This window comes from Desulfuromonas acetexigens (assembly GCF_900111775.1).
GTDB lineage: Bacteria > Desulfobacterota > Desulfuromonadia > Desulfuromonadales > Trichloromonadaceae > Trichloromonas > Trichloromonas acetexigens.
In genome coordinates this window covers 1-115343 of the sequence record NZ_FOJJ01000034.1, presented here as the reverse complement: position 1 = coordinate 115343, position 115343 = coordinate 1, and the positions used below count along the sequence as shown (strand labels likewise).

General features: G+C 60.3%; 103 protein-coding genes, 3 tRNA genes, 2 pseudogenes and 1 riboswitch (1 of these 109 running past the window's edge). Of the genes and pseudogenes, 46 read left to right on the top strand and 62 right to left on the bottom strand.

Features of this window, described 5'->3' with window-relative positions; translation table 11 throughout:
• The 5 genes in view from BQ4888_RS11275 to BQ4888_RS11255 are tightly spaced (at most 48 nt apart) and all read right to left on the bottom strand, a layout consistent with a single transcriptional unit that may run on beyond the window.
• Positions 1–384 carry the 5' portion of a hypothetical protein gene (locus BQ4888_RS11275; protein WP_092057355.1) on the bottom strand. The gene continues 1110 nt to the left of window position 1, outside the view, so 384 of the gene's 1494 nt are visible here — the first part of the coding sequence; the start codon lies at positions 382–384; its stop codon lies off the left edge, out of view.
• 7 nt (positions 385–391) lie between these two features.
• Entirely contained in the window at positions 392–955 is a 564-nt protein-coding gene (locus BQ4888_RS11270) for a GNA1162 family protein (protein ID WP_170232834.1), read from the bottom strand.
• A 42-nt stretch (positions 956–997) separates the two neighbouring features.
• On the bottom strand, positions 998–3142 hold the full coding sequence (locus BQ4888_RS11265; protein ID WP_140396645.1) for a TonB-dependent receptor: 2145 nt from the start codon (positions 3140–3142) through the stop codon (positions 998–1000).
• Positions 3126–3920, bottom strand: coding sequence for a hypothetical protein (locus BQ4888_RS11260; RefSeq protein ID WP_092057352.1), 795 nt, complete (start codon positions 3918–3920; stop codon positions 3126–3128). Before BQ4888_RS11260 ends, BQ4888_RS11265 begins: the two co-directional genes overlap by 17 nt.
• A 48-nt stretch (positions 3921–3968) precedes the next feature.
• Positions 3969–5249, bottom strand: coding sequence for an SPOR domain-containing protein (locus BQ4888_RS11255; protein ID WP_170232833.1), 1281 nt, complete (start codon positions 5247–5249; stop codon positions 3969–3971).
• Between the two features lie 282 nt (positions 5250–5531).
• Here BQ4888_RS11255 and BQ4888_RS11250 point away from each other — a divergent pair.
• Positions 5532–5608: transfer RNA gene (locus tag BQ4888_RS11250), tRNA-Pro, on the top strand.
• A gap of 267 nt (positions 5609–5875) precedes the next feature.
• On the opposite strand, the gene BQ4888_RS11245 is transcribed toward BQ4888_RS11250, so the two are convergent.
• The 9 genes and pseudogenes from BQ4888_RS11245 to BQ4888_RS11205 form a co-directional block, all read right to left on the bottom strand.
• A complete protein-coding gene (locus BQ4888_RS11245; protein WP_092057350.1) occupies positions 5876–6400 on the bottom strand; it encodes a DUF2878 domain-containing protein in 525 nt (174 codons plus the stop codon).
• Positions 6397–6936 carry a lipocalin family protein gene (locus BQ4888_RS11240; protein WP_092057349.1) on the bottom strand — a complete coding sequence of 180 codons (540 nt, stop codon included), beginning with the start codon at positions 6934–6936 and terminating at the stop codon, positions 6397–6399. Before BQ4888_RS11240 ends, BQ4888_RS11245 begins: the two co-directional genes overlap by 4 nt.
• Positions 6933–8225, bottom strand: a complete 1293-nt coding sequence (locus BQ4888_RS11235) for an SAM-dependent methyltransferase (protein ID WP_092057348.1) — start codon at positions 8223–8225, stop codon at positions 6933–6935. Before BQ4888_RS11235 ends, BQ4888_RS11240 begins: the two co-directional genes overlap by 4 nt.
• Complete coding sequence (locus tag BQ4888_RS11230; protein WP_092057347.1) at positions 8222–9001, bottom strand: DUF1365 domain-containing protein; 780 nt, start codon at positions 8999–9001, stop codon at positions 8222–8224. Before BQ4888_RS11230 ends, BQ4888_RS11235 begins: the two co-directional genes overlap by 4 nt.
• A gap of 2 nt (positions 9002–9003) precedes the next feature.
• A pseudogene (locus BQ4888_RS18000) lies at positions 9004–10249 on the bottom strand (NAD(P)/FAD-dependent oxidoreductase).
• A gap of 19 nt (positions 10250–10268) precedes the next feature.
• The gene (locus BQ4888_RS11220; RefSeq protein WP_240746335.1) at positions 10269–10661 is read right to left on the bottom strand and encodes a DUF2177 family protein; all 393 of its coding nucleotides are present in this window, start codon (positions 10659–10661) and stop codon (positions 10269–10271) included.
• Between the two features lie 25 nt (positions 10662–10686).
• Positions 10687–11463, bottom strand: a complete 777-nt coding sequence (locus BQ4888_RS11215) for a DUF1295 domain-containing protein (RefSeq protein WP_092057345.1) — start codon at positions 11461–11463, stop codon at positions 10687–10689.
• Positions 11464–11548: 85 nt separating this feature from the next.
• A complete protein-coding gene (locus BQ4888_RS11210; RefSeq protein WP_092057344.1) occupies positions 11549–12001 on the bottom strand; it encodes a pyridoxamine 5'-phosphate oxidase family protein in 453 nt (150 codons plus the stop codon).
• A gap of 98 nt (positions 12002–12099) precedes the next feature.
• On the bottom strand, positions 12100–12714 hold the full coding sequence (locus BQ4888_RS11205) for a chalcone isomerase family protein (protein WP_092057343.1): 615 nt from the start codon (positions 12712–12714) through the stop codon (positions 12100–12102).
• A gap of 63 nt (positions 12715–12777) precedes the next feature.
• Here BQ4888_RS11205 and uvsE point away from each other — a divergent pair, with 63 nt between their 5' ends.
• The 3 genes from uvsE (at position 12778) to BQ4888_RS11185 (ending at position 16447) form a co-directional block, all read left to right on the top strand.
• On the top strand, positions 12778–13695 hold the full coding sequence (gene uvsE, locus BQ4888_RS11200) for a UV DNA damage repair endonuclease UvsE (protein WP_092057342.1): 918 nt from the start codon (positions 12778–12780) through the stop codon (positions 13693–13695).
• Positions 13696–14429: 734 nt separating this feature from the next.
• Positions 14430–15362, top strand: a complete 933-nt coding sequence (secF, locus tag BQ4888_RS11190) for a protein translocase subunit SecF (protein ID WP_092057340.1) — start codon at positions 14430–14432, stop codon at positions 15360–15362.
• A gap of 116 nt (positions 15363–15478) precedes the next feature.
• Positions 15479–16447 carry a calcium/sodium antiporter gene (locus tag BQ4888_RS11185; protein ID WP_092057339.1) on the top strand — a complete coding sequence of 323 codons (969 nt, stop codon included), beginning with the start codon at positions 15479–15481 and terminating at the stop codon, positions 16445–16447.
• 148 nt (positions 16448–16595) lie between these two features.
• Here the strand turns inward: BQ4888_RS11185 and BQ4888_RS11180 are convergent, their stop codons facing one another.
• Complete coding sequence (locus tag BQ4888_RS11180) at positions 16596–17942, bottom strand: DUF3300 domain-containing protein (RefSeq protein WP_092057338.1); 1347 nt, start codon at positions 17940–17942, stop codon at positions 16596–16598.
• Positions 17943–18250: 308 nt separating this feature from the next.
• On the opposite strand from BQ4888_RS11180, the gene BQ4888_RS11175 reads away from it, so the two are divergent.
• The 5 genes from BQ4888_RS11175 (at position 18251) to BQ4888_RS11155 (ending at position 25017) form a co-directional block, all read left to right on the top strand.
• Positions 18251–19258 carry a DUF481 domain-containing protein gene (locus tag BQ4888_RS11175; RefSeq protein ID WP_092057337.1) on the top strand — a complete coding sequence of 336 codons (1008 nt, stop codon included), beginning with the start codon at positions 18251–18253 and terminating at the stop codon, positions 19256–19258.
• A 238-nt stretch (positions 19259–19496) separates the two neighbouring features.
• Positions 19497–20084, top strand: coding sequence for a glycerol-3-phosphate 1-O-acyltransferase PlsY (gene plsY, locus BQ4888_RS11170; protein WP_092057336.1), 588 nt, complete (start codon positions 19497–19499; stop codon positions 20082–20084).
• A complete protein-coding gene (gene mltG, locus BQ4888_RS11165) occupies positions 20084–21085 on the top strand; it encodes an endolytic transglycosylase MltG (protein WP_092057335.1) in 1002 nt (333 codons plus the stop codon). Before plsY ends, mltG begins: the two co-directional genes overlap by 1 nt.
• Positions 21086–21209: 124 nt before the next feature.
• Positions 21210–24353 (top strand): AsmA family protein, encoded by a 3144-nt coding sequence (locus tag BQ4888_RS11160; protein WP_092057334.1) that lies wholly within the window; start codon positions 21210–21212, stop codon positions 24351–24353.
• Between the two features lie 94 nt (positions 24354–24447).
• On the top strand, positions 24448–25017 hold the full coding sequence (locus tag BQ4888_RS11155) for a DUF1318 domain-containing protein (RefSeq protein WP_170232832.1): 570 nt from the start codon (positions 24448–24450) through the stop codon (positions 25015–25017).
• A gap of 79 nt (positions 25018–25096) precedes the next feature.
• Here the strand turns inward: BQ4888_RS11155 and BQ4888_RS11150 are convergent, their stop codons facing one another.
• The 3 genes from BQ4888_RS11150 to BQ4888_RS11140 all read right to left on the bottom strand — a co-directional run bounded on the left by BQ4888_RS11150 (position 25097) and on the right by BQ4888_RS11140 (position 26665).
• Positions 25097–25522, bottom strand: coding sequence for a septal ring lytic transglycosylase RlpA family protein (locus tag BQ4888_RS11150; protein WP_092057332.1), 426 nt, complete (start codon positions 25520–25522; stop codon positions 25097–25099).
• A 67-nt stretch (positions 25523–25589) separates the two neighbouring features.
• On the bottom strand, positions 25590–26192 hold the full coding sequence (locus BQ4888_RS11145; protein ID WP_092057331.1) for an OmpA family protein: 603 nt from the start codon (positions 26190–26192) through the stop codon (positions 25590–25592).
• A gap of 17 nt (positions 26193–26209) precedes the next feature.
• Positions 26210–26665: a FecR family protein gene (locus tag BQ4888_RS11140; RefSeq protein WP_092057330.1), complete on the bottom strand. Its 456-nt coding sequence runs from the start codon at positions 26663–26665 to the stop codon at positions 26210–26212.
• A gap of 125 nt (positions 26666–26790) precedes the next feature.
• Between BQ4888_RS11140 and BQ4888_RS11135 the strand changes: the two genes are divergently transcribed.
• Positions 26791–27162 carry a DUF2784 domain-containing protein gene (locus tag BQ4888_RS11135; RefSeq protein ID WP_092057328.1) on the top strand — a complete coding sequence of 124 codons (372 nt, stop codon included), beginning with the start codon at positions 26791–26793 and terminating at the stop codon, positions 27160–27162.
• Here the strand turns inward: BQ4888_RS11135 and BQ4888_RS11130 are convergent.
• From BQ4888_RS11130 to BQ4888_RS11100, 7 genes and pseudogenes are all read right to left on the bottom strand, one after another.
• On the bottom strand, positions 27159–27839 hold the full coding sequence (locus BQ4888_RS11130) for a PilZ domain-containing protein (RefSeq protein ID WP_092057326.1): 681 nt from the start codon (positions 27837–27839) through the stop codon (positions 27159–27161). The genes BQ4888_RS11135 and BQ4888_RS11130 overlap by 4 nt on opposite strands.
• Positions 27840–27931: 92 nt before the next feature.
• On the bottom strand, positions 27932–28594 hold the full coding sequence (locus BQ4888_RS11125) for a YkgJ family cysteine cluster protein (RefSeq protein ID WP_092057325.1): 663 nt from the start codon (positions 28592–28594) through the stop codon (positions 27932–27934).
• Complete coding sequence (gene rpsA, locus BQ4888_RS11120; RefSeq protein WP_092057323.1) at positions 28591–29799, bottom strand: 30S ribosomal protein S1; 1209 nt, start codon at positions 29797–29799, stop codon at positions 28591–28593. The genes BQ4888_RS11125 and rpsA overlap by 4 nt, the downstream gene beginning before the upstream one ends.
• A 96-nt stretch (positions 29800–29895) precedes the next feature.
• Positions 29896–30528, bottom strand: coding sequence for a class I SAM-dependent methyltransferase (locus BQ4888_RS11115; protein ID WP_092057322.1), 633 nt, complete (start codon positions 30526–30528; stop codon positions 29896–29898).
• 22 nt (positions 30529–30550) lie between these two features.
• Positions 30551–30730, bottom strand: a pseudogene (locus tag BQ4888_RS11110) (Rdx family protein); the annotation flags it as partial.
• Between the two features lie 72 nt (positions 30731–30802).
• Positions 30803–31762, bottom strand: coding sequence for a thioredoxin-disulfide reductase (gene trxB, locus BQ4888_RS11105; RefSeq protein ID WP_092057318.1), 960 nt, complete (start codon positions 31760–31762; stop codon positions 30803–30805).
• A 33-nt stretch (positions 31763–31795) separates the two neighbouring features.
• Positions 31796–32080: an ArsR/SmtB family transcription factor gene (locus tag BQ4888_RS11100; RefSeq protein ID WP_092057316.1), complete on the bottom strand. Its 285-nt coding sequence runs from the start codon at positions 32078–32080 to the stop codon at positions 31796–31798.
• Between the two features lie 293 nt (positions 32081–32373).
• Here BQ4888_RS11100 and BQ4888_RS11095 point away from each other — a divergent pair, with 293 nt between their 5' ends.
• The 9 genes from BQ4888_RS11095 (at position 32374) to BQ4888_RS11055 (ending at position 41520) form a co-directional block, all read left to right on the top strand.
• Positions 32374–33249: a substrate-binding domain-containing protein gene (locus tag BQ4888_RS11095; RefSeq protein WP_092057314.1), complete on the top strand. Its 876-nt coding sequence runs from the start codon at positions 32374–32376 to the stop codon at positions 33247–33249.
• The gene (locus tag BQ4888_RS11090) at positions 33242–34027 is read left to right on the top strand and encodes a 4Fe-4S binding protein (RefSeq protein WP_092057311.1); all 786 of its coding nucleotides are present in this window, start codon (positions 33242–33244) and stop codon (positions 34025–34027) included. The genes BQ4888_RS11095 and BQ4888_RS11090 overlap by 8 nt, the downstream gene beginning before the upstream one ends.
• Positions 34024–34878 (top strand): radical SAM protein, encoded by an 855-nt coding sequence (locus BQ4888_RS11085; protein WP_092057310.1) that lies wholly within the window; start codon positions 34024–34026, stop codon positions 34876–34878. Before BQ4888_RS11090 ends, BQ4888_RS11085 begins: the two co-directional genes overlap by 4 nt.
• A 178-nt stretch (positions 34879–35056) precedes the next feature.
• Complete coding sequence (locus tag BQ4888_RS11080; RefSeq protein ID WP_092057308.1) at positions 35057–36139, top strand: (Fe-S)-binding protein; 1083 nt, start codon at positions 35057–35059, stop codon at positions 36137–36139.
• Positions 36136–36786 (top strand): DUF3047 domain-containing protein, encoded by a 651-nt coding sequence (locus tag BQ4888_RS11075; protein WP_092057306.1) that lies wholly within the window; start codon positions 36136–36138, stop codon positions 36784–36786. The genes BQ4888_RS11080 and BQ4888_RS11075 overlap by 4 nt, the downstream gene beginning before the upstream one ends.
• Before the next feature lie 34 nt (positions 36787–36820).
• The gene (locus BQ4888_RS11070; protein WP_092057304.1) at positions 36821–39925 is read left to right on the top strand and encodes a DUF5714 domain-containing protein; all 3105 of its coding nucleotides are present in this window, start codon (positions 36821–36823) and stop codon (positions 39923–39925) included.
• The gene (locus BQ4888_RS11065) at positions 39918–40610 is read left to right on the top strand and encodes a TVP38/TMEM64 family protein (RefSeq protein WP_092057302.1); all 693 of its coding nucleotides are present in this window, start codon (positions 39918–39920) and stop codon (positions 40608–40610) included. The genes BQ4888_RS11070 and BQ4888_RS11065 overlap by 8 nt, the downstream gene beginning before the upstream one ends.
• Positions 40611–40740: 130 nt before the next feature.
• On the top strand, positions 40741–41010 hold the full coding sequence (locus BQ4888_RS11060; protein ID WP_092057301.1) for a type II toxin-antitoxin system TacA family antitoxin: 270 nt from the start codon (positions 40741–40743) through the stop codon (positions 41008–41010).
• Positions 41011–41520: a GNAT family N-acetyltransferase gene (locus BQ4888_RS11055; RefSeq protein WP_092057299.1), complete on the top strand. Its 510-nt coding sequence runs from the start codon at positions 41011–41013 to the stop codon at positions 41518–41520. It begins immediately after the preceding gene.
• Between the two features lie 95 nt (positions 41521–41615).
• Here the strand turns inward: BQ4888_RS11055 and BQ4888_RS11050 are convergent, their stop codons facing one another.
• The 13 genes from BQ4888_RS11050 to miaA form a co-directional block, all read right to left on the bottom strand.
• Positions 41616–41819, bottom strand: coding sequence for a tautomerase family protein (locus tag BQ4888_RS11050; RefSeq protein ID WP_092057297.1), 204 nt, complete (start codon positions 41817–41819; stop codon positions 41616–41618).
• 14 nt (positions 41820–41833) lie between these two features.
• Entirely contained in the window at positions 41834–43030 is a 1197-nt protein-coding gene (locus tag BQ4888_RS11045) for a YbfB/YjiJ family MFS transporter (protein WP_092057295.1), read from the bottom strand.
• The gene (locus BQ4888_RS11040) at positions 43030–43746 is read right to left on the bottom strand and encodes a M48 family metallopeptidase (RefSeq protein ID WP_092057293.1); all 717 of its coding nucleotides are present in this window, start codon (positions 43744–43746) and stop codon (positions 43030–43032) included. The genes BQ4888_RS11045 and BQ4888_RS11040 overlap by 1 nt, the downstream gene beginning before the upstream one ends.
• A complete protein-coding gene (locus BQ4888_RS11035; protein ID WP_092057292.1) occupies positions 43746–46877 on the bottom strand; it encodes a type I restriction endonuclease subunit R in 3132 nt (1043 codons plus the stop codon). Before BQ4888_RS11035 ends, BQ4888_RS11040 begins: the two co-directional genes overlap by 1 nt.
• The gene (locus BQ4888_RS11030; RefSeq protein ID WP_240746334.1) at positions 46874–47629 is read right to left on the bottom strand and encodes an ATPase; all 756 of its coding nucleotides are present in this window, start codon (positions 47627–47629) and stop codon (positions 46874–46876) included. Before BQ4888_RS11030 ends, BQ4888_RS11035 begins: the two co-directional genes overlap by 4 nt.
• The gene (locus tag BQ4888_RS11025) at positions 47626–47862 is read right to left on the bottom strand and encodes a hypothetical protein (protein WP_092057290.1); all 237 of its coding nucleotides are present in this window, start codon (positions 47860–47862) and stop codon (positions 47626–47628) included. The genes BQ4888_RS11030 and BQ4888_RS11025 overlap by 4 nt, the downstream gene beginning before the upstream one ends.
• A gap of 128 nt (positions 47863–47990) precedes the next feature.
• The gene (locus tag BQ4888_RS11020; RefSeq protein WP_092057289.1) at positions 47991–49151 is read right to left on the bottom strand and encodes a restriction endonuclease subunit S; all 1161 of its coding nucleotides are present in this window, start codon (positions 49149–49151) and stop codon (positions 47991–47993) included.
• The gene (locus BQ4888_RS11015) at positions 49144–49950 is read right to left on the bottom strand and encodes a transposase (protein WP_205748003.1); all 807 of its coding nucleotides are present in this window, start codon (positions 49948–49950) and stop codon (positions 49144–49146) included. Before BQ4888_RS11015 ends, BQ4888_RS11020 begins: the two co-directional genes overlap by 8 nt.
• Positions 49947–50993, bottom strand: a complete 1047-nt coding sequence (locus BQ4888_RS11010) for a PDDEXK nuclease domain-containing protein (protein WP_092057287.1) — start codon at positions 50991–50993, stop codon at positions 49947–49949. The genes BQ4888_RS11015 and BQ4888_RS11010 overlap by 4 nt, the downstream gene beginning before the upstream one ends.
• On the bottom strand, positions 50990–53386 hold the full coding sequence (locus BQ4888_RS11005; RefSeq protein WP_092057285.1) for a type I restriction-modification system subunit M: 2397 nt from the start codon (positions 53384–53386) through the stop codon (positions 50990–50992). Before BQ4888_RS11005 ends, BQ4888_RS11010 begins: the two co-directional genes overlap by 4 nt.
• Before the next feature lie 203 nt (positions 53387–53589).
• Positions 53590–53664: transfer RNA gene (locus BQ4888_RS11000), tRNA-Gly, on the bottom strand.
• A gap of 65 nt (positions 53665–53729) precedes the next feature.
• Positions 53730–54329, bottom strand: a complete 600-nt coding sequence (locus BQ4888_RS10995; protein WP_092057283.1) for a nucleoside deaminase — start codon at positions 54327–54329, stop codon at positions 53730–53732.
• 241 nt (positions 54330–54570) lie between these two features.
• Positions 54571–55485, bottom strand: coding sequence for a tRNA (adenosine(37)-N6)-dimethylallyltransferase MiaA (gene miaA / locus BQ4888_RS10990; RefSeq protein ID WP_092057281.1), 915 nt, complete (start codon positions 55483–55485; stop codon positions 54571–54573).
• Positions 55486–55649: 164 nt separating this feature from the next.
• Between miaA and pcnB the strand changes: the two genes are divergently transcribed.
• A complete protein-coding gene (gene pcnB, locus BQ4888_RS10985) occupies positions 55650–56933 on the top strand; it encodes a polynucleotide adenylyltransferase PcnB (RefSeq protein WP_092057279.1) in 1284 nt (427 codons plus the stop codon).
• 47 nt (positions 56934–56980) lie between these two features.
• On the opposite strand, the gene BQ4888_RS10980 is transcribed toward pcnB, so the two are convergent.
• The 4 genes from BQ4888_RS10980 to BQ4888_RS10965 all read right to left on the bottom strand — a co-directional run bounded on the left by BQ4888_RS10980 (position 56981) and on the right by BQ4888_RS10965 (position 61180).
• Positions 56981–58927: a transglutaminase TgpA family protein gene (locus BQ4888_RS10980; RefSeq protein WP_092057277.1), complete on the bottom strand. Its 1947-nt coding sequence runs from the start codon at positions 58925–58927 to the stop codon at positions 56981–56983.
• The gene (locus BQ4888_RS10975) at positions 58914–59660 is read right to left on the bottom strand and encodes a DUF58 domain-containing protein (RefSeq protein ID WP_240746333.1); all 747 of its coding nucleotides are present in this window, start codon (positions 59658–59660) and stop codon (positions 58914–58916) included. Before BQ4888_RS10975 ends, BQ4888_RS10980 begins: the two co-directional genes overlap by 14 nt.
• Positions 59661–59773: 113 nt before the next feature.
• Positions 59774–60736 (bottom strand): AAA family ATPase, encoded by a 963-nt coding sequence (locus BQ4888_RS10970; RefSeq protein ID WP_092057274.1) that lies wholly within the window; start codon positions 60734–60736, stop codon positions 59774–59776.
• Between the two features lie 39 nt (positions 60737–60775).
• A complete protein-coding gene (locus BQ4888_RS10965) occupies positions 60776–61180 on the bottom strand; it encodes a VOC family protein (protein WP_092057272.1) in 405 nt (134 codons plus the stop codon).
• Between the two features lie 123 nt (positions 61181–61303).
• Here BQ4888_RS10965 and folK point away from each other — a divergent pair, with 123 nt between their 5' ends.
• From folK to BQ4888_RS10950, 3 genes are all read left to right on the top strand, one after another.
• Positions 61304–61801, top strand: coding sequence for a 2-amino-4-hydroxy-6-hydroxymethyldihydropteridine diphosphokinase (gene folK, locus BQ4888_RS10960; protein WP_092057270.1), 498 nt, complete (start codon positions 61304–61306; stop codon positions 61799–61801).
• Between the two features lie 4 nt (positions 61802–61805).
• Positions 61806–62060 carry a PP0621 family protein gene (locus tag BQ4888_RS10955; protein ID WP_092057269.1) on the top strand — a complete coding sequence of 85 codons (255 nt, stop codon included), beginning with the start codon at positions 61806–61808 and terminating at the stop codon, positions 62058–62060.
• A gap of 79 nt (positions 62061–62139) precedes the next feature.
• Positions 62140–63267, top strand: a complete 1128-nt coding sequence (locus BQ4888_RS10950) for a ribonuclease D (protein ID WP_092057267.1) — start codon at positions 62140–62142, stop codon at positions 63265–63267.
• 76 nt (positions 63268–63343) lie between these two features.
• Here the strand turns inward: BQ4888_RS10950 and BQ4888_RS10945 are convergent, their stop codons facing one another.
• Positions 63344–64747, bottom strand: coding sequence for a class II fumarate hydratase (locus BQ4888_RS10945; RefSeq protein ID WP_092057266.1), 1404 nt, complete (start codon positions 64745–64747; stop codon positions 63344–63346).
• 182 nt (positions 64748–64929) lie between these two features.
• Here BQ4888_RS10945 and BQ4888_RS10940 point away from each other — a divergent pair, with 182 nt between their 5' ends.
• The 5 genes from BQ4888_RS10940 to BQ4888_RS10920 all read left to right on the top strand — a co-directional run bounded on the left by BQ4888_RS10940 (position 64930) and on the right by BQ4888_RS10920 (position 73521).
• Complete coding sequence (locus tag BQ4888_RS10940; protein WP_092057264.1) at positions 64930–65802, top strand: EamA family transporter; 873 nt, start codon at positions 64930–64932, stop codon at positions 65800–65802.
• Positions 65803–66021: 219 nt separating this feature from the next.
• Positions 66022–66600, top strand: a complete 579-nt coding sequence (locus BQ4888_RS10935) for an HD domain-containing protein (RefSeq protein ID WP_092057262.1) — start codon at positions 66022–66024, stop codon at positions 66598–66600.
• Between the two features lie 128 nt (positions 66601–66728).
• Positions 66729–68321, top strand: coding sequence for a phosphoglycerate dehydrogenase (serA, locus tag BQ4888_RS10930; RefSeq protein WP_092057260.1), 1593 nt, complete (start codon positions 66729–66731; stop codon positions 68319–68321).
• 538 nt (positions 68322–68859) lie between these two features.
• The gene (locus BQ4888_RS10925; RefSeq protein WP_092057258.1) at positions 68860–70584 is read left to right on the top strand and encodes an acyl-CoA carboxylase subunit beta; all 1725 of its coding nucleotides are present in this window, start codon (positions 68860–68862) and stop codon (positions 70582–70584) included.
• Between the two features lie 60 nt (positions 70585–70644).
• Complete coding sequence (locus tag BQ4888_RS10920) at positions 70645–73521, top strand: ATP-binding protein (RefSeq protein ID WP_092057539.1); 2877 nt, start codon at positions 70645–70647, stop codon at positions 73519–73521.
• A 246-nt stretch (positions 73522–73767) separates the two neighbouring features.
• On the opposite strand, the gene BQ4888_RS10915 is transcribed toward BQ4888_RS10920, so the two are convergent.
• From BQ4888_RS10915 to BQ4888_RS10900, 4 genes are all read right to left on the bottom strand, one after another.
• Positions 73768–73980, bottom strand: a complete 213-nt coding sequence (locus BQ4888_RS10915; RefSeq protein WP_092057256.1) for a hypothetical protein — start codon at positions 73978–73980, stop codon at positions 73768–73770.
• Positions 73981–74349: 369 nt separating this feature from the next.
• Complete coding sequence (locus BQ4888_RS10910; RefSeq protein ID WP_092057254.1) at positions 74350–75186, bottom strand: 1,4-dihydroxy-6-naphtoate synthase; 837 nt, start codon at positions 75184–75186, stop codon at positions 74350–74352.
• Positions 75183–75929: a futalosine hydrolase gene (gene mqnB / locus BQ4888_RS10905; protein ID WP_092057253.1), complete on the bottom strand. Its 747-nt coding sequence runs from the start codon at positions 75927–75929 to the stop codon at positions 75183–75185. The genes BQ4888_RS10910 and mqnB overlap by 4 nt, the downstream gene beginning before the upstream one ends.
• 67 nt (positions 75930–75996) lie before the next feature.
• Complete coding sequence (locus BQ4888_RS10900; RefSeq protein ID WP_092057251.1) at positions 75997–77082, bottom strand: hypothetical protein; 1086 nt, start codon at positions 77080–77082, stop codon at positions 75997–75999.
• 267 nt (positions 77083–77349) lie between these two features.
• On the opposite strand from BQ4888_RS10900, the gene BQ4888_RS10895 reads away from it, so the two are divergent.
• From BQ4888_RS10895 to BQ4888_RS10850, 11 genes are all read left to right on the top strand, one after another.
• Entirely contained in the window at positions 77350–77910 is a 561-nt protein-coding gene (locus BQ4888_RS10895) for a helix-turn-helix domain-containing protein (RefSeq protein WP_092057250.1), read from the top strand.
• 106 nt (positions 77911–78016) lie between these two features.
• Positions 78017–80161, top strand: coding sequence for a methylmalonyl-CoA mutase (scpA, locus tag BQ4888_RS10890; RefSeq protein ID WP_092057248.1), 2145 nt, complete (start codon positions 78017–78019; stop codon positions 80159–80161).
• Positions 80162–80245: 84 nt separating this feature from the next.
• Entirely contained in the window at positions 80246–81259 is a 1014-nt protein-coding gene (meaB, locus tag BQ4888_RS10885; protein ID WP_092057246.1) for a methylmalonyl Co-A mutase-associated GTPase MeaB, read from the top strand.
• A gap of 220 nt (positions 81260–81479) precedes the next feature.
• The gene (gene mce, locus BQ4888_RS10880) at positions 81480–81881 is read left to right on the top strand and encodes a methylmalonyl-CoA epimerase (RefSeq protein ID WP_092057244.1); all 402 of its coding nucleotides are present in this window, start codon (positions 81480–81482) and stop codon (positions 81879–81881) included.
• A gap of 298 nt (positions 81882–82179) precedes the next feature.
• On the top strand, positions 82180–82680 hold the full coding sequence (locus BQ4888_RS10875) for a TlpA family protein disulfide reductase (protein WP_170232831.1): 501 nt from the start codon (positions 82180–82182) through the stop codon (positions 82678–82680).
• A 285-nt stretch (positions 82681–82965) separates the two neighbouring features.
• Positions 82966–83103, top strand: a complete 138-nt coding sequence (locus BQ4888_RS17595; RefSeq protein ID WP_170232830.1) for a hypothetical protein — start codon at positions 82966–82968, stop codon at positions 83101–83103.
• A gap of 92 nt (positions 83104–83195) precedes the next feature.
• The gene (locus BQ4888_RS10870; protein ID WP_092057239.1) at positions 83196–84620 is read left to right on the top strand and encodes an alginate export family protein; all 1425 of its coding nucleotides are present in this window, start codon (positions 83196–83198) and stop codon (positions 84618–84620) included.
• Positions 84621–84877: 257 nt separating this feature from the next.
• Positions 84878–86674 (top strand): FG-GAP repeat domain-containing protein, encoded by a 1797-nt coding sequence (locus BQ4888_RS10865; protein ID WP_092057237.1) that lies wholly within the window; start codon positions 84878–84880, stop codon positions 86672–86674.
• Positions 86675–86995: 321 nt separating this feature from the next.
• Positions 86996–87247 (top strand): AbrB/MazE/SpoVT family DNA-binding domain-containing protein, encoded by a 252-nt coding sequence (locus BQ4888_RS10860; RefSeq protein WP_092057235.1) that lies wholly within the window; start codon positions 86996–86998, stop codon positions 87245–87247.
• Positions 87241–87609 carry a type II toxin-antitoxin system PemK/MazF family toxin gene (locus BQ4888_RS10855; protein WP_092057234.1) on the top strand — a complete coding sequence of 123 codons (369 nt, stop codon included), beginning with the start codon at positions 87241–87243 and terminating at the stop codon, positions 87607–87609. Before BQ4888_RS10860 ends, BQ4888_RS10855 begins: the two co-directional genes overlap by 7 nt.
• A 43-nt stretch (positions 87610–87652) precedes the next feature.
• Positions 87653–89443 carry a M3 family oligoendopeptidase gene (locus tag BQ4888_RS10850; RefSeq protein ID WP_092057232.1) on the top strand — a complete coding sequence of 597 codons (1791 nt, stop codon included), beginning with the start codon at positions 87653–87655 and terminating at the stop codon, positions 89441–89443.
• 153 nt (positions 89444–89596) lie between these two features.
• On the opposite strand, the gene tkt is transcribed toward BQ4888_RS10850, so the two are convergent.
• Positions 89597–91588, bottom strand: a complete 1992-nt coding sequence (tkt, locus tag BQ4888_RS10845; RefSeq protein WP_092057230.1) for a transketolase — start codon at positions 91586–91588, stop codon at positions 89597–89599.
• Positions 91589–91889: 301 nt separating this feature from the next.
• Here tkt and BQ4888_RS10840 point away from each other — a divergent pair, with 301 nt between their 5' ends.
• Positions 91890–92147 carry a hypothetical protein gene (locus BQ4888_RS10840; protein ID WP_092057228.1) on the top strand — a complete coding sequence of 86 codons (258 nt, stop codon included), beginning with the start codon at positions 91890–91892 and terminating at the stop codon, positions 92145–92147.
• Positions 92148–92540: 393 nt separating this feature from the next.
• Here the strand turns inward: BQ4888_RS10840 and BQ4888_RS10835 are convergent, their stop codons facing one another.
• The 4 genes from BQ4888_RS10835 to aroF all read right to left on the bottom strand — a co-directional run bounded on the left by BQ4888_RS10835 (position 92541) and on the right by aroF (position 96925).
• Complete coding sequence (locus tag BQ4888_RS10835; RefSeq protein WP_092057227.1) at positions 92541–93905, bottom strand: glutamate--cysteine ligase; 1365 nt, start codon at positions 93903–93905, stop codon at positions 92541–92543.
• Positions 93906–93988: 83 nt separating this feature from the next.
• Entirely contained in the window at positions 93989–95293 is a 1305-nt protein-coding gene (locus BQ4888_RS10830) for a pyridoxal phosphate-dependent aminotransferase (RefSeq protein WP_092057225.1), read from the bottom strand.
• A 276-nt stretch (positions 95294–95569) separates the two neighbouring features.
• Positions 95570–95836 (bottom strand): hypothetical protein, encoded by a 267-nt coding sequence (locus tag BQ4888_RS10825; protein WP_092057223.1) that lies wholly within the window; start codon positions 95834–95836, stop codon positions 95570–95572.
• Between the two features lie 69 nt (positions 95837–95905).
• The gene (gene aroF, locus BQ4888_RS10820) at positions 95906–96925 is read right to left on the bottom strand and encodes a 3-deoxy-7-phosphoheptulonate synthase (RefSeq protein WP_092057221.1); all 1020 of its coding nucleotides are present in this window, start codon (positions 96923–96925) and stop codon (positions 95906–95908) included.
• A 373-nt stretch (positions 96926–97298) separates the two neighbouring features.
• Between aroF and BQ4888_RS10815 the strand changes: the two genes are divergently transcribed.
• Positions 97299–97374: transfer RNA gene (locus BQ4888_RS10815), tRNA-Phe, on the top strand.
• A gap of 164 nt (positions 97375–97538) precedes the next feature.
• Positions 97539–98822 carry a glutamate-1-semialdehyde 2,1-aminomutase gene (hemL, locus tag BQ4888_RS10810; protein WP_092057219.1) on the top strand — a complete coding sequence of 428 codons (1284 nt, stop codon included), beginning with the start codon at positions 97539–97541 and terminating at the stop codon, positions 98820–98822.
• Positions 98823–98926: 104 nt separating this feature from the next.
• Here hemL and BQ4888_RS10805 read toward each other — a convergent pair whose 3' ends face one another.
• Entirely contained in the window at positions 98927–99649 is a 723-nt protein-coding gene (locus BQ4888_RS10805) for a YkgJ family cysteine cluster protein (RefSeq protein ID WP_092057218.1), read from the bottom strand.
• Positions 99650–99919: 270 nt separating this feature from the next.
• On the opposite strand from BQ4888_RS10805, the gene BQ4888_RS10800 reads away from it, so the two are divergent.
• A complete protein-coding gene (locus tag BQ4888_RS10800) occupies positions 99920–101224 on the top strand; it encodes a tyrosine-type recombinase/integrase (protein WP_092057216.1) in 1305 nt (434 codons plus the stop codon).
• A 679-nt stretch (positions 101225–101903) separates the two neighbouring features.
• Here BQ4888_RS10800 and BQ4888_RS10795 read toward each other — a convergent pair.
• Both BQ4888_RS10795 and BQ4888_RS17995 read right to left on the bottom strand, forming a co-directional pair.
• A complete protein-coding gene (locus BQ4888_RS10795; protein WP_092057215.1) occupies positions 101904–102584 on the bottom strand; it encodes a hypothetical protein in 681 nt (226 codons plus the stop codon).
• Between the two features lie 982 nt (positions 102585–103566).
• Positions 103567–103800, bottom strand: coding sequence for a DUF2442 domain-containing protein (locus tag BQ4888_RS17995; RefSeq protein WP_240746340.1), 234 nt, complete (start codon positions 103798–103800; stop codon positions 103567–103569).
• Here BQ4888_RS17995 and BQ4888_RS17785 point away from each other — a divergent pair.
• Complete coding sequence (locus BQ4888_RS17785) at positions 103687–103950, top strand: hypothetical protein (protein WP_240746341.1); 264 nt, start codon at positions 103687–103689, stop codon at positions 103948–103950. The two genes, BQ4888_RS17995 and BQ4888_RS17785, sit on opposite strands and share 114 nt — an antisense overlap.
• A gap of 232 nt (positions 103951–104182) precedes the next feature.
• Here BQ4888_RS17785 and BQ4888_RS10785 read toward each other — a convergent pair whose 3' ends face one another.
• From BQ4888_RS10785 to BQ4888_RS10775, 3 genes are all read right to left on the bottom strand, one after another.
• The gene (locus tag BQ4888_RS10785; protein ID WP_170232829.1) at positions 104183–104464 is read right to left on the bottom strand and encodes an MbcA/ParS/Xre antitoxin family protein; all 282 of its coding nucleotides are present in this window, start codon (positions 104462–104464) and stop codon (positions 104183–104185) included.
• A gap of 156 nt (positions 104465–104620) precedes the next feature.
• Positions 104621–104947 carry a hypothetical protein gene (locus BQ4888_RS10780; protein ID WP_092057211.1) on the bottom strand — a complete coding sequence of 109 codons (327 nt, stop codon included), beginning with the start codon at positions 104945–104947 and terminating at the stop codon, positions 104621–104623.
• 28 nt (positions 104948–104975) lie between these two features.
• Positions 104976–105560 carry a LexA family transcriptional regulator gene (locus BQ4888_RS10775; RefSeq protein WP_092057210.1) on the bottom strand — a complete coding sequence of 195 codons (585 nt, stop codon included), beginning with the start codon at positions 105558–105560 and terminating at the stop codon, positions 104976–104978.
• Positions 105561–105729: 169 nt separating this feature from the next.
• Between BQ4888_RS10775 and BQ4888_RS10770 the strand changes: the two genes are divergently transcribed.
• Together BQ4888_RS10770 and BQ4888_RS10765 are read left to right on the top strand one after the other, a co-directional pair.
• Positions 105730–107319 carry a PDDEXK family nuclease gene (locus BQ4888_RS10770; protein ID WP_092057208.1) on the top strand — a complete coding sequence of 530 codons (1590 nt, stop codon included), beginning with the start codon at positions 105730–105732 and terminating at the stop codon, positions 107317–107319.
• A gap of 106 nt (positions 107320–107425) precedes the next feature.
• Positions 107426–107914: a hypothetical protein gene (locus tag BQ4888_RS10765; RefSeq protein ID WP_092057206.1), complete on the top strand. Its 489-nt coding sequence runs from the start codon at positions 107426–107428 to the stop codon at positions 107912–107914.
• A 308-nt stretch (positions 107915–108222) separates the two neighbouring features.
• Here the strand turns inward: BQ4888_RS10765 and BQ4888_RS10755 are convergent, their stop codons facing one another.
• From BQ4888_RS10755 to BQ4888_RS10745, 4 genes are all read right to left on the bottom strand, one after another.
• Positions 108223–108723 carry a type II TA system antitoxin MqsA family protein gene (locus BQ4888_RS10755; protein ID WP_092057202.1) on the bottom strand — a complete coding sequence of 167 codons (501 nt, stop codon included), beginning with the start codon at positions 108721–108723 and terminating at the stop codon, positions 108223–108225.
• 324 nt (positions 108724–109047) lie between these two features.
• Positions 109048–110355, bottom strand: a complete 1308-nt coding sequence (locus tag BQ4888_RS10750; RefSeq protein WP_170232828.1) for a surface lipoprotein assembly modifier — start codon at positions 110353–110355, stop codon at positions 109048–109050.
• Positions 110356–110374: 19 nt separating this feature from the next.
• Positions 110375–113287 carry a hypothetical protein gene (locus tag BQ4888_RS17590; RefSeq protein WP_170232827.1) on the bottom strand — a complete coding sequence of 971 codons (2913 nt, stop codon included), beginning with the start codon at positions 113285–113287 and terminating at the stop codon, positions 110375–110377.
• Between the two features lie 250 nt (positions 113288–113537).
• A protein-coding gene (locus BQ4888_RS10745) for an IS3 family transposase (RefSeq protein ID WP_420841952.1) occupies positions 113538–114700 on the bottom strand; the annotation gives its coding sequence in 2 pieces (ribosomal slippage) (positions 113538–114428 and positions 114431–114700; 1161 coding nt in all).
• Between the two features lie 333 nt (positions 114701–115033).
• Positions 115034–115109, bottom strand: a riboswitch (cyclic di-GMP riboswitch).
• Positions 115110–115343 lie beyond the last annotated feature (234 nt).

Sequence of the window (115343 nt, the reverse complement as noted above, 5' to 3'; positions counted from 1 at the left end):
GGTCTCCGCATCAAAAGCGGTCAGGGTCAGGCCCAGAGCGGGGTCAGCGCCGCCGTTTTCGGTGACCGTTCCCAGCAGGATTAGCGAGCAGTGCAGCTCGCGTCCCAGCTTACGCACCGTAAAGACATCCAGAAAGCCCGCTTCGCGCAGACGGTTAGCGGCGAGAAAGGCCAGAATATCGGTTTCGGGAACGAGTGCGGCCCCCATGCCTTCGAGAGTCGCGGCAAGCTCCCGGGTCAGCGGCAGGTTAAGCCCGTTATCCCCCTGACTCAGGTCTGCCAAGGGCAGCACCGCCACTCGCTCGGCGCGCGCCGGCATCCCCCCGCAGAGCAGGAAGAGCACGAGCAAACCAAGAATGTATTGCCAGGAGACCCGCGAACTCATCAAGCAATTAATCCTTCTGCAGGGTGTTCAGCATGCGACCGGCTAAGCGGAAGCTGACATGGCTGATGTCGTCGCTGACAAAACCGAAAAGTCGGTCGACGGTACGGTAGCCGCTCTCGCTGGCACTCGACTGCCAGATGATCTGGCCGGTCTTGACGTCGACCAGGCGCAGGGTGGCGGAAACCAGGGGAAAGGTGTACGTCCCGTTCTGCTTCTCCCCGAAATCCTGAACGGCCCCGGCCAGATAGGCCTCGACCCCCAGCTCTTCCCCTAAACGCTGGGCAGCGGCCGTATCGAGGGTCTCCTGCTCCTTGCGCACCAGCTCCTCGCGCAAAAAGCGCTGGGCTTCCCCCTTCTCGATGATATCGAAGAGGCCCCGGCTGAGAATCTCGGTGGCGACGACATCGCGGAAGCGTTCCTCGGCGAATTTGGATTCCGTATGGTTTTCGAAGGGGAGAATGACGATCCGCTTCACATAACCGAGCCCCAGGGCTTCGGCGGCGTAGTGCCGGGGAGTGGAACAACCGCCGAGCAGACTCACGAACATCAGCGACAAGGCAAATTTTCGCACGTTCATCACCTCTTTCATTAGCACAAAATTGATTCTCATGGGTCAGTAGTGGGCATTGAGACTGCTCATCAGACTCCAGACATTTCCGCTCTTCGCTACCTGATAGGCACCGCCGGCCTGCAGGGCCAGGTTGCGGCTCACCGACCAGTTGATGGTGCTGGTGTACTGGTCGGAATCGTCCGACTCCATTCCGAAAGAGGCCCCGGCGTTAAGTTGCAGAGTCCGGGTCAACAGCCAGGCCAGGGTGCCGGAAAGGGACGTATCGTCCGCATCGACATCGCGGCGGTAACTGGTGCTGAGCAGCAGCACATCGGAAGGACGATAGCTCAGGGTCGCGCCATACTGGCGGGAACTCGTCGCCCTCGCCTCTTCGAGTTCACTTTCCGAATCGGACGTGCTGTGCGCGTAGTTCCAGTTGCCGGTCAGATTCAGGCGCGGAGTGAGACGGGCGCTGCTGGTCAGGACGAAACCGTAGGTGGTCGTCGTGGCATTCGCATTGCCCTCCGCTTCTTCTTCAGCCGTGGGAAAACTGTAGTTTCGGGTCCAAGAGGGTGAAAAACTCATGGTCCAATCGGGGAAAATTTCCGCGGCGATATTGCCGTGGATGGTATCCCCCCGGTCCGTTTCCTCGTCTCCCTCGTAGCCGTAAGTCCGGGTATAGCCCAGGGAGACATCCAGGGTGTCGAGAGGGGAAGAGTTGAACGCCGCCGAATAGGAACGAATCAGGGTTCTCGCCAAGTTGTCGTTTTGGGTATTATCCCGAGTTTCGCTCGCACCGAGGGCCATAGCGAAATACCGGCTCGGAGCATAGGACGTATTGAGGGCATGCGTGGTCTGGAGGTTATCCAGATCCGACTCCGGCAGATTAAGCACCCGGCGCATGCTGTACCCCGTTGACCAGCCCGGCGCCGGACGGTAGCCGATATTGAGTTGGGTCTGGTGGCTGACGAACTTGCTTGAGGTTTTCAGCCGGTCGGCCGTGGTGAAAATCAGCTCCCCCGCCCGGACTTCGGTCACAAAGACAGGCGTAGCCAATGGCTGAATGTTGATCGACGATACGACCACCTTGAGATACTGGTCCGTCACCGGAACCGCGAGATCGACATAGACCAGCGAGCGCCCCGCCTTGATATCGAACGTCGGGGCAATTTGTCGCACTCGATCCCAGGTGCGATTGTCGTCGCTCCGATAAACGGTCCAGATCGCCCCGGTCAGCGCGCCCTCTTCCCCAGGGGTCAGCAATTTATCGAAATAAACCTCCATCCGGCTGACCGGCTGGAAACTGGTCTCGATCCCGAGATGAACATATTCGTCGCTGTCCTGCGGCAAAATCTGCACACTGTCCGTTGCCGTGTCGTTATCGATCAGCCCGGCGGCGGGGTTCAACTCGACAAAACGGGGATCGATCTTGCCGACGGCAGAAAGACCGGACGTCAGGAAGATCGGCTGCATGACCACGCCGTCCTCCCCAACGGCGGCATCGGTGTCGATCTCGCTGGAGGAATACTGTTGGCTCGCGCCGATCGAAAGGCGATCGCGAAAGAAGCTTTCCGTATATTTGAGCTGAGCATAATGGTTCAGGGTTTCGGTATTGATATCCTCCACCAGATCATCCGACTCGCCCCGGCGAAAATCATAGAGCATGGCCAGGCTTTTCCAGGTGTATTCTACGCTACCGCCGTAATCGGTCGATTCGACATCCTGATCATGGTCGCGCTGATCATCCCAGAGTTGACTCTGGTTGTAGTGCAAACGCAGATTCGGCCACTTTTCGATCTGGCTGTAGAGATTGCCGCCCCAGGTTCGATTGAACAACGGCGGTGAATCGTCATCATTCATCCGGTTTTGCGAGCCGTTCAGGTTGAGCGAGAACCATTCATTGCGCAGGTCGAAAGCGGCCGAAGGGTTGATGGAGTTGCTGTCGTTGTCGTCAGTGCCTTTAAAATCCTGATAATTGTTATAACGGGTCGCCGCCGAGAAATCCATCGACGAACTCAACTGTTTAATAAAATTAAGATTATAGGACTGATTGAGGGCCCGCTGAGTATCCATGTCGTCGCCGCCGTTTTCCCGATAATTCAAATTTCCGGAAACGGAAAAAGGGTCCGCGACGGCCCGATGCGGGCCAACCAGTAGCAGCGCCAGGCCCAAAACAGCCAGCAGGCGCATGCTATTTCTGCAAGGCATGAGGGCCTCCGTGACAGGCGTTACAGTCAGGAAATTTTTCGTGGAACGCCTGGTTATGAGGCATCCGGTGACAGGTCACGCACTGGGGAATCCGCTTGTGCTGATCCTTGTGGCAGTAGACGCACAAAAGATCCCGATGTTTGGTGGGGGACTGTGCCAACTGCTCGGTTTCCGCCGGATGGCATCCGGCGCAGAAACGCGACGGAACAAAGTTGTCGTAAGCGACCTTGGAGGGCATATGCGGTTTATGGCAGCCGAGGCAGTCTTCATAGACCATGTCCGGCGTATGCGGATCGTGGCACTCTTGACACCTGAAAAACTCTCCATGCCGGCTGTGGCATTCCGTGCAGTCGAGCAGCGTATGGGCGCTCGGATAGTCCTCCAGCTGCTTTCCCTGATGGGGATGACAGGACGCACAGGCCGGCGTGACCCGCGACGTTCCCGAGAACTCGATATCCCGGGGACGGTGGGCGGGATGACAGCCGCGACAGTTGCCGACGGTATAGTGACTGTTCTTTTCCGGCTCGTGGCAACGGGTGCATTCGGGGATCGCCTCCGTCCCCCGGGGCGGATGCTCGACATGACAATCCAGGCAGGTGACGGCCGTCTTGTGCAGGCCGCCGCGACTTTCGATATCCCGAATCTCTTGCACGTGGCACTTTTGACAGTCGTCCGCTTCGAGGTAGATGAGCACGCTCTCGGCCCGAACCGGAACGCCGGCAAAGATCCCCGACACGAAGGATACAACCGACAGCAGCAACAAAAAAGCCCTGCCCATGACGCGTATCCTTGAATTCCGACCCACCATCACCCCCGCTCCCGTGCCCTAACGCTTGCTCACGATCGCCGTCAGCTTCTCTTCCGCCTTCAACCGGGCCGCCATCGCCTCGGCCTCGGCCTTCTCGACAAAAGGACCGATCAGCACCTTGTACCAGAGACCTTTGTCCCCCCGGTCGACTTCATAAATAAAGACCTGGTAGCCCCCGGCCGCCAACCGCTCCAGCAGGGCCTGAGCGGCTTCGGGCTCGCGGGCGAAAGCCACCTGCAAGACATAATCGTCGCGCGGCGCTTCCGGCAGAACCTCCGGAGCCTTGTCGCGATCGACCCGTTTATCCGTCGGGGGAGTCGCAACGACGGCCTCTTCCGGTGCCGACACTTCCTCGGCTGTCTCTTCAACCTCCGCAATCTCCGCCCCGGGGGCTTCGGGCAAAGCCGTCACGGGTGCCGTTGCGGCACCGTCGCCCACCACTTCGTAAATCTGGATCCGATGGTTAAAGGTATCGGCGACGATGACGCGACCGAAGCTGTCGACACAGACATCACTGGGATAGTTCAGCCAACCGCGCGCCTGCCCCATGCCGCCGAACTCGAACAGAAATTCCCCTTCGAGGGAAAAAGCGGAGACCGCATGCCGCTGATAGTCGACCACATAGACCCGTCCGGCCCGATCATCCACGGCCAGCCCCCGGGGGCGGGCCAACTTGCCGGATTCCCCCCCCTTCTGACCGAATTTGTAGAGAAATTTTTCGTTGCGGTCGTAAACGTAAACCCGCCCCATCCCCTCACTGAGCAGATAGAGATTACCGTTAGCGCCGACCGTCATGGAGATGATCGCCACCTGCTCGGTCACTCCGAGCACATCGTCCCGGGGCTCGATCGTCTTCAGGAAATTTCCGGCGGGATCGAGAACGACGACGCCGACACCGGTCAGACCCGTCACGTAGATGTTGCCGTTGGCCCCGACCACCACCTTGCGCGGCAGAAAGACATCGGCCCCTTCAAACCCCGAAAAGAAGATTTTGCCCTCAGGCAGAAAGGCGCCGTCGAGCATGACCAGATGCCCACGGGGCTCGTCCTTGCTCGCCCCGGCACAGGCATAGAGGCGATTGTCGGACACATAACAGCTGGTAACACTGTGCAGGCCGCGCCCGGCACCCACGGACATGTAGGGAAAATAATCGGCGGTGAAAAGAACTAGTTTGTTCTTCAACGGACTGGTGACGTAAATCTCGTCGGCGGCGGGATCGTAAAAAAGAGAGGAAGGATAGGAGAGGTCGTTACCGACATTGTCATTGGCAACCATCCCGATGCAACGAACCGGCTGCACCGCGGCAGCCGCCCAAAGCAGGGACGGAACAAAGAACGAGCCTAGCCCGACCAGGATTAAAAAAACCAGGCGCAACGACATAAATAACTGCAATTTCGACACTCTTTTCCATTTATGGTGCATATCGCCCCCTCGGCGGCGCCGATTATAGCAAACCAACTTTGAATTGTAAACGTAACTCACATTCCCCCTTTCTCGAATCAGCAGCACCTGAAAATAACCTTGCCTTTTTTAATCGCCCATGGTAAATATCCCTTCCGTTGTTCATGAAAAAAACCATGTCGGGGCGTAGCGCAGCCTGGTAGCGCACCTGCTTCGGGAGCAGGGGGTCGAAGGTTCAAATCCTTTCGCCCCGACCATTAAAATCAAGCACTTAGGCCACTCCAAGCGGGGTGGCCTTTTTGCGTTTTAGGGGAAAGTGCTTTCTGGTTGCTGTTTGGTTGCTGTTCCCTGAAGGCAAGAAAAAAAGCCGGGTTCCCGTAGGGGTTCCCGGCATGGTTCTGTGGTGGCGTGCAGAAACTCCTTTCCGCGCACTGTTATGGTGGAACTAAGAAACTCCCTTCCATGCCTTGTTGAGATAACGCGCCAATGGCGAGGGTTGACGGAAGAGTCGTTTTAGTCGGCATCTATTTTTCGCTGACGAGAACCTTTGCCAACCGGACCAGAAGTGGGGTCATAACTCCCCAGCCGACGGCCAAGAGCAGCAGGCCGGACAGGGTCGGCAAGGCCTCGGTTGCGCCAAGTTTTGCGCCGCCGTAATAGGCCAAAGGTCCACCGATCGCTCCGAAAAGAGCCGCAAGCAGGTAGCGGTGCCGCAGCCAGACCATGGAGACGTTGAGGGTGGCGGCAAAGTTCAGCCAGAGGCAGATCATCCAGGGCGGACTGAAAGGCCGGGGGAAAAGGTGCTGCAACGGCATGAAGACACCGCTCGCCACGAATACTGTGTCAAAGATGAAGCCAAGCAGAGCCGCGATCAGAAGCAGCTTGGCTTCACCGCGCCGATCCTCCTGAAGGGCCAGGTGGAGCGCCAGAACCGGGATCATGCTCAGCGGACCGAGCCAGAACAACCCCCGGGCCGCGCCCAGCACGGCGGCGAACCAGGCCGCCTGGAACAGCAGCGCATTGACCGTCTTGCGGGTCAGATCATTCATGGCTGGGTTCCGTTGTTCGGCGGGAGATGGGGCACCCGGCGTAGTTTGGTGATGTCGTAGCCCTGCCCCTCCAGCTCCTTTACCAGCCGCAGATAATCCGCCTCGGGAATCTGCGGGCTGCGGGCCATGATCCAGACATAGTCGCGCTTGTTGCGACCAATGACGGTCTGGGTGTAATCCTCGTTGAGGTGAGTGATCAGATACTCGGCTTTGAACGGCCAGACAAACCGCATCCCCCAGGTCGCATTATTGACCGTATCGACAATGAAGCCGCGCGGGTTGTAGCGTTTGCGCGGGCCGTCGAAGCCCCCCTTGTTGAAAGTGAAGACCGTGTCGATGCTGCCGTCCGGATCAAGCCGGTAGGTCTCGACAGCGTTGTAGGCCTCGGTCTCGATGAAGGTCGGAATGCAGGCAATCACATACCAGGCCCCCATGAAACGCTGGATGTCGACGTTGTCGATCGTCTTGAGCGGCGGCAAAGAGGCGCTGCAAGCGGTCGTCAGCAGCAGGGAAAGCGTCAGAAGGATATGTTTCATGGGTATGCATTCCCGGCCAACGGCGGCAGCAACGGCTCACCGCGATACAACGGCTTGGTGAACAACAGTTGCAGGTTGCCGGTGAAGCGCTCCGCAAATCCCCCTTCGCAGTAGCAGAGATAAAACTCCCACATCCGGACAAAGCGGTCATCGAAGCCCATCCCCCTGACCTGTTCCAGATGGGCATAAAAGGCGTTTCGCCATTCCCGCAGGGTCCGGGCGTAATGGGGGGTGATGTCCTCCAGATGGGTCAGGCGCAAGTCCGTTTCTCGGGCGACGGCTGCAGTGATGGCCTGCAGCGACGGGCAGCAACTACCGGGAAAAATATAGCGGTTGATGAAGTCCGGGGCCTTCAGGTAGCGCGAATACTGGTGATCGGGCATGGTGATAGCCTGGATCAGGGCGGCGCCGTCCGACTTCAGCCGTTCCGAGCAGGTGCGGAAATAGACCGGCAGGTGTCGGTGGCCGACCGCTTCGATCATCTCGATGGAAACCAGTCGGTCGAACTGCCCTGTCAGGTCACGATAGTCCCGCTGCAACAGGGTGATCTGCTGCTTTAGCCCGCAATCCGCGATTTTTTCCGCCGCCAGGTCGTGCTGCTGCCGAGAGATCGTGGTGGTCGTAATATGACAACCGTAATTCCGGGCGGCATGGATGGCAAAGCCGCCCCAGCCGGTGCCGATCTCCAGCACCCGCATGCCGGGTGCCAGCCCCAGCTTGCGGCAGATGCGGTCAAACTTGGCGGTCGATGCTTCCTCCAGGGTGCTGTCGGCCCGTTCAAAAATGCCGCAGGAATAGACCATGGTCGGGTCGAGGAAGAGCCGATAGAAATCGTTGCCCAGGTCGTAGTGGGCGGCGATGTTCCTGCGGCTGCCCCTCCGGGTGTTGTCGTTGAGGCGATGAAGCAGTCTCTGGAGCGGAACGGTCAATTTGGCCAGCCCCCCCTCCAACTCCTGCTGGGCCTCCTGATTGCGTACCATGATCCGGATCAGGGCGGTCAGGTCGCTGCAACTCCAGAGACCGTCCATGTAGCTTTCCCCGGCGGCGATCGTTCCGCCGAAAGCCACCCGCCGGTAAAAGTCCGGGTGTTGGACGCGCACCGTGGCGGTCAACTCGGATCCCTGCCGACCGAACTCATGGTGTTCGCCTCCGTCAATCAGGGTAAGCCCCCCCTCCTCGATCGTCGCCAGGCTCTTCAGCACCAGGCTCCGGGCCAGCTTATTGATGATGCCGAACCTCGTTGACCCATTCCGCGGATAGGTGCTGCAGGTCTGTTCGTTCCGGTTCATCGGCTGTAGCGTCCTTTCCTGATATCAAGCTGTTCCGGATGGGTGTAAAAGGGCACCCCCTTCCATTTCAGGCGCAGCGCCTGCCAGTAGATTGCGGCGATGACCTTGGCGGTCATGAACGGCCAGCGCAGCAGGGCGCCGGCCAGATTCCCGCCGGTCAGCGGCTGCCGTCGCAGCTGCAGCGAGGCGCTGAAAACCTCGGCCCCCTGGCGATTGTTGGTCATGTGGACGGCCAATTGTTCTCCCGGGGCGGTGAAACGCCAGTCATAAACGATATCCATCGGCATGAAGGGGGAAACATGAAACTCCTTGTCCAGCCGGTACCGGTACCAGTCACCGTCGCGGTGATCGGTCCGGGCAGCAAAGGCGCGCAGATACTCTTCCCCCCAGGGGGTGTTGTGGATCTCGATCAGGAAGGCGTCCAGAGTCTGCCCATCTTCGGCAAAGCAGTAATAGATGCTGATCGGGTTGAAGCAGTAGCCCAGATAGCGCAGATGGGTCAGCAGGCGGATAGGCCCCCTCGGCCTCCCCCCCAGCTGTCGTTCAACTTCGTCGCGCACCGCACGGTCCAGCGGCAGAGATTCAGGGCGAAAATGATCGGAGCGGCGAAAACTGGCCCAGTTCGATTTCTCCACCGACCAGAGCCAGCGGTTCGCAAAGACAGTTTCCAACTCGGCCAGGTCGAGATAGAGAAAGAACAGGCTGTAACGGAAGGCATTACCGATCGGTGACAGGCGTTGATGGCCGACCTGGCCGGTATACAGGCAGCTTTCCATGGCTAAAGTCCCTTTTCGAACTGTTGACAGACAGCCAGGGCACTCTTGACGCCGTCCTCATGAAATCCCCAACTCCAGTAGGCGCCGCAATAGGAGGTGCGGTTGACGCCGCTGATCTCGTCCCGGCGCTTTTGTGCGGCGAAGGCAGCCGCTGAGTAGACCGGATGGTGATAGAGCAGACGGCGAATGATCGCGTTTGGATCAATGGCTTCCGGATTGTTGAGGGTCACGCAGAAATCGACCGGTGCATTGAGGGTCTGCAGCAGGTTCATCCAGTAGGTCAGCACCACGCCCCCCTGCTGCGTTCGCGGAAGCAGGCAGTTCCAGCTGGCGCGGGCCTTGGGAAGGGACGGTAGCAAGCGGCTGTCGGTATGCAGTACCGTATCGTTTTTCTGGTAGGGGATGGCTCCGAGCAGTTCCCGTTCCCCATCGGTCGGGTCCGCCAGCAGCGCCAGCGCCTGGTCGCTGTGGCAGGCCAGAACCACATGGTCAAACGTCTCCGGCTCGCCACCGCGGGGGGGTAATCGTCACCCGGTCGGCGAAACGCCGCACCCGTTCCACTGGAGTTGACAGACGGATCCGGTCGCGGAAGGGACTGATCAGAGGCTCGACATACTGGCGGGAGCCACCTTTGATGACGCGCCAAGTGGGCTGATCGACAATATTGAGCATGCCGTGATTGGTGAAGAACTGCACGAAGGCCGCCGCCGGGAATTCCAAAAATTGTGCCGGGTCGGCCGACCAGACCGCCGCGCCCATGGGGATCAGAAACTTTTCGATGAACAAGGGAGAATAGCCGTTGCTGCGGAGGTAGTCCCCCAGCGTCAGACTCAGGTCGCTGCTGCCGTACAATTCCGCCGAAGAGCGGTTGAAGCGGAATATCTCCAGCAACATCCGCCAGAAGGACAGGCTGAGCAGGTTCTTGCGCTGGGCGAAAAAACTGTCCAGGTTGCTCGCGCGGTATTGCAGCCCGGTCGTTTCGCAAACAACGGAGAAGCTCATCACGCTCGGCTGCGACGGGACACGGAGACGCTCCAGCAACTGGATAAAGTTGGGGTAGGTGCGCTCGTTGAAGACGATGAAACCGGTGTCCACCGCGTAGCGGGTGCCGGCATGGGACACATCCAGCGTGTTGGTGTGGCCCCCCGGATAATCATTGGCCTCGAACAGGGTGATGTCGTGTTCGCCGCACAGCAGATGCGCCGTGGTCAAACCGGAAATGCCACCGCCGATAATCGCGATCTTCATGGGTATATCCTCGCGGTGGTCACTGTAGCCACAGCGATGCCAGCGCTGCGAACCAGGTTGTTGCCCCACAGAGGAAGCCGCCCCAGCAGATATCGACCCAGACCATCCGAACCGGCCAGCGCTCCAGCGTGGCCATATTGGTCATGTCGTAGACCCCGTAGACGACCAGGCCGAACAGGGCGCCCCAGGCCAGGGAAGAGGCCGCAAGGTGTTCCGGATCGACCTGCGGCAGCGCGAAGAGCACAATCCCCAGCGGCAGCAGCAGGTAGACGATGGCGGCGGCCCAATAAACCGGGATAATGGTGGTGCCCCGGACCCGGGCGTAGGGGCCGAGCTCTTTGAGATAAAAGCCCTGCATCAGCTTGGCCAGCCAGAGGTAATCCAACAGCAGGGTGAAAGGCAGGCAGAGCAAGTAGACCTTGAAGACGTGCGGCATGTCAGATCCCTCCTTTAGGGGGCAGCGGAAAGAAGGCGCTGGTGCGGCGCTTGTACTCCTGAAAATCGGCGCGATCTTCGTAGTGTTTTTCCAGCATGGGGATGCCGGAGACTTGCAGAATCAGGAAGGTGATGGTGATCGGGCCAATGATCGTCAGCCAGCCCCCCGGCAGAGCCAGGGTCATCAGCCAGATCCCCCACCAGAGAGTCACCTCGCCGAAGTAGTTGGGGTGTCGGGTGTAACGCCATAGACCCGAAGTCATCAATTTTCCTTTGTTGGCCGGGTCGCGGATAAAGTTCAGCAATTGCCGGTCACCCACGGTCTCAAAAGTGAACCCGGTCAGCCAGATCGCCAGGCCAAGCAGATCGAACCACCCCAGGGGCACCGGCGGCGCCTGGTTGACGAAGATCACCGGCAGGGCCACCATCACTAGCAGTACGCCCTGGAGCATAAAGACCTGCAGGAATGAGCGGAGCACGAACCACTTGCCCCACTCCTCGCGCCACTTCCGGTAGCGCTTATCTTCACCCTTACCCCGGTCGCGGCTGTGAATGTGGGCTGCCAGCCGGATCCCCCAGACCAGCACCAGCGCCGAGACCAGCAGACCCCGCGGCGGATAGACACCCGCGACGACCAGTGATACGCCTGCCGCCAGAATGAACCCCAAACCCCAGGCCACATCGGCGATATCGTTGCGACCACGAACTTGTGCGGCGATGAACCAACCGGTCATGTAGAGCAGAATGGCCGCTGCCGTTATCAGAAAAACGGTTGTCATGCTGTTTCTCCCTCTGCCGCGGTGATGACGCCCAGGTAGCCATCCACCCCTACCGCCAGGTCGATGACGTGTGTGGACGGATGGTTCATGGAGAAAAATGGAATTCCGTGACGTTCTGAAAACGGGTGACCAGGTAGATGCTCGCTATCCGTACCCGGAACAGGGCGCAAGCCGGCGACGCGGTGAACTCGTTCAGATGCGGATGGCGCCCAAGGAATATGGCCAGTCCGGTCTCCAATTCGGTTCCACGCAATTCCTCGGCCAGGCCGATGATCGTAGCGGCGGCCGCCCGGCTGAAATCGGTCACCTGTTTACCGCGGTTGTCCATCAGCAGGGAGACGTGAGGGTTCCCGGACAAATTGGCCCATTTACGGGTGGCTCGGAGTGTGGCGAAATACAGCCGGCGCAGGTCCGGGGTGACGGCGACCGCCACCAGACTGGTGTACGGTTCACCTCCGGCGTCGGTGGCCAGCACGGCCAACGGCTGCCCGACGCAAAGTTCCCGGAGAATATCCTGCCCTTCAGCGGTGTTGTTCATTGCCGGTGCGGCTCCTCTTCCCGCATACGTTTGATCCTCGCTGTCGCAGCTCCGTAACCGTCAGCGGAAGACGGGTGCCGGTCGGAAATATCTTCCTATCAACGTTCTCTCAGCAGATTACGCTTGAGCTTTTCATCGATCGGGTCGCGCCCCAGCCAGATGCCGAAATAGGCGGCGGCGAAATCGGCCCCCTCGATGACGATCAGCGGACTGCCGTTCAGGGCGAGTTCCGTTCCCCGTCCCGGCAGATAGGTCAGGGTGTAGCGATCCCCGGGCTTGACGTCCCGGTAGGCGGCATTGAGCTTGTCGAGGCGCCCTTGCAACCGGGAAAGTTCCGCCGAAGTCTGGTTGCGGGCGAGAACCGGTGCGGCTCCCTTGTCGAAATCCGGCCCCTGGATCGACACCAGGTAGCTGAGTTCAAGACGTTTCGGCACATCGGAGAGGACCGCTTCCGCCTTGACCCCCTCCGGCAGGTAGAGGGCCGCCACGTAGGCCTTTATCACCTTCAGATAGCGCAGCAATGCCGCATTGCGCAGCGGCACCGGTTTTCCTCCGATGATGGTGCTGTCGGCAAAGGTAATATTTTCAACGGTCAGGGCGTTCGCGGGGGCGGGGATCATGAAATTGAGCGCCAGCAGCAGTAGACAAAAGACCCAGCCACGGCGGTGGCAAAGAGGTTTCAAGTGTGAGAACATGCCCCGTGGTTGAGTCATCCGGCCATTCCCTTTCGAAGACTGAATCACCTGTGCTCGTACCGAATGATGAGGTCCAGCCCTATGCGTTTTGGTTTATGCTGCCTGTTCAAGGATGAGAACATTGCCTTCCGCACGACTACCGCCAAAGCGCTGCGCGCCATGCCCCGGAGCGAACAGCTCCTTAAACTGTCCGCTCTCTGTCATGACAATGCCCGCAATCTGCTGCACGCCGTACAAGCCTGCCACAGGCTCGGCATCGGCGCCTTTCGCATCATGTCGCCTCTGTTCCCGCGCATGACCCACCCGGAAGTCGGCTACGACCTCGACGACCTCCCCGAGGGGGATGCCATCAGGCGCCTGCTGGGCGAGACCAGGACTTTTGCCCGCCGGCATGACCTCCGCCTCAGCTTTCATCCTGATCAGTTTGTCGTATTGTCTTCGCCGCATCCGGCGGTAGTCGCCAGTTCAATCCGTGAACTGGAGTACCAAGCCTCCTTGGCGGAGGAAGTGGGCGCGGATATCATCAATGTCCATGCCGGAGGCGTCTATGGCGACAAACAGCTGGCGCTGGAAAGATTCTATCAGGTTTTCGCCGATCTTCCCGAAGCCGTCAGAACCCGGCTGACGCTGGAAAATGATGACCAAAGCTACAGCGTGCGCGATCTGTTGCCGACCTGCGCGCGGCTTTCCATTCCCCTCGTGTACGATGTCCACCATCACCGCTGTCATCCCGACGGTCTGTCCATCGAGGAGGCGACCCAACTGGCGGCGGAAACCTGGAGGATCTCCCATCGCGAGCCCTACTGCCATCTGTCGTCCCCCCGGGACGGCTGGGCCGCGAGAGATCCCAAGCCCCACGCCGATTACATCGATCCGGCGGATGTGCCCTCCTGCTGGAGGGGACGGACCATGACGGTCGATATCGAAGCCAAAGCCAAGGAACGGGCGGTGGTTAAGTTGATGACGGAATTGAAAAGCGGCAAGGATCAATGCTCGTGAGAAAGACGACAGGCCGTTAACGACCCCCTGAAACACCCTCTCATGCGTGGGTCCCGCGTCCCTTTTAATTCGCTGGACTTCCCCGTGACGCTCATCTACGATGCGCCCACATTCGATGGTTGCGGCAAAGGAAAGCGGACGGCGAGCATGTCAGGACAAACCCTCTCACGGCACAACTTTTCACGGGCAGTCCTCCTCTGGACCTGGTTGGTCGTCGCCTTCAGCCTGGCCCTGGGTTTGGCCTTCCCCCCCGCTCCCTCCCAACTATCCCGACAATACGACAGCCTCGCCGCCCCCACGGCTGCGCTGGAGTTGGTGGCGACACCTACGCAGAAATCCACCTCCGTTCAGCCCCTCATCGACGTCTTTATCGCCCTTCCCGCAATCGGGACCTGCATTACCGATTCCAGGGTAGCGCTCCCGTGCCCTCTCTGGGACAATGCCCCTTCGCTTCTTCTCCCAGCCGTCTGGCAGTCTCCGTCCCTTCCCCGCCCTCCCCCCCAGCGCATAATTCGAAGTTTGTAGGCCTGTTCGCGACAACTCGCAAACAGGGAAAGCCCCTTGGCGCCTGCCGCCGGCAGGTCGGTTGTTCCGGCGCCCTTTGGGCGTGATCCGTCCTCTGCCGGCGAGACTCGCATCCTCGTAGGTACCTCGATCATCGTGCCCCCTTTTGCCTTCGACCTGCTGCCGCCGGGGCATGCTTTCGCCCCCTCGGCAATAGCCTGGGAGACCTTATGCAGATCATCAACCCCAAAAGTAATTTCGATTTCGTCGGTAAAAACCGCATCGCCGTCATTCTGTGCCTGCTGGTGATCCTCGCCGGCGCCCTGTCCCTGGTCCTCAAGGGCGGCCCCAGCTACGGCGTCGACTTTTCCGGCGGCACCCTGGTTCAGGTCCGTTTCTCCGGCCCGGTTACAGCGTCCATCATCAAAGACTATCTGGCGGAATTGACGCTGGAGTCCCTGACCGTCCAGCAGTTTGGCGACGGGGAGAACGAATTTCTCATTCGGGCGCAGCAGACCGAGGATGAAATGAGCCATTTCACGCAAAAAATCGAACAGGCGCTGAAAAACGGCTCGGACGACAGCGGCCTGGAGGTGTTGCGCAGTGAAATGGTCGGCCCGCAGGTGGGCAAGGATCTGCGGACCAAGGGACTGCTGTCCCTGGCTTACGCCATGATCGGCACGCTGATCTACATTTCCTGGCGCTTTGAATTTCGCTCCGGCGTGGCCGCCATCGTGGCGCTGGCCCATGACGTGCTCGTCACCCTGGGGTTTCTCTCCATCTTCGACATCGAGATCGACCTGACCATTGTCGCGGCGATGCTGACCATCATCGGCTACTCCCTCAACGACACCATCGTCATCTTCGACCGCATTCGTGAAAAACTCGACCGGAATCTGGATGAAACCTTTCCGGAGACGGTCAATCGCAGCATCAACGAAACCCTGTCCCGCACCATTCTGACCTCGGGAACAACCCTGCTGGTTGTGCTTTCCCTGTATCTCTTCGGCGGGAACGTCATCCACGGCTTCGCCTTCGCCATGCTCGTGGGTGTCATTGCCGGAACCTATTCCACCGTCTTCGTCGCCAGCGCCCTGATTCTCTTCTGGGAAAAGCATCGTCCATCCCTAAGCCGGCGGCCCGGGGTGGAACCTCTTAAATAATCGACGAAAGGCCGGACCGGAGGTTGGTCCGGTTCGGCCTTCATGGAGTGGTTTTGATGAACGAAAATCCCCGTCCGTTGTAAACTGATCGGAACAATCTTCACGGAGGAATCGTTATGCTTGTCCCGTTTTTGGCCGTGCTTTTTGGTTTGGTTCTTCTCGTCTGGAGCGCCGACCGCTTTGTCGACGGCTCCGCCTCGGTCGCCCGGCACTTCGGCATGCCGCCGCTGTTGATCGGCATGGTGATCGTCGGCTTCGGTACCTCGGCGCCGGAAATGCTGGTATCGGCCCTCGCGGCGATGCAGAACAACCCAGGGATCGCCCTGGGCAACGCCTACGGCTCGAACATCACCAATATCGCCCTGATTCTCGGGATCACCGCCCTGATCAGCCCGATTGCCGTGCATTCGCAGGTCCTGCGCAAGGAGTTGCCGATGTTAACCGCCGTGACCCTGCTGGCGGCCTGGCAGATTGGGGATGGAGCCCTGACCCGGATCGACGCCCTGGTGCTGCTGGGGGTTTTCGCCGGGCTGATGACCTGGACGATTGTTCAGGGGGTGAGGAAAAAGACCGATGCGCTGGGGCAGGAGATGGAGGCGGAACTGACCGGTCAGACGATGCCGATGAACCGGGCGCTCCTCTGGGTCGTTGTCGGTTTGCTGCTGCTCATCGCCAGTTCCCGCATCCTTGTCTGGGGGGCGGTGGAAATCGCCCACGGTTTCGGGGTGAGCGACCTGATCATCGGCCTGACCATCGTCGCCGTCGGCACTTCGCTGCCGGAACTGGCTTCCTCGGTCATCGCGGCACGCAAGGGGGAGCACGATATCGCCCTGGGCAACATCCTCGGCTCCAACCTCTTCAACACCCTGGCGGTGGTCGGCATTGCCGGCGCGATTCGACCTATGCCGGTCGCGCCTGAAGTTTTGACTCGGGATATGGTGGTCATGGGAGCTCTCACCTTGGCCCTTTTCGTCATCGGCTTCGGATTCCGCGGCCCCGGTCGCATCAACCGCCTCGAAGGCACCGTGCTCCTGGCCTGCTATGTCGGCTATACTGCCTATCTGGTCGTCGGCGTTTTCAATTAAGGAAGAGACCATGCCCGCCGCATCCCCCATCAGCCGTCGCCTGGTCCCCTGGCTGAGACCACGATTCCCTTCGACTCCGCTCAGGGACCGACGGCTCCCCGGAAGTTGAGCGGAGTCGAAGCCCGGTGTCTGAGCGTCACCGAAGTCGTCACTGCCCTTGCGGACGCAACCTGCCGTGCCCTTCACCCCGGTCCTTACGCGGACCTGGGACGGGGGCGGTTACCGGGGGCGGGCCTTTTTCGATGGTCATGGGGCTCGGAACCACGCGGCGCAGACCTTGGCCTTTGTGGTCGCTGCCTCTCTGCACCGGCGCTTGCGGTGCCCTGACGGCGGGGGAGTTGGGCTTAGGCGGGACGATATCCCGCAAACGCACGCCCCGGTCGTTACGGGGCGGCGCGGTCGCACGCTGTCTATCCCCTGGACGCTGCCACTGACCGTCCTTGCCCGGGCGCTGCAGATTCTGCCCTCGCTCGAACGCAGGGCGCCGCTCCCGTTTCTCCCGATTCTGAAAATCCCTGGACCGGCGGTCGATATCACGGCGCTCGAGATCCTGGCGAATGCGGTCGAAATGCCTGGGGTCGGAACTCGGCCAACCGGTCGCGGGCCGGAAAACGTCGGGGCGCCGGCGCGGCTCGACGGGAACATTCCGCAGGCGCGCCGGGGGCGGGGCGTGACGGATGCCCGTGGAGCGATGGTTTAAGCCGCGCTCCCAGCGCCCGGGGTTGTACCGCCAGCGGTCGTGATGGACATAGCGCGGGCGGCGGTGGCTGTCGATATGGATGTAGCGCTGCCGCCAGTCGAAACGACTCCAGTTGGAAAAGGAGAAGCCGAAATAGACCCCCGGCCAGAAAGAGAGCCCGACCCCGAGGCTGGCGCCCGCCGGGGTCCAGTAATAGGGGGGATAATCGGGATACCACCAGGAACCGTAAACGGTGACGGGATCGTAATAGGGAACGTAGACCACCCGGGGATCGGTCGGCTCGATGATGATGGCGTCGGCATCGGCCCAGACCCGCTGTTCAGAGGTGCTGGCGAGATTCCCCTGGGCGCGGGCTTTGGCCCTGAGCTCCTGAACCATCGCCATGACCTCTTCTTCCTGAGCGAGGAAGGCGTCGCCGATGCGCGAGGTCTCGCCGATGCGTTCGCTCATCAGGGCCAGAACCGCGGGGAAATGGCAGAGCGCCTTGACGCCGGCATCCCAGTCCTGGTCGAGGAGCGCCTCATCCAGCGCCTCATCCCGCAAATCGGGATGATCCTTGACCCAACGGTCGGCTTCGACCACTTCCACCGGATAGGTCGCAGCCATCAACACCTGGGAAAGGAGGCTGTCGGGATAAAGGGCGATGGGCGCAAGCATCTGGGCGAGCTCTTCGCGGCTGTAGTGGCCGTCGGTATAATCCTCCGCCGTCGCCGCTGCCCCGCACACCAGCAGAAGCAGGATCGCGGGGAGCAGTCTTTCCAAAACGTAGCGCAGCAAAGAAGTGGTTTTTTTCATCGTTACCTCCCTGAAAACCGGCGCGCGCGGCGCGACAAACGAAGCAGGTGCCGGTTTGCGGCTATCTTTACACCCAATTATGCCTCTCGACTATGCAAGAAATAAGGAAAAAATGTGAAAATCTCCCCGTGAAGAAAAGGCAGAAGACGCGGGTTCCTCTTTGCCGCACCGAGGGGCGACATCACAATTGCCTCGAATTTATTTTTATGATAAAAGATCTCCAATGATTTTTATCCATCGATTTCGCGACACGGGCTGCGTCCCGTGTCATTTACATCCTATCGAATGGTGTTGACCATGGAGGCTCAATGAAAAAGAAAATCACCCCTCTGCTCCTTTGCCTGTCCCTTGCCGGCGTCTCGTTCGCCGGTGCCGACCAGATCGTGCTGAAAAATGGCGACCGCATCACCGGCACGGTGATCAGCGCCGAAAAGGGCCTGCTCACCCTGAAGACCGACTACGCCGAAAAGATCGAGCTCAAGACCGATGCCGTACAGCGCATCGAAACGGAACAACCGGTAGATGTCCGCCTGGAGGGGGGCGAGATCTTGACCGGGCCACTGCAGGGGGATGTCGATGCCTTGCAGGTCACGGCCGGTGACGCCCGGGGCGCCGCCGATGTGGAATGGGCGAAGGTCGCTTCGATCAACGTCGAGCCCCCGCCCCCCTGGACCTGGGACGGCAAGGTCTTTCTCGGCGCCTTCGCCCAGTCGGGCAACACCGACCGCACCAGCGTGAACTTCGGCGCCGATGCCACCCGTCGCAGCCTCAAGGACCGATACAACCTGACCTTCCTCTACAACTATGCCGAGGAAGACGGTGAGCTGACGACCCGCGATATTTACGGGGCGCTCAAATACGACTACTTCTTCACCGAGAAATTCTACGGTTACCTGAGCGTGGAACTGCTCAAAGACAAGTTCAAGGATCTCAACCTGCGCACCATCGTCGGCCCCGGTGTCGGCTATCAGGTCTGGGAAGACGACATCAAGGCCCTGGCTTTCGAAGCCGGCGTCGCCTATTTTTCCGAGGACAACATCGACGGCGAGGACGATCAGTGGATGACCGCCCGGCTCGGCATGAAGTTCCGTTACAAGCTCTCCGACTACGCCACCTTCAGCAACAACCTGACGGTCTATCCGAGCCTGGAGCAGGGGGGCGAGTTCACCAGCCGCAACGAGGCCGACCTGACCACCACCATCGCCGGCCCCTGGTCGCTGCGCCTGGCCAACGTCTGGGAGCATGACAGCGACCCCGCCGAAGAGGTGAAGAAAGACGACTCGAAAACGAGCCTGAACCTGCAATATTCCTTCTGAGATCGAAAGCGATCTCGTACATCGATCCAATCACTGGGGCCGACGGGACAACCTGTCGGCCCCGGTTTTTTTATAAGGCCGCTCTCCCCGCGCGGGGAGAGCGGCAGTCTCCTTGATTTTTCCCCGGTCCCGTGGTAGAAGCAGGTGCTTTTCGCCCCCCGGAGCGGGGGCGGGAGAGTCCGCCAAAAACCGGCTCGAAACGGCCCCGGGCCGCATCTTCCTCCCGTTGGAGAATCCCGTGAGCGTCATCCTCTTCATCATCATTGCCTACCTGATCGGCGCCATTCCCTGCGGCATCGTCCTCACCCGGCTCTTCGGCAAGGAAGACATCCGCCAGGCCGGCAGCGGCAACATCGGCGCCACCAACGTCTACCGGGTGGCCGGTCGGGGTCTGGGCATCGCTACCCTGATCGGTGACGCCCTCAAGGGGGTGCTGCCGACCCTTTTCGCCGCCCAGGCCACCAGCTTCTCCCCCGCCCAGATCGCCCTGATCGCCGCCGCCACCTTCCTCGGCCATCTCTACCCGGTCTACCTCGGCTTCAAAGGGGGCAAGGGGGTGGCCACGGCCCTCGGCATCTTCCTGGTCCTGTCGCCCAAGGCGGTGCTGGTCGCCTTTGCCGTCTTCGCCCTGGTCCTGTGGAAATGGCGCTACATCTCCCTCGGCTCGATCAGCGCCGCCGCCGCCATCCCCTGGCTGGTCCTGCTCTTCGAAGGCTCCGTCTGGTTTTTCGGCGCCGCCCTCTTCATCGCCGCCATGGTCATCGTCCGCCACCGCGCCAACATCGAGCGCCTGCGCAACGGCAGCGAAAACAAGTTCAACTTCTGATGCTCCGTCGCCGAAAACTGTTCGCCGTCCTGGCGGCCCTGATCATTCTCGCCCTGATCCTGCCGGTTCTGCATGTGCGCCGGTTTCTCGACCGGCCGGTGGCCCCTCCGCAACGACAGGTGGTGGAAATCCCCGCCGGAGCACCCTTCGCCCGGGTCGCCGAGGAGCTGGCGACCGCCGGCGTCGTCGCCGATGCTCGCCTTTTCAAGCTGCTGGCCCGCCGGCACAAGGCGACCCAGCGGATCAAGGCGGGAGAGTACGCCTTCGCCGGAGCCGCCACCCCCGAGCAAATCCTGAACCGCCTGCTGGCCGGCGATGTCCTCCTTCATCCTTTCACCGTCCCCGAGGGCTGGACCCTAAGGGAGATCGCCGCCCGCCTGGAAGCGGAAGGACGCGGCTCCGCCGAAACCTTTCTGCGTCTGGCGCAATCGCCGGAAAGACGCGAACGCCTGAAGATCGACGGCCCCTCCCTGGAAGGCTACCTCTTCCCTGAAACCTACCAGCTGACCCGCGGCATGGACGAAAAGGCGCTGATCGAGACGATGGTCAAGGAGTTTCGCCGCCGCCTGACCCCGGAGATCCTCGCCGGCGCGAAAGAGCGGGGGCTCGGGCTCAAAGAACTGGTGATTCTCGCCTCGATCGTGCAGAAGGAGGCGGGCAATCGCGAGGAGATGCCGTTGATCGCCTCGGTCTTTCACAACCGCCTGACGGTGGGGATGCCCCTGCAGGCCGACCCGACGGTGATCTACGGCATCGAAAACTTCGACGGCAACCTGACCCGCCGACATCTGCAAACGACGACCCCCTATAATACCTACCGCATCCCCGGCCTGCCCATCGGCCCCATCGCCAATCCCGGGGAGGAAGCCCTGCGCGCCGTGGCCTTTCCCGCCCGAAGCGACTATTATTATTTTGTCGCCAAAGGGGACGGCACCCACATCTTCGCCAAAACCCTCGCCGAGCATAACGCCAACGTTCGCCGCTATCAGCTCAAGCGCTGAAAAACGGGGAGTGACAGCCGCGGCCCCTGGTCGACACTTTTTTCCCGAAGGCCAGGAATTTTCTGGCTCTAGGGGACAAATCCGTTAATAATTCAGTTTATTCCCCTTTCTCCGCTACGGGCCGATGACGCTGCTCTTTCTTCGACATCTCCTGGGGCTGTTGCTCACGCTTTCCGTTGCCCAGTCCGTGGCCGGTTGGAAGCTGACCGATTACCTCGCCGGGCACGTTCTGCGTCCGGCCCTGATCCGGCTCGCCGAGTACGCCCTCGACGGGGAGGTCCGCCTCGCCCGCATGGAGCTCTCGTCATCTCGCCTGACGATCGCGGAACTGGCCATCACCCGCCCCGAAGCCTTCACCATCGACGTCGCGGAAGTGGATATCCGCTTCAGCCTTGCCGGCCTCTTGTTGTGGCGGATCGACGCTGTCCGCCTGCATCAGCCTCGGGTCGAACTGGCCGGTCTGCTTCCCCCCGCGAACGAAGACTCCTCGGGATTCCCCGCCTCTCCTCCCTTCGAAATCGCCCTCCTGCGTATCAGCGATGGCGCCCTGGCCGTGAACCTGGAGGATCAGCGCTGGGAACTGGGGGATTTGCACCTCGACCTGCAGGGCACCCACCGTCCCCGTTTCGAAGCAAGAGCCCGGCTCGGCGGCGAACCGGCTCTTCCCCTGCTTCTTGCCGGGGAAGGGAGCTGGGAAAAGCATCCCGCCCTGACTATCAGCCGTTTTGAGTGGGACGGCACCTCCCTGCTCGAGGCCCCCTTGCGCTTCCAGTTCGACAGTGCCGGAGCCAGCATCGCTGGGCGGGCCCGCCTGCCCCGGCTGAGCCGGGCGGTACTGGAACGGGTCGCCACCACCCTGGCGCTCCCCCTGAACCTTCCCGACGGCTTCGACTTCACCGCCACCAACCCGGAACTGGCCATAGCCCTTCAACCGGGCGGGCTCCAAGTTCATGTGGCGATCCCCGCCGCCGATCTCCATCAGGACGGGCAAAAACTGACCTTCGAAGCCTTCAGCCTGACCCTGCGCCGGCAAGAGGATCGCAGCTGGCAGGGGGAAGGGCGCCTCACCCTGGAACAACAGGCGCACACCACCTTCACCGCCCGTTACGACGCCGGCGCCCTGAGCGGCGACTTCGATTGCATCCTCACCGACAGCGGCGCCCTTCTTGGCCGCTTCGACCCGAAGCTGCGCCGCCAGGTGATCGGTGGCGGGGTGCTCGACGGCAAATTTTCCTGGTCTCGCGAAGATCTCTCGGTTCAGGCCAGCTTCACCGGTCGCCCGGTGACGGGCCTGGACGATGCCTATCTGCTTGACATCGCCCCCCTACAGCTGTGGCTCTCCCTCCAAGGGCCGCCCGACCGGTTGAAATCCGAGGCGCGCCTGCTCTTGGACAAACGTCCCCTTTTCAGCCTGGCGGGGACCCTGCGCCATTGGCGCTGGCGGCTCGAACCCTTCGCCGTCGCGGACCTGGCCCGGCTCACCGGCGCCGGACGCATTCCGGAATCGTTGCGGAAGCTGTACGGGGTCGCCGGCGACGGCGAGCTGAGCCTCAACCCCGAAGGAGGAGTTAGCGGCCTCTTCGACCTGAAGGCGACGGCATTCGCCGTGACCGGCCTGGAGGCCGAGGCCCTCTTCGCCAGCGGCGAGTTCCGGCACAATCCCGCCGGTACGGACATCCGCGACCTGCGCTTCGCCGGGCGTCTGCGTGCCCCCGAGTTCGGCTCGGGCCGTCTCTCGGGCATAGCCGCTATCCATCTGGAGCCCAAGCAGACCCGCGTGCGCCTGACCAGCCTGGAGGGCGACGCTCTGGAATTGCTCAGCGCCGATGGCCTGAGCGGCCTGAGCGGGGGCAAGGCCCGAGTCCGGGGAGAAATCCGTCACCAGAAGGGGGAGAGCGCCGTCGATCTCGATCTCGACGGCAACCTGAGCGTCGGCGAAGTGCTCCATGGCGCCTTCTACGCCAACCTGAGCGCCCACCAAGCCGAGCTGAAACTGGCCGGTCGCGCCGACTGGGCGGCCAATACTCTTGAGGCCCGGGAACTCTCCCTGCGGATTCCGGAGCTGGCGCGGGTACAGCTTGCCGGACTTGTCACCCCCGAGCTCCAAGAGCTGCACGGCACCCTTGAGAGCGCGCCGCTGGCCACAGCCTTCGAGCGCTACCTGCGCGCTCCGCTTACGGAAAGCGGCTCCCCCTTCAAGGAACTGGTCCTGGACGGCCACCTCGGCGCGGGTCTGCTGCTGCGCCGGACGCCGGAGGGATTCAGTCTGGCCGGACATCTGGAGCCCCGGGCGTTGGCCTTGTCCCTGCCCGAATCAAAGCTGGAGATCGCTGGGCTCAACGGCCGCATTCCCCTGCTTTATCAGCAAGGCGCCCTGCTGCCCGAAGCGGAAACCCGTTCCGGCCAGCTCGACTTCGACCGCTTCGATAGCGGACCGCTGCATATGGAACAGGGTGCCCTCCCCCTGCACGCCACGCCCAATCGTTTGACGGTCACCACCTTCCCGCAAGGAGAACTGGCGGGCGGGCGCATGCACCTCGCCGACCTGCGCGCTGCCTTTGAAGCGAGCGGACCAGCCCTGGCGACGCGCATCCGCTTCGAGGGGATCGACCTCGCGCAGCTTTCCCGGGAACTGGATTGGGCGCCCCTCTCCGGCCGTCTCAACGCCGACCTCGGCGAAATCCGTTATGCCGACAAAACCCTCAGCTCCGCCGGAACGATCCACGCCGAACTCTTCGGCGGCACCCTGGATATCGAGAAGATCAGCCTGCGCGATCCCTTCTCCCGCTACCGTACCATCCACGGCGACATCGCATTTTCCGGCATCGATCTGCAACAGCTCACCCAGACCTTCGAATTCGGCGAAATGAACGGCATCCTTGACGGGCATATCCGCGACCTGCGCCTCTTCGGGACAACCCCCTCGCACTTCAGCGCCGAATTGAGCACCCGCGAGGACGGGCGGCGCAACATCAGCGTCAAAGCCCTCAAGAACCTCAGCATCCTCAGCCAGGGCGCCCTTGCGGAAGCCCTCTCCCAGGGTATCTACCGCTTCATCGACTTCTACCGCTACCAGAAACTCGGAATAGACTGCACCCTGAACAACGACAGTTTCCGGCTGCGCGGTACGGCCCGAGAGGGGGAGGAATCCTACCTGGTCTACGGCGGCCTGTTGCCGCCAAAAATCGACATCATCGCTCCCGAGCGAGCCATTTCCTTCAAGGAGATGCTCAAACGGATGAGCCGCCTCGACCGCACCGCCCGTTGATTTTTAGCGGATGCGGCCTATAATGCCCGTGGAAGAATTTTCGGGATCTTTCCGCCCCAAGGGGCGGAGATCCCCAACCGAAGGGAGCATATCCATGAACAAACTGCGTTATCTCGCGTTGCTGGCGGCGGTGGCCGTCGTCTCCTGCGTGACCATCAACATCTATTTTCCTGCCGAAGAAGTGCGCGGCGCCGCCGACAAGATCGTCAACGAGGTCTGGGGGGAACGCGCCGGGGAAGCCGTCCCCGCCGAGCCGCCCCAGGGGGAGCCGAGCAGCTTCCTGCGCCTGGGACCGGCGACGGCCTACGCGGCCCAGGACATCAACGTCAGCACGCCGGAGATCCGCGCCCTGCGCGAGGCGATGAAAGCCCGGGCGACGGCGCTCTTTCCCTACCTGGACGGCGGGCAGGTCGGCGTCGGCCATGACGGCCTGCTCAAGCTGCGCACCATCGATGGGCTCGACCTGAAATCACGGGGGGAAGCGACACGCCTGGTGGAGGCCGAGAACAGCGACCGGCAGCGCCTCTACGGGGAAATCGCCCGGGCCAACGGCTTTCCCGACCAGGCCGCCGAGGTCCAGGCAGTCTTCGCCGAATCCTGGCGCGCCCAGGCCGCTCCTGGTTGGCTGTTGGAAGACGAAAGCGGCGGCTGGACGAAAAAGTAGCCGCGACGCCAAGGACAGAGGCCGCGTTCCCATGGGAGCGCGGCCTCTGTCCTTATCGACGGTTGTGGCATTTAAAAAGCTAGGATTGATCCTCGACGGGAAAGATGCGTACCTTGCCGGTACCCCGCCGAAGCAGGCCCAGCTCTTCAGCGGCGGCGCGAGAGAGATCGATGATGGGGGTCTTACGCGGGCGGCACCGGTCGTTGATGGTGACGGTCACTTCCCGGCCGTTGGCGGGGTTGACGACGCGGACCCGGGTGCCGAAAGGGAGATGGGCATGGGCGGCGGTGAATTTCTCGTGGCGGTAGACGGCCCCGGAAGCGGTGCGGCGCCCGGCAAAATGCTGGGCGTAATAGGTGGCGATCGCGAGTTCGCCTTTGCCGGCGGCCTCTCCCTGAGCGCCCCAGGCGCCATCGGAAATCGGCACCAGGCTCAGCAACAGCGCCGGCAGGCAGGACAACAGGGCTTTCCGGAAAGTCCGGGGGATCAGATCATACAGATACATGCTAACTCGTAATGACAGGGCGGATATTCGATGCTTTCGCGGTTTCCGCGCCAAACCCGAAGCGGCTTCAGCGCACGACCACCTCGACCCGGCGGTTGCGGGCCTCGGCGACTTCGTCGGCGGTGGGGATCAGGGGATTGCCCTCGCCGTGGGAAGAAATCTGGATGAATTCGGCGCCGATCCCTTTGCTCGCGAGGAGTTCACGGACCACTTCGGCCCGTTGCAGGGAGAGGGCGGCGTTGTAGTCAGCGTCACCGGCGCGGTCGGTGTGACCGATGACCAGAAGATCCTGGGAGTCACGCTCCTGGGCGGCGCGCAGAATGTCGTCGAGCCGTTGCCGCGACTCGGCGGTGAGGTTGTTGGAATCGAACTCGAAGTAGAGGAGATAACTGACCGGCGCCAAGGGTTGCGCGGCCAGGGCGGCGGCGAAGAGCGCACGCTCTTCAGCGGAAATGGGCGCGGGGGCTCCCGGCGAGGTCCGACGATCGCCCAGATGCAGCGCCTGCCCTTCGCGGTCGAGGACCGCCTCGCCGCCGTCGTTACTGAGCTTGAGGGCGCCGACCTGGCCGGAGTCGTCCGGGGTCAGTACGATGAGGTTGTCTTTTCCGGCGCACCCGCTCACAGCGATCATCAGCGACAAACCGATGCAGAGTCCATGAATCCCCTTCATAATATCCCCCTGATGATTTATTCGTCGCCGCCGAAACGGGCCATGAAGTTGGTATCCTTGAGCATGCTGATGGTTCCCGACGGGGTGTCGAGACTGACCGCGTGGGGTGCCAGCTTGCCCAGCAGGCCGGAGAGGTAGACGAAGGTCCCCTGCTCCATGCGCAGGTGCAGAGCGTATTTGTTCTGGGCCGGGGAAAAATCGAACTTGTCCAGGGCCAGCCGGCTCATCGGCCCCATGGAAAGGAGGGTGTTGTCTTCGAGGAGGATACCCACCGCGCCGTCGGAACCAGTCAGCAGGGTGTCGTTGAGATAGACCTTCATGTTCGGAAAGGCCGGTTTCAAGGCGCCGGCGCGCTGAATGGAGACGATACCGCTGGTCCCCTTGACCCGGCCGATATGCGCCGGTTCGGTCTGTGCGGCAGCGCAAGCCGCCGACAAAAGCAGGGCCGTACAGAAGAAAAGGATTTTTTTCATCGTCAACTCCAGCCGTAAAAAATCTGTCGTTTGGAACGTGCCGCTTTAATCTATAAACGATTTACGCCCCGCGTCAATCGCTTGCGCGCCCCAGTTCTTCCGACGCCGGGAACGGACTCCAAACCATGCCCTACGCCCTGCTTGCCGATCTCGCTCTGCTGAGCCATCTCGGCTTTATTCTTTTCGTGCTTTTCGGCGCCCTTGCCGTCCACCGTTGGCCACGGCTGGCCTGGCTGCACCTGCCCGCCGCCGCCTGGGGGACGCTGGTGGAACTGACCGGCTGGTTCTGTCCTCTCACCGACCTGGAAAACCACTGGCGCCACCTCGCCGGTCAAGCCGGTTACGCTGGCTCCTGCATCGACCGCTATCTGACGGCGCTGATCTACCCCGACGGGCTGAGCCGGCCGCTGCAGATCTTCCTCGGCCTGGGAGTGCTCGCCATCAACCTGACCCTTTACGCCAGGCTGTTGCGCAAAGGGCGCCGCAACTCCGGCTAGGCGCTCCGCAAAAATGCCTTGAGCAGCGCGCACTGCGACTCCGAAATCTCTTGAAATTCGACCCCGATCCCGGGCAAGCCGTCGCTCTTTCCTCCCCAGGGGCGGCACCAGCAGACCCGGGCGGAAAAATCCTGGTCATGGCCGGGGAAGCGCACCCATACCGGCGCCCCGACTGCCCAGATCCGCGCCGAGTAGAAGAAGGCGCCACGACAGGAGAGGTTGAGGGAAACCGAGGCCTCGGTTTCGGCAAAGTCGGGCGTGTCGGCAAGCCAGGCGGAGATGTATTCCTCCCGACGTTCTTCCTCGCGCAGGGGCCGGGCGGGGAAGGTGCGGCATTGGCCGAGAAATTCCGCCAGGCTGACGGAGCCGCTCAGGGAGCTGATGCCGTGGAGGGTGCCGTCCGCCGCCGACTTGACCCGCAGAAAGGGGTAGATGTTCTCCAGCCGCCGCAACTGCTGTTTGAGTTCGCCGTCGGCCTTCATGGAAAAGCGAACGTCGGCGATGATTCCCTGATAGGCGGTTCTGCCCTCCATCAGCGCGATCAGGCCCTGTAAATCCTCGGCCCGAGAGCAGACGACCCCGCGCGCCGTCAGATCGTCGAGGCAGAGATCCTCGGTCTTCCGGTCCCGGATCAGCAGCAGGATGTGCAGCGCTTCGGGCGGAGGAGCAACCGTCATGTCGTCATTCGTCTCCCAGGATCAGGTCAGGGATGAAAAAAGCATCCCAATACTTAATTAGCAGGGGTCCGGCGGGAAAAGCAAGGAAATCATCAAGGAAGGGCCGCTGCGGAGAGATCCTCCCAATCCATGAGCAGGGCCAGGGGGATGAAGGTGTCGACTTCGTTGCGGGGGGCGCCGAATAGGCTGGCGGTGAATTCACCGAAAAGCTGCATTTCCGCCGCGAAGGCCCGGCGGAAACTCCAGCGCAGCTCGGGCAGGGCGAGGGGGTCGGCGGCGGCGAAGTTGAGGGTGCACCACTCGTCAGAAAAGCTCTCGCCGGAAAGGTCGATGTTGGGCAGGCCGTGCAGGCGGCAGGTCATCGGACGCCAGGCGTAGACCAGGCAGCGACCGTCCGCCCCGAGGAGCGGACAGGGGGTCGCGTCCTCCTCGGGCATCTCGGTCCACTCCTCGTCGGGCAGGTGGTTGAGCAGGTAGGGGGGGCCGAAGCCGGGCCAGCGTTCTTGCAGTTCGCTCAGCCGCACCCGCGCCTTGGCCAAGACCGGGGTCCGCACCGTCTCTGGCAGCAGCTCGAAGCCCCGACGCAGCAGGGCGGCGTCCATCAGGCTGATGTCGAAGAGCCCGCGGCAGCAACCGGAGCAGCCCGGCCGGCACTGAATGTGCCGACCGGCTGTCTCCAGACAACGGGAAAACCAGGCATCCTCCGTCTCCAGCAGCGCCTGGTAGTCGTCAAGGATGGCGAAAACTTCCCTCAACGCCGTTTCTTCTTCTCCTGCTGCTTTTTCAGCAGTTCGCCGAAAGTACCCATGCCCCCCCCGGAAGACGGGGGAAGGTACTGGCGGAAATCCTCCTCGGGTTCGGCCGCGGCGGCCCCTTCCCCGCCGGGCAAAACCAGGGAGACGCGACGCGCTTGGGCATCGATCTTCTCGACTTTCACCGTCAGGCTTTCACCTTCCTTGACCGCCTCGCGGGGATGGCTGATGCGCTTGCCGCCGCCGAGTTTGGAAATGTGCACCAGCCCGTCGATCCCCTCGCCGAGGGCGACAAAGGCGCCGAAGGGAGCAAGGCGCACGACCTTGCCGGTGACAACCGTGCCTTCGGGAAACTTGTCGGCGACACTCCGCCAGGGATCGGCCTGAGCCTCCTTGAGGCTGAAGGAAAAACGATTGGCGTCCCAGTCGAGACTTTTGACGGCGACTTCGACCTGCTGACCGATGGACAAGACCTCGTTAATATCCTCGACCCGCCCCCAGGCCACCTCGGAGATGGGGATCAGTCCCTCGATGCCGCCGATATCGACGAAGGCGCCGAAGGGCTTGAGTTGGGTGACGACGCCGGGAACGGACATCCCTTCGCGCAGGGTCGCGCGCAGCGTTTCGCGTTGGCGACGCTGTTCCTCTTCGAGAATCGCCCGGTGGGAGACCACCACATTGCGTCCGCGCTCGGCGTACTGGGAGATCTTGAACGGGAGGCTCTTGCCGATGAACTGCTCGGGGTTCTCGGTCCGGCGCAGGGCCATCTGCGAAAAGGGGCAGAAGGCCCGGGTGTTGCCGGCGAGCTTGACTTCGAAGCCGCCCTTGATCTCCTTTTCCACCGTTCCTTCAACGGGGATGCCGCTACGCCAGGCCTCTTCGAGCTGGGCGTTGCCGGAGCCACCGCCGAGGCGGGTGGTGAAGCGCAGTTCGCCGCCGGCGCGGGAGAGAAAGTAAGCGGTCAGCACATCCCCTTCGGCGATCTTCAGGTTGCCGTCGGCATCGAGCAACTCCTTCCGGTCGAGCACCCCTTCCCCCTTCTGTCCGACATCGAGAAAGACCCAATCCTTGGTGATGCTGAGAACCTTCGCCTCAACCTTCTGCCCCGGCTCCAGCTTGCCGGAGACGCCGCCGGAAAAACTCTTCTCGAACAGTTCGGCGAAACTTTCCTCGCCGGTATCTTCCATGTCGTCCATCTCGTCAACCATCGGCCCTATCCTTTTTGTGTGAATTTGCCGCCGGAACCTGCGCCCCGCCGGACCTGCCCGGGGATTGTACCCGCCTTCGCCCCTGCGACACAAGCACTACCTGGCGCAGATGGACGTTCCCCCACGGACGCCCCGCAGCACATAGAGCGCCGCCGTTTCCGGATCCTGGCTGGGGAAGATTTCCGTCCCGCCCACCCCGAGGAAATATTCCCCCTCCAGGGCGAAATGCCCGGACAGCTCCCGTTCGAGCTGGGCCAGGTTCGTATGGCGAATCTTGCGCACGTAGGAATCGGGCTCGGCCTGCTTGCTGCGGAAAAATCGGGAGCGCGGATTCAGCAACATGATGATGACCCGGCCGCCGGGGCGGAGCACCTGGGCGATTTTGGCGATGGCCGCCTGGTAGTCGTCGATAAATTGCAGGGAGACGATGGCGATCACCACATCGAAGGAGGCCGCCGCGAAGGGCATCTCCTCAGCGCGGGCCGCTACCGTCCGCAGTCTGTCTGGCGCCCCTTCCAGCGCCTCGGCCGAAACATCGAGACCGACCACGGAAAAGCCCCGCTCGAGCAACGCCCCTTCGATCGTAGCGGGACCACAGCCGACGCTGAGAATGGCGTCCCCCGGACGCAGATGACAAAGCAGATATTCCAGTTCGGCGGCGAAGACCGCCTGCCAGAAGGTCTTTTCACAGGCCGCACGATAGCGGGCCGCTTCGGTTTTCTGATCCATGACCGCTCCCAGGGTTGGAGGACTAGAGTTCGCGGAGAAGCACCACGACCTCTTCGACCTCGGGATAGCGCCGCTGCTCCAGCCGGGAGAAGACCGGGGAGCCGTCGACGACGACCGCGAATTCGCTCCGGTGCGGTCCCGCCTCGATATCGATGGCGGCGGCGGGGAATTGGGCTTTCAACTCGGCGGCGAGACTCGCCGCGCGGGGCTGCTGCCCTCAGGAGGGGCAGTAGAGAATTTTGATCTGCATGGTGACGCTCCTTGCGTTGGGGGCCTAACTCTGTTCCAGTCCGTCCAGATAGCGTTCCGCGTCGAGGGCCGCCATGCAGCCGGTGCCCGCCGAGGTGATCGCCTGGCGGTACATGTAATCCTGCACGTCGCCGGCGGCGAAGACCCCGGGGATGCTGGTCTGGGTGGCGAAGCCGTCGGCGCCGCCCCGGGTCTTGAGGTAGCCGTCTTTCATCTCCAACTGGCCGTTGAAAATACCGGTGTTCGGGGAATGGCCGATGGCGATGAAGACCCCCTGCACAGCGATCTCCTTGGTCGAGCCGTCGCGCACATCCTTGATGCGGATGCCGGTGACGCCGCGCTCGTCGCCGAGAACTTCATCCAGCACCTGGAACCACTCGATCGTTACCTTGCCCTCGTCGGCCCGGGCCTTGAGCTTGTCGGCGAGAATCTTCTCGGAGCGGAACTGGTCGCGGCGATGGACGACGGTGACGTGGCCGGCGATGTGGGAGAGGTAGAGAGCCTCCTCCACGGCGGTGTTGCCGCCGCCGATGACCGCCACCGGCTGGTTGCGGTAGAAGAAGCCGTCGCAGGTGGCGCAGGCGGAGACCCCCTTGCCTTTGAAAGCCTCCTCGGAAGGAAGGCCCAGGTAGCGGGCCGAGGCGCCGGTGGTGATGATCAGGGCGTCGCAGGTATATTCGCCGCTGTCGCCGGTGAGCCGGAAGGGACGCGCTTTGAGATCGGCGGCGACGATCGTGTCGTAAATGATGCGGGTTTCGAAGCGCTCGGCGTGCAGACGCATACGCTCCATCAGATCGGGACCCTGCACCCCTGCATGATCGCCGGGCCAGTTGTCGACCTCGGTGGTGGTGGTCAACTGGCCGCCGGGCTGGAGACCGGCGATCATTACCGGGTTGAGATTGGCCCGGGCGGCATAGATAGCGGCGGTATAACCGGCGGGGCCGGAGCCGAGAATGATCAGGCGATGGTGTTCGGTAGCGCTCATCAGCAGATTCCTTTCCGATGCTAGTCAGGTGATTCAGGCGGGGGGCGCCGGAGCATCCCGCAAGAGTTCGAGCAGACCGCCGACCAGCTCCGGGCGGCAGACGTAGTAGCAGCGCTGAGCGCCGTCCTGAGTGAAATCGACGACGCGGGCGTTGCGCAGAATACCGAGATGCTGGGAGATGTTGGCCTGCGAGGCGGGGAGCAGATCCTGCATGCTGGTCACGCACTTGGTCCCCTGCAACAGCTCGGCGACGATGCGCAGGCGGGTGGGATGGGCCAGGGCCTTCAGTACAACGACCCAGTCTTTCTCAATCACCACAGGCGGCTCCTTTTCGAGAAATATATTCGAATATGCTTATATCAAGGATGGACGACGCTGTCACTCCTTTTTCCGAAAAAGAGATTTTCCCTTAGACTACCGCCACACACCCATCCTTTCTCCCCATTCATTCCCCCTATCGAAAACACCTATTCCATAGAAAATACCTGTTTGACGAAAAATTGGCGAATCGGTACTGTCTCCTTTGATTCTCGGGCGCACGAATTTGAAATTATTGGTTTTTTTGCTGAATACTTCGCGCTGCCGAAACCCGTAACCCATCGAGGAAAACTATGAGCGAGAAGATATGTGACCACAATAGACGGGCCTTTATCGGCACCGCCCTGGCCGGCAGCGCCTTTGCCCTGGCCGGGGTGGCGACAGCCCGAGCTGCAACCGACGTCGGCCGGGGAAGATTCGGCGGTGAACAACTTCAGGTCTGGTCCTGCGGCGGTTTGGCCGAAGCCATGATTCCCGCCCACCAACTTTACGAAGAACGAAGCGGCGCCAAGATCACCTATACCGGAGCGTTCGCGGCGGCCCTGGGGAAATCCCTGCAAGGCAGCGCCACCACCGACGTCTTCGCCGGGCGCGTGCTGAGCCTCGCCAAAGCCCTGCGGGAATCGGACAAAATGGACTATTTCAAGCCCCTTTGCTTCACCAGCTACATTCTGGTGACGCCCAAAGGGAATCCCGGCGGGATCGCCGGCATCGAAGACCTGGCCAAGCCTGGCGTGCGGGTTGCCATGGCGCCGGATTCCTCCCCGCCGGGGGGCCAGGCGGCAACGGTTCTTCTCGAAAAAGCGGGCATCGCCGAAGCGGTGATGAAAAACGTCGCCAACCCCGGCACCTGCGTTCAGCGCACGGTCTCCGAAGTGGTGACGGGCAAAGCCGATGTCATGATCGTCGAAAAGCGAATCACGCGGATGGCCGAATTTTCCGGAAAGCTGGAAAGCATTGAAATCCCGGCAAAATTCTTTCCACCCGCCCCTTTGACTTTCACCGTGGGCGTGATGAAAAGTGCACGCAACCGCTCCCTGGCCGACGATTACGTGGCGTTCCTCATTTCTCTGGAGGGACAGGCCTATTTCGAGCGGATGGGTTTTATTCCGGCGATTTCCAAAGAAGGCCGGCAACTGGTGGAAAAATTGGGGGTCAAGGATGTCTGAGACAACGAGTTGTGAACTTTCGGAAGCGGTTACAGAAAAAGGTCCGGTCGCCCTTACCCGCTGGCGCCGCTTGTCCCAGGCAACCATGCTGGTCGTGCTCGGACAATGGTCTTTCTACGGCATCTTTCGCTGTCCCTTTATCGTGCCCTATGTAAGCTGTCAAAACTGTCCGGTCGTCACCTGTCACGGTCGTTTGTTCAGCCTTTTCTGGGGGTTCTGGCTGCTCTTGCCGGTCTCTGTCCTCCTCTTCGGCCGGGCCTACTGCGGCTGGCTCTGCCCCGGCGGGCTGGTCAATCAGCTCTTCGCCCAAACGGCCCCCTTTTCCCTGCGCCTCAAAAATCGTCTGACCACCCTTGCTCCCTACGGAAAATACCTGACCTTGGCCGTAGCTCTCTATGTCTGGCTGGGCATGGGACAGCCCCGTACCAACATTCCGATTCGGGTCGGTGAATTCTTTGGTGCCGTCGCCCTGACCTTCGAGCACGCCGACCTTAGCTGGCTGGTCCGAACCTCTGTTGTCCTTGGCTTGACGGCACTGGGCCTGATTTTTGCCAATGCCTGGTGCCGGTATTTCTGTCCCGCCGGCGGCCTGCTTGAAGCGGTAAAGGGCATCGCGTTCTTTAAGGTCTATAAGACGCACAGTTGCAACGACTGCGACAAATGCCGCAAAGTCTGCCCCATGGGGACCCGCCCCGGTGAAGTCGACTGCACCAACTGCGGTGACTGCCTGCCGGTTTGTTCCGTGGATGCCATCGGCATCGGCCGGGGAAAAGCATGAGTACCTCGCAGATGCTCGCACCCGGTGCCCAAAGCCATCCCTGCTTCAGCCCTTCCGCCGCCAACAGGTTCGGGCGCATCCACCTGCCCGTGGCTCCTAACTGCAATCTCCGTTGCGGCTACTGCGACCGGCGCCATGACTGTGTCAACGAATCCCGCCCCGGCGTCACCAGTCGGATACTGGACCCCGAAAGGGCTCTCGCCCATCTTGGCGAATCCCGGGCACGGATGCCCTTCCTTTCGGTCGTTGGCATTGCCGGGCCAGGCGATCCCATGGCCGAGCCGGAATTGACCCTGGCGACCCTCGAACTAATTCGCCGCCACCATCCGGACCTGCTTCTGTGTCTTTCCAGCAACGGTCTCGGTCTCGCCGATGAGGTGGAAAACCTTGTCGATCTGGGCGTCGACTTCGTCACTCTGACCATCAATGCCGTCGATCCGCTTATCGGCAGCCGCATTTATGACCACATCCGTCTCGCGGGGGAAATTTACCGGGGAGTGGAGGCGGCGGGGGCTCTGTTGCAGCGTCAGATCGATGCCGTTGTTCGCCTCAAAGCCCGAGGGGTAACGGTGAAAATCAACACCGTGGTCATCCCCGAGATCAATGACCGCGAGGTCGTCGCTGTGGCCCGACTCGCCGCCTCTCTCGGTGCCGACCTGATGAACCTGATCGGCATGATCCCCGTATCCGGCACCCCCCTGGAACACCACTCGCCCCCGACCCGGAGTATGCTGGACGCTTTGCGGACAAAAGCGGAGGAATACTTGCCGCAAATGACCCACTGCGCCCGCTGTCGCGCCGATGCTTGCGGCCTGACTCGGGACGGAGCCGACCACTCCCGGGCCGGATGACCCTGTCCCCGCCCGTCCATACCTACGTTCGTGGGGCTCCGTAACAGCCTGCAATCATTTAGATAACTTACACGAGCAACACCGTGCAAGCAGATTAATTCTGGAAACGTGGAGAAAATATGATAAAAGTCCGAGGCTGAACCGGCGAATCGACGACTCCCTCGTGCGAACAAAGATCATGACCGAACCGATACCTCCCAAATTTTCCGACCTTCTCGACAACATGGCCAGGCGCTGCACCTCCTGCGGGGCCTGTGTGCGCTCCTGCGATTTTTTGCGCCGTTCCGGTTCGCCGGCGGCGCTGGCCCGCCAGGGATTGGAGGATGGCGCCGCCCTGCTTCGCGCCTACGAGTGTTCGCTGTGCGGGCTTTGCGACGCTCTCTGTCCACTGCGCCTCTCCCCGGCGGCGATGTTTCTGGCCATACGCCGAGAGGCGGTGAAAACGGGGCGGGTCGAGGCCAAGACCTACCAGTCCTGGCTCACCTACGAAAAACTCGGCGGCGCCCTCCCCTTTCGCCGCCAAGCCCTGCCCCCAGGCTGCACGACGGTCTTCTTCCCCGGCTGCTCCCTCCCCGGCAGTCGTCCGCGTGCGGTTCTTTCCCTGCTCGCCGCCCTGCGCCAAAGCGACCCTGCCGTCGGGCTGGTGCTCGACTGCTGCGGCAAGATCAGCCACGATCTCGGCTACGGCGAAAGCTTCGAGCGTATTTCCGAGAGTCTGCGCCGACGCTTGCACGGTTCCGGCGTGCGCCGGATTCTCACCGCCTGCCCCGGCTGCGACCTGATGTTGCGTAAACTCGACGAGGATTTCGAGGTGCGGAGCATCTATGAAGTGCTGACCGAAGGGGATGCCGATCCCGCGACGGCGCCCAACCGGGGGACTGTCGCCGTGCATGATCCCTGCCCTTCCCGTTTCGACCCAGAACGGCAGCGGGCGGTGCGGGAACTGATCCGTCGCGCCGGTTACGCCATCGAAGAACTCCCCGAGCATGGGCGCACCACCCGCTGCTGCGGCCAGGGGGGGATGGTGGAAGGGGTCCGGCCCGGCACGGTCGACCGGGAAGCGGCGCGTATTGTCGAGCAGGGAAAAGGGCGACTGCTCGTCTCCTCCTGCGCGGCCTGCGTCAATACCCTGGGTCGCCGGGGAGATGCCTATCATGTCGTTGACCTGCTGGGTGGCGAAGCGCTCCCCTCCCGGCCTCCGCTCTCTTCCGCCCGCCGCTGGCTCAACCGCCTGCGTCTTCGCCTGACGAGGTTGCCATGAAACTATCCGCCTGCCTGCTCGCTGCCCTGATCTTCCTCTGCCTGCCTGGCCCCGCCGTCAAAGCCGGGGAAATCGCCGTGGGCCGCTTCGCCGAAGAGGGCTTGGCCGGCTGGGAGGTCAAAGAATTCGAAGGGCTCACCCGCTACCGCCTGGTCGAGGAGGAGGGCCGCCGGGTACTGTTGGCCGAGGCCGACGGCAGCGCTTCGGGCCTGGTGAAAAAAATCGCCTTCGACCCCGCCGAATACCGCTACCTGCGCTGGCGCTGGAAGATCGAAGAGACCGTCGCCCAGGGGGATGAACGGACCAAGGCCGGTGACGACTATGCCGCGCGGGTCTACGTCATCTTCCCCGGCCGCTTCTTCTGGCAGACCCGGGCGCTCAACTACATCTGGGCCAACCGGCTGCCGGCGGAAGGCTTCGTGGCCAACGCCTTTACCGCCAACGCCATGCTCCTGGCGGTCCGCTCCGGCGCCGACCAGGCCGGACAATGGCTGGAGGAAAGCCGGGATCTCATCGCCGATTACCGCCGGGTCTTCGGCAGCGATCCCCCCCAGGCCGGAGCCGTTGCCATCATGACCGACACCGACAACACCGGCGGCCGGGCCCGGGCCTGGTACGGCGACATCAGCCTCTCCACCCAACCCTGAACATCTGCCCTGATCCGAGAGAGATAAACGTTCCATGACCTTCGATCCCTCCCGCTGGCTGCGCCTTCCCCTGGCCGAGAGCGCCCTCTGGCTCTGTCCCGATCCTCCCTGCTGGTTCGTCCCCACCGCGGCGGGAGACCGTCTGCTCACGGAACCGGCGGCCGCAAGCGCGCCGCGCACCGCCGGCGATCCCTCGGATTTTACCCGCGCCCGCTTCCTCCAGCGCCTGCCCGAAGCCGTCGCCCCCCCCTACCCAGGCCGGGCCGCGCTGCTGCCGTCGTCGCCTGGGCCGAGGGAACTCTGGCTGCATATCACCGACCGCTGCAACCTCGCCTGCGGCCACTGCCTCTTCAGCTCCGCCCCCGACAGCCGTCGGGAACTCCCCCTGGCGCGCCTGCGGGAACACATCCGCGAGGCCTACCGCCTCGGCTGCCGCCGCTTCGCCCTGACCGGCGGCGAACCCTTGCTGCACGGCGACTTTCCGGAACTGATCGAAGAACTGCTGGCCCTGCCCGAGACCCGCATCGTTGTCTTGAGCAACGGCCTGCTCGCCAAAAAGCGCCTGCTTCCCCACTGGCCTCGGGAGAGGATTTCCCTGCAGATCAGCGTCGACGGCCGCCCGGAACATCATGACCGGCTGCGCGGCGCCGGCAGCTTTGCCCGCCTCGACGAGCAGTTGCGCTGGCTGCGGCAAGGGGGTTGGCGTTTCTCCCTGAGCTATTGCCCGACCCGGGAGAATGCCGCCGATCTCCCCTGGCTGGTCGATTTCGCCGCCGACCGGGGGGCCGCCTCTCTCCATTTCATGTGGCATTTCATCCGCGGGCGCGGTGATCACGCCCAGCATCTCGATCCCCCAGCGCTGCTCGACCCGGTGCTGGCCGCCGGTCGGCGGGCGGAGGAACGGGGACTGAGCATCGACAATCTGGAAGATCTCAAGGGACGGATCTTCGCCCCGCCGGGAACCGTGCACGACGGCACCAACGCCGGCTGGGAGGCGGCCGCCATCGGCCCGGACGACCGTCTCTATCCCACCGCCGCCACCATCGGCCTGGAAGAGCTGGCGACGCCGCTCGATCAGGGGCTTGAGTACGCCTGGCGGGAAAGCCCGGTGCTGGAACGAGTGCGGCAAGCGAGCGCGGCCAGTCTCGACGATCCCTGGCGGCTGCTTCTCGGCGGGGGGGACCTCGACCATTCCTATCACCACCGGGGCACCTTGGTCGGTGACGATCCCTATCAGCCCCTGCTCGAAGGGCTCGCCCTCGACCTCATCCGCCGCGCCGCCGAACGCCTGCCGGCCGCCGCCGGTCCGGCCCTGCGCCTGAAGATGGGCGAGCTGCTCGTCAGCTGCGCCCCCCACGGCCCGGTCGTCCTCGGCCACGGCAACTGCCTGCTCGCCGTCGACGACTTCGGCGACGGCCGCGATCAGGTCGGCCGCTACTACGCCTCGGCCACCGCCGACGAGCACGAGGAGATCCTCAACCCCGTCCACTACGCACAGGAACTGCTGGAACACATCCCCGCCGCCTACCGCTTTCGCGGCTACGGCTGCGGCAGTCCGGTCATGGATGCCGGGGTGAAGCCGGGGGAGCGGCTGGTCGATCTCGGCTGCGGCAGCGGCGTGGAGTGCTTCATCGCGGCGCGGCTGGTGGGGGAGAAGGGGCGCGTCACCGGGGTCGACATGCTCGAACCGATGCTCGACCTCGCCCGGCGCGGCGCCGTCGACGTGCGGCGCAATCTCGGCTATGACAATCTCGCCTTCGTGCGCGGCTATCTGGAAGAGATCCCCCTGCCCGACGGCGAAACGGATCTGGTGGTGAGCAACTGCGTCCTCAACCTCTCCGTCGACAAGCGCCGCACCTTCGCCGAAGTCTTCCGGATACTCGCCCCCGGCGGACGTCTCACGGCGGCCGACGTGGTCTGCGAGAGCGAACCTTCCGCCGCCATTCTCAACGATCCGACCTTGCGCGGCGAGTGCATCGCCGGCGCCCTGACTCAGAAAGATCTGCTGGGGATTCTCGAAGAGAGCGGCTTCACCGGCTTCCAGGTGATCAAGCGCCTGCCCTACCGGGAGGTGCAGGGACACCCCTTCTTCTCCCTGACCTTCAGCGTCCGCCGCCCCGCCGCCGAGGCCCACGCCGAAAGAGACCGGTCCGGACACTTGCGGGTGCTCTACCCGGGGCCGGGAGCGGCGCTGCTCACCGCCGACGGCCGTTGGCTGCACCCGGGGCAGGTGGAAACCCTTGCTGCCGATGAGGCCGAACGGCTGGGGGATCAGGTCTGGCAACTGGATGAGCAAGGCTGGGTCACCAACGTGGCGATGGCCGCCGGCGGCAACTGCTGCATCCCGCCGGAAGCCCAGGAGCAGGCGCCACCGGTTGCGGAGCGGCACGGCAGCGGCTGCCTGGTCTGCGGCGCGCCGCTGCTCTACCACCCCGTCGAACGTCAGGCGACCTGCCACTATTGCGGCCTCGAACTGGCCGCCAACGCCTGCTGCGAACAGGGGCATTTCGTCTGCGACCGCTGCCATGTCGGCGATCGCCTGGAGCTGATCGAGCACCTTTGCGCCAGCGCAACGGAAACCGATGTCATCGCCCTGCTGCAACGCCTCCGCCGCCACCCGGAAATCCCCCTGCACGGCCCCGAACATCACGCCCTCGTTCCCGGGGTGCTGCTGGCGGCGCTGCGCAACGCCGGTCATCCCGTCGATCCGGAACAGTTGCGCAGCGGCATCCGCCGGGGCGCCGGAATCAGCGGCGGCAGTTGCGGCTATCTCGGCATCTGCGGCGCCGCCGCCGGAGTCGGCGCGGCCTTCAGCATCCTCCTCGAAGCGACGCCGCTGAAGGCCCGGGCCCGCCAGCAGGTCCAACAAATCGTGCAACGGATTCTCGGAGAGATCGCCGATTACGAAGCGGGGCGCTGCTGCCAGCGGGACTGCTGGATCGCCCTGCGCGGCGCCGTCGCCATCGCCGAAGAACTCTGGCATCTGGACCTGCCCGAAGTCGCGCCCTTTGCCTGCGCCCAGATGGCGGACAACCGCGAGTGCCTCGGGACCGCGTGCCCCCTTTGGCCGACCCGGACGCGGGAGCTGGTCGATGCGGCGTTGCTTAATACGGCCGACGAGATTCCCGCCCATGAATAAAAAGAAACAGCTCTTCTTCCTCCTCGGCTCGCTGCTGGCGGCACTCTTTTTCATCTTCGACCTGGGGCGTTTTCTCACCCTGGAGAGCCTGAAAAACAACCGCGACCTTCTGCTCGCCTGGCAGGACGACCATCGCCTGGCGGCCGTCGCCCTTTTCATGCTCATCTACATCGCCCAGACCGCCCTCTCCCTGCCCGGCGCGACCATCTTTTCCCTCGCCGCCGGCGCCCTTTTCGGCCCCTGGTTCGGCACCCTGTACGCGGTCACCGCCGCCGGCATCGGCGCCGGACTGGCTTTTCTCGCCTGTCGCTATCTCTTTCGTGACGCGGTCGTAAAGAAATTCGGCGGGAAGTTGGAAGGGATCAATCATGAACTGGACGGGCGGGGGCTCAACTATCTGCTCTTTCTGCGACTGGTACCGGTCTTTCCCTTTTTTCTCATCAATCTCGCGGCGGGGCTGACCCGATTGCCGCTGCGCACCTTCCTGCTCGGCACCTTCCTCGGCATCATCCCCGGCGGCTTCGTCTACGTAAACGCCGGCGCCGGACTCGCCACCATCGACACCCTCGGCGACATCGCCTCCCCCCGAGTTCTCGGCGCCTTCGCCCTCCTCGGCCTCTTCGCGCTGATTCCGGTGATCTACGGGAAATTCAAGGGGCGTGGGACGTCCGGAACTCCAAGATAAAAATCCTCCCGGCGAGGATTCGTGGAATCAATGAAAAGACCTATGGAGCCATATTGGCGCCGAGACGTTGCCATTTTGGCACCACCGTGGTACTGTTGCGGCAGACAGACCATGCACGGAGGTAGACATCATGACGTCAAAGACTGAAACACGCATTTCCGCACGGGTGCCCGAACACGTTTACGAGACTCTCACCCGCGCGGCCGAATTGTGCGGCGCGACGATTAATCAATTCCTTGTGCAGTCCGCGCTTGAACGTGCGCGGACCGTCATCGAAGAGGAAAACCTTATCCGCTTGAACGCCGAAGCTGCGAAGCAGTTTTTCGACGCTATCGAGAATCCGCCGGCGCCGAACGAGAAACTTCTTGCGGCCTTCCGCACGCATCAGGTACGGCTTTAAATGCTTCGCATCGAACTCCTGTCACGGAGCCACGACCGGGAAGGCTTCAGCTGCGGCGAGTCCGAGTTGGACGATTATCTCAAAAAAACCGCTCGCCAGCACATCGACAAGGGGATTTCCCGTACCTTCGTCCTGGTCGATGGGGATGAACCGTTGACCATCCTGGGCTTTTTCACACTGACCAGTTGCGAAATCGTTACGGCCGAACTGCCGACCGAATACGCCCGTAAATACCCGCGCAAAGCACCCGCCGCGAAACTGGCCCGGTTGGCGGTGACGACGAAGTGGCAACGGCAAGGACTCGGTGGCCTCATGCTCGCCGACGCCATGCGGCGCACCTTATCTATTTCCGAAAACATCGGAATCATAGGTTTTTTCGTGGATGCAAAGAATCAGAACGCCCGCGACTATTACAAGCAGTATGGCTTCGTCCCCCTGCCTTCCTATCCGCTCAGCCTTTTTTTGCCACTGGCCACCCTAGCCGAGGCCGTGGCCGCTCTGAACAGATGACCGCCACGCCGCACGATAAAAAATGGCCACCGCGCATCAGGCAGAGTGGCCATTTTCTTTGTTGCGCTTGATCCGTGGAGGCGAGGCCCGAAAGATTACTTCCCGGCTTTGCGTCGAACCGTGATGGTCTCGCCGCCGACGCCCCAGTTGTCCGTGTCGACCTCGTCGATGACGACGACGGTCGTCGCCGGGTTTTTGCCGAGGACATCGACCAGCAGCTGAGTCGCCCCCGCGATTAACCGGGCTTTCTGCTCGGGGGTGGCTCCCTCCCGGGTGATCTTGATGTTGACGTAAGGCATGATGCGGCTCCTTTCTACGGTGCGGTTGATGGTCGCGGCGGATAACGGCGATCCGCGACGATAAAGAGACATCCCAGGGCCACGCACGCCGCCGCCAGCAACAGCGGCAGCGCAAAGCCGTCCTGGCGGTCGGCCAGCACCCCGGCGATCACCGGCCCCAGCATCTGGCCGACACTGAAAGCGGCGGTGAGGAAAGCGGCCCCCAGTAGTCCACCCTTGCCCATGCGCCGGTTTCCCTCCGCCATAGTCAGGGCCACGATCCCCAGGAAGGTGCCGCCGAAGGTGACGGCGGCGAAGGTGACTTCAAAAACCGAGGTAGCCTGGCGACTGACCAGAATGCCGGCGATCTGAACGGCATAGGCCGCCAGCAACGCCCGCCTGTTGCCGATGCGCCGGGCCAGATAGGGCCAGAGAACGGTCGACGGCACGGCGGCAAGACCGACGGCGACCCAGGTATAGGGTGCAAACGCGGTCAGGCCGGGAGTCGCGGCAATAATGGCGACGAGGAAGGTGGCGGTGACGATATAGCCGAGGCCTTCCAGGAAATAGGCGCTCGCGAGGAGCAGGATGGGGCGCAAGCCGACGGTTTGCTCCGGGCTTTCGGCAACAATCGACGGCGAGTAGTCGGAGGTGCGCCCCAGAGTCGTTCCGGCCAGGGCACAGAGAAGTGCAACGCCGCCGATCCCCAGCCAGGCGACGCTCCAGCCGCCGATCCTGTCCAGTTGCGGGACGATCAATCCGCTGAGAACGATGCCGAGCCCGATCCCGCCATAGAGGGCGCCGAACCAGTGTCCGTACCCCCGCCGCGCCAGGGATTCAGCGACTTCGGCGGAGATGATGATGAAGAGGACGGCGCTGGCAATGCCGCCGAGCAAACGCAAAAGCCCCCAGCCGAGGGGCGAGACGGTCAAGCCCATGGCGAGCGTGGTGGCCAGGCTCAGCAGCAAAGTGCCGCCGCCAAGGAGGGGATACCGGAGGATCCTGGGGGTGATCGTGCAGACGATGGCGCCGACCAGGTAGCCGAGATAGTTCAGCCCGGCCAGCCAACCCACGACGGAATGGGTCATCCCCAGATCGCGCTGCATCAGGGGCAGGATCGGAGTGAAGGCAAAGCGCCCGATCCCCATAGCGACGGCCATGCCGAGCATGCCGCCGACCAGGATTTTGAGAACCGTCCAGTGTTTCGCGGAAAAACCGCGCCCTTGCTCCATCAATACCCCCACTCCTCATGCCGTACCGGCAGGCGGTTCAACTCTTCCTGATAGAACTTCCAGCGGGGGATGAACCTCTCCAGCAACAGCATAAATCGGTCGTTGTGGGTCGGCTCCAGCAGGTGGGTCATCTCATGCACGACCAGGTATTCGAGGCACTCCGGCGGTTTTTTGGCTAACTCGGAGTTCAAACGAATGCCGCCGGTTTCCGGGTTGCAACTTCCCCAGCGGGTCTTCATTCTCCGCACGAAGAAGCGCTTCACCCTCACCCCCATGAGCGACTCCCATTTAGCGAGCAAGGGAGGAACCGCGATCTTCAACTGCTCGCGATACCACTCGTCGAGAATCTCCCGCCTCTTTTCAACGCCGGTCCCGGAACGCACATAGAGGAGCATTTTCCCGGGTGTCAATTCCACCCGGGGCAGCGTATCCCTTTCGATGACCTGGAGCAGATAGCGCTCTCCCCAGACATAATGGCTTTCCCGGTCGAGAAGCTCGCGCGGGGTTTCCCTCTCCTGCTCCCTCAGCTTCTTTTGCCGGTTTTTGATCCAGGCGAGTTTGCCGATGGCGAAGACCCGCACGGTATCGAGATCCATGCGCGCCGGGGCGGAAATTTTCACCTTGCCTTCCGGTGGGTAGACGCTCAGGTGGACATTCTTGATGTCCTTGAATGTCACTTCCACTTCCATATCGCCCAGGGTGAACTTCTCGGTCATCAGTATTCGCTCTGCGCCTTGATGACGAGGAAGATGCGCTCCACCTCGGCTTCATCCCGCAATATGCCGTACAGAGCGGCCTTGATGACCTGCTCGCGGGACTGTACCCCGCGCCAGCCGTCCGGCCGAACCGTCTTGACCGCCTCATCGATGCGAATCGCCAGTTCCAGAGCCGGGTCTTTCCCCCCTTGCCAGATCGGCGCGGCCGAGTCGGCGGCCATTCCGGCGCCACCGGGGGAATGGGTCTGTTGCAGGTTGTTGTAAAGTGCCCGCCGGCCGGGAGTGTTCAATTGCTCCGGCGTCTCCTCCCCCTGCCCTGCCTCGACCCGTCGGGCCAGCTCCGCGACCCGCTTCAGGTATTCCTCATAGTCGATGGCTTTGGCCCTGCGGGCGGCGATGATTTCATCCAGCAGGGCCGACATCGCCTCGTAGTAGGCCGGATCGTTGAGATGTTCCTTGATGATCTTGCTGCGAACATTGTTCTCGATGGTTTCCGCCACCGCGTCCTTGCTGCCCTTGAGTCCGCCGAGTCGTGTGGCGATGGCGTTGGCGATCCCGGACTTGACGATCAGTTCCAGCAGCCCCATCCCGTCAAAGGGGGAGATGGTGCGCGGCTCGTCGGCTTCGATATAGGTGTCGATGAGATGCCGCATATCGGCCTCGTAGGCCTTGAGATCGAGGGACTCGCCGCTGGCCTTGCGGATGATTTCGCGCACGGCCAGGTAATGGTCGAGCTGTTTTTTGATCCGGGCGATGTCGGCATGGTCGTATCCGGCCGCCTCCAGTTCGTCGGCAATATTGGCATAGGCCCGCACCAGGGCGACCGTCCCCTTGTAGAGGGCGGCCCTTCGCGGTTCCCGCTCCTGGAGATCCGTGGGGATTTCCGTATTGCCGCAGAAATAATGGATATGCTCCAGCTCCTCCTTGGGCGGCTCGACCGGCTCGCAGAGCAGGGCCAACGCCTCGATGGCGTGGTCCAACCGCTCGCGCCCTTTCTTGAGACGCCCCTGCATCAGCACATCGGGGTCGGCTCCGCCGGCGCTGCGGTCGAGTTCGGAAGTGTAGACGGCGATGGCATTCTCCACCTTTTTGAACAGATCCTTGTAGTCGACGATATAGCCGAAATCCTTGTCCTCGCCGTCGAGCCGGTTGGTGCGGCAGATGGCTTGGAACAGGCCGTGGTCCTGCATCGACTTGTCGATATAGAGATAGGTGCACGAAGGCGCGTCGAAACCCGTGAGCAGTTTGTCCACCACCACCAGCAACTTCATGTTGGCCGGTTCCTTGGTGAAGAGCTCCTTGACCCAGTCCTCGTAGGTTTCGGTCCTGGTCATGTTGGCTTTGGGGACGATAGCCTTCAGCAGTTCCTCATAGGTGGAGTAGATAAACTGCTTTTCGGTTTCGCTGTTGGCGCCGGTTTCCTCCTTGGTCACATCCCTGGCCAGGGGATTATAGGAGGTCACCACCGCGCACTTCCCCTTGAAAGGCGTCTTTTGCAACAGCGTGAAGTATTTGCACGCTTCGTAGATGCTGGAGGCCACCAGGATCGCGTTCCCCCGTTCGCTGGAGAGACGCGGCTTGACGCTGAAATCGAAGATGATGTCGCTGACCACCCGATCCATCCGGGATTTGGAACTCAGCACCTTCTGCATCGTCCCCCAGTGACTTTTCAGCTCGTCCTTCTGCCAGTCGTTCAAGCCCCTGGTTTTGGCCTCGAACCAGGCATCTACTTTCTGTTGCGAACCGAGATGCTGATCGATGTCCCGGGCCTCGTAAACCAGGTCGAGCACCACCTCGTCCTCGACCGCCTCGCTGAACTTGTAAGTGTGGATGTATCCGCCGAAGACCTCGATGGTCGTCTGCTTGTCCTTTTTGAGCAGCGGCGTGCCGGTGAAGCCGATGAAGACCGCGTTGGGCATCATCGCCTTCATGACCCGATGAAGCTTGCCGCTCTGGGTGCGATGGCATTCGTCGACAAAGACGAAGATTTCTCCCACGGTCGGGCTGGGCTGGGCCTCCAACTCCTTGATGAAGGCGTCGAAATCGTCCACGTCCCGCCGGCCGAATTTATGAATCAGCGAACAGAGCAGGCGCGGCTTGGCCTCGCCCAGACGTTTCAGCAGGTCGCGGCCGCTGCTGGTGCGGTGAATGACTTCCCCCGCCTCGGTGAAGACCCCTTTGATCTGCTTGTCCAGCTCGTCGCGGTCGGTGACGATGGCGACGCGGGCATGGGGGTTGTTCTCCAGAAGCCACTTGGCCAAGAGCACCATGACGATGCTCTTGCCGCTCCCTTGGGTGTGCCAGATGATGCCCCCCTGTTCCCGCCGCACATACTCCTGCGCCGCCTTGATGCCGAAATACTGGTGCACCCGGGGCAGCTTCTTGATGCCGCCGTCGAACAGCACGAAATCGTACATCAGTTCGATCAGACGATGCTTCTCGCACATCTTGAGCAGGTACTTGTCGAGGATTCTGGGCGACCGGCCGGCCGCCCCTACGTCTTCCTTCCATCTGAGGAAATACTTCTCCGGCGTGCCGATGGTGCCGTACTGCAAACCTTCCGAATCGTTGCCGGCGAAGATGAACTGGATGGTACTGAAAAACCAGGCGTTGAATTCGGGCTGCTGGTTGGACAGGCTCTGGCGGATGCCCTCGCCGATGGAAACGCGGCTGTTCTTCAGCTCCAGCACGGCGACGGCGATGCCGTTCAGATAAAGGACGAGATCGGGACGCCGCTCCCGGCTCCCTTTGAGGGTCACTTCCTCGGCGATGGCGAAGTCGTTGCGGGTGGGATTCTGCCAGTCGATGAGATGGACGGTTTCGGCGACCTGCCCGGCTTCGATTTTCACCGGCACGCCGTAGCGCAGCAGTTTGTAGACTTCCCGATTGTTGGCGTAGAGGGTACGGCCGTGGTGATCGGCCTCGGTGCGGAGTTTGTGGAGAGCGACGCCGATTTGCGCCGGGCTGTAGCCGCCCTTGTCGGAGAGATAACTCGTCAGCACATCTTCTTCAATGTTGCTGTTGCCCGCGCGGTCGGCCCAGTCGCCGAGATAACGATAACCGAGTTCGTCGCGGAACAGGGCGATGACGCGGTTCTGGGTGATGCGCTCTGGTTGGCCGATAGGGGTCATGGGGTGGGCTCGCCGGGGGCGGAAAATTTGTCCCACAGCGCAGCCTTGAACCAGTAGGGCACGGTATCCGATTTCAATTCCATCTCGATCCCCTCCGTGACTTCCGCAATCCAAACCTTTTCATAGGTCGAGTTGTCGAAGATGTACGCCCGATTCGTATATTGAACCGCATCGGCGAGCAGCGCTAAAGATCGATGGTAGCGCGCGATGATCTTATCCTTGGGAACAGCGTGCCCCCCCTCGCTTACTCGGTTTTCAACCCGGGACACATTGATCTCCGGGTCCTCCGTCGCCATGTAGTAGAGATAGGTGCGAAACCCCTTCTCCTGGGCTCTCATGAGGAACTCGACTTTGTCGCGGGACGACATGACCGTTTCGAAGGTAAAGGAAACGTCGGCCTCAAGCAGTTTCCGGCGAATAAAATCGGCGACAACCGAAGCGTAGTAGGAGTTTACCGGCACCGCATCGAAGAAGAGACACCCACCATCGAAACGTAAAGCAACCGCCTGTTCCGCCAGCCCGACAGCGGCAAGAAAGGGCGACTGCGTGAAAAATGCCGAGATTTCCTCTGCCGTGGTTTCCACCTCATAATCCTTCATATCGAGACAACCGGTGCCGGCGATCTTCTTCTCGATCTCGTCGGGATTGATGTAAACACCGAGCAGTTCAGGTCCGATGACGGACTTGAAGGTGCTCTTGCCGGAGCCATTTGGTCCGGCAAACATACGCAAACGGGGGGTGGCGGCTTTCATTTCTTTTTCCGCCTAATTTTCTGGCCTGGCGTGACCGGGATGGGGGTAGGCAACGTCTTCAATGTTCGGGTGCTCCCGTCGGGGCGGGTTTCGATCAACCGCCCGTCGACAGCTTCAACCACCTTGCGACCCGATGCCAAAGTCTTGTAATAGGCCTGCTTGACCGCTCCCTCCGCCAGGTCCGGGATCCGGCGCTCCAGGGTGCTCATCGTTTTTTCGTCGAGTTTTTTCATATCCCCACTTTCATGCAGCCTGACCTTGAGATTCTTCAACTATTTGTTTTTTAATGATTATCTTGATTTTGATAATTTATCGTTTTCAAAATAAAAGTCAATAAAAGCCCTCGCCCTGCTGCCCCAACTCATACCAACCTAATCCTCCCCGTCAGCAATTCCTGCATCATCCCCTGCTTGACCTGCCGGGCCTTGGCCAGCTTCGCCTCAAGTTCGGCGATCTCGGCGTCCATGTCGGAGAGGATGGCGGCGATGGCGGTTTGTTCGGGGAGTGGTGGTAATTTAAATTCGATTTTCTTAAGATCAGTCAGAGAAACGCCCTTCACAGTGCTACCGCTACCGAGCTCATCAATGTCCTTCCCGTGATACTGAAACCAGAAATTGAGGTATTGCGTCGCCAATTCTGGTATAGGGAAGAGAGCCTTGAGATCTTGGTTAATGGCAACATCAACCTCGTAGACAACGGCTTTGCCAAGGGCCATTCGGGTAGAGGTAATGAGCGTTCCCATCGGTATCAGATTCGATGCGCTGTTTTGCAAACCTACCCTGGTAATCATTTCCTGTGATAAACGAGGGCTAAATGTTGCGAAGTCCTTCACTGTCACCCACGGAATTTCATTGCCCCAATACTTGGGGTTTGCACGTCTGGGTGTGCCGCCGCCCACGAATTTTTCGATAACCTCCCCCAACCGCTTCACCTCCCACTCCCCACTGAACCCCGGCAACCGCCTTTTGCCGGTGAGCAGTTCCTGCATGGTGCCTTGCTTGACCTGGCGCTTCTTGGCGATGAGTTGCTCCAGCGATTCGATGAGGGCGTCGGCGTCGGAAAGCGCCTCGGCGATGGCTTCTTGTTCGGCTTTGGTGGGAGGGAGAAGGACGACTATCTCGTGGAGATCATTACGATTTACGCCAGGAACGCCGCTCTTTCCACTATGTGAATGAAAATCGATTGTTCTGAGCAAATACGAGACATAACGCGGATCGTTACCTTGAAAATTTCTGACATATAGTGTTGTGTTCAGTGGCCAAAAATTTTCGCAGACATAGAAGACATCACCAATAGTGCCGTAGCGTCCTGTTACTACGCCTGGCCCAGCAACCCTTGGCTCGGAGTGGGTTTCGCCAATGCCCGATGACGTTACAATTGGCACGGTGCCAGGTTTACGGAGTCGACAAGGCAGATCATAACCACGCTGAAGGGTAATGACTTTCCCAAGCAATCTCGCATCCCAATCCTCCGGAATCACCCCCACCTCAGTCTGCTTGTAACCCAGCGGCACGTTATTCATCGCCGCCTCCCGGTTGTCCGATTTTCCGTAGGGGCGACCGGCCGGTCGCCCCTACACCGGTCGCCCCAACATCGACCATCCGGACATCCGTCGCCCCCACATCGGCATTCTCCGGATTCAACGCATCCTCTTTCCACCGTCGCGGATTGGTGGCGACATATTCGGCAATCCGGACATAATCGGCCTCGTCGCGGATAATATGTTCGTAATAATTGCGTTGCCAGACGGGGTGACGGGGAGTTTGCCGCACAATGTTGATGCGGAGGGTGACGGCGGATTTGAAGCCCGCCAACAATGCACCGATGGATTTGGGACGTGGACCCGGAACGATGGCGGTGGCCGGCGTAGGGGCGACCGGCCGGTCGCCCCTACGCCGGTCGCCCCGACCATCGCCGACGATATGGACGATTCCGTGAAAATGATTCGGCATCACGACAAATTCACCCAATTCGATCTCCGCCCGCATTTCCGCCGATTTGATCCATTCCGCCTCAACAATCCGACCAAAATCATTCATCCGCATCTCACTATCGACAATTTCACCAAACAGGGTTTCCCGGTTGTGAACGCATATCGTGATGAAATACGCGCCGTCCTGGGAATAATCGTATCCCTTCAAACGAATTGAACGACGGTGGTGGATTTCGGGATTGAATTTCCGTAGGGGCGACCGGCCGGTCGCCCCTACACCGGTCGCGCCTACATCGACCATCCGCACACTCTCCGCCCTCCCGGTCACCCCCACCTCGGTCTGCTTGTAACCCTTGGGGCAGTCGCCCTGCATCATCCTCGCGCTCATGCCTCCTCCTCGGCGTCCAGTTCCCTGGACAAGTTCTCCTCCAATTCTTCAATGGTCGGCAAGCAGGTATCGAGTGGTTCGGGCAGGGCGCGCACAAGTTGATATTCGGCAACACCCATGGGCTTGTCCATACCGGACAACGCATATTCGGCCACCAGACGTTTCTTGGTTTTGCAGAGCAACAGGCCGATGGTCGGTTTGTCGTCCGGGGCTTTCACCTGGGCGTCGACAGCGGCGAGATAAAAATTAAGCTGCCCGGCGTGTTCGGGTTTGAAGGCTACGGCCTTGAGTTCCACCACGATGTAGCACTTGAGGCGGGTGTGATAAAAAAGCAGGTCGATAAAAAATTCATCCCCCTCGACTTCCAGACGGAACTGGCGGCCGACAAAGGCAAAACCCGCCCCCAATTCGAGGAGGAAACGGGTAATGTGACGGACCAGGGCATTTTCGATATCCCGCTCGTGCGCCTCGTCGCCGAGCCCCAGAAAGTCGAAGTGATACGGGTCTTTCAGAATCTGCGCCGCCAATTCGGCATGAGGCGCGGCAAGCCGTTGTTCGAAATTGGTCAGGGCGTTGCCTTGGCGCAGATGGAGCCGACTTTTAATCTGTCCTTCCAATGTATCGCGGGACCAGGCATGGGCCACGGCTTCCCGCGCATACCACTCGCGCAAATCGGGCTCGGAAATTTTCGTCAGCAACGTGACGATATGAAACCACGGCAATTGGTCAGCAGTCTGCTGACCAAATTTCCGAACCGGGCAGTGCTGGGCGAAAAAGCGCATGTATTTCAGGTTGGACGAGGAAAACCCCTTCATCTCGGGAAAAGCCGCGCGAAGGTCGGCGGCAAGCTGATCCACAACCTTGGCGCCCCATCCCTGACTATTTTGCCGCTCCAGAATTTCCCGGCCCATATCATGATACAGCCGGATTTGCTCTTCATTGGCTACGAGAGCTATCCGTTGCCGGGCGCCGGCAATGCGCTGTTTGAGACTGGCCAGCCAGTCCGCGTAATCCGCCGGCAGGAGGGTGCTTGGAGTGTTCATAGTGCAAACCCCATCCTTTCCAGGTGGGCGTTCACCCTCGCCTCCAACTCGGCCACGCGCTCGGTCATTCGCGGCAGCGGCGTCTCGTAGCGTTCAGCCAACTCCTTCACCCGCTGGGTCAACTGCTGACTGACGCGGTCCATTTCGCCGTGGATGGCGGCATCGAGGGTGGCGAGCCATTTGTCGTCGACCACCAGGGTCTTGATCTCGGGCTCGGTGAGTGTGCGGTAGTGGCGGTAGGCCTTGGCGTCCAGTTCCGCCTCGGCATCCTTGAGGCGCTTCTTCCCCTCGGCCTCTTCATTGGCCAGCTTCAGCCAGGCATTGAGCGCGGCGGCTTCGTCCCTGGCTTCTTTATCCCCCTTGATCTCCTTGAGCCGGGCGGCGACGTTGGCCTTGTTGACCTTGTCCAACTCGGCAAAGGCCCCCTCCTCGCCGCCGTGCTCCTCTTCCAGCTCGGCGAGTTGGGCGCCGACGCTTTCGAGTTCGGCGGCCAGGCGGTCAATGGCCGCCTGCTCCTCGGCGTAGTACCGGGCGACGATGAGGGGCTTGGGCACGAGGTCGCAGGTCCAGCCTTTATCCTTCTCCTTCCCCTTCTTGTCTGTCTCAATGAGGCGATAGGTCTCGGCCTTCCAGCCATCGGCGGCGATCAGGTAGCAGTCGTCCTGCATCGTCTCGGCCCAGTAGTCCATCAGATGCTGATAGACGTCGTAGTGGTTGATGAGGGGTTTGCCGGCGTAATGGGCGAGCAGGTCTTCGGAAAGAAAGTGGATGACCTCTTTGGGATGGCAGCCGGGTTGTAACGCCTTGAGGTTAGCGGCGCTCTTTTTACGCCAGGCGTCGAAGTGGGCGTTCATGCCGGAGATGAAGGCGGCGAACTCGGGATGCTGGTAGATGGCGGTCTTGATGGCACCTTTCTCCACCGCGAGGTCGAGATAGCCGGGGCGGTTGAGCTTGAACAGGGTCTGTTCGAGTTGCGGACAAACATCCCAATAACTCTTCAGGGCATCGACATCGGCCTGGGGGATGCCCCCTTGCAGATGCCCGGCGATATCCTGCAGGTCTTCGGTCTGCCCGCTGTCGATATAGCGCGGCAGGTTGAGGTTGTAGTCGTTCTTTTCGATCTCGGCCAAGGAGACCATTTTCGAATAGCTCGGCTCTTCGATCTGTTTGTTGAAGGTATCGACGATCCGGTGAATATCCTGGCTGCGCAGGCGGTTCTTGGGACCGTCCTTCATGAAACCGCCGCCGGCGTCGAGCATGAAAATCCCCTTGCGGCTGTGGGCGTCTTCCTTGTCGATAACGACGATGCAGGCGGGGATGCCGGTGCCGTAGAAGAGGTTGGCGGGCAGACCGATGATCCCCTTGATGAAGCCCTTGCGCACCAGATTGCGGCGGATTTCGGCTTCGGCGTTGCCGCGAAAGAGCACGCCGTGGGGCAAAATGCAGGCGCCCTTGCCGGTACTTTTGAGGGAACGGACGATGTGCAGCAGGTAGGCGTAATCCCCCTGTTTGTCCGGCGGCACGCCGAAATGGGTGAAGCGCTCGTAAGGATCGTGCAGGGGGTCGAGGCCGGTACTCCAGCGCTTGTCGGAAAAGGGCGGATTGGCGACGACGTAATCGAAGGTCTTGAGGGTGTCGCCCCCCTTGAACTTGGGATCGGTCAGGGTATTCCCCTGCGCGATGAGGGCGGTCGGGTTGTTGTGCAGGATCATGTTCATGCGCGCCAGACCACTGGTGGCGCCGTCCTTTTCCTGCCCGTAGAGAGTGACGGGCGTTGCCGCTTCATCGGCGACCTTGAGCAGCAGCGACCCGGAGCCGCAGGTGGGGTCATAGACCGTGGTGTCGGCGCTGGTCTTGGCCTCCTTGATGCCGACAATCCGCGCCATGATCCGGCTGACCTCGGCCGGGGTGTAAAACTGCCCCTTGCTCTTGCCGCTCTCGGTGGCGAAGTGGCGCATCAGATATTCATAGGCATCCCCCAGAATATCGTCGCCATCGGCGCGGTTCTTGGAAAAGTCGAGGGCCTTGTTCTCGAAGATGGCGATGAGATTGGTGAGCCGGTCGACCATCTCCTTACCGCTGCCGAGCTTGCCGGCATCGTTGAAATCCGGCATGTCGGAAAGCTTGTTGGCGTTGGCCAACGGGGCGACGATCTTTTTGTTGATCTGGTCGCCGATGTCCGGCTTGCCCTTGAGGGCGACCATATCCTTGAAGCCCGCGCCGTCCGGAATGGTGATCGGCGCATAGGGAACACCGGCGTACTTGTCGCTGACGTATTTGATGAACAGCAGGACGAGGACGTAATCCTTGTACTGGCCGGCGTCCATGCCGCCGCGCAGCTCGTCGCAGCTGGCCCAAAGGGAGGAATAGAGTTCGGACTTCTTGATGGCCAAAACAGGGAACTCCTTATGTGATTAAAGGATAATAGACTAGCATTGCAGGGAATTTTTCGGAACCACTTAATTGGACAGACAATCAGTAACCGGCAACGCTCGAACCGGACGGATGAGAAAGGGGCGAAGGGAGGGGAGCAGCGCTGGATTAGACGACAGATAAAAAAAGGCCCGGTCGCTAGACCGGGCCTTCATGATTTTTTTGGAGCGGGAAACGAGATTCGAACTCGCGACTTCAACCTTGGCAAGGTTGCACTCTACCACTGAGTTATTCCCGCTCGATGGCGGCGGCTTTCGCCGTCGGGATGGGTTAAATAACAAAAAGGTCGGGGGACTGTCAACCTTATTTTTCGTTTTTTCCTTCCCCGCACCCCGGCCCGCCGTTGTAGAGCTCCCCGCCCTGCTCGACGTAGGCGCGCAACACCGCCGCCGCCTGGGTGCGGCGCACGTCGCGGACGACCTCGATCCCTCGGCGGCGGAGCAGATCCGGCCAGTCGGCGGGTTTATCCCCTTCGTCGAAGCCGACGGCACGGGCGTCTTCGTCGCGGGCGCCGCAGACCAGGCGGACGATGCCCGACCAGGGAACGGCGCCGAGACACATGGCGCAGGGTTCGGTGGAACTGACCAGTTCGAACCGGCCGCCTTCCAGCCCCAACTGATGCAGGCCGAGGCGCTGCTGGGCGAGGGAGAGGGCGACGATTTCGGCGTGGGCCGAGGAGCAACGGCCGGGCATGACGAGATTGACGCCGGGGGCGATCAGGCGGCCGCTTTCGCTCGCGAAGACCGCCGCGCCAAAGGGCCCGCCGCCACTGGCAATGTTGCGCCGGGCCAAGGCGATGGCGAGCTCCATGCGCTCTTCGACGGTAGGAAAAAGGCGCTGCGGATCGGGGATGAGGTCGTCCACCCAATACGGCAACTGCAGGCGAATTTCGGAGATTGGCATAAGCAAATCCTTCACGCAAGTATTGGTGCTTAATCACCACAGAGCCACAGTGATCACAGAGAAATCAGAATCTTGGATAGCCTCACAAGCGGCACGGATCCTCCGTGTTGCCCGGCTTTTCAGTAGGAAAACTTCAAGTTTTACAGGGATAAAGGGGATAAAAACAATCCCCCCCAAGGCCTTAATCCTCCGGTTTTACTCTGTGTCCTCGGTGCCTCCGTGGTGAAACCGCTTTTTCGGGTCAGGTAGTCTGCCGCCGCCAGAGGGCGAGGAGTTCCGGCAGCGGGTCGCCGGCGCCGTCGAGCCAGTGGATTTCCGTCCCCTGGCGCTCCATGCGGCGGAACCAGGTTTCCTGGCGCTTGGCAAACTGGTGGATGGCGCTCGCCAGTTTCTGGCTCATGTCGTTGCGGTTGAGCTGCCCTTGCAGATACTGGGCGACGAAGCGGTATTCGAGGCCATAAAATTCGAGGGTCTCGTAGGGCACGCCGGAGCGGTGCAGGCCTTCGACCTCCTCGATCATCCCCTGGGCGAGGCGTTCTTTAAGGCGGGTATCGATGCGCCGGTGCAGGGCCTTGCGTTCCCAGCGCACTCCGCAGACCAGCGGCCGCAGTTCCGGCAACGGGGGCAAGTCGGCGCTCGCGGCTTCTTCCCCTTCGGCGATTTCGATGGCGCGCAGCAGCCGCTCGCGGTCGAGGGTGTCGGTGCTGTTGTGCAACCGGGGGCGCAGCGCCGCCAGGCGAATGGCGAGCTGCTCCAGAGTCAGCGGCGCCAGCTGCCGACGCAGTTCAGAGTTCTCCGGCACTTCCACCAGCCGGTAGCCGCGCAGCACGGCATCGAGATAGAGGCCGGTGCCGCCGACCAGCACCGGCAGCTTGCCCCGTTCGCGAATCTCGGCAAAAGCCGCGAAGAAGCGCCGCTGAAATTCGAAGACGTTGAACTCGTCGCCGGGATCGGCGATGTCGATGAGGTGATGGGGGATCTCGTCGTACTCGGCCAGATCCTTGCCGGTGCCGATGTCCATCCCCCGATAGACCTGACGGGAGTCGGCGGAAAGGATCTCCCCGTTCAGAGCGCGGGCGGCGTCGACCCCGAGACGGGTTTTGCCCGAAGCGGTCGGGCCGAGAATCACCAGCAGGTTGGGTGGCGTATCGTTCATGGTGGCGGCTTTCCGTGGTCGCGTTAGTGGTCATGGGCAGTCGGCATTCTAGGGACCGGCGCCCTCCCTGGCAAGGCCTCGTTTTTTAAAACTTTCATTTCCTACGGGCATTTGCTACATTGGCGGCGTTTTGCCCACCTCCGAAAGCGACTGCTATTTCGACCATGATCGACACCCCGGAAAATCCAACGGCCATCCCGCCCGTCATCGTCCCCCGGGCCGAGCACGGCATCTCCCGCAAGAACATCGACGAAAACACCCTCAAGGTGCTCTATCGCCTGTCGCGCCAGGGCTACAAGGCCTATCTGGTCGGCGGCGGCGTGCGCGACCTGCTCCTCGGACGCACGCCCAAGGATTTCGACGTCGGCACCGACGCCACCCCCAATCAGGTCAAGAAGCTCTTCCGCAACTGTTTTCTGGTCGGCCGCCGCTTCCGTCTCGCCCACGTGCGTTTCGGCGCCCATGAGGTGATCGAGGTCGCCACCTTCCGCCGCCAGGCCCAGGCCGACGACCTGCCGGAAGATCCCGCCGATCACTTCTTCTTCAGCGAGAATGTCTTCGGCACCCCCCAGGAAGACGCCTTCCGCCGGGACTTCACCATCAACGCCCTGTTCTACGATATCCAGACCTTCTCCATCATCGACTACGTCGGCGGCCTGGCCGATCTCGCGGCACGCCGTCTGCGGGTGATCGGCGACCCCTTGGTGCGCTTCACCGAGGATCCGGTGCGCATGCTGCGCGCCCTGGAGTTCTCCGCCCGCCTCGGCTTTTCTCTCGACGACAGCGTGCGCCAGGGGATTTATCAGCGCGCCCCGCTCATCGCCGAGGCGGCCCCGGCCCGCATCCGCGAGGAACTGATGGAGCTCTTTCGCCACCGGGTCGCCGGACAGGTGCTGCGCAACGCCCAGGGGGTGGGGCTGCTCCCCCATCTGCTCGCCGGCTACGAGGCCGAGGAAGTGACCTTCATCCTGCTCGACCGCATCGACCTCCGCACCGCTGCCGGTACCCCCATCGAGGAGCACTTCGCCCTCGCCGCCCTCTTTCTCGACCGCTTTTTGCGCGCCTGCCTCCCCGAGGGGGAGGCCACCGTCACCGACGCGGTACGCATCGCCGGGCTGATTCTCACCCCCCACTGCAACTATTTCCACATCAGCCACGGCACCCGCCATCAGGCACGGGAACTGCTGATCGGCTTTTTCCGCCTCGCCCGCGGCCTCGGCAAGCGCGGCGAACGGCGCTTTCTCCAGCACCCCATGACCCCCCAGTCGCTGGAATTCTTCGCCCTGTGGCACACCGACGACCCGAACGGCACCGCCCTGGCCGAGGACTGGCGGCTCGCCCTGCACCGCGACGGCGAACTACTGCAACGCAAAAGCAGCGAAAGCCCCCGCCCCAAACGCCGCAGACCTAGGAGGAAAAGCAAGGGAAGACCGAAGACTGAAGGCTGAAGACCGAAGAAAGATAAGCTATAGGGCTTTGCCTTTTCCTTCTGCCTTCAGTCTTCGGTCTTCAGCCTGTCCTTTCTCATCTCCCGTACAATTTCCCGCAGTCTCCTGTACTCCCCCTCTTCCAGCTTCCGATCACGATAAATCGCGCCGCCGTAGAGTTCGGCGAATTCCCGGGCCAGGGGATCGTCGAGCCGTTCGGCCAGTTCGTGCAGGCCGACGGAGTCGGGGATTGCCGCCAGACCGTGGCGTTTCGCCGTCCGGCGCAGAAATTTGCGCAGCAGTCGTTCCTCGCGGCTGGTGCCGCGCCGCCACAGACGCCACCCGCCCCAGGCCAAGGCCGCCAGGACCAGCGCCCAGGCCAGGGGCGCCCCCGACGGGCGCGACTCGGAATCGGCGGCAGACGGCGTAGTACGCCCGCGCAACTGATCCCGCACGCCCTTCACCGCTTCCCACTGCCGGCCGAAGTCGTAGGTGATGACCGCCTGGGTCCAGAAGTAGTCGATACCATCGGCCAGGCGGCGGGCCAGACCGGGGCCCCGCGAACGAGCGCCGAGAAAGTCGCCGGCGGCGTTGGCGGCCAGGCGGGTGGGATCAAGCCGCTGCCAGCGGCCGTCCTCGTGCAGCACCTCGACCCAGACGTGGGCGGTGGCCTCCGCGACCGAATAGTAGCCGCCGAAGGCATTGTACTCGCCGCCGTAATAGCCCCCCACCAGCCGCGCCGGAACCCCGGAAAGGCGCGCCAGTTGGGCGAAGGCCGAGGCGAAATATTCGCAGTAGCCGCGTTTTTTCTCGAAGAGAAAGGCATCGACCGGATCCTCTCCTTCGGGCAGATCGCTGGTCGCGTACTGGAGATCCTGCCGCAGGAAGAAGCCTTCAAGGGCGGCGACCCGAGCGGCGACATCCCCCCCCTCACCGGCGATCTCTTCGGCGACGGCGGCGACCCGTGGCGAAACCAGTGTCGGCGGGCGCAGGTAGAAGTCGCGGTCGATCCGTCCCCGCTCCATCAGCACCCCGTCGGGAACGGCCTGTTGCCGGTAGCGGATCTGCCGGTCGCTGGTGCGATGGGTCGCGTAGACCCCCTCCCCCAGCTCCCGGGAACGTACTTGCGAAAGGGCCAGGGGCAGGTCGAGGGTCGGCAGATAGCGCCCCTGACGGGGGGCGGCGAAGAATTCCAGTTCCACCCGCCCGTCGCCAACCACCTTCGTTATGGCGCCGGAAGGGGGCGTTTCCCGCACCCAGGTCTGCCCGTTCAGGGCGTTGAGAACGATGGTCCGCCAGTAGCGCTGCGCCATCGGCAGTTGCGGGCCGGCGACGCGGAAGGCAATGTCGCCGGTGGCTGACATTTCGGCGTAATGGCCGGGACGGACCTGATCGCTGAAGCCGACCTCGGCGCTGGCGGGGGGATTGAGAAAGTGCCAGAGGGGCTGTTCGGTGCGGGGCAGAATGACGAAAAAGCCGAGCATCAGCACCAGGGAGGCCGCCGGCAGCAGCAGGGCGACGGCCAGCACCTGACGCAGGGGACGGCGATCGAGGCGCAGTTCGGGGTCCTCGCCGTGAAAGCTGAGGAGGACGAGGCCGACGGTGACCAGCGTCACCTGCACCACCAGATAGAAAAGATAGCCGAGTTCGAGGGTAAGGAGCGAGGAACCGGCCAGAGCGAGGATCGCCAGGACGAAGAGTTGCAGATAGTTGCGCCCGCTGCGTTCGGTAACCAGCCGCAGGCAAAGGAGCAGGACGAGGACGTTGACCGCCGGTTCGACCAGACTGACACGGCTGACCTGGGGGAGATAGTAGACGAGAACGGCCAGGGCTGTCAGAGTCGCCGGTATCGTCGGCAGGACGAGGCCGGGCCACCGACTGCGCAGTAGTCCGGCGAGCAGGGCGAGGGGAAAGAGGAGGCGCGCCCCGCCGTCGAGAAAGGGGTAGAGGGGGGCGACCCCGGCCAGGCTGACGAGCGCCGCGAGGAGATCGAGAAGGGTGCTAATCCTGACCATGGTTCCCCAGGGCGGCCAACAGGCGCAGACGATGGGCGCGGGTCAAGCCCGGCCGCAGCAGCCGTCCGCCGAGACGCAGGCCCACCGGGCGCTCGGCGCGGACATAGCGATTGACCAGATAGGCCGCCCCCTGCAAGCGCTCTTCGAGACCGCGCCCCGGCAACTGGTCGAGATCGATGACCACCGGCTCGACGGCGGTCGCGGCGAGCTCCTTGACCAGCAGGCGACCGGTGCGGGCAGAGAGCTTCCAGTGAATCAGCTTGAGGGGTTCGCCGCCGCGATAGTCGGCGATCTGCGCCGGTTCCCCCTGGGGGCCGCGCCCGCTGACGACCTTCTCGCCGAGGCGACGCTCGTCGCCGGCGGCCTCCGGCAGCGGAACCGGACGTGGGGCGGGGAAGACCAGCACCGGCTGGTCGAGGGGGAGGTTGCGGGAGCGTACGAAGAAATTGACCGGGAAGATCGAACTGAGGCGAGCGCCGTCGATGGTCTGGCGGCCGCGGGCGGGAAAGCCCAGGGAAATCTCCGCTTCGGCGGTTTCCCTGCCGCCGACCACGAGAAAGAGAGCGCTGCCGTCGAGAATCCTGACCCGCAGCAGAAAGACCGGCAGCCGTTTGTCGTTGCGCAGCCGCAGTCGCGCCGTCACCGGCCGCCCGGCATAGATCTCGTCGGGGAGCAGCAGGTGGATATGCGGACGGCCGAGGTTCCCCTTGCCGAGAAAGCCGGAAACCGCCATGAAGCCGAGCAGCGCCGAAATCAGCAGATAGAGGAGATTGTTGCCGGTGTTGACGGCGCCGAAACCGAGCAGCAGGGTCAGCAGGATGTAGAGAATCCCGGCCGGGGTCAGCTTCAGCTGCGCGGCACGGGAATTTTTTGCAGCAGCGATTTGAGCACCTCCCGCTTGCCGAGGGTTTCCTGTTCTGGACGAAGAATCAGCCGGTGGGCGCCGCCGGCCAGGGCCACGGTCTTGACATCCTCAGGCAGGACGTGATCGCGGCCGTCGAGGTAGGCGGCGGCCTTGGCGGCGGCGGCCAGGGTCAGTCCGCCCCGGGTCGAGATGCCCGAAAGAATCAGCGGGCTTTCGCGGGTGGCGGCGATCAAAGAAAAGAGATAGTCGGTGACCTTTTCCGAGAGGTAGACCTGATCCCGCACCGCCGCCTTGGCTTCGAGAATCTGCTCATGGCTGATCAGCGGTTGCAGCTCGCGCAACTGCTCGCGAATGCCGCCGCTGCGGATGATCGATTTTTCCACCGCTTCCGGCGGATAGCCGATGCCGGTGCAGAGACTGAAGCGGTCGAGCTGGGATTCGGGCAGCGGGTAGGTGCCGACCTGCTCCACCGGGTTCTGGGTGGCGACAACCATGAAGGGCTCGGGCAGGGGATAGGTCACCCCCTCCACCGTCACCCGCCCCTCCTCCATGGCTTCGAGCAGGGCGCTCTGGGTGCGGGGCATGGCCCGGTTGATTTCATCGACCAGGAGCAGATTGCTGAAGATCGGCCCCGGTACGAACTTGAACTGTCCCTGCTCGCGATCGAAGATGGAGAGCCCGGTGATGTCGCTGGGAAGCAGGTCGGAGGTACACTGGATGCGGCCGAAATCGAGGCCGAGGACCCGGGCCAGGGCCAACGCCAGGGTGGTCTTGCCGAGGCCGGGGATATCCTCCAGCAGGATGTGCCCGTCGGCAAGCAGGCCGATCATGGCCAGGCGGATGGCCTGGATCTTCCCCCGCAGGTAGCGCTCGGCCAGGGTGTCGATGACACCGACGACGGCCTCGCGGTGGGCGAGTTTATCCTTGCTTCTCGAATCGCTCATGCGCCTCCTTCCCTCGATGAAGATATGAGCAAAAGTATATCACGCCTTGCCCTTCCCCTCCCGGGTGAGAATGACCAGATAGCCGTCCGGGTCGTGCAGCCAGAGTTCCTCGCGGTCGTGTTCGCCATCCTCCAACTCGTAGAGCGGTTGCAGCTGATGGCGCTCGACGGCGCGCAGCAGCGGCCGCAGGTCGGGGAGGGTGAACTCCAGGGTCGCGCCGACCCCGAGGGGATGGCGGGAAAGGTTCTGGAAAAGGGCCGGATGGCGGGCTTCGAGCACCTCCAGCGGGCGGAAGAGGACCGTGGCGTCCCCCCGGCGCAGCAGCAACAGGGGCGGATGTCCCGGGCCCGGGATGCGGGTTTCGATCGGTAGGCCGAGGATCTCGCCGTAGAAGAAAGCGGTGCGGTCGAGGTCTTCGACAGCGAGGGTCAGGGTAAAATCCATAGAGCATCTCCTTTGCCGTCAGGAGTACCACAGGCCGTTATCTTCCGGCAAGCGCGGAGCGGCACGGTTGACCGGCCGCCGGAAGCTGTGCTTTAATCGCCCTCGGTCTTTCCGGGAGAGTTCATGCACACCGCCTATCTGGCCTTTGGCGCCAACCTCGGCGACTGCCTCGCCACCTTCCGCACCGCCCGCCGCCTCCTTGCCGAGGCGGAAGGGGTTCGCGTCGACGGCGCGTCGTCCCTCTACCGTACCGACGCGGTCGGCGGCCCGCCCGGCCAGCCCTCCTACCTCAATGGGGTGCTGCAGGTGGCCACGGAGCTTTCCCCGGAAGAACTGCTGGCCCTCGGCCTTGACCTGGAAGCCCACTTCGGCCGCGAGCGCCTGGAACATTGGGGGCCGCGCACTCTCGATATCGACCTGCTCCTTTACGACAAAGTACTTTGCGACCGGCCGGAGCTGACCCTGCCCCATCCGCGCCTGCATCAGCGCCGCTTCGTCCTGGCGCCCTTGGCGGAACTGGCCGCCGACCTGCGCCACCCGCTGCTGCAGCGCACCATCGGCGAACTGCTCGCCGATCTCGACGACCCGGCACGCGTGCACCGCCTGCCCGACCCCTGGTGATCCCATGATCAAACTGCTGATTTTCGCCCTACTCGGTTTTCTCGCCTATACGCTCTACACCATGCTGCGCCGCTCCCTCGGCGGTGGCACCTCGTCCATCCCGCCGGAGAAAACCCGCCAGGGGGAGGAGATGGTGCGCGACCCCCAGTGCGGCACCTACCTGCCCAAGGGGGAAGCGCTGGAAAAGATTATCGACGGCGAGCGCCATTACTTCTGCTCGACCCGCTGCCGGGATGCCTTCAAAGCGAAAAAGCCCTGAAGGCTTCCCCGCTCTTTTCCGACCTGCCCCGGGCCGGCGCGGCTTTTGCCTCCGGCCCGCTTCTTTTGGAGAAAACGCTATGCCCGACACCCCGATTCTCACCGACCGCGCCGCCGTCGCCCGCTTCGCCGCCGAACTGGCGCGGGAAACGATCGTCGCCGTCGATCTCGAAGCCGATTCCATGCACAGCTACCAGGAAAAGGTCTGCCTGCTGCAATTCACCACGCCGAGCCAGACCCTGCTCATCGATCCCCTGGCGGTCGGCGACCTTTCGCCGCTGGCGCCGGTGCTGGCCGATCCCGCCATCCGCAAGCTCTTCCACGCCGCCGATTACGACATCCGCTGCCTGAACCGGGATTTCGGCTTCGAGGTGCGCGGGCTCTTCGACACCATGATCGCCTGCCAGTTTCTCGGCGAGGAGAAGGTCGGGCTGGCCGACATCCTCGGCAAGTATTTCGGCGTCACCCTCGACAAACAGTTTCAGCGCGCCGACTGGTCGCAACGCCCCCTCTCCGGCGAGATGATCCGCTACGCGGCGGAAGACACCCGCCATCTGCACGGTCTGGCGGAGCTGCTGGAAGGGCGTTTGCGGGAAAAAGGTCGGCTGGAGTGGGTGGCGGAGGAGTTCGCCCTGCTCGAGCAGGTTCGCTTCGCCGACAACGACGGCCCCCTGTTCCTGCGCGCCAAGGGCGCCGGCACCCTCGACCGGCGGCAGCTGGCGATTCTCGAAGAACTGCTGCAATGGCGCGAGGCCGAGGCCAAGCGCCGCGACCGTCCCCCCTTCAAGGTGCTGGGCGGGGCACAACTGCTGGAGGTGGCGCGCAAAGCGCCGAAAACCCTGGAGGAACTGGCGGCGGTGGAAGGGCTCTTCGCCAAGCTGGTGGAGCGCTTCGGCAAGAAGCTGCTGGCGGCGGTCGCCGCCGGGCTGGCGGTCCCCGCCGAGCGCCTGCCGGTTTATCCGCGCACGCCGCGCCAAGAGAAGGATCCGGCGGTGGACAAGCGCATGGCGACCCTCAAGGCCTGGCGCAAGCAGCGGGCCGAGGCGCTGGAGATCGACCCCGGGGTGCTGATCAACAACGGCCTGCTCGAAAGTCTGGCCCGGCAGGTGCCTCAGACTCCGACCCAGTTGGAGCAGGTCGCCGGCTTGAAGAACTGGCAGCGCCAGGTACTCGGCGAGGAGATTCTCGACGTCCTGCGCGGCGCCTGAAGCCGTGAGGGGTGAGGAGTAAGGAGAAAAAACTTATCGCCTCACTCCTCACTCCTCACTCCTCACTTCCAACTACCTACGAACGTCCGGCGATGCCCGGCTCGGTCATCGGCCGGGGGTCGAGAATCCGCGTCAATTCAGCCTCGGGGAGCAACCTTTCGGCCAGGGCGACCTCCCGCACCGTGCGTCCGCTCTCCCAGGCCTGCTTGGCCAGGGCGGCGGCGCGGTCGTAACCGATGACCGGGGCGAGGGCCGTGACCATGGCCAGGCTCTGTTCCACCAACGATTCGCAACGCTTGCGGTCGGCTTGCAGATCCTGGATGCATTTTGCGTTGAATTGACCGGACACGCGGCTCAGCAGCTCGATCGATTGCAACAGGTTGTGGGCCATAAGCGGCATCATCACGTTGAGCTCGAAATTGCTCCCCAGCCCGCCGAGGGTGATGGCGGCGTCGTTGCCGATCACTTGGGCGCACGCCTGGATGAGGGCTTCGGCCATCACCGGATTGACCTTGCCGGGCATGATCGAACTCCCCGGCTGGACCGGCGGCAGCAGCAGTTCGCCGAGGCCGCAACGCGGGCCGCTGCCGAGCAGGCGGATATCGTTGGCGATCTTGTACAGGGCCACGGCGCAGGCTTTCAGGGCGCCGCTCGCCATGACCACGGCATCCTTGGCCGCCTGCGCCTCGAAATGGTTGTCCGCTTCGACGAAGGGCAACCCGGTGGTTTCGGCCAGGCCGGCAATGACCCGTCCGGCAAACTCGGGATGGGTGTTGATGCCGGTGCCGACGGCGGTGCCGCCCAGGGGGAGTTCGCAGAGCCCCGCCAGGGCCTGCTCCAGGCGGCGGCCGGCCATCTCCAGCTGGCGGGCGTAGCCGGAAAAGACCTGGCCAAGGCGGATCGGCGTGGCGTCCTGCAGATGGGTGCGACCGATCTTGACGATATCGTCGAAGGCGGCCGCCTTTTCTTCGAGCCCCCGGCGCAGCTCGGCAAGGGCTGGCAGCAGGCTTTGCCGGATCTCCACGGCGGCGGCCAGGTGCAAGGCGGTGGGGATGACATCGTTACTTGACTGGCCGAGGTTGACGTGGTCGTTGGGATGAACCGCTCGGCCGCCTTCGACCTGCCCGAGCAGCTGGATGGCCCGGTTGGCGATGACCTCGTTGGCGTTCATGTTGGTGCTCGTCCCCGAGCCGGTCTGAAAGATGTCGAGGACGAAGTGCCCGTCGAGTTCGCCGGTAATGACCTCCTCGGCCGCTTCCATGATCGCCATGGCCCGTTCCCGGTGCAACAGCCCCAGCTCCAGGTTGACCCGGGCGGCGCGCTGCTTGATCATCCCCAGAGCGCGCAGGAAGGGGCGAGAAAAGCGCAGGCCGGAGATGGGAAAGTTTTCTCGGGCGCGGGCGGTTTGAGCACCGTAGAGAGCGTCAGCGGGGACGGGCATGCTCCCCATCGAATCCTGTTCTTCGCGGGTGACGTTCATGAAACCTCCGAAAGCGGGTGGGGGATGAAAAGAGCAGCCGGAAGCGGGTCCGGGCACCGGCCTTGAGCATAACAATCGGGGCTGGGGTGTCAATGGCGAGGCGCCGCCGTTTTACCAAGGCTAATTTTTTGCCTTCGGTTTTTATTCTCGCTAATCCTTAAGCCTTCCGCTAGAATCCCGCCATGAGCAGCCTCGCCCTCACCCTCGTCGTCTTTTCCGCCCTGATGCACGCGCTCTGGAACCTGCTGGTCAAGCGCAGCCGGGACAAGACCGCCTTCATCTGGTGGATGTTCTGCTTTTCCGGCGGACTCTTCAATCTCGCCCTGCTTTTTGTCAGCGAGCCCTTCCCCCCCCTGACCCCACGGATTCTGCTCCTCGGCCTGGGCGGGGCGATCTGTTTCGTCGTCTACCATCTCTTCACCGGCCGTGCCTACCAGGGGGGGGATCTCTCCTTGACCTACCCTCTGGCCCAGACCTCCATGATCTACGTGCCGATCTGGGGGGTGCTGCTGTTGGGCGAAAGTCTCTCCCCCCTCGGCGCCGCCGGCATCGGCCTGATCATCTTTGGCGCCTATTGCGTCCAGCTCGGACGCTTTTCTCCGGCCGAGGTCCTGCGCCCCTTCCGCAACCTCGGCAACCCCTCGGTGCAGGCGGCCCTGGCCGCCGGGTTCGTCTACTCGGTCGGCGCGGTCATCGACAAGACCGGGGTCATGGCCTACCACCCCCTCTACTTCACCTATCTGCTGGTCGTCTTTATGTTCCTGATCATGTCCGCCAATCTCCTGCGCCCCGGGCAGCGCGGACGCATCGCCAAGGAATGGCAGCACAGCCTGCCGCTGATCCTGCTCTCGGGGCCGATCATGATGGGCTCCTTCATCTCTTTCCGTTACGCCCTCACCCTCGCCCCCTTGAGCTACGCCGTGCCGGTGCGCCAGGTTGGCCTGCTCTTCGGCGTCCTCTTCGGCGTCCTCTTTCTCGGCGAAAGCTGCGGCCGCATCCGCGTGCTGGCGGCGCTGGTCATTCTCGCCGGGGTCTTCCTGGTGCGCCTTGGATAGACGGCTGAACTGAAGATACGACTCCGTAGGATGCGGTGACGAAAGGAACCGCATCTTTTTTGGAGCGTCGCCATTGATGCGGTTCGCTTCGCTCACCGGCATCCTACCTGATGTTCATCGGATAAAAATCCCTGCGCGCGCATGGCGGTCTTGGCGGCTCGGCGCGCGGGTGCTATCCTGCCCGTCGACTGCTTTTTCCCCGAACCCAGGAATCCCACCATGAAAAATCTCGCCCATTTCTTCTTCGAAGTTGGCATGCTCAAGCGCACCCCTCGCACCGGCTTCCAGTTTCTCGGCAGCGGCGCCGAATCGGTGGCCGAACATTCCTTTCGCGCCACGGTCATCGGCTATACCCTAGCCATGCTCGACGGTCAGGCCGATGTCGGCCGGGTGGTGCAGCTCTGCCTCTTCCACGACATCCCCGAGGCCCGCACCGGCGATCTCAACTACGTCAACAAGAAGTACGTGAAGACCGACGAAAGCCGGGCGGTGGACGATCTCGCCAAGACCCTCCCCTTCGGCGACGCCTACCGGGAAACGATGGAAGAGTTCGAGGCCCGCGAAAGTCGCGAGTCGCTCCTCGCCCACGACGCCGATCAGCTGGAAATGATTCTCGCCCTCAAGGAATACAAGGATCTCGGCAACCGTTACGCCGACGAATGGTATCCCTTCGCCGTACGCCGGTTGAAGACCGAACTGGCGCAGCAGCTGGCCGAAACCATCTGGAACACCGACTCGACCCGCTGGTGGTTCGACGGGGACGAGCACTGGTGGGTGAACGGCAAGCGCGAAAAATAAGCCTGCGGCTTTCCCGCCATTGCCCGGTATACGCCGTTGACAGGGGGGGGAGGAAGGTCTAAAATCCCCCTTTCTCACGCTTCATCAGGGGGTTCGGCCCTCTCATCCCTGTTCGCGAAGGAGTCCCCATGAAGGTTCTCATCACCGATGAAATTTCTCCGGAGGGCTTGCAGCCCCTCCTTGACGATCCCCGCGTCCAACTCGACGTGCGCCTGAATCTTCCGGTGGCGGAACTGCACCAGATTATCGGCGGCTACGACGCCCTGATCACCCGCAGCGGCACCCGCGTCGACGCCGCCCTGCTCGAACATTCCGGCAATCTGCGCATCGTCGCCCGCGCCGGGGTCGGTATCGACAACGTCGATGTGCCCGCCGCCAGCAAGAAGGGGATCATCGTCGTCAACGCCCCCTTCGGCAACGTCAACTCGGCGGCCGAGCACACCATGGCCATTCTTCTCTCCCTCTGCCGCAACGTCACCGTCGCCAACGCCTCGCTGAAGAGCGGCGAGTGGAAGCGCGCCCCCTTCACCGGCTACGAACTCAAGGGCAAGACCGTCGGCATCATTGGCCTAGGCAAGGTCGGCGGCCGCGTCGCTCTTCGCTGCCGGGCCTTCGAAGCGAACGTGCTGGCCTGCGACCCCTATATTTCCGAAAAGCGCGCCGAGGACCACGGCGTCAAACTCGTCTCCCTGGACGACATCGTCCGCTATGCCGACATCATCACCGTGCACACCCCGCTGAACGAAGAAACGACCGGCATGATCCGCAGCGAACATTTCGCCGCCATGAAGGACGGCGTCATTGTCGTCAACTGCGCCCGGGGCGGCATCATCGAGGAAGCGGCGATCCTTGAAGCCCTGGAGAGCGGCAAGGCAGTCGGGGCCGCCTTCGACGTCTGGAGCGAGGAACCCCCCGCTACCGAGGTGCTGCGCAAACTCATCGCCCATCCGCGCATGGTCGTCACCCCCCACCTCGGCGCCAACACCTTCGAGGCACAGAAGAACGTGGCGGTCGACGTCAGCCGCGAGATAATCAACTACCTCGACGGCCGTCCCATCGAGAACGCGGTCAACATCCCGCGTTTCGATCCCGACCTGATGGAGCACATGAAGCCCTTCATGGGGCTGGTGAGCAAGATCGGCGAGTTCGTCGCCCAGCTCGCGCCGCCCAATCCGAACAAGGTGGTTTTCACCTACAACGGCAAGATCGCCCGTTTCGACTGCGCGCCTCTCACCGTCTGCGGCCTGGCCTCCCTGCTCAACCGCCAGACCGATCAGGAGGTGAACATGGTCAACGCCCGGCTGGTGGCGGAAACGATGGGCATCACCGTGGAGGAGGTGCGCAACACCGAATCCGAATCCTTTTCCAGCCTGGTAACGGTCTGCATCGAAACCCCCGAGGGCAGCCGCTCCATCGCCGGCACCCTCTTCGAGGGGATTCCCAAGGTCGTCAAGATGCGCGACTTCCAGACCGACTTCACCCCCGAGCCGCACATGCTGGTCATCAGCTACGACGACAAACCGGGTCTGATCGGCAAGATCGGCACCATTCTCGGCGAGGCCAAAGTCAACATCGGCAACATGACCCTGGGTCGCCGGGCCAAAGCGGGCGAAGCGATGGTCGTCCTCTCCATCGACAGCCCGGCCGACGACGCCACCCTGGAAAAGGTCGCCAAGGCCGTCGACGCCCGCTTCCTCAAAGCCGTGCACATGCGCGAATAAAAGAAACCTTCCCACGTGCGCAATGTTTCGGCGGACAGGTTCCCCCGTACAAAAGAGGCGGCCCCCAGAGGCCGCCTCTTTTTTTTACAGCGGAAAGAACCAGCCGCCGCTCACTTCCAAATGCCATTTTAAAAATTCACCGATAAGAAAAAAATGAAGAAAAGTTTTATTTATAATAATTTTTACGGAAATTCACGACCCCACGGGATCGTTTTCAGAGACCGAAAGTTCCGGAGAAAACCCCCGAACAAACCGTGGAATCGACTGGAATCATTTCTTTTCCCTTCTTTATGACAAGGATTCACGAAGGTCGGCCACGCCCCGCGGAAACTTTCCCGGCGCGGCGCAGCGAAGGTCGGGAGCAGTCGGAAAAACCAGCGGACAGATTTTACCCTGAATAAAAAACCACTTGACAATTCGCCGGTTTTTCTGCTTTATATGGCACCTTCCAGAAACAATGTTTTACGAATAGCAAAATTTTTGCTTTCTCGTGCCCCGCCTGCGCGGGACCATTTTCAACCTCACAAGGATGGCCGCAATGTCGCAGAAAATCATCAAGCCTTCGTTGAAGAATCCCCTCGATCCGCCCGAGAAGGTCGAATTCACCATCCCCGGCGAAATCTCCCGCGCCACCGGCGGTTATGAAGAGGCGATGCAGGAAGGGCACGACCTGATTCAGCGCCCGATCAAGTCGGTCAGCATCGGTCAGATCGAAAAACAGCACTTCAAGAAGCGCATGACCGTCTGGGAACGGATCAAGGTGCTGACCGAAAGCGAGCCGAACATCCTCTTCCAGAACTGGGGCAAGAATCTCGACGGCGCCTCTCTGGTCACCGGCATCCTCAATATCGGCGGCCGCGACGTGGCGGTCTACGGCCACGATTTCACCGTGCGTGCCGGTTCCATCGACGCCACCAACGGCCGCAAGCTCGCCCGGCTCTTCACCATGGCTGGCGAGAAGGGGATCCCCCTGATCGGCATGAACGACTCGGCCGGCGCCTTCGTTCCCGCCGGGGTCGGCGGTCTTGACGGCTACGCCGAAGCCTTCACCGCCCTGCGCAAGATCAGCGGCGTGGTGCCGACCATCATGTGCATGTTCGGCTTCAACGCCGGCGGCGGCTCCTACCTTCCCCGCCAGGGGAGCTTCGTCATCCAGCCGGAGGACACCTTCTTCGGCCTGACCGGCCCCGGCGTCGTCAAGTCGGTCCTCGGCGAGGATATCACCCCCGAGGAACTGGGCGGCCCCAAGGTCCACGGCAACTCGGGCGTGGCCGACCTGACCGTGGCCGACGAGACCTCCGCCCTGCGCGCCGCCGTCCGCCTGCTCAGCTACATCCCCGACAACAACGGCGTCATGGCCCCCTTCCAGCCGACCAGCGACCCGCTGGAGCGCAAAACCTGGGAAATCAATACCCTGCTGAAGAAGGCCTTCAACTCGCCGACGGGTTTCAACACCCCCTTCGACGTCTCGATCATCATCCAGCAGATCGTCGACCACGGCGACTACTTCGAGCTGCAACCGAAACGGGCCCGCGAGGCGATCACCGTCTTCGGCCGCCTCGGCGGCCACGTGGTCGGTTTCGTCGCCAACAACTCGGCGGTTTCCTCGGGCCAGATCGACTGCGATTCGGCGGTAAAAATCGCCCGCTTCGTGCGCTTCTGCAACATCTACAACATCCCCATCATCTTCATGGAGGACACCACCGGCTTCCTCCCCGGCCGTGAGCAGGAAGCCCGGGGCATCGTCCAGGCCGGCCGCTCCATGCTCGACTCGATCATCGACGTGCGTACCCCGCGCATCCTGCTGATCCTGCGCAACGCCTTCGGCGGCGCCTACGCCTCGTACAACAACTATCCGACCGGCGCCGACCTGGTGCTGGCCCTGCCTACTACCCGGCTCGCGGTCATGGGTCCGGCCGGCAAGGAATTCGTCTACAAGAATGAGCTGCGCAAGATCCGCTCCGGCGCCGCCGAACTGGCCAAGAAGGGAGCGGCCGAGCGCGTCGCCGCCGGGATGGATGCCGGCGAGGCCAAGCGGGACGCCGAGCGCGAAGCCGCCGACTGGCTCAAGGCCCAGGAAGGCGAGCTGAATCTGCGCTACGAAAAGGAATTGATGAACCCCAAAGAGGGCCTGACCCTCGGCTCCATCTCCTCCATCGTCATGCCGACGGATCTGCGCAAGGTCCTTGGCGAGAACCTCAACTTCCTGCTCCGCCACTACAAGCCTGCCCCCTGGCAGGATGTGCAGCGCGAATTCCATTAGGAGCGGAGCGATTCCATGTTGATGAAAGCGAACCCAGGTTTCGAGTCGGAGAAGACCCCCATGGCACAGAGCAACGATTACTATAAAAACAATCCCCTCATCCACCGCGACCGGCGCCTCGGGCGCGCGGACTCCGAGTGGGTACGATCCTTTTCCTGCGAGGCGCTGAGGCCCCTCATCGTCTGCCGCGGCCCGATCCGCCTGGAAGCGATGATGGTCTACGAGGAGATGGGGATCGCCCATTACGGCATCCTCCTCTCGGAGAAAGACTCCATCGTCTACCCCAACGCCCTCTCCCCCGAGCTGCGCATGCTCACCGACCCCACCCGGGTCCATCGGGTGCCCGACTATTCGGGGGCGAGCAAGGAAGAGCGGGTCGAGCGCATCGGCCAGATCATCCAGATCGCCAAGGATAATGGCTACGATTCGATCTTCGCCGGCTATGGTTTCATGGCCGAGGATGACGAGTTCGTCGCCGCCATCGAAGACGCGGGCCTGCGCTTCGTCGGCCCCTGCTCCGCCACTCAGCGCGGTGCCGGCAAGAAGGATGAGGCCAAGCGCACAGCGCTGAATGTCGGCGTCTCCGTTACCCCAGGCATCGACAACATCACCGCCCGCACCCTGGTGGCCAAGCATCCCAGCCGCGAGCAGCTGCTGGCCCTGGTCAAGGCCGAAGGCCTGAAATGCGACGCCCAGGTACTCGCCGATGCGAGCCTCTCCCTCGAGGCCCTCGCCAGCCACATCCTCATGGCCTCTTACGACAAGGGGATCGATCTTTTCACTATCGATGAGCTCGGCGCCCAGGTCGAGAAGGCCTGCGCCGAGATGTTCCGCGACTATCCCGGCAGCCGTATCCGGTTGAAGGCCATCGGCGGTGGCGGCGGCAAGGGGCAGCGGATTCTCGGCGCCACCATGCTGGCCAAGAAAAAACCGAGCGAAGCAGAGATCAAGAAGGCCGCCGCCGAAGCCCCCTCCCTGGTGCGGGAAGTGCTCAACGAAGTCAAGGCGGCCGGGGTTGGCGACAACAAGAACCTGCTCATCGAGCTCAATATCGAGCAGACCCGTCACAATGAAATCCAGCTCCTCGGCAACGGTGACTGGTGCATCGCCCTCGGCGGCCGCGACTGTTCGCTGCAGATGCACGAGCAGAAGCTGCTGGAAGTCTCCGTGACCCAGGAAGGTCTGGCTCTGGAAATCGCCAAGGCCAAGAAGGCCGGGCTCAAGGTCCAGGCCGAGGCCCTGGAAACGGACCTGCGCATCCTCAAGCGCATGGAGGAGGAATCGGAGCGTTTCGGCCAGGCCGTCGGCCTCGATTCGGCCTCGACCTTCGAGTGCATCGTCGACCGCGACCGCTATTACTTCATGGAGGTCAACACCCGCATCCAGGTGGAGCATCGCGTCACCGAGCTGGTCTACAACCTCAAATTCACCAATCCCAAGAACAAGAAGGATTTCTTCATCGTCGAGTCGCTGGTCGAGGCCATGGCCCTGCTCGCCCTGCACAAGGAGCGCCTCCCCCGTCCCGAGCGCCAACCCCGCTTCGGTGCCGGCGTCGAGGCCCGCCTCAACGCCACGGACGTCTCCCTCTCCCCCAGTGCCGGCGGCGTCATCCGCTACTGGTCGGAACCGATCGAAGGGGAAATTCGTGACGACCAGGGGATCTGTCTGGTCAATCCCGACACCGGCCATTTCATGCGCTACACCGTGGCCGGCGCCTACGACTCGAATATCGCCCTGCTCCTGACCAAGGGGGAAGACCGCCTCGACAGCTACCAGCACCTGGCCAAGGTGTTGCGCTCCACCACCCTCACCGGCACCGACCTGGCGACCAACCTCACCTTCCATTACGGCCTGGTCAACTGGTTCCTCAGCCGCAACGTCATGGCCAAGCCGACCACCCGCTTCGTCGTCCCCTACCTGACCATGGTCGGCAAGCTCAAGCAGGAAGCGAACAAGCTCGACGTGGTCTACGCCTTTTTAGCCGTGAAGAAACACTTCGCCAAGCTCTACGGCGCCGATCCCGAGGTGGCCAAGGCCATCTCCGAGACCCTCGACCGCAAGGGCACCCTGCTGACCCGGCCGATGGAGATTCTCCTTAATGATCCCCATCTTCTTTCCGGCTGGCTCAGCATCAACCGCTCGAACCTCGAAATCAAAAACGGCAAGCTGACCTGGCTGCGCAACCCCCTGGTCATTCTTCAGGAGACCTACGAATATCTGCACATGAATTGGCGGGAAGGGGCGCCGGCGGCGGAGATCATCTGGTCCCACGACCACGAGCTGCTGCAGCGGGCGCTGCGCTTCTATGACGATCTGCGCAAAGTCTTCGGGCTGAAGACGGAAGAGTTCATCCAGCTCAACACTCTGCTCGGCAAAGAGGAACCGCAAGGGGGCTACGATCAGGCCACCTGGGAAGAGATTCAGGCCGCCCACCTCGGCTTCGAGGTCGGCAACGAACTCCTTGGCCTCCTGTTCCTGATTGCCGACAAAACCAGTTTCTTCGACTTCAAGGTCGAGGAGAATCTGGAAGTCACCATCCCCGACTACCTCACCGACCTCGACCTGCAGGCGGCGATGAAAAAAGTGCTCGTCCCGCCCCCCTCCACCAAGGCCGATGAGATCGTCACCCCTGGCGGCGGCATGTACTATGCCCAGGAAGCCCCGGGCATGCCGCCTTTCGTCAAGGAAGGGGAGCATTTCGAGAAGGGGCAGCCGCTCTTTATCCTCGAAGTCATGAAGATGTTCAACAAGGTTCCGGCCCCCTTCTCCGGCACCGTCGACAAGGTGCTGATTGAAAACGCCGACGGCTTTATCGTGCAGAAGGGACAGCCGATCTTTAAAGTCACGCCCGACGAGAAATTCGTTGATGTCGACCCCAAGGAAATCGAAAAACTCAAGCGCGACACGACCAACGACTACCTCAAGGCGATTCTCTAAAGATCCGCACATAAAACGGGCCCCGGAGCGATCCGGGGCCCGCACTATCACAGCCGGTCGCACCCATCGGGGCGCGACCGGTTTTTTCGTTTTCAGATTCGTCTCGCCCCCCCCCCGAATCCCAGGCTGATCAAAAATGCCCAGATGCAAGGCGCCTGAAATTCGAGGAGTGAAGCGTACCTGAAAGGTACGTTGTAGCGACGAGAATGAAAGCAACGCCACAGATGGACGTTTTTCATCAGCCTGTCAGGTGGCGAGGATGTAATCGTCCCCATCCACACTCTCGGAAGTGCCTTCAAGGAAGGAGCCCTTGTGGACATCCTTGATGACTTGAACGACACCGTGATTCACGGACCAGACCGTGCCACAGACCCTGCACTCGAGAATGTCTTCGTAAAAGCCCTCGGAATGCAGGTCCACCGCTTTGAAGGATTGATGTTTGCAGATCGGACACTTCATGGCGTTCTCCTTTCGTCAGGATCTTGGGCCTGCGATCATTCATTGCCTTTTTATAGAGTATAGGGAAAGGCCTCCCCGGCGCAAGAGGCCGACGAAAGAAAAAATAGCTAAAACAGTATGTTAAGCAGCGAAACTGGGTTCTTTGGACCGTGCCCACAGAAAGACGGACGTATCTCACAACCTGTCGGACTAAGGGCGACGATGGAAAATCAGGGGATTAATGATGCGCGGCGGGGCGTGCGAAGGGCTTCGGACTCATCGGAACGATAGGGGAGAGCGATCACGGGAAAAAAGTCCGGTCAGGCGCTAAGCGCCGGAAATCAAACCCTGTCAGGGTTAAATTTTCCCCGATCGTGGGTGCGACTCACCTCAATAACCGAACAGGGGCAATTCGCAGGGGGGGATGAGGCCTCGCTCCTCGGCCCGCGCCAGCAGGGTCGTCACCGCCGCCAGTCCTTCCTCTCCCAGATCGAGGGAAAAAGGGTTGACGTAGAGGCCGATATGGCTGTCGATGACCGTATCCGCCAGTTCCTGGGCGTGGGCCTTGATGTAGGGACGGGAGAGCTGGGGATGGGCGAAGGCGAATTCGACGGAGCGCCGCAGCGCCTCGTCGACTTCGCGAATCAGTGCCGCGCCGAGGGAGCGCTTGATGAGAATGCCGCCAAGGGGAATCGGCCGGCCGGTCGTCTCCTCCCACCACTGGCCGAGATCGAGGATTTTATGCAGCCCCAGGCCCTGGTAAGTGAACCGCGATTCGTGGATGATGACCCCGGCCGCCACCTCGCCCCGCGCCACGGCCTCCATGATCCGGTCGAAGGGCATGATCCGTACCTGATCGAAACCTTCGCCGTAAAGCTGCAAGAGGAGGTTGGCGGTCGTCAGCCGGCCGGGAATGGCGATGGTCTGCCCGCGCAGAGCCGACATCTCCCCCGCTTCCCGGGCCACTACCAGTGGGCCGCAACCGCGCCCGAGGGCGCCGCCGCTGCGCAACAGGGCGTAGTCCCGTCGTAGATGACCGAGGGCGTGATAGGAAATCTTGGTCATGTCGAGGGTTCCTGCCAGGGCCAAGGCATTGAGCGTTTCCACATCCTCCAGCCGCTCCTGGAAATCGAGATCCCCCAGGGGAATGCGCCGGTGTACCAGGGCATCGAAAATGAAGGTGTCGTTGGGACAGGGGGAATAGCCGAGGGTCAGGGTCTTGGTCATGCGCTTTCCTTACTGTCGTGCCAGCGGTTGAGCAGCTCCTGTACCGCCCTTTGCGCGGTCTCGGCGCCGGCCTTGAGATCCCAGCGCGCCAGGTCGCGGTCTTCCACCAGGTTCGAAATGCCGCGAATTTCGAGAAAGGGGATGTCGTGCAGGGCGCAGATCTGGGCGACGGCGGCGCCCTCCATGTTCTCGCACAGGCCGCCGGTGCGCGCGGCCAGGGCCTCCCCTCTGGAGAGGGTGCCGGAACAGGTGGAAACAGTGACGAAGGGACCGAAGGCAACCTGGGCGAAGCGCTCCCGCGCCGGGGAATTGAAGAGATTGCGGACCTTTTCCAGCAGCCAGGGGCAACAGGGATAGTGGTTGTAAAAAGACTGGGTGCCGCGCCGAGCCAGGGGCAGGCCGAGGGCTTCCATGTCGAGAAAACCCTGCGGAGTGAGGGCTCCTTCGTCGCCGTAGATCTCTTCGCTGGCCACGGCCAGATCCCCCACCCCCAGCCCCGAACCGGGGAAGGCGCCGCCGCAGCCGAGAACGATCACCGCCGCCGGCCGGTAGGTGGCGAGCAGCAGCGTGGTCGCGGCGGCGGCGTTGACCTTGCCGACGCCGCAGTGCATGAGGGCGACGCTGCGCCCCAGGCGCGAGCCGAGGTAGAGCTCGCGCCCGCCGCAGTTGCGCACCTCGCAGGGGCTCAAAAAGCGGCGCAGCAGGCTGGTTTCCAGAGGAACGGCGGCAAGCAGGGCAATCATGGGGACCGGCGCAGGTTGGCGGAAGACGGCACGGAGCAAGCGGAATAGAAAATAACTGCGGGGCGACTCACGAGTGATACCAGCCCTGGCGAATCAGGTCGCGGCGCAAGGGAACCCCCTGATTGCGGACGATCCCCTGGTACCAGAAGAGATCGCTGTCCACGGGCGCCCCTTCCGTCGGCGGATCGAGCCGTTTGCGCCGGTCGACCAGATTTTCCTGAAAGCGCTCATCGCTTTCAGCGACGATCTCGCGGATTTTTTCGGCCAAAGCCGGCGCCGTTCCGGCCATGACGAATTCGATCAGATCGCGCAGCCGCAAGCCCTGGCGGTACTCCCAGAGATCCCCCTGAAAACCGGCGACGCACTCGCTGACGAAATCGCTCCAGTCGAGAAGCAGCCCGCCGAAATCCTCCTCGGCAAATTCCCCGTAGTCGGGATGCTCGGTCAAGAGCACCTCGATCTGGTCCTGCTCCTTTTTCGAGAGGAAGAAAGCGAAGTCGTCGGCCACCGGATACATATCGAGAAGGTCGCAGAGCTCCTCGCAGAAGCAAGCGTAATCGAGTTCGCTCTCGCTCATCCCGGCGAAGGGGGCGGGGAGCGACTTGCGCGGCAGGCACATGAGCGACAGGTGATCATGGCCGCTGTCCGTGGGGAAGAGCAACTCGGGATCGTGACGGATGCCCCGACTCGCCAGCAGATCGGTGATGCGCAGGTGATTGCCGGTGAAGCAGGTCAGAACCTTTTCCTCCGAATAGAAGATCTCGATCCCTTCCCGGTTGTTGGCCAGGCCGAAACCGACAAAGCCGTCGTGAATCAACCGCGGCAGGTAAGGCTCGAGCGCTTCGAGAATCTCCGAGGTCGGCAGGTAGGGGGAATAGTAGATGGTCGGGGTAGGATTTTCTTCCTGCGAAGTCGCCGCTTCGTTATCGTAATATTCGAGGATGAAAAACATCTCCTCGGGTAGGCGTAACATCAGCGCGGACAACAGACCGGGAATCCGGTCGGCATCGACCATGATCGAGAAACGATAGGAATCGGTGGTGTTTTCCAGGGGACCGAGGACATAGCCTTCGGTGTAGATTTGCGCTGGGGTTCCGGGCGCCGGCGGCCAGAGGCGCAGGCCCAGGGGGAGTTGCAGGGACAGGGATGACAAGAGGAATCCTTTGTTCGCTGAAGTGGTGCGTGGAAGACGGCGGAAACTCGTTTAATCCGATGGTTCCACACTTGATCAAATTAGAGGATTCCCCCAAAAATGTCAACGGCCGCGCCCCGCGTGACCGTTTTGCATCCACCGCTAAGTATTCGTTTAGTTTGGTTAAATGTTTTTATCTTAGATAAATTAATTCAGTTGACAATATGTCCCGTTTTCGATATATCCGATTGGAATAAAACCACTTTTTGATTTAAATAGGGTTGTTGCATGGAATACAAAATCGGCGCGAAGATCAAGAAGCTCCGCAAGGCGCGCAAGCTGACGTTGCAGGACGTCGCCCGCGAAACCGGCTTCTCCCCCGCGCTCATCTCGCAGATCGAAAACAACAACGTCTCGCCGCCCATCGCCACCCTCTCCAAGCTGGCGCGCTTTTTCGACGTGAAAATGGGGCACTTCTTCGAGGAGGAAGAGGAAGAGCACAAGTACGAGGTGGTGCGCAAGGATGCCCGACGGGTCATCAACCGGGTCATCTCCAAGGCCGGCACCGGCCACGGCTACACCTACGAAGCCCTCTCCTTCCGCAAGCACAACAAGAAGATGGAACCCTTCCTGGTAACCGTTTCCGAACGCGCCGGCGAGGAAACCCTCTACAACCACGAAGGCGAAGAGTTCCTGCTGATTATCAAAGGGCGGGCCGAAATCATCCTCGACGAGGAACGGATCATCCTCGAAGAGGGGGACGCCGTCTATTTCGATTCCTCCCTCCGCCACCGGTTGCTCTCCTACGACGGCAACGAAGTTCAGGTGCTCGCCGTCGTCACCCGTTGATTTGGAACGTTAGGAGGTAAGGAGTGAAGGGTGAGGGGAAAAGGCTTTCACACCCCTCACTCCTTACCCCTCACCCCTCACCGCCACAAAGAAAGGTTTTGCGCGAATGAGTCCGTTCGAGAAAAAGTCCTTGAGCGACTGGGAAGCGTTGGTCAAGAAGGAACTCAAGACCGACAATCTGGATAAATTGCAGTGGGACACGGCTGAAGGGATCCGGGTCAAGCCCCTCTATACCAAAGCCGACGTCGAAAAACTGGAGACCGCCGACACCCTTCCCGGTGTCGCCCCCTTTGTGCGCGGACCGATGGCCTCCATGTACGCCGGGCGACCGTGGACGGTGCGCCAGTATGCGGGTTTTTCCACCGCCGAGGAATCGAACGCCTTCTATAAACGCAACCTCGCCGCCGGCCAGCAGGGCCTTTCCGTCGCTTTCGACCTCGCCACCCATCGCGGCTACGATTCGGACCATCCCCGGGTCGTCGGCGACGTCGGCAAGGCCGGGGTTGCCATCGATTCCGTCGAGGATATGAAGATCCTCTTCTCCGACATCCCACTGGACAAGGTTTCGGTCTCGATGACGATGAACGGCGCGGTCCTGCCGATCATGGCCAACTACATCGTCGCCGCCGAAGAGCAGGGGGTTTCCCAGGAGAAGCTGGCCGGGACCATCCAGAACGACATCCTCAAGGAGTTCATGGTCCGCAACACCTACATCTACCCGCCGGAACCCTCGATGCGGATCATCTCCGACATCATCGAGTACACCAGCAAACACATGCCCAAGTTCAACTCCATCTCCATCTCCGGCTACCACATTCAGGAAGCCGGGGCGAACAACGCCCTGGAGTTGGCCTTCACCCTCGCCGACGGCCTGGAGTATGTCAAGGCGGCCATCGCCAAGGGGCTCGATGTCGACGCCTTCGCCCCGCGCCTCTCTTTCTTCTTCGCCATCGGCATGAACTTCTTCATGGAAGCCGCCAAGCTCCGCGCCGCCCGTTTCCTCTGGGCCGACCTGATGCAGCAATTCCAACCGAAAAACCCCAAATCGCTCATGCTGCGCACCCACTGCCAGACCTCGGGCTGGAGCCTCACCGAGCAGGACCCTTACAACAACGTCATCCGCACCACCCTCGAAGCCCTGGCGGCGGTCCTCGGCGGCACCCAGTCGCTGCACACCAACGCCCTCGACGAAGCCATCGCCTTGCCCACCGAGCAGTCAGCCCGCATCGCCCGCAATACCCAGCTCATCATCCAGGAAGAATCGGGCGTGACCAACGTCGTCGATCCCCTGGGCGGCTCGTACTACGTCGAATCGCTGACTTCCGCCCTAGTCGAGGAGGCACGCAAGATTCTCGCCGAGATCGATGGCCTGGGCGGCATGACCAAGGCCATCGAATCGGGGATGCCGAAATTGCGCATCGAGGAGTCGGCGGCGAAAAAGCAGGCGGCCATCGACTCGGGGCGGGAGGTCATCGTCGGCGTCAACAAGTATAAGTTGGCCAAAGAAGAACCGATCGACGTCCTCGATATCGACAACACGGCGGTGCGCGAAGGGCAGATCGCCCGCCTGAAAAAGATGCGCGCCGAGCGGGACGAAGCCGCCTGCCAGAAAGCCCTGGCCGCCATCACCGCCGCCTGCGCGGATACGCAACAGAATCTGCTCGGCCTGTGCGTCGAGGCCGCCCGCCTGCGCGCCTCCGTCGGGGAAATCTCCGACGCCATGGAAAAGGTCTTCGGCCGTCATCGGGCCGAAATCAAACTCGTTTCGGGAGCTTACGGATCGATCGTGGAAAAGGATCAGGATTTTAGCGCATTGAAAGCGCGCATCGACGCCTTCGCCGCCACCGAAGGGCGCCGGCCGCGCATTCTCGTCGCGAAGATGGGTCAGGACGGCCATGACCGTGGGGCCAAGGTCGTCGCCACCGCCTACGCCGATGCCGGCTTCGACGTCGACATGGGACCGCTCTTCCAGACCCCCGAGGAAGCGGCGAAAATGGCGGTGGAGAACGACGTGCACGTGGTCGGCGTCTCCAGCCTCGCCGCCGGGCACAAGACCCTGGTGCCGCAACTCGCCGCCGAACTGAAGAAACTCGGCGCCGACGACATCGTCATCGTCTGCGGCGGCGTCATCCCTCGCCAGGACTACGACGAGCTGCTCGCCGCCGGCGCCGCCCGCATCTTCGGCCCCGGTACCCCGATCACCGTCTCCGCCACCGAGACCCTCGACGCCATCGAGGAAAAACGGCGGTAACGCAATATATCCATCTCAATGACCGATAGGGGCGCAGCATGCTGCGCCCTTACTCGTATTAATGACCGTAGGGGCGATCCACCCATGGGTCGACCCTTTTACAGCGAACCGAGGTTTTTCTTGCACAAAACCCACGATCTCGCCGAAGGGGTGAAACAGGGGCAATTGCGCGCCCTGGCCAAGGCCATCACCCTCATCGAAAGCCATAACACCGATCATTCCCCGGCGGCGGCCGCCCTGCTCGAAGAACTTCTGCCCGCCGCGGGCAACGCCATGCGCATCGGCATCTCCGGCGTGCCCGGCGTCGGCAAGAGCACCTTCATCGAAGCCTTCGGCCTCCATCTGACCCGCTTAGGCCACAAAGTCGCGGTCCTCGCTGTCGACCCCAGCTCCCAGATCTCCGGCGGCAGCATTCTCGGCGACAAGACGCGCATGGAAGAACTCGCCCGCGACCCCAACGCCTTCATCCGCCCCTCCCCCGCCGGCAGCACCCTCGGCGGCGTCGCCCGCAAGACCCGCGAAACCATGCTCTTGTGCGAAGCCGCCGGTTACGATGTCGTCATCGTCGAAACGGTCGGTGTCGGCCAGTCAGAAATCACCGTCGCCTCGATGGTCGACTTCTTTCTGCTCTTGCAGTTGCCCGGTGCCGGCGATGAGTTGCAGGGAATCAAGAAAGGCGTCATGGAGATCGCCGACGCCATCCTCATCAACAAGGCCGACGGCGATAACCGCCCCCGCGCCGAACTCGCCCGCAGCCAGTACGTCAACGCCCTGCACCTGATCCGGGCGAAAAGCGATCATTGGCAGGTTCCGGCCCTGCTTTGCAGCGCCCTGCATGGCGAAGGCATCGCCGAAGTCTGGGAAACCATCCGCGACTTTCGCCGGGCCATGGAAGAAAGCGGAGAGTTCGCTGAAAAGCGCCAACGGCAGGCGGGCGACTGGATGTGGACGATGGTTATGGATGAACTGAAGCAGCTCTTTTTGCACGATCCCAAGGTCGAAGCCCTGCTCCCCCGACTGCAGGAAGCCGTCGACCGGGGCATCACCACCCCCGGCATCGCCGCCCGGCGACTGCTGGAGGCGTTTCGGCGGCCGTAGGGGCACCGCCTGAGATGATCCGGGTGGTGCAACTGACCGTAAGGGCGCAGCATGCTGCGCCCCTACCGTGAAACCCCATTGACCCGGCCGTAGAGTTGCACCGATGTTCGCCCAACCGTCGCAAATTGCGAATTCGCCCCCGGGCGACCCATGGGTCGCGCCTACACCTCAAACAAATCCCAACCCTTTCTCAATCCATTCCTAACATTCAGGAGACAACATGACGAAGTTGATCAACCACATCGGCATCGCCGTCAAGAGCCTGGAAACCGCCCTCCCCTTTTATCGCGACGTGCTCGGCATGCCTTTCGAGGGGACCGAGGAGGTCGCTGAGCAGAAGGTCCGTGTCGCCTTTATCGGCGTGGGGGAAAGTCGCATCGAACTGCTGGAGCCGACCTCGCCCGATTCGCCGGTGGCGAAGTTTCTTGAGAAGAACGGGGAAGGGGTTCATCACATCGCCTACCAGGTGGACGACATCGTTGAAACGCTGTCCCGGCTGAAAGCCTCGGGTGTGCGTCTGATCGACGAAAGCCCCCGACATGGCGCTCATCACAGTCTGATCGCTTTTCTCCACCCCAAGGCCACGGGCGGCGTTCTCACCGAAATCTGTCAGCCCGGCTGATTTTTTTGGTTTTTTACTATAAAAATAACGCTGTTTGTTTTTTATTTGATCAATTACAACAATCATTCAAGGCACTTGAATCAGATTAGAAGTTTTGCCTTGACTTTAAATCGGATAAAAATATACTGAACGCCTCTTTGGTAAAACAGCTATTTGCCAACCCCTTCCCTGGCGAAAAAAGCTGAATCCACAGAGGCGTTTTAGCGACCCACCCGCCCTTGCGATTGACTTGGCCATGGGGATTGCTAGACTGAACGGCGGCAAGTTCGCCTCTTTTCTCGCACCCAAGGGGGTTTTTATGAAAAAAGTCCTGCTCTCGCTTTCCTTACTGCTTGTGGCCCTGCTTGTTTCGACTCACGCCTGGGCCGTGGACCCCGGCGCCGAGCCGCCCGATTTCCAACTCAAGGACCTTGACGGCGTTCCCTTCAAGCTCTCCGACCACAAGGGCGAGCTGATTATCCTCAAGCTGGCCACCACTTGGTGTCCTACCTGCTTGCAGCAAAGCAACGAATTCACCCAGGGCGCCGAATACCTGAAAGAAAAGAACGTCCGCTTGGTCGAGGTCTACCTTCAGGACTCGGAAAAAATGGTCAAAGAGTACAAAAACAAGATCAAATACGACTTCCCCCACCACACCATGATTGACGACGGGCAGGCCCTCAAGGCCTACAACGTCTACCTGATTCCCCGGGTCATTCTCATCGACCGCAACTTCAAGGTCCTGCGTGACGGCAACATCCTCACCGCCGGACAGATCAAGGCCGAATTCGAGAAAGTTCCGGTCGCCCGGCAACCCTAGAAAAGCCTTCTAATGATCGATCTTTCGTTGACGTTCAGCAACAGTGTGGCAAATAAAGCACAGTAAAAAAATGACCGAAAAACTCTCCTTCAACTACCACGCAGGGAGAAAGATCGAATAATTTCAAGTTGATGCGATCTTTTCTTGAAGTTTTTTCGAGTTTTTCCGAATTGGCATTCTCCTTGCGAATAAAAGGGTGTTCGTTTTGTCCGCTGAAGGTTTCAATAGGCCGACACCCGTAGAATCCGGTCCAAACATAGACGCTAACGAAGGGAGGTGAAAGGTATGAAGAAACTGGTAACTCTGTTGATGGTGACGGTGCTGGCCGTTTCGCTTTCGGCTTGCGCCACGACTAAAGGCGGCACCACCAAGATCAAGTGTCCTGCTTGCGGTTACGAATTCGAAGCTCCGGCAGGGGGTTAGTTCAACCTCGCACGCTGACCGACCAGGCTTTCCGGCGCCTCGCCGGCCGGCCGCACGAACTTTATGATCACTATTCGTATCAGGAGGCAAAAGTGAGCAGATTAACGAAAATCATGGTAGCGCTGCTGGCCTCGACGGCCATCGCCGCCCCGGCCTTCGCCATCACCGGCGATGTCTCCGGCTTCCTCCACGTCCGCGGCGTCGCCGCCGACAACATGGACGGCCGGGATAAAGATGGGAATCTTACCACCTACAAAACTCTCGACGATGGTACAGTCGTAAAGGACTATACTACTGACGACAACACCCGCGCCGTCGACTCCCGTCTTCGCCTCTTCACCACCGCCGCTCTCAACGAGAACGTCAAGGCGGTCTTCACCGTCGAGGTTGACTATGTGTGGGGCGACACCGACAACGATCCGAACACGACGTCGATTGGCCGGGTGGGTTCCGACACGACCAGCCAGATCGAAATCGCCAATCTCTACCTCGACTTCAACATCCCCGAGGCCAATACCAACGTCAAGGCCGGTACCCATTACTACAAGATGGGCGGCGGCCTGATCCTCGGCGAGCACGCCTCGGGCGTGAGCACCCGCACCGCTTTCGATGAAAACACCAATTTGGGTCTGTATTGGGCCAAGGTTATCGAAGGTGTCGACGAAAATGACGGTGCCGATGTAGACTTCTACCAAGCCCAACTAGACATGAAAGTTGGTGAACACACTATTAGCCCCTTTGTCGCCTACTATGATGCCGATGACAATCAAATTATGCAGTATGGGCCTACTACCACAATCGACAATATGATTCTCGAACAACAGTACTACTATGGTCTTGAATTGAAAGGCAAAATCGACGCTTTTGAGTATAGTGGCGTTGCCTTTTACAACGATGGTCGCATGAAGGCGGATGTTGATAACGATGGCACATTGGACACCCTGAGCACTGATGCATTTGCCTTTTTGGCCAACGCTGGTTACACCTTGGGCGATACGAAACTTATAGCCGAAGCAGCACGCTATGGTGACAGCGATAGCCCCACTGGGGAAATGGTGACAGTTGCAGGTTTCAATAACTTCTCTGAAATTCTCACTGGTGGTTATTTTGACGTTCGTGCCGGGGCAGGCGGTGTTGACCAAACTGTAGCAACCAACCGCCTTGGCCGCACGATCTCCGGAAATGGCTCTTACTACATGAACTTCCAGTACGCCAAGCTGGGTGTTGAGCAAAAAGTGAGCGAAAAGAGCAAGATTCGCGCTTACTACATCTATGCCGAGGAAGCTGCTGACAACCAAGTCCGTTTCCTGTCGAACGGCAAAAGCATGAAACGCATCACTTTCGGTCATGAACTTGATCTCTATTATGATTACACCGTCGTTCCCGGCCTGATCGCGACCTTGGGCGGCGGCTACCTGCTGGCTGACGATGATTTCGGTTACGATGTTATCGGTACCAAGGAAATCGGTGGCGACGATGCCTGGAAAGCCGGCTTGGGCTTGGCTTACAAGTTCTAAGATTGCCGACTTAGCAGCATTATGCTAGTTTGATGGCCGGGCTTTTTTGCCCGGCCATTTTTTCTGAAAAGCCTTTATTGAATGTGATAGGCGTCAATCTTCAGCCAAGGGGCCAATGAAGGGCATCCCCCTTTGAAAAAGGGGGAGACGCTTCAGCTGAAGATTAGTGCTAATCCGCTTATTAAAAATCAGGGCGCACGTCGGTGCGCCCCTACCGCAAGATTCCGTACATCCGTCAACCCAAGGAGATGCCGCACATGCCGTTCTTCCCCCGTTCGTTGCTCGTCGCCGTGCTTCTGCTGGCCGCGTCGGCGATATTGCCTCCGTCCGCGTCGGCCTTTATCGAAAACCTGGCCCGCGACTTCAAACCCGTCTCCGGGGTGGTAATCATGCCGGCGAAGGGGGAATTTCTCATCGACCTCGACGCCAAGTCGAATGTCGCCATCGGTGATCTTTTCACCGTGATGCAGCCGGGGGAAAAGGTTGTGCACCCGGTGACCAAGGAAGTTGTCGGCACCATCGACGAAGTCAAGGCCATCCTGCAGGTCACCCGGGTCAAGTCCGGTTATTCCTACGCCAAGCCCGTGGGGGCGGCCCCCGAAATTAACGCGAAGGACGCCATCCGTCGTTTCGAGAATCTGCCGGCGATTTTCTGGGACTATACCGGCGAGGGGGAAGCGGTCTATGCCCAGGTCAAGCAGGCCCTACCGACGCTCGAATGGCAGGAATACGCCGCGACCCAGGCGACCAAGCCTGAAAACCCGGCGGCGGCCGTCGGCTTTCAAGGTTTGACCTTCGTCCTCAAGCCCGGCAAGCTCGAAGTTCGCGATCCGGCTTTCACCGTGCTGCGCGCCTATGCCGTCGGCGGAGCCGCCGCCCCGGCCACCGCGACAATCGCTCCTGCGGCCGGCATTCCGGTCGCGGCCGCCCCCAGCGTTTCCGCTCCGGCGATGATGCCCGCCCCGACCGGCGCAGCTATCATCGCCGCTCCGGCCCCGACCGGTTCAAGTGTGGTCGGCGACTTCTCCCCCGCCATCGTCCGCCAGAATCTCGCCGAAGCGGAACGGGGCGTGTGGGTCAGCCCCGCCGTCAAGGAACCGCTGGTCGGGGTCGAAGTCGGCGAACTGGACGGCGACGGCAAGCTCGAAACCGCCCTGCTCTACGCCCACCGCATCGACATCACCCGCTTCGCCGACGGCGCCTCGGAAACGATCGCCCAGGTCGATCTCGGCAAAGGGCGCAAGGCCCTGGCCATTGACGGCGCCGATCTGAACGGCGACGGCCAACTCGAACTGTACATCACCGCGGCCTTCGACGACCGCCTCTCTTCGATGATCGTCAGCGCCGGCGCCGACGGCTATCAGGTTCGCAAAACCAACATCAACTACTATTTCCGCAATGTCGACCTGCCCGGCGAAGGAGTCGTGCTGCTGGCCCAGGGCATGGGCGATGAACATCAGGATTTCGCCGGGCCCATCTTCCGCGTGCAAGGCAACGGCAACGACATCCAGCAGGGTGCCAAGGTCGAGGTGCCCAATCCCATCCGTCTGTACAGCTTCTCTCCGCTAACGGCGAACGGCAGCGGCGGCGATTCCATCGCCTACCTGAGCCATCTCGACAACCTGCAGATTTTTTCCGCGAGCGGCGAAAAACTGTGGGAAGGGAGCGAGCGCATGGGCGGCAGCGAGGAATTCATCACCCGCGTCGATCCGACCAAGCGCCCGCAGGATGGCGACAACACCCGCGATGCCTACCTGCAGGCCCGGCTTGGGCGCGGCGATGCCGGGGAAATCCTCATCCCGGTCAACGAGGGAGACTGGTTCCGCGCTCGGGGCAAGACCTTCCGCAAGAGTAAGCTCACGGCCATGGTCTGGAACGGCCAGGAACTACTCGAAGCCTGGCACACCCGGGAACAGAACGGCTACATGGCCGACTTCCGCCTGGCCGACATCGACAACGACGGCCAGAAGGAAGTGGTCATGGCCATCAACGGCGCCAGCACCGGCCTGCTCGGCGCCCGCCGCTCGTCGCTGTACGTCTTCGAAATGCAATAAACGACATCCGGTAGGGGCGCAGCATGCTGCGCCCCTACGATTGTGACCCCACTTAACACGAACGGCCCGGTTTTTCCCGGGCCGTTTTTTCGATTTTCTTTCCGGCAACAGGCGGAATTACTTCGGGGAAATTTATTGCCGACGGCTTTTTCACCATCCAGAAGTAAGACCCGATTGCAATTACCCGATAAAAAACGCCCCCTCGCAACAGGGGGCGTTTTTGTTGCCGGCTCGCCCAAGAACTGTTCACAAAATTATTGTTTGACCCCGACCCCATGCACGTTTAAACTAAGTATAAACTTTTTTTTGGGATAGGATCTCATGACCGAAACCATTCTCAATATCAAACGCTGGGGGAACAATCTCGGCGTCCGCTTGCCGGCGGCGGTGGCGGGCGCGGCCCATCTGCATGAAGACCAGCCGGTGCGCATCACCGTCGAGGGGGATAGGGTCATTATCCAGCCGGTGAAGGATCAACCCTTGACCCTGGAAGAGCGCCTGGCGTTGTACGATCCGGCGCGTCATGGCGGCGAGGTTATGGTCTGTCCGCCCCTGGGGGCCGAACAGTGGTAGCCGTTCCCTGGGTTCCGGAGCGCCAGGATATTATCTGGATCGACTGCAACCCCCAGGTGGGACGGGAAATGCGCGATGTTCATCCCTTTCTCGTTTTGTCGCCGCGCCTCTTCAACGAAAAGACCTCACTGGTGATCGGCTTGCCGATGACGACGGCAGGTTACAACGCGGATAATCCCTTTGCCGTGGAGGTCGGCGTGGCCAAAGGACGGAAGGCCGGCCAAGCGAGTTTTGTCCTTTGCCATCAGCCCAAACCCTTTGATTGGCGACTCCGTGGGGCCTCGACCCATCCCATGAAACGCCTGTCCGATGCGCTCTTCGCCCAAGTCTGCGAGCGGCTGAACCAGATTATTCAACTTTAGCCGCCCTCCCCGCCTATCTCGCCACTTTTTACAAGGAACAACCATGACCTCCCCCGAATCGACCTGGGATCTTTCTCCGCTCTATGGCAGCCCCGACGACTCCAAACTCGTGGCCGATCTGGAGGCGGCACAGCAACTGGCGCAGAAATTCCGCCAGGATTTTCGCGGGCGCATCGCCTCGGAACGGCTCTCCCCGGAAGCCTTGGTGAGTGCGCTGAAGCGTTACGAAGAGCTGCAACGCCTTATCCTCAAACCCTACTTCTACGCCCAACTCCTTTTTTCCCAGGACAGCCGGCCGGCGGCGCACAAGGCCCTGCTGGCCCGAGTGCGGGAGAGTTGGAGTTCCCTGGCCGAGACCACCCTCTTTTTCGAACTGGAAGTGCTGCGCATCGAGGAAGTGCTTTTTGCCGCGCTGCTGAAAAACCCCGAGGTCGCCGCCTACGGCCACTACCTGCGCCAGCTCCGGGCCCACGCCCCCTACACCCTGAGCGAAGAGGTAGAACAGGCCGTAAAGCGCAAGGATCTTTCCGGCAAGGAGGCCTTCACGCAGCTCTTCGAGGAACTGACCTCGTCCTTCCGCTTTTCCTTCACGTTGCCCGGCGAATCCGAGCCCCGGGAGGTCTCCGGCGAGGAACTTCTGGCGCTGCTCCATCATCCCGACGGGCAAATCCGGGAAAACGCTTTTTCGACCTTTCTGCGCAAGCATGCGGAACAGGAGCTGCCCCTTACCGCCTGTTTCAACAACCTGCTGCTCGATCATGGCAAAGAGGTCGAACTGCGGGGCTATCCCGACCTGATGACGCCGACCCATCTGGCCTGCGAAACGGAAGCCGACATGGTCGAACGCATGATGCAGGTGACCGAGGCCAACTACGGCCTGGCCCGGGAGTACTTCGAGCTGAAGCGGCAACTGCTCGGCCTAGAACGGATGAAGAATACCGACATCTACGCCCCGCTCGGAACCGGCGGCCGGGAATATACCTTCGCCCAAGCGAAGACGGTGGTCCTCGACGCCTTCGCCGGATTTTCGCCGCAAATGGCGAATATGGCCGAAAAGTTTTTCACCGAAGGACGGATCGACGCCTTTCCGGCGCCGGGAAAAAGCGGCGGCGCTTTTTGCATGGGGATGATGCCGGGACTGGCGCCCTACGTGCTGTTGAACCATACCGGCAACCTGCGCGACCTGAGCACCCTGGCGCACGAACTGGGGCACGGCGTTCACTTCGCCCTCTCCCAGGGGCAAAATTTCTTTCAGTATCAGGCGCCGCTGCCGATGGCGGAGACGGCGAGCGTCTTCGGCGAGATGCTGCTGACCCGCTCCCTTCTCGACAAGGAACCGGATCGCCAGGTGAAGATCGAACTGCTCTGCGCCAAGCTGGAGGACATCATCGCCACCACCTTTCGCCAGAACGTGCTGACCCGTTTCGAGCTGGCCGCCCACAAAAAGCGCGGTGCGGGACTGCTCGCCGCCGACGACTACTGCGACCTCTGGTGGCAGGAAAACGCCAGGCTTTTCGGCGACGCCGTAACGATGATCGAGCCCTACCGCTGGGGTTGGGCCTACATCAGCCACTTTATTCATTCCCGCTTCTACTGTTATTCCTATGTCTTCGGCGAACTGCTGGTGCTGGCGCTCTATCAGAAATATCGGGAAGACGGAACCGACTTCGTCCCCCGTTACCTGGAACTGCTCGCCGCCGGCGGCAGCGCCCCGCCACAAACGCTGCTCAAGCCTCTGGGGATCGACCTGGCCGATCCGGAGTTCTGGCAAAAAGGATATGATTTCGTTGGGGAATTGCTGAAGGAATTGCGGGGATTGGTGGAGAAGCCGTGAGGAGTGAAGCGTAGGGGGATGGGTAGGGGCGCAGCATGCTGCGCCCCTACGGTTCGACGGTTCAACAGGATTTTGTGGCTGGGGCGCACCTATGTGCGCCCCTGTTTCATTTGCAAAGGACGATATTCGAGCGCAGGCGGAGCGCCCCTCCGCTTACATCAATCCCTTCACTTTGGCCGCGATATTCTCGGCAGTGAAACCGAAATATTGCATCAACTGATCGGCGGGGGCGCTGGCACCGAAGCCGGTCATGCCGATGATGGCGCCGGTATTTCCCACGTAGCGTTCCCAACCGAAGGGGACGGCCGCTTCCACCGCCACCCGGCAGGTGCAGGCGGGGGGGAGGACTTCGTCACGATAATCCTGCTCCTGGGCATCGAAAAATTCCCAGCAGGGCATGGAGACGACACGGGTGCCGATCCCCTCTTTCTGCAAGAGCTCCCGCGCGGCCAGGGCGGGATGGACCTCGGCGCCGCTGGCGAGAAGGATGGCTTGCAGCTCCCCTTCCTCGCGGGCGAGAACATAGCCACCCAGGTGCAGGCCGTCGGCGCCAGCAAACTGCTCGCTGTCGAGGGTCGGCAGGTTCTGGCGACTGAGGATCAAGGCGGTCGGCTCGCTGTGGTTGGCGATGGCCGCCTCCCAGGCACGCACCGTTTCGTTGGCATCGCAGGGACGAATGACGTTGAGGCCGGGGATCGCCCGCAAGGTGGCGAGATGCTCCACCGGCTGATGAGTCGGGCCGTCCTCGCCGAGACCGATGGAATCATGGGTCAGCACATAGACAGTCCCCAATCCCATCATCGCCGCCAAGCGGATCGGCGTGCGCATGTAATCGGCGAAGACCAGGAAGGTGCCGCCAAAGGGGATCAGACCGGGGGTGTGGGCGAGTCCGTTGAGGACTGCGCCCATGGCATGCTCGCGGATGCCAAAATGGATATTGCGGCCGCTCGTTCCGGGGGCGAAGAACGCCTGCCCTTTGAGTTCGGTGTTGTTCGAGGGGGCGAGGTCCGCCGAGCCGCCGAGGAGCAGCGGCAGAGCCCCGGCCAGGGCATTCAAGGTGTCACCGCTGGCTTTGCGTGTCGCCGCCGAGGTCCCGGCGGCGAATTCGGGCAGTGCCGCCTGCCAGCCGTCGGGGAGTTCCCCGGCTTGCAGCTGGTTCCAGGCTTGCAGGGAGGCATTATCCCCTTGCAGCTTCTCGGCCAAGCGGGCCTGCCAGGCACTTTCCAACTGCGCGCCGCGCGGGAGAATTTCCGCCATATGCGTCCGCACCGCCTCGGAAACAACGAAGGACTGCTCGGGGTCGAAGCCGTAGAAGGCTTTGGCGGCCCGTAATTCCTTCTCGCCCAGGGGCGCGCCGTGGGCCTCGGCGGTATCCTGTTTGGTCGGGGCGCCGATGCCGATATGGGTGCGAGCGACGATCAGCGACGGCCGGGGATCCTGCTTGGCCCGGTCGAGGGCGCCGTCGATCTCCGCGAGATTTTCCCCCTCGACCCGCTCGATGTGCCAGCCACTGGCGAGGAAGCGGGTGGCGACCTCTTCGCTGAAGGCCAGGGAGGTTTCCCCCTCGATGGTGATGCGGTTATCGAGGTAGATGTAGATCAGGTTGCCGAGACGCAGATGGCCGGCCAGAGAGGCCGCCTCGGCGGAAAGGCCCTCCATCAGGTCACCGTCCGAACAGAGCACGTAGGTACGGTAGTCGAAGAGTTCACCATCCACCTGTTGCTGAAGAAAGCGGCCGCCCATGGCCATGCCGACACCGACCGCCACCCCTTGGCCGAGGGGGCCGGTAGTCGTTTCGACGCCGGGGGTGTGGCCGAATTCGGGATGACCGGGGGTGCGGCTGCCCAGCTGCCGGAAATTCTTCAGATCGTCCAGCGACAGGTCGTAGCCGCTCAGATGCAGAATACCGTAGAGCAACGTTGAGGCATGCCCACAGGAAAGGATGAAGCGGTCGCGCCCGGCCCAGTTGGGGTTGGTCGGATTGTGGCGGAGGTGGCGCTGGTAGAGCAGGTAGGCGATGGGGGCGGCTTCCATGGGGGTGCCGGGATGGCCGGAACGGGCTTTTTCCACAGCGTCGGCGGCGAGCAGGCGCAAGCTGTCGATAGTCTGCTTGGCCAGGGTCGGATCGATGGCAGTTTGGGACACGGTGAACTCCTGTCGAATAAAGAAGGGTGCGTAACGGGGAAAATTCGAGCGGCCGTCTTCGGATAGAACAACCGCGAGACAAGGCGAAGAAGCGACGGACGCGAGGCTGACAAGCCGGCACGGGTCGCAAAAGAGCAGCGGGATTATAACCGAAACGGCCGGCCGATACACCCCTGAATTGCGTAAAATTCGCGAATTTCCGCGCTTTAATCACGATTCGGGGAACTCGGTGAAGGTGCCGTGATGATCGACGACCGGAAGGCACAAAGGGAGAGGGCCGATCAAGGGGGAGGCATCCCTTATGACCGGCCCTTGGGTGAAACAGGGAGATGGAGCTACAGGAGGTATCTTTCGGCTCGCCTGCCACAACAAGCCGTCGATGTTTATAAATTACAAAAAAAGTCTGATCGCCGCCACGGGGGAAGGCGTAAAAAATCAGGCCCGCATGTCCGGTTTCGCCCTGTGCAAAGGCACAGTAGACAAGCAGGTGCTCCAAAAAGACGACCGGCCAGGGGGAGGTACCCTGGCCGGTCTGGGGTGGAACAAGAGGGAGAAATGAAGAGGAGGGTCTTCATGCTTCGTCGAGCCGCCTGCCACAACAGCCCGTCGATGGTTCAATCCTAACCGAAAGCGATACCGACCGCCACGGCGATTCCCGTAAAAAATCGCGGCCACGCTCACGGTCATTTACTGTGCATTCGCACAGCGGCAAGCCCAGCGCACGCGCCGCAAAAGACAGGGCCGGCCCCGAAGAACTTCGGAAGGCCGGCCCTGAACAGGGGGGGAAAATGAAGAAGAAGGATCTTCTCCAGCCTGGCCCGTCTGCCACAACAGGTCGAGACGGAAGAAAGCATAAACGAGAAAAAATTCATTACAACGCGTATTACCGTGAAAATGACCGTGCAAATGCACAGTCGTAGATCTTCATTTGTATTTTTCGCAAACCCCCCGGTCAGGCGGTAAAGCCGCAGTGATCCAACAATACCTGCAACTTATCGTCCCGCGAGCCCTGCCAGCGGAACAAAAGGCGTTCCGCGAGGGTGACGCCCGAGTCGGCGATCCCGTGCAGCTCATCGAGAAAAATCGTCTCGTCCCGACCCAGGACATCCCGGCAGCCTTGGCGTTCCAGCCCCGCCCGAGCCAAGGCGATGACGGCCAAGGCGTATTCCCGCAACGTTTCCCGCCCCAACGGCGTGCGCAAGCCCAGACGGCGACTCTGCCGGATCAGGTCCTGAAGTTCTTCCCGGCAGAAGGGACCGAGCAACGCCCAGGCCCCTTCACGGCTTTCCTTGTCGTAAAAGAGTCCCTTGAGCAGCGCACCGACGGAGAGGGAAAGTCGCGGCGGCAGACTGTCGGCACTGCGCACCTCGATCTGCGGCCGCAGCCGGACCTCGGTAAAGAGGGTCGACAGATGCAGATCCCAATCCCCCAGCACCGCCCGCTGTCCTGCGAAGCCCTCATCGAGATAGCGGCGGAAAGTTCGACGCTCGCCAGTCATATCGAGATATTCGCCCTGGCGATGGATGAAATACATGGGCACGTCGAGGGCGTATTCGACATAGTCCGAAAAATTCGCCCCTTCGGCGAAGAGCCGCTCGATCAGCCCGGTCCGGTCGGGGTCGGTACGCGACCAGATCTCCCCCCGGGTCGACAACCAGCCCGTCGAACGGTCTTCCAGCAGCGGCGAATTAGCAAAAAGGGCATACAAAAGCGGTGTCAGGGCCATCCCCAGGCGCATCTTCTCCATACAGTCCGCCTCGTCGGAGAAGTCAAGGTTGACCTGCACCCCGGCGGTCTGCTTCATCATCCGCTGCCCCATGTCGCCGGTTCGCAGCATGTACGGCCCCATGATCCCGTAACGGGATTTGGGCAGCCAGCCGATCTGCTCCAGCGCCGTGAACGGCTGCGCCCCGAGGCCGCAAAAGCGCAGACCGAGCGCCTCGCCGGTCGCGACGATCTCTCGGATATAGGCCTCGTAACCGCGCCGGCAGCAATGCAGATCGTCGCAGAGTTCACCGGAAAGCTCCAACTGCCCCCCCGGCTCCAGGGTGATGGAGGAGGACGGTCCTTGCAGGGCGACGAGACGCCCGTTTTCACGCACGCCACGCCAGGCCCCAATCCCCTCCAGACGCCGGAGCAATTCCTCGATCCGATCAAAAGGGGCGGCCTCGCCGGTGGCGGCATCGAGCACCAGCTTTTCCATCTCGACGCCGATCCCCCATTCTTCCTGGGGACGGGCGCCACGCAAAAGGTAGCCGCGAAGATCGTCGCGGGAATTCACCACGGCTTGCAGGTGCGGCTTGAGTTGACTGGTCATGGGTGCCCCCGTGGGGAAAGGGAAGGTGTGGGGATGGGCGGCGGGAAAGCTCCCCCGGCGGCGAACCGCCGGGGGAGAATCGATCAGGATTGGAGGTAGGCACCGATGGAAGCGGCGATCGTCTCGAAAATCTTGGTCAGCTCCTGCTCGTCCCGCTCCAGCAGGGTGATGCGGAAGCCCTGCTCCGGAGTACAGAAGGAGGAGAGCGGCACCACGCAGATGCCGGTGGAAGCCAGCAGATAGTAGACGAAGCGCTTGTCCAGGGAACAGCCCGGCAGGTTCACCAGCCCATCGACCAGTTGCTTGACTTCGGGGTTTTCAATGGGCAGGCTCTGCTCGTGGGTGAGACGCCCCTTCTCGAAGGCTACCGCCATGTAGAAGGCGCCGTTGGTGCGGTTGACCTTGATTCCCGGCACATCCTTGAGTAGCTGGTAGGCGATATTCGAAGCCCGCTCGTAACGACGCTTGCGCTCTTCCAGGTACTTGGGGTACTCCGGATGACTGAGCAGCGCCGGGATCGCCTTCTGCGGCAGGGTCGTGGAGCAGACCTCGACCATCTTCGAATTGAGGATCGACGCCACGTACTGCTGGAACATCGGATCCTTGTCGGCGTTGTAAACCTCGATCCAGCCGCAGCGGGCACCGGGCCAGGGGGCTTCTTTGCTGATCCCCTTCATGGCGATGGTCGGCACGTCGCCGATCAGGTCGGAGATCGGCTTGGTCGACTCGCCGTTGTAGACGATGTTGTGATAGATCTCATCGCAGATGATGAACAGATCGTATTCCTTGGCGATGGCGATCATCTCCCGCAGGACGCGCTCGGGATAGACGGCGCCGGTAGGATTGTCCGGATTGATGATGAGGATGCCGCAGATCGCCGGGTTGTACTTGATCGAGAGGCGCAGATCGTCGAGATCGGGATACCAGTTGTTGCCCGGATCGAGCCGGTAGGAAACCGGCTTCTGCCCGGCGTGGGCGGCCTCGCCGGAGGAGTGGGTCGAATAGGTCGGCGAGGGGCCGATGACCCGCGCCTCGCGGCGGAGGAAGCCGTAGACCTTCTGGATGGCGTCGCCGAGGCCGTTGAAGAAAAGGATGTCGTCGGCCGTGATCTGGGTCTTGCCCCGCTTGTTGGTCAGGTCGGCGAGAAACTGGCGAGTTTCCAGCACGCCCCGGGTCGGACAATAGCCGTAGGCGCAATCCTTCATGGCCAGATCGGCGACGATCTCCTTCATCCAGAGGGGGATTTTCTCCCCCTTGGCCACCGGATCGCCGATATTTTCCATGTTGGTTTTAATTCCCAGATCTTTGAGCTTGTCGGCGATATCGACAATGGCCCGGATCTCGTAAGTCAGTTCCCCCGCTCCGATATGGACGATGTTGTTGCGCATGATGTACTCCCCGTTGAGGATGGTCGTGGTCGGTAAACAAAAAGGCCATGGACTCTATCAGTATCCATGGCCTCGAAGATTCTGTCGGTTTCGGAGTTACGGACTGACTCCCTGGCAACAGTCGGAGGCCGGACAAGCGGCCGCCGCACATGCTCGTGCCGGGGATGCCGTGCGGTAAAGGGATGTCGGACCGGGCAGATACATGGGAATCTCCGAAAAAATCAGGCTGTTTGGTTATCACAGCCGCCGGCCAAAGTCAACGGTTTCCTCGCATTACTACTTGACGACCTTCAGACCGCCCTTGGCGGGCCGGCCCGGACCGCCACCACCGGAAGACGGCGGCTCCGGCGACTCGTCCTCGTCGATGACCGGCAGGGTACCCTGACGCGCCATCCGACTGACGGTGTCGGCGATGGTCAGACACTGCTTCATACAGACCCGGTAGGCCGGGCAGGCGGTGCAATCGGCCTGACCGCCGGCGGCGCGCAGGGCGTGGATCACCAGTTCGACGCTTTCGATCTGGGAAAGGGGGATGAAGAACATGAAATCTCCTTGGGTGTGGTTGGACGCTGCCCCGCCCCCTCCCGCAAGAAGAAGGGGGCAGGGGCTTTCTTACAACTCTTTTCCGGCGACCTTCGCGAACTCCCGCAGCTTCGCCATCATTGCCGCGAACTCCGCCGGGCGCAGGGACTGGGGCCCATCACTGGCGGCCTTTTCCGGGCAGGGATGGACCTCGACGATCAGGCCGTCGCAGCCGGCCGCCACCCCCGCGTAGCACATGGAGGGGACCAGGCTGGCGTGGCCGGTGGCATGGGAGGGATCGATGATGATCGGCAGGTGGGTCTGCTCCTTGAGCACCGGCACCGCCGAAATATCGAGGGTGTTGCGGGTGGCGGTCTCGAAGGTGCGGATGCCCCGCTCGCAGAGGAGGACGCGCCGGTTCCCCTCGGCGAGGATGTACTCGGCGCTCATCAGGAATTCCTGGATGGTGCTGGCCATCCCGCGTTTGAGCAGGATCGGCTTGTCGAGCTGGCCGAGCATCTTGAGCAGGGCGAAATTCTGGATATTGCGGGCGCCGACCTGCATGATGTCGGCATAGCGGGCGACCAGGTCCACATCTCGGGGATTGACCACCTCGGTGACGATGGGCAGACCGGTCGCTTCCCGAGCCAGAGCCAGCAACTTGAGACCGTCCTCCTCCATCCCCTGGAAAGAATAGGGGCTGGTGCGCGGTTTGAAGGCGCCGCCGCGCAGCACCGTGGCGCCGGCCGCCTTGACCGCGTGGGCGGTTTCCAGGATCTGCGCTTCACTCTCCACCGAACAGGGGCCGGCCATCACCACCAGCTGACCCCCACCCACCGTGACACCGCCGCCCAAATCCACCGTGCTCGGCTCCGGCTTGACCTCGCGGCTGGCCAGTTTGTAAGGCTTGAGAATCGGCACCACGCTCTCCACCCCCGGCAGAGACTCCATGGCCTGCAACACCGACTTGCCCCGCTCATCGCCGACTGCGCCGATGACGTTGCGGGTTTCGCCGTGAATCACATGGGGCTTGTAGCCCAGTTCGCGGATCTGCTTCTTGACTTCGGCCAGTTGTTCCTTGTCTGCCCCTTTTTTCATGACGATAATCATTGGCTCGGCTCCTTGTCGATCGACGGTTGTGGAAAAAAACGGCAAAGGCCGCCCAGCTATCCCCGGCGGCCCTTGTCTCCATCGATCCGGAAACAAAAAAACCATGGGAGAGCCGGAGTCGGTCTGCCCATGGTTTGCTGGTTCGGCGCTGCTCCTTGCTTACGCCAACGAACCTCTCCCCCAGGCAGACGGCCTAAAATAAAAGCCGAACCAAAAGGTAAAGTTCATAAAGCTGGCGTAACGGGTCAGCATGCCGGATTACTCCATAAAAAGTGCTAATTACTTAGCAGAATTGCCCGGGGATGACAAGGCTTAAATTTTGATATTTTTTCTTGACACCCCAAGAGGATTTGGTTATAAACGGAGCCTCTTCGCCCAGATAGCTCAGTCGGTAGAGCAGAGGACTGAAAATCCTCGTGTCGGTGGTTCGATTCCGCCTCTGGGCACCAGACGAAACAAGGGGTTACGGCTTTGCCGCAACCCCTTTTTCTGTTGTTTCCGCCTGCGGGGCGCTTCTTGACAAGGTCGAGGGGCTATGTTAAGCAGACACATTCGCGCAGAATTCTCCTTCGGCCCCGGGCCAAACAATCTATCCCAATAAGGGGGTTTTCCCATGAATCATCAGCAATCGGCAGCGCTTTTCGCCAGAGCCATGCAGATTATTCCCGGCGGAGTCAACAGCCCGGTCCGGGCCTTCAAATCGGTCGGCTGCGATCCAATCTTCATCGCTCGCGCCGAGGGTTCCCGCATCTATGATGCCGACGGCAATGCCTATATCGACTACGTCGGCTCCTGGGGACCGATGATTCTCGGCCATTGCCATCCCAAGGTGGTCGAGGCGATCCAGCAGGCTGCCGCCTCCGGCGCCTCCTTCGGCGCGCCGACGGAGAAGGAGATTGTCCTCGCCGAAATGGTCCGGGAAGCCTATCCCAATATCGAGAAGGTACGCATGGTCTCCTCCGGCACCGAGGCGACCATGAGCGCCATCCGTCTGGCCCGCGGTTACACCGGGCGGGACAAGATCCTCAAGTTCGACGGCTGCTACCACGGCCACGCCGACTCGTTGCTGGTCAAGGCCGGCAGCGGCGCCGCCACCTTCGGGGTGCCGACTTCGCCCGGTGTTCCCGCCGATTTCGCCAAATACACCCTCACCGCCACCTACAACGACCTGGCTGAAACCCGGGCGCTGGTCGCGGCCAACAAAGGCGAGATTGCCTGCATCATTCTGGAGGCGATCGCTGGCAATATGGGCTGCGTGGCGCCGAAACCGGGATTCCTCGAAGGTCTGCGCCAGCTGTGTAACGAAGAAGGGATCGTGCTCATCGTCGACGAGGTCATGACCGGCTTCCGCGTCGCTTTTGGGGGCGCCCAAGAGCGTTACGGAGTACGCGGTGACCTGGTCTGTCTCGGCAAGATCATCGGCGGCGGCCTTCCGGTTGGGGCCTTCGGCGGCAAGCGGGAGATCATGGAAAGACTCTCCCCCGAGGGCGGCATCTACCAGGCCGGCACCCTCTCCGGCAATCCCCTGGCCATGAGCGCCGGCATCGCCACCTTGAAGCTACTCAAGGAGGAAGGCTTCTACGCCCGCATCGAGGAGAAGAGCGCCTATTTCGAAAAAGGGATGCGCCAGGCGGCGACCGCCGCCGGGGTGCCGACCTCGCTGCAACGGGTCGGGGGCATGTTCTGCACCTACTTTCAGGCCGAAGAAGTCTTCAACTTCGCCGATGTCAAAGCGGAAACCCCGAAAATCTTCGCCAAATTCTTCCGGACCATGCTCGAAGAAGGCATCAATCTCGCCCCCAGCCAGTACGAAGCAGGATTCATGAGCATCGCCCACAGCACCGCCGATCTCGACCAAACCTTCGAAGCGGCAGCCAAGGCGTTTAAGGAGTTATAAGGGATCAGGCTGAAGGCTGAAGACTGAAGGCAGAGACGAAAAATCCCGGCGCCTGTATTTATGGCGTCGGGATTTTTTTGTCGTGAAATCAGAGGGCGTCGTGCCTACGCCGGAACCTTGTCGAGGTGCAGCACGAAAGGGAGTTTCAGCCCTTCCGCTTCCAGCAACGCGGTCACGGCGGCGTATCCTTCGGCGCATTTTTGGCTCAGGCCATAATGACTTTCCAGCCAGACCAGATAGGGGAGATTGCCGGCCAGGGAAAAGCCGAAGGCCCGTTCCATGGCCAGCAGCCCCATCCCTTCCAGCTCTCGCGCCAACTCCCGGGGCTCAGCCAGATAATGGGTGGGAAAATCGACCACCGTGCGGTCGAGACTCGCCATGAACAGCTGCTTCTCGATAGCCGGCAGCTCGCCGAAATCGACGCCGCACCACTCGGCGGGACGGGTTGAAAAGAGTGCCCGGCAGGCGAAGGGGCGTGCTTCGTAGACAGCGCAGGCCCCCTCCCCGTCGAGAAAGGGGCAATCCCCCAACTCCCGCCGCTGCATGCGCAGATAGCTCTTGAAATCCGCCACCGTCGGCAGCAACTCACGCAGGCGCTCGACATAGCCGTCGAGGGCAGGCCCCTGGGCATCGCTCAACGCCTCGGCGACGAGCAGCGCCTCGCCGAAGCTGCAATCGACCGTCAGGGTGCAGCAGGCCCGACAGCCCCGTCCGCAGAAAATCCGCCCGCCCCGCCCTTCATACTCCGCGAGCCGGCGCGCGATCCGCCCGTCGAAATCCCGCTGCCGCCGCAGCAAATCCTCTTTGATTGCTACCCATTCGGTCACCCGAACCTCCCGAAATCCCCCAAAATACTTAAAGGGGCTAGGTCTTGCGACCTAACCCCCTGTTTTTTTTGGTGGAGCTGAGGGGGATCGAACCCCTGACCTACGCATTGCGAACGCTTAGATATGGTTTCCCAGCCCATCCCTAGATGACTAAAATTACCTTGAAATTCAAGAAGTTTAGAATTATGATTTTCCCGTGACATCCCTAACGAACCTTGTATTTCCTGTAAAATCTTGCAACCTATCTTGCAACCCAAATCGGGGGGTGAAATGGCACTTTTCGACGGTCTGAAAAAGACGAAACGCAAGGGGGTTTTCTTCAAAGACCACCCAACCCGCAAGCATGGCGTCCGGCCCGACCGGCTGCTGATTTTGCGTTTCACCATCGGCGGTAAGACGTACCTCGAAACCTTCGGTTATACAAGCGAGGGCAAGACGGAATTGGATGCCGAAAATAAGATCACCGAGTTTCGAGCCAACTATCGGGCAGGGAAAGGGCCGATATGCTTGGCCGACGATCGAGAGATTGAACGCCGGGCGGCCGCCGAGGAAGAAGCCCGCCAGCGCCGCGAAATTACTGTCTCGCAACTAATCTCTCATTTCATAGAGGATCACGGCAAGAGGAAAAAACGCTCTTGGCGGGAAGATGAAAGAGCCCTCCGCAAAGACCTTGAACCTTGGGCCAACTGGCGAGTCAAGGATGTTACCCGCCGCGATGCCAAGGGCTTGCTGGACGCTATCGACCAGCGCGGTGCGCCCGTCCAGGCCTTCAACGTGCTTTGCAAGGCCCGCAAGATGTGGAACATGGCGATCATGTGGGAATACGCTGAAAATAACCCCTTTGCCTTGCTTGAAGCCCCTCGCCCCTATGTCCCGCGCAACCGGGTGTTGACTGCCAATGAAATCCTGATTGTGTGGAACGCCTTGAGAAACCGGGAAGGCCTGTCAATGTCCGATGAAATGAGCCGAGCGTTGCGTCTCGTTCTGGTGACCGGGCAACGGCCGGGGGAGGTCATCGGGATGCACTCAAGGGAGCTTGACGGGCGCTGGTGGACAATCCCTGAAGAACGGTCGAAAAACAAGAAGGCACATCGGGTTTATTTGACCGACATGGCGCTTGACCTGATTGGGGCGATACCAAGTGACGGCTACATTTTTCCCAGCCCCAAAAACGCAGCCCAGCCCATTGCTGGAAACGCGATGGCGTTGAGCTTGCGCCGGAACATTCTCGGAGCGGATCCGGGTTATCCCGTCAAGGGTGAAGGGGGGCGCAACAAGAAACAGGCCGCGAAAAAAGCGGAAAACCCCCCTCCAACCAACCGCATCGGCGTTGAACATTTCCGTCCCCACGATCTCCGAAGAACCGTCCTAACTGGCATGGCCAGATTGAAGATCCCCCGCGAAAATAGGGAGCGGGTCGTCAACCATTCCACGGATCTCTTGGAAGAGATATACAACCTGTACGACTACGACGACGAAAAGCGCGCGGCTCTGACCCTCTGGGCCGAATACCTGCAAAAAATCACTACAGGCAAGAGCGGCGCCAATGTGGTCAATCTGGCGGACCGGCGGTGAAAACGACTGATCCGCCACGACACTGAGATCGTCACGGTTGCAGCGCGGGCAAAATGGTTCTGCCCCGCGTGCGCGGGAATTGCTTGACGAAAAATCGAACCGGCGTTACAGCGATGCGTGACATCAACTGATAAAGAGCGGCGTGAGACGATCCGATATGTGCCGGGGGGTGACACAGAAAGAGGGCGTCCAGATTTTCGGCGGAGGGCAATGCCTCCTCCCAGAACGAACAGGGCGCGGTCGAACCCGGACCCTCCACTGTAAAGCTTTTGCACCTGCTGGCACCCGGAACTTTTGGCGGAGTTGGTTGAACCATTGAGAAGCGTGATAGCACCAGTTTTGCATAATCTGTCTGCGAATAGTCGGAAATCCACCGACTCCGGCGAAAGTTATCGAACCAAGGAATCGATGATCAGAGTTTCCTTTTTCCGCTGATCACGCCGCACTCCCCAGACTAGAAAATCCTAGATATCCCCCAGTCTGAGCTGATCCCTGCTGGAGATTATTAGTAACGGTAATTACTGTAACTTCCAGCAGGGATTATCGTAACCATTTGATCTGCCTTTACATGCACTGACACTCTCTCGAACCAGCAATCATAAATGATCCCGAAAAGAGTTCGACGGTGAACAATTTGATCGATACTGGTTGAGTTGAATTATTTATCTTTCTGTGCGATTCAAGAATTGACCACGCTAGACGAATTAAGATGTTTCAACATTCGTCCTGCAACCCTTTTGAATACGGCCAATTTATCGTCCATGGTATCTCCAGGAACAACAGGGAAATAATGAAAAAAATCCCGAATGTCTTCCCAAAAAATCCTGTCCAATTTTTGATCCAAAAGAATCTTAACGCATCCCTTGCTTAACACCATGCTTTCCGATATCGTCAAACCACAATCGCAATCACTGTATTCATACTCAATTTCAGAAAAATTATAACCAGCAGTTCTGAGAAAAATATTATGGATAATCGAAAAAACGAAATCATGACCAAATCTATAAGAAAATAGATGTGCAGCCTCATGGATATATGTTTCTCTCATTTCTTTTACAGAAGACAGTTTGCTAATATCCATAAAAATTAACGGCCATTCGATCTCACCTTCAAGAAATACACAACCTCTCAAATTGACCAGATCACAAAAAATAACAGGATAGTTTGGCATTTCATATTTTTCTACCAGACCACAAAGTTCTTCGATTTCTGATGCTGCAATTTGTTTTTTTTCAAGGATAGAATGGTCAAATTCAATAGTAAGAATTTTGCTACCACAAGTAAAATCATTGATTGATGGCTGATTTTTTAAAGAAAAAGCCCTGATTTTAGAAGTTTTGTTTCCCACAAAGTTTTTCATAGTTCCTCCTTAAAGTAGTTTTTTAGCCATTGTTTTTTACGAAAAATTTTCAAGAATTAACCCTATATCAATATTCATTTAAACTTTACCGGTATAAACATTTTTATGACGTCATGAAAATCACCATATTTCAAGTCAATCCATTGTCAATAGAGTTTTTTTATATTTTTTTCTAATTTTATAAATTTTTTTTGCTAGTCAAAAAAACAGGAAATAGTATCGTCTTTGTCTAAATAAGACATTGTCCTAACAGGACTCGGTGGGCTTCCCTTTTCAACCTGAGGGGGCCGATCTTTCAATCCCTCTACACCCGGCTGTTACTTCAACCAACCCCATCCCGCGCTGCGGAGACAGATCACCTACATCGTCCAGGTGCGCTTCGACTACCGCAACCTGGAATGAGTCGCTACCAACCGCACCGTCGATCTGCGGCAGAGATCCCTTAGCTGGCCATCCAGCGCGGTTTCATCGATGGCGGCCCGAATTGCCCAGGCGGTCGTCAATTCCATCTCCGGTCTCCTCTTGTGTTGACGGACGATATGCGGGGAGTTTGCGCAGGACCTCCTCGACCTTGCTCAGCACTTGGATCTCACCGGTCATGGGCGTTTCGGGATAGGCGGGATTTCCGCGAGCAGGGCATCCCCGGTCGCGGTACGACGAGCCAGCTGCCGCACGCAGGTTCTCCCCGTCACGTCGCGACAAAGAAGCGCCCCAGAGGAAGAGCGAAAAGGGAGAGTGGAGGCGGAAGAAAAACAGTTGGATGTGGAGGGGAAGATGGAGGAACCAGAAAAGACCGTCAGGCTTGCGAGGTGGTTTGTTGTAACCAACACCGATGATTAAACCCCAAAACGTCCTTTAGCCGGCCACTGCAGAGCTTGGACCTGGGAGTGCATTCGAAGGTGCCTATGGATTCGCTCCCAACGTAGCCCCGTCGGCGATTCTTCCGCCGGTGGCTGGGCTGGTCAAACTGGGCTTGCGGTTCTCAATCCCCTGGATTCATCCGTGGGGTGGTCGACTGCAATACCCATGTTCCAGCTTTCTTGATCTCGGCGTACATGGCATCCGGGGCCAGGTCGATTTCGCCTGGCCAAGTCACCGCACCGTGATCGACAAACACTTGATCGAAGAGCGCGGAATCGGCAAGGGCGCCGAAGACCCCAGCGTCAGGCGAATGAACAAGGGCGGCCAGGTCTACCCTCCCTTCGGTGCCATCCACGAATTGGACATGGAGCCGGAAATCCGGCAGAGCATCCACGGTTGCCACACGCCACGGCATTCGCGGTTGGATGGGCGGCGTTACGGCAAGGGGCGAACCTTGTGGGGCAGCTGGTTTCGGGCTCATAGTTCCCAATCCTTCATCGTTTAAAAAAGCCGTTCCCGAGACGATTTCCCGAAAAACCTAACCGGGGGTGGAGTCTGTCAGGCGGCCACGTCGGCAAACCAGCCTTTATGGTTGTAACTGTGATCGCCACCCGCCGTTGCACATGGGGTTGCGGGGAAAGCGAGAGGTTCGCCACTTCGTTAAAGGATGCTTCAATCCGGCGGTTGTGGGCCACCAGGCTGCGAAGCAGCAAATCATGCCTACGTTTTTCCCTTCGTCACGAAAACACCCCGTGCTCGATTCGGTCAAGAATAGCGAGCACCTCTTTTTCCCCTTCCGTGCTTATCAGGATATCCATCGGCGTCTGTCCGCCCAGGACCGCGATTTTCGTCGTCAGCCATTCTCCAGTTTTCTCCTCGCCACCGAACACTTCCAGCGCGCGACGCCGGATCGGGTCCGGCACGGTTCGAAGCGCCGCGAGGTCGAGGACGGCTTTGATCTGCGTAAAAGAAGCGTCATTCGGAAGTTCTTCCAGCCCGGCGATCACCTGGCGCAGCATGGAATCCCGGCTTTCCGTGGCCTGACCGGGCATTGAGGTCCGTGTCCGACTCCCGTTCCGTTTGTCCATCAAATAATCTCCTTTTTGTCGTTACAGGCGCAGGGCGGAATCGGCAAATGTTGGTTCAATCAATGATGGGCCACCCCGTCTCCGCCCTCAGCGCATCTCGATGGCGACCAGGGCGTGCAGCCAGCAGGCGAAATCCCCGATGGTCTTGCGCTCGTCGGTCAGCAGGGCGCGCCAGGCGTTGTCCTCCCCGGCCTTGGCCATGTTGCGGCTCAGTATGTTGCAGGCGTCGATGAAGGCATTGTGGGCGAGGGTGCGGCCCCGGTCTTTTTCGAGCCGTTCCTCGATTGAGAATAAGGCCCAGGTCGCCCGGATATGGGCGTAGTCCAGCGCCTTGCGGTAGAGATCCCTACGCAGGCCATCCAGCTCGGTTGCATCGATGCCGGCCCGGATTTCCCGGGCGGTCGTCAGGTCCATCTCCGGTCTCCTTTTGTGTTGACGGACGCTATACGGGAAGTTTGCGCAGGACTGCCTCGATCTTGCCCAGCACCCGGATCTCCCCGGTCAGGGGCGTTTCGGGATAAGCGGGATTCTCCGCGAGCAGGGCATCCCCGGTCGTGGTACGACGGGCCAGCTGCCGCACACGGATTCTCCCCGTCTCGTCGCGACACAGAAGCCGGTCCCCCAGCCTGGCCGGTTCGTCCCGGACCAGCAGCACATCCCCGGGATGGATGACGGGAAACATGCTCTCGTCCCGCATCCGGTAAGCAAAGCTCATCCCCTCCACCTCGGGAAACCCGACCCAGCCCCTGGGCGCGACGTCTCCGCCCATCTCTTGCAACTGATCGTCCCCGAATAGCGGAAGCGCATGTTTCGTCGGGCCGTCCGGCTCGCCGGCAATCAGTTCATTGAGATCGGCCCCGAAGAGCTTGCGCACGGCGACGAGAAATTCCACATCCGGCTGCCGGTTCCCTTTCTCCAGCCGGTTCATGGCCGCCGGCGCCAGCCCGACCTTCTCCGCGAACTCCTTCTGTGAAAGTCCTGTTCGGACACGGAACAGCCGGATTCGTTCGGCAACATTTATTTCCATAAAAGAACTCCTGTTGAGGTTTATTGTCGCAGTACGACATCAGATTTCTTATAGCAAAAAAAAGTTCTTTTTTGTGCAATTTTATCTCTTGATTTCTTTTCGGTCAATGCTAGCGTGGAATTACGTCAAGCAACTTTGTTCCACTTTCCTCAACCGAAAGGAGTCATGCATGAGAATCCCGCAAAACGAAGCCGAATGGTCGCAATTTCTGCAACAGGCCGGTCTGGAGCTGCTGGCCTACGTTCCGGCCGCCGCCACCGATCAGGCCCTCCTGTCCATCCGCTGCCATAGCTGTCGGGCGGAAGAGCACTCGGTTCGCGCCGGGAACCTGATCCGTCGCAAGGTTCTCTGCCGGAAGTGCAGCCCCCGGCAAAGCTACACCACCGAGCGGATCAAGGACGTGATCGCCGCCAACGGTGGCCTCTACCTCGGCGGCGAGGTTACGAGCAAAGAGTCGCTGGTCTGGATGAACTGCCCGGGTTGCGGACGGGAGGCGACCAAGACGGCCCACGACGTGATCCGGCGCCCGGAGAGCTGCGCCCAATGCCGGCTGGAAAAAGCCCGGAAGACCGTTTTGACGGTCAACCAGAACCTCGCAAAGGCTCAACAAATCGCTGCTGAACGCGGCGGAAAGTGCCTGACCACGGAGCCTCTGATCTCCACGACCGACCCCCTCCGGTGGGAATGCGCCATGGGGCACACCTGGGAGGCGACTCTCGGCAGCGTCGATGGCCAGGGAACCTGGTGCCCGACCTGCAACACCAGCCGGAGTGAAAATCTGGTGCGGGCTATTTTGGAGGCCGCTTTTGATGTGCCTTTCCCCCGGCAGCATCCGGCGTTTTTGCAGGGATTGGAGCTGGATGGATTTAGCTCGGAACTCAATCTGGCTTTCGAGGCGAACGGCGTTCAGCATCATCAGCGGTCGCCCATGTTTCACGCTTCGGAGCAGGATTTTCAGAAACAGCAAGAGCGCGACCATAAAAAGCAAGAGCTCTGCCGCGAGGCGGGCATCACCCTGCTCGTTATTCCGCACTCGGTGACCGATGTTGGGGCTTTGGAAACCCGGGGCTACATCGCGGAGCAGCTGGCAGTCCACGGATTTGTGCCGCCCCACGACCCGATGACGGTAGAGATTGATCCTCGGAAAATCTACGACCGGAGCCAGGACGAGACGTATCAGATGTTTGTGGAGATTGTCGCGCAAAATGGCGGGACCTTCGACCCCGCCGACTACCTCGGCGTCTCCCGCCCCCTGCAAGTCACCTGTGAAAATGGGCATACGACCTTACGGATCCCCAACCTGATCCTCAAAGGTCACTGGTGCGCGGTTTGCGCCGGGAGCAGCCGCCACGACCTGGAGCATATTCGTCAGGAACTGGGAAAAGAGGGCTGGTCGCTGGCAAGCGAAGAGAACGTCGAGTACCGCAATGCTCACCAGACGCTTCCGATGGTCTGCCCGAGCGGACACCGCGTCAATCGGACGTGGAACGCATGGAAAAACGGGGGCCGGTCCTGTCGGGAGTGCCGGCGGGAAGCAATCGGCGCCGGATTTCTTGAAAAAATGTCCACTCGTGGCTTTGCCATCGACCTGGACAATCAGGACTACGTGGAGGGAAGCCAGATCGTGGCCGGAACCTGCCGGGAGTGCTCCGGCACGGTAGAAATGACGATCATTCAGTGGAAGGTTCTCGCGAAATGCCCCGAATGCGGGCGCGCCCTCCCGGCCTATCATCCGTGCCTTGAACGCAAAAAAGCCTAATTCCGGCCATTAACAAGGAAGCTCCCGGCACCGTCGGGAGCTTCCTGTCTGGCCCAAGTCAAGAAGCATATCCTGGCTGACCTACAAGGACCGCCGGAATCTGGCCATGATCTATGCTGACCTGGAAAAACTCCTGGCCGTCATCGAGGCCCAGCGGGAGACCCCGGAAGCCAAGGAGAGAATCGAAGAACTCAGGCAAAGAACTGAGCGGAATCAAAATCGCCCAGGAGGAAGAGCGGGAGGGAAGGATAGAGGCGGAAAAACTGCTGGCCGGGAAGAAAGCGGAACACGAAAAGGCCGACAAGCAAAAATAACGGCCGCGCCGGATAGAAAAACCGGATTGAGCGATAGACGGACCCCGCCGAGGGGAGGGTTGACAGGCTATCCGCCCTCCGCTAAGTTTCCATTATTATATGGCAGAGAGGGGAATCTATTGCAGAAGGTCAAGGAGTGCCGGACGTGTGCGCTGCACAAGCGGCTATTTGAGGAACTGGCAGAGGATCAGGGGCGGTTGATGCAGGAGGTTTTGTGCCGGGAGTGCAACCAAACCCCCTGGGCGGAATGGATACTGCTGGAGATAGAAAACACGCCGTAATCGAGGAGCGTTCAGGTCATGCCGACAATTTCACGTTTCCCGGTGGCGGCGACGTCAATTCTGTTGACGTCCGCCACGACATTGCTCGTTGCCTGGCTTGTCGGCCTCCTGGATGAAGATTTCAGTTTTGCGCAGGGCCTTATCATCGGCTGGCTATTCAGCCTCTTTTTGACCCCGCCCTGTGAAGAGCTCGCGACCTTGTTACATAAATGGGTACACCGTATCCGCTCCAGGAAGCCCCGAAGGAAGGACCCCTTTAGGGGCACCCATTACAGCCGCTATCCGACCCGGCTCCCCTAAAGATGCTGTCAAGCGGCCTCGTCGGCAACCCAGCCTTTATGGTTGCGACTGATCGCCACCCGCCGTTGCGCATGGGGTTGCGGGGAAAGCGAGAGGTTCGCCATCTCGTCAAAGTAGTTGTCAATCCGGCGGTTGTGGGCCACCAGGCTGCGAAGCAGGAGCTCATTGGCTTCGCCCATCGGCGAAGGCTTGTACTCGGATTCCCAATGCCTTACCTGGCTGGGGCGAACGTGCATGTTCCGGGCGAAGTCCGCCTTTGACCAGCCCAGGGATTTACGCAGAAAGGTAATCTCGAAAGGCTCCAGGCGACCGGACTTCTTGATGACAATGTTCGCCAGCAACCGATGCAGTTGTTCCATTTTGGGGATATTGACCAGCGTGTTGCCGCACGCCGGGCAACGCTCCACCAGGATGTTGCACAGGGTCACATAGTGAAGACCGGATTCCGTGTAACGGATATTCTCGCGGTTCTCAACCAGTTCTGCTTGCCGGCAATCAGGGCACGTCATTTTAACCTCCAGGCCGTCACGATAAAAATCCTGCTTTCACTCCAGATTTCCACCACCACGACGATTTTGTTCGAGTGAATCTTGTAGCGCCAAGCCCCGTTCTGCCACTCGGGATGCTCCGAGATCGTCCCCGCCCGGGCACATTCCCAACATCCACCTTGTTCAATTGGTTTTTCACCGCGGATGGCCTAAAATTCCTTAGGCAAAGGGGGATTGAAATACAGAACAACTTTCCGGAAAGGCCCAACTCAGAAAATCCGGTTGGGCCTTATGGTGTTTTGGAAATAGTGACTTATAAGAATCAAGCAAATCCTCAGTACTACTTTAATATGAAATTCGCCAAGAAATTGCTACCTGATCCCTGTCATATTCGTACATGACAAGATTACTGTCGTTAACCGTACGATTAACCGAAAGTAACAGGTCTGAGTTTAACATTTTGATGTGATAAGCGAGATCGACACCATACCTGATGGTTTTGTCGTGCCTGGGCACTCTGTAAGCGGCCTCCCTGCCCTCATACTCGGTATCGGTATAGCCGAAATTCAGGGTTGCCTGTAACCGATCCCCAAAAGTATACCCATACAATGCATTGCCCCCCCAAAGTTCATTCTCACAATAAGCCAGGCCCGAATCTTCCTTGCCCCCAACCAAACCGACCCGAGCAAAACTGGCCGGACTAAACTGATAGACAAAAGATGGCGAGAGAGAATAATTTTCAGAATTTCGCTTGCTGTTATTATTATATTTTTTCTTACTGAACGTGGTGCCGAGATTAAAGGAAAGTTTTTTGGATAGTGCATAGCGCAACTGTGGGGCGACACCATATGAATACGAATAATATGTCTCTTCATGCCCTATCTTGACCCAGTTGGCAACCAGGGGGAGAGAGGCAACCAAGGTATCGGTGATTCTCCATGAAGGCCCCGTCGACCCAGACAGCACCAGAGAATCCAGATTATCGATATCGTTGTAGTCCGTACGACTCAAAGAAAAACCGGTCTGCCAGCCAAGGTCGTCCGAAATCCCCTGGTTATGATCGACCCCCAACTGGAGCAATAACGCATTGTCGCTTTGCTCCTTTGCGTCACTGGAAAGATCAAAAGGGAGACCAAACAGCAGCACTGAATCAATTGCAGGGCCAGCATTGGCATTGGAATCGTACATCCAACCTACCGATCCATTGACTCTCCACTGTTTTGGCACGCCCTGCCTTTCGATCATTTCAAGAAACTGGTCGATATTTTCACCAACTTTTGTCGGCGGCTTGGCCGATTTAACTTCGGTCAGGTAATTTTTGGCTGTTTCAGCATCACCGAGCGTGTAAGCCAACTGCGCCAATTCAAGTTTGGCCCTCCCTGCCTGTTCCGGATCGAGTTCAATCACTTTTTTCAGGTACGTACTTGATTCCCTGGGGCGATTACTTGACTTCGCGGCCATGGCCAGTAAAAACCATTCCTGCACATTGGTACTGCTTGGGTCCAGGCCGGCCTGCAAAAGATCGAGAGCGTCAGTCGGCATCCCCGCCTCAAGTAAGGCCTGCGCCGAACCAATATCGAGGGTGTCGTTTGCAGAAAAAGCCGTTTGCAGAGAAAGACCCAAAAAAATGATGACAGAGACAACAACTTTCATAAAAAATATCCCCCTCGCCTTATTGTTTTTTTGCGCGGAAGATACCTGCCGCATTGCCGTCATTATGAAAAAGCCACCAGTCACCACCTGCTTCTGTAGGCATTGTTCCATTTGGGCCATAAAAATCGCCCCCAATACCTCCGGCAGCAACGCCAGATAGGTCAGCCTGAAAATCCCCATCCTGCAGATTAATGGCACCATTTGTTAACGTGGAATTCAACCAGGGCGAGTTGTTTTTTAGAATATTGACATTACCAGCAATGGTTTCATTACTAAAATTAGCATTCAGTGTTACTGAGCCACTCATGATGCCGGGCGAACGCACCCCCGCAGAACGATAGTCACCCGATAATTGTCCTTGATAGACGGCAGAACCCTGTCTTGGGATATCGTCTGTTTCCTGCCCCATAACCCAGAACCCACCTTCCAATGCAACAACATGACCTCCGGGATCAGTATAGGTCTGAGGGCGAGTAGTTTCAGCCCAGGTTCCCCAGGACAAATAGTTGTAAGGCCCTGAGCTATCGGTATTGGTCAATGTTGCGATTTTGAAATCACCACTAAAAACCCCATTGTTTTCTGGATTGAGCTCCATGCCAATGAAAGGGGCGGTGCCATCATCGGGCCCATAGGCCCCGGCAGAAGTAACCCACCCCCCCCCAGTTATCGCAGTTAAGCGGCCGCCATAATCAATATAGCTTAAATCATTGGATTCATCGGGTTGCGATGCATACAACGATCTACGGTTTAAATCCTGTATATCCGAAACGAGATCAGCCAGAACGAGCCGATTCTCTTCTATCTGCCGAGAAAGACTATTTCGATCGGTTTCAACCGTGCGTAAGTTGTTCACCAGACTAGAATCGAAACTACTGAGGCTCGCCCTCATCGAGCTGAGTCTGTTTTTAATCTCTTGGCGTTGGGATTCAAGATCCTCGCCATTTGTATTTTCCGCCGCGCTGTAATACCTGTCTTTCTGTTCCTGGAGATTCGCAAGTCTACTGTCGGCTGAATTAAAAAGAACATCATAGAATTTACCTGCACCAAACACGATACTGGCCCTGACCTTTAGATGAGCCAATTCGGTTCCGGTTAATTTCGAAATATCACCATTGTATTTATTATAGAGATTTGACGCATAACCATATGCTTCCAGATACTTTTCCAACTTATCCAGATCCTTTTGGCTAAGAGCGCCGGTGTTGTTCCAATTTCCAGCCATCTGCTGTTCAATTTGAGATAATTGATTTTCCAGATCCATTTCCTGGTTCTTCAAGCTATTGTATTCACTCAGACTTCCCATGCTGGCTTCGATTTTATTCATTTCGTTTTGCAGAGCTAATTGCTCGCGTGATTTTGTTTCGAGCTCTGACTTCATATTATCTTTTGTTGCCGTTAACTTCTCATTGCGTTCGAGCTTATTCAGAAGCTTAAAATCCACCTTCAATGGTTCTTCCCCAAGAGCCAACAGCTCTTGTTGATTGACTATAAGAAGATTTTCTACCTGCAATCTGAAATCATTTGTGGACATGCCCAGTTTATTGGCAATGTCCGTGAGCAAGGAATTAATTTTGCTGGGAGATGCGCCCTTGCTTTCAGCATTACGGATGATGCCTAAAGCATTACGCAATTCACTTTCACGAACCCGTAAAGCAGATACCGCATTCTCATTTTCCGACGTGTCATCTGATGTCTCTTCTAGCGCTGGTGCTTGAGGTGGAAGCGTCGGACTTCCCTCCCTGCTGAGGTCAAATTTGGACACATCATTACGAATAAATTTAACTTCATTCAAAACAGAACTTATTTTACTTTTCTGCTCATCATTGTTTATTCTTATCTCATCAACAATTGAAGAAAGTTCATTCTTTGCCAAGCCAAGATCGTGTAGCGATACCATCAAGTCAAATCCAACATTATTTGACCATATAAGATTACTTTTTTCATTCATCTGGCCTATTAATATGTTCAACAAATTAATGCCTGAAACATAATTTTCTTTTGAAACATCAAGAAGCGCACCATCTCTTTCCTTTTCGAGCATCGCTCTTGTTTCATATAAAGATTCAAGATGATTACCATATTTATCCATATATTCTGTTCTAAGTTTTGCATATGCGTCGCTTTTTCCTACTTGATCTATTGAATCTACAAAGTCTGAACCTTCAAACTTTCTTAAAATATAAGCTTCAAAAGAGAGCTCTCCATTAACGAAATCTTCCGTCCCTTCCTTCAAAAGTATATTTCCATTTAGAAAACTGGAAGTCTTTTGCTTAAGTGCACCCTGATAATCGATAATGGCCCTAGCCACATCTGATGGACTCTTAGTTAAGGGTATAGTTGGCGGCCCGAAGCTCTCCACTACTTTTAGCGCAATATTTAAGTTTTCTAGCGTGCCTGTGCTTCCTTGACTTATGCGCTCTTGCCTTTGCACTATGTCCATAGCGACATCTATAGCCGTCACAACAGTTCCCAAGCCGATTTTCCCTTTTAGTTCCCCTATGGAACCCTTTAAACTTGGGGTCGATAATTTGAAAGTATCGACCAAATCCGCCTTGAGAACTGTCGTCATGTCAGCAAATATTTTTCTATCTGCTGTCAAATCATCAAGACTATTTGATATAGTTTCAACAGCCTCTTTGCTGGATTTGGTAACTTCCGAGCCTGCATATCCAACAAGTGATTTGAAATTTAGCTTGAAAATTTCCTCATCAATATTTTGAATTATTCCATTTAGTGCATCTATCTTTTCTTTCGCTTCATATAACGCTAATGTGTACTTTGATGCCTTCTCCACATCTTCAGCAAACTCAACAACACTAATTATACGTTTGGCCGCATCAAATGAAAACTCTTCAACATCAAATTCCGCAGAGTGCGAATTGATGGAAAACAAAAACAAAATCAAAATTATAAGTATTTTTTCTTTAAGCATTTCAATTCCTCTCTCTGTAAAATAAAAATACGATTCGTCAGTAGAGTCTGTGTAAAAAACCAGGCGCTAACAACTTGTCAAGCTCATGATATAATGTTAATTTAAGGAATTCCAGAACTTTAGCTTGGTCAAGCTCCGATTCGCTCCGGTTCGATTGGAGTTTCCAATTTATAAACAAACTGAAATTCTTAGTGCATCTTCCCGGCACCCAACATTCAACTGGTTTTGCCCCGGAATCATGGACAGCCAGTTAAGCTGCAAGTTTGAGATGATCGACCTCGTATGGGGTCCGATACCCCAGCGAAGAATGAATCCGCTTGCGGTTGTAGAACCGCTCAATGTAGTCAAAGATGCTCTGCCGTGCCTGTGCACGGGTCGGGTACTGGTGATGAAACACCAGAGCTCTTTTCAATAGCGAAAAGAAACTTTCTGCCACCGCGTTGTCCCAGCAGTTGGCTTTGCGGCTCATGCTGCATATCGCACCGTATTTTGCCAAGAGCCGCTGGAAATCGGCACTGGCATACTGCGATCCCCGATCTGAATGATGAATCAGGCCAGGAAGCGGATCACGGCGCTTCACAGCCAGAGTGAAGGCATCCATGACCAGTGTTCGAGTCATGCGTTCTGACATCGACCAGCCAACAACGGCACGGGAGAACAGGTCGATGACAACAGCGAGGTAAAGCCAGCCTTCATTCGTCCAGATGTAAGTGATATCCGCTACCCAGGCCTTGTTCGGCTCAGCGGGAGAGAAGTCACGGTCAAGCAAGTTGGGAGCCACCGGCAAACGGTGGTCCGAATTGGTGGTCGCCTTGAATTTACGTACGGTCTTGGCTCTCAGGCCATCTTTTCTCATCAGGCGGGCAACCCGTTTGCGCCCGCAACGTGTCCCGCGACGACGCAGTTCCTCATGGATCTTGGGACTGCCGTATTCGCCGCCGCTTTCCTTGTGGATCTCTTGGATCATCTCGGACAGCGCTTTGTCTTGTGTCTTTCTCAGGCTCTCGGGCCTACGCAGCCAAGCATAGTAGCCGCTCCTGGAAACCTTCAATATGCGGCACATGACAGAGACCGGAAACTCCGACTGAAGGTGGCAGATGAACGGAAAGATCAGGTCGGGTCTTTCGAAAAGATGGCCATTGCTTTTTTTAGGATGTCACGCTCCATCTTCAACCGCTCGTTTTCTCGCTTGAGCTGACGGACCATTTCTGCATCGGAGCAGGCCATGTGTCCCTTGCCGGGAAAGGCTTCTTCGGGCTTCGCTGACAGCTCTCTGATCCATTTGTAGAGCGTATTGACGTGGATCCCCATGTCATCTGCAATTTGGTTCGCACTGGCACCGCCATCCGTAACCAGCTTGACCGTTTCAACCTTGAACTCGCGCGTATACGACTTTCTCTTCTTCGGTATCATGACATCCTCCTGCTGCGTTGTAGCAGCTTTTCGGACTGTCCACAATGCCGGGGGAGATTCACACCAGCCGGCTGGCCATGCGCGGACTAAGCAAGCTGCCACCTTTGGCGACGACTTTCAGGCTGTTGCGTATCTCTTCTTCGCTGCTGCCCTTGAGCACATACCCAGCCGCGCCAGCACTTAACGCATTGTTAAAAGATCTTTGCTGCTGTCGGAAACGGTGTGAGCCACATACTGGATCGTGGGACAAACCTCTCTGGCTGTGGGTCATGTTTACAAAAAAAGGCCTGCCTTCCTTAACAGAAGACAGGCCTCGATAATTTCTCGACCTCCTTCGGTGGCCCGGCTATCACAAACGTGACCCGTGGCTTTGCGTCACCGGGTTTCCCCGGTTTTGCTCTTATCGGAAGGTACAACGGAGGGGCAATCCATGCGGGTTGACCCATTAGTACTTACTTTTAAATTACCTTAAAGAAAACACCGCCCTAAAACAAGTGGGAAATGTGTGTATTTTTATCAGTGGTGTCCGGTTAGGTTTTTGCAGCTCGTGTCGCAAATCGATAATCTTGATGAAAAACTATAAAAATCGACAACTTACCACATTTTTAGCTTGACAAACGGCCGCGAGGGGGTCGGCGAATTT

Coding starts and splice junctions, on each gene's coding strand:
- BQ4888_RS11180 (WP_092057338.1), bottom strand. CDS start 17,942: ATGAAAAAAACCACTTCTTTGCTGCGCTACGTTTTGGAAAGACTGCTC.
- BQ4888_RS11045 (WP_092057295.1), bottom strand. CDS start 43,030: ATGGAGCAAGGGCGCGGTTTTTCCGCGAAACACTGGACGGTTCTCAAA.
- BQ4888_RS10775 (WP_092057210.1), bottom strand. CDS start 105,560: ATGGAAATAAATGTTGCCGAACGAATCCGGCTGTTCCGTGTCCGAACA.
- BQ4888_RS10995 (WP_092057283.1), bottom strand. CDS start 54,329: ATGCCAATCTCCGAAATTCGCCTGCAGTTGCCGTATTGGGTGGACGAC.
- mce (WP_092057244.1), top strand. CDS start 81,480: ATGACGAAGTTGATCAACCACATCGGCATCGCCGTCAAGAGCCTGGAA.
- BQ4888_RS11060 (WP_092057301.1), top strand. CDS start 40,741: ATGACGTCAAAGACTGAAACACGCATTTCCGCACGGGTGCCCGAACAC.
- BQ4888_RS11035 (WP_092057292.1), bottom strand. CDS start 46,877: ATGACCCCTATCGGCCAACCAGAGCGCATCACCCAGAACCGCGTCATC.
- BQ4888_RS11055 (WP_092057299.1), top strand. CDS start 41,011: ATGCTTCGCATCGAACTCCTGTCACGGAGCCACGACCGGGAAGGCTTC.
- aroF (WP_092057221.1), bottom strand. CDS start 96,925: ATGATTATCGTCATGAAAAAAGGGGCAGACAAGGAACAACTGGCCGAA.
- BQ4888_RS11160 (WP_092057334.1), top strand. CDS start 21,210: ATGACGCTGCTCTTTCTTCGACATCTCCTGGGGCTGTTGCTCACGCTT.
- BQ4888_RS10950 (WP_092057267.1), top strand. CDS start 62,140: ATGCCCGACACCCCGATTCTCACCGACCGCGCCGCCGTCGCCCGCTTC.
- mqnB (WP_092057253.1), bottom strand. CDS start 75,929: ATGATTGCCCTGCTTGCCGCCGTTCCTCTGGAAACCAGCCTGCTGCGC.
- BQ4888_RS10970 (WP_092057274.1), bottom strand. CDS start 60,736: ATGAGCGATTCGAGAAGCAAGGATAAACTCGCCCACCGCGAGGCCGTC.
- BQ4888_RS10955 (WP_092057269.1), top strand. CDS start 61,806: ATGATCAAACTGCTGATTTTCGCCCTACTCGGTTTTCTCGCCTATACG.
- BQ4888_RS10860 (WP_092057235.1), top strand. CDS start 86,996: ATGACCGAAACCATTCTCAATATCAAACGCTGGGGGAACAATCTCGGC.
- BQ4888_RS11115 (WP_092057322.1), bottom strand. CDS start 30,528: ATGGATCAGAAAACCGAAGCGGCCCGCTATCGTGCGGCCTGTGAAAAG.
- BQ4888_RS10825 (WP_092057223.1), bottom strand. CDS start 95,836: ATGTTCTTCATCCCCCTTTCCCAGATCGAAAGCGTCGAACTGGTGATC.
- serA (WP_092057260.1), top strand. CDS start 66,729: ATGAAGGTTCTCATCACCGATGAAATTTCTCCGGAGGGCTTGCAGCCC.
- BQ4888_RS17595 (WP_170232830.1), top strand. CDS start 82,966: ATGAAGAAACTGGTAACTCTGTTGATGGTGACGGTGCTGGCCGTTTCG.
- BQ4888_RS11175 (WP_092057337.1), top strand. CDS start 18,251: ATGAAAAAGAAAATCACCCCTCTGCTCCTTTGCCTGTCCCTTGCCGGC.
- BQ4888_RS10920 (WP_092057539.1), top strand. CDS start 70,645: ATGGCACAGAGCAACGATTACTATAAAAACAATCCCCTCATCCACCGC.
- uvsE (WP_092057342.1), top strand. CDS start 12,778: ATGCGTTTTGGTTTATGCTGCCTGTTCAAGGATGAGAACATTGCCTTC.
- BQ4888_RS10835 (WP_092057227.1), bottom strand. CDS start 93,905: ATGACCAGTCAACTCAAGCCGCACCTGCAAGCCGTGGTGAATTCCCGC.
- BQ4888_RS11260 (WP_092057352.1), bottom strand. CDS start 3,920: ATGGGCAGGGCTTTTTTGTTGCTGCTGTCGGTTGTATCCTTCGTGTCG.
- scpA (WP_092057248.1), top strand. CDS start 78,017: ATGAGTCCGTTCGAGAAAAAGTCCTTGAGCGACTGGGAAGCGTTGGTC.
- BQ4888_RS11015 (WP_205748003.1), bottom strand. CDS start 49,950: ATGAGCGCGAGGATGATGCAGGGCGACTGCCCCAAGGGTTACAAGCAG.
- BQ4888_RS10865 (WP_092057237.1), top strand. CDS start 84,878: ATGCCGTTCTTCCCCCGTTCGTTGCTCGTCGCCGTGCTTCTGCTGGCC.
- BQ4888_RS11245 (WP_092057350.1), bottom strand. CDS start 6,400: ATGAATGATCTGACCCGCAAGACGGTCAATGCGCTGCTGTTCCAGGCG.
- secF (WP_092057340.1), top strand. CDS start 14,430: ATGCAGATCATCAACCCCAAAAGTAATTTCGATTTCGTCGGTAAAAAC.
- BQ4888_RS10750 (WP_170232828.1), bottom strand. CDS start 110,355: ATGAAAGTTGTTGTCTCTGTCATCATTTTTTTGGGTCTTTCTCTGCAA.
- BQ4888_RS10765 (WP_092057206.1), top strand. CDS start 107,426: ATGATCTATGCTGACCTGGAAAAACTCCTGGCCGTCATCGAGGCCCAG.
- BQ4888_RS10925 (WP_092057258.1), top strand. CDS start 68,860: ATGTCGCAGAAAATCATCAAGCCTTCGTTGAAGAATCCCCTCGATCCG.
- BQ4888_RS10875 (WP_170232831.1), top strand. CDS start 82,180: ATGAAAAAAGTCCTGCTCTCGCTTTCCTTACTGCTTGTGGCCCTGCTT.
- BQ4888_RS10980 (WP_092057277.1), bottom strand. CDS start 58,927: ATGGTCAGGATTAGCACCCTTCTCGATCTCCTCGCGGCGCTCGTCAGC.
- BQ4888_RS11210 (WP_092057344.1), bottom strand. CDS start 12,001: ATGAACAACACCGCTGAAGGGCAGGATATTCTCCGGGAACTTTGCGTC.
- BQ4888_RS11240 (WP_092057349.1), bottom strand. CDS start 6,936: ATGAAACATATCCTTCTGACGCTTTCCCTGCTGCTGACGACCGCTTGC.
- BQ4888_RS11265 (WP_140396645.1), bottom strand. CDS start 3,142: ATGCCTTGCAGAAATAGCATGCGCCTGCTGGCTGTTTTGGGCCTGGCG.
- BQ4888_RS11075 (WP_092057306.1), top strand. CDS start 36,136: ATGAAACTATCCGCCTGCCTGCTCGCTGCCCTGATCTTCCTCTGCCTG.
- BQ4888_RS10840 (WP_092057228.1), top strand. CDS start 91,890: ATGACCGGCCCTTGGGTGAAACAGGGAGATGGAGCTACAGGAGGTATC.
- BQ4888_RS11040 (WP_092057293.1), bottom strand. CDS start 43,746: ATGACCGAGAAGTTCACCCTGGGCGATATGGAAGTGGAAGTGACATTC.
- BQ4888_RS10940 (WP_092057264.1), top strand. CDS start 64,930: ATGAGCAGCCTCGCCCTCACCCTCGTCGTCTTTTCCGCCCTGATGCAC.
- mltG (WP_092057335.1), top strand. CDS start 20,084: ATGCTCCGTCGCCGAAAACTGTTCGCCGTCCTGGCGGCCCTGATCATT.
- BQ4888_RS10945 (WP_092057266.1), bottom strand. CDS start 64,747: ATGAACGTCACCCGCGAAGAACAGGATTCGATGGGGAGCATGCCCGTC.
- BQ4888_RS10770 (WP_092057208.1), top strand. CDS start 105,730: ATGAGAATCCCGCAAAACGAAGCCGAATGGTCGCAATTTCTGCAACAG.
- BQ4888_RS11235 (WP_092057348.1), bottom strand. CDS start 8,225: ATGAACCGGAACGAACAGACCTGCAGCACCTATCCGCGGAATGGGTCA.
- BQ4888_RS10965 (WP_092057272.1), bottom strand. CDS start 61,180: ATGGATTTTACCCTGACCCTCGCTGTCGAAGACCTCGACCGCACCGCT.
- BQ4888_RS11135 (WP_092057328.1), top strand. CDS start 26,791: ATGCCCTACGCCCTGCTTGCCGATCTCGCTCTGCTGAGCCATCTCGGC.
- BQ4888_RS10795 (WP_092057215.1), bottom strand. CDS start 102,584: ATGAAAAACTTTGTGGGAAACAAAACTTCTAAAATCAGGGCTTTTTCT.
- BQ4888_RS10915 (WP_092057256.1), bottom strand. CDS start 73,980: ATGAAGTGTCCGATCTGCAAACATCAATCCTTCAAAGCGGTGGACCTG.
- pcnB (WP_092057279.1), top strand. CDS start 55,650: ATGATCGACACCCCGGAAAATCCAACGGCCATCCCGCCCGTCATCGTC.
- BQ4888_RS11080 (WP_092057308.1), top strand. CDS start 35,057: ATGACCGAACCGATACCTCCCAAATTTTCCGACCTTCTCGACAACATG.
- BQ4888_RS11025 (WP_092057290.1), bottom strand. CDS start 47,862: ATGAAAAAACTCGACGAAAAAACGATGAGCACCCTGGAGCGCCGGATC.
- BQ4888_RS17590 (WP_170232827.1), bottom strand. CDS start 113,287: ATGCTTAAAGAAAAAATACTTATAATTTTGATTTTGTTTTTGTTTTCC.
- trxB (WP_092057318.1), bottom strand. CDS start 31,762: ATGAGCGCTACCGAACACCATCGCCTGATCATTCTCGGCTCCGGCCCC.
- BQ4888_RS11185 (WP_092057339.1), top strand. CDS start 15,479: ATGCTTGTCCCGTTTTTGGCCGTGCTTTTTGGTTTGGTTCTTCTCGTC.
- BQ4888_RS10830 (WP_092057225.1), bottom strand. CDS start 95,293: ATGCGCAACAACATCGTCCATATCGGAGCGGGGGAACTGACTTACGAG.
- BQ4888_RS11130 (WP_092057326.1), bottom strand. CDS start 27,839: ATGACGGTTGCTCCTCCGCCCGAAGCGCTGCACATCCTGCTGCTGATC.
- BQ4888_RS11085 (WP_092057310.1), top strand. CDS start 34,024: ATGAGTACCTCGCAGATGCTCGCACCCGGTGCCCAAAGCCATCCCTGC.
- BQ4888_RS10850 (WP_092057232.1), top strand. CDS start 87,653: ATGACCTCCCCCGAATCGACCTGGGATCTTTCTCCGCTCTATGGCAGC.
- BQ4888_RS10785 (WP_170232829.1), bottom strand. CDS start 104,464: ATGCTGCGCCAGGTGATCGCCGGGCTGGAAGAACTTCCGAATGACGCT.
- BQ4888_RS11070 (WP_092057304.1), top strand. CDS start 36,821: ATGACCTTCGATCCCTCCCGCTGGCTGCGCCTTCCCCTGGCCGAGAGC.
- BQ4888_RS11095 (WP_092057314.1), top strand. CDS start 32,374: ATGAGCGAGAAGATATGTGACCACAATAGACGGGCCTTTATCGGCACC.
- BQ4888_RS11010 (WP_092057287.1), bottom strand. CDS start 50,993: ATGAACACTCCAAGCACCCTCCTGCCGGCGGATTACGCGGACTGGCTG.
- BQ4888_RS11150 (WP_092057332.1), bottom strand. CDS start 25,522: ATGTATCTGTATGATCTGATCCCCCGGACTTTCCGGAAAGCCCTGTTG.
- BQ4888_RS10800 (WP_092057216.1), top strand. CDS start 99,920: ATGGCACTTTTCGACGGTCTGAAAAAGACGAAACGCAAGGGGGTTTTC.
- meaB (WP_092057246.1), top strand. CDS start 80,246: ATGGGTCGACCCTTTTACAGCGAACCGAGGTTTTTCTTGCACAAAACC.
- BQ4888_RS11155 (WP_170232832.1), top strand. CDS start 24,448: ATGAACAAACTGCGTTATCTCGCGTTGCTGGCGGCGGTGGCCGTCGTC.
- BQ4888_RS11090 (WP_092057311.1), top strand. CDS start 33,242: ATGTCTGAGACAACGAGTTGTGAACTTTCGGAAGCGGTTACAGAAAAA.
- BQ4888_RS11050 (WP_092057297.1), bottom strand. CDS start 41,819: ATGCCTTACGTCAACATCAAGATCACCCGGGAGGGAGCCACCCCCGAG.
- BQ4888_RS10975 (WP_240746333.1), bottom strand. CDS start 59,660: ATGGCGGTTTCCGGCTTTCTCGGCAAGGGGAACCTCGGCCGTCCGCAT.
- BQ4888_RS10780 (WP_092057211.1), bottom strand. CDS start 104,947: ATGGACCTGACGACCGCCCGGGAAATCCGGGCCGGCATCGATGCAACC.
- BQ4888_RS11065 (WP_092057302.1), top strand. CDS start 39,918: ATGAATAAAAAGAAACAGCTCTTCTTCCTCCTCGGCTCGCTGCTGGCG.
- hemL (WP_092057219.1), top strand. CDS start 97,539: ATGAATCATCAGCAATCGGCAGCGCTTTTCGCCAGAGCCATGCAGATT.
- BQ4888_RS11030 (WP_240746334.1), bottom strand. CDS start 47,629: ATGAAAGCCGCCACCCCCCGTTTGCGTATGTTTGCCGGACCAAATGGC.
- BQ4888_RS11205 (WP_092057343.1), bottom strand. CDS start 12,714: ATGACTCAACCACGGGGCATGTTCTCACACTTGAAACCTCTTTGCCAC.
- BQ4888_RS11230 (WP_092057347.1), bottom strand. CDS start 9,001: ATGGAAAGCTGCCTGTATACCGGCCAGGTCGGCCATCAACGCCTGTCA.
- rpsA (WP_092057323.1), bottom strand. CDS start 29,799: ATGGTTGACGAGATGGACGACATGGAAGATACCGGCGAGGAAAGTTTC.
- BQ4888_RS10895 (WP_092057250.1), top strand. CDS start 77,350: ATGGAATACAAAATCGGCGCGAAGATCAAGAAGCTCCGCAAGGCGCGC.
- folK (WP_092057270.1), top strand. CDS start 61,304: ATGCACACCGCCTATCTGGCCTTTGGCGCCAACCTCGGCGACTGCCTC.
- BQ4888_RS11140 (WP_092057330.1), bottom strand. CDS start 26,665: ATGAAAAAAATCCTTTTCTTCTGTACGGCCCTGCTTTTGTCGGCGGCT.
- BQ4888_RS11020 (WP_092057289.1), bottom strand. CDS start 49,151: ATGAATAACGTGCCGCTGGGTTACAAGCAGACTGAGGTGGGGGTGATT.
- miaA (WP_092057281.1), bottom strand. CDS start 55,485: ATGAACGATACGCCACCCAACCTGCTGGTGATTCTCGGCCCGACCGCT.
- BQ4888_RS11215 (WP_092057345.1), bottom strand. CDS start 11,463: ATGACAACCGTTTTTCTGATAACGGCAGCGGCCATTCTGCTCTACATG.
- BQ4888_RS11145 (WP_092057331.1), bottom strand. CDS start 26,192: ATGAAGGGGATTCATGGACTCTGCATCGGTTTGTCGCTGATGATCGCT.
- BQ4888_RS10935 (WP_092057262.1), top strand. CDS start 66,022: ATGAAAAATCTCGCCCATTTCTTCTTCGAAGTTGGCATGCTCAAGCGC.
- BQ4888_RS10755 (WP_092057202.1), bottom strand. CDS start 108,723: ATGACGTGCCCTGATTGCCGGCAAGCAGAACTGGTTGAGAACCGCGAG.
- BQ4888_RS10910 (WP_092057254.1), bottom strand. CDS start 75,186: ATGACCAAGACCCTGACCCTCGGCTATTCCCCCTGTCCCAACGACACC.